Source organism: Microbacterium sp. 22242, from assembly GCF_052045495.1.
Classification (GTDB): Bacteria; Actinomycetota; Actinomycetes; order Actinomycetales; family Microbacteriaceae; genus Microbacterium.
Map to the genome: position 1 here is coordinate 113,247 of NZ_JBQEOZ010000002.1, position 112,901 is coordinate 226,147.

102 protein-coding genes, 1 tRNA gene and 1 riboswitch (2 of these 104 cut by a window edge) are annotated in these 112,901 nt (G+C 71.1%); of the genes, 59 read left to right on the top strand and 44 right to left on the bottom strand.

Going from position 1 to position 112,901, the window contains the following annotated elements; all coding sequences use genetic code 11:
• Window positions 1-839: the 3' portion of a sensor histidine kinase gene (locus tag ACTJJZ_RS02250; protein ID WP_440719536.1), read on the top strand. Its footprint begins 820 nt before the window's first position; the window shows 839 of its 1,659 coding nt (coding positions 821-1,659); its start codon lies beyond the left edge, outside the window; the stop codon is at window positions 837-839.
• Between the two features lie 72 nt (window positions 840-911).
• On the opposite strand, the gene ACTJJZ_RS02255 is transcribed toward ACTJJZ_RS02250, so the two are convergent.
• The 8 genes from ACTJJZ_RS02255 to ACTJJZ_RS02290 form a co-directional block, all read right to left on the bottom strand.
• Window positions 912-1,823, bottom strand: a complete 912-nt coding sequence (locus tag ACTJJZ_RS02255; RefSeq protein ID WP_440719537.1) for a universal stress protein — start codon at window positions 1,821-1,823, stop codon at window positions 912-914.
• Window positions 1,820-3,286 (bottom strand): amino acid permease, encoded by a 1,467-nt coding sequence (locus tag ACTJJZ_RS02260; protein ID WP_440719538.1) that lies wholly within the window; start codon window positions 3,284-3,286, stop codon window positions 1,820-1,822. Before ACTJJZ_RS02260 ends, ACTJJZ_RS02255 begins: the two co-directional genes overlap by 4 nt.
• A gap of 190 nt (window positions 3,287-3,476) precedes the next feature.
• Window positions 3,477-5,072 (bottom strand): FAD-dependent oxidoreductase, encoded by a 1,596-nt coding sequence (locus ACTJJZ_RS02265; RefSeq protein WP_440719539.1) that lies wholly within the window; start codon window positions 5,070-5,072, stop codon window positions 3,477-3,479.
• Window positions 5,069-5,962 carry an FAD:protein FMN transferase gene (locus tag ACTJJZ_RS02270; protein ID WP_440719540.1) on the bottom strand — a complete coding sequence of 298 codons (894 nt, stop codon included), beginning with the start codon at window positions 5,960-5,962 and terminating at the stop codon, window positions 5,069-5,071. The genes ACTJJZ_RS02265 and ACTJJZ_RS02270 overlap by 4 nt, the downstream gene beginning before the upstream one ends.
• Window positions 5,963-6,442 carry an FMN-binding protein gene (locus ACTJJZ_RS02275; RefSeq protein ID WP_440719541.1) on the bottom strand — a complete coding sequence of 160 codons (480 nt, stop codon included), beginning with the start codon at window positions 6,440-6,442 and terminating at the stop codon, window positions 5,963-5,965.
• Between the two features lie 168 nt (window positions 6,443-6,610).
• The gene (locus ACTJJZ_RS02280) at window positions 6,611-7,648 is read right to left on the bottom strand and encodes a ribose-phosphate diphosphokinase (RefSeq protein ID WP_440719542.1); all 1,038 of its coding nucleotides are present in this window, start codon (window positions 7,646-7,648) and stop codon (window positions 6,611-6,613) included.
• A gap of 9 nt (window positions 7,649-7,657) precedes the next feature.
• Complete coding sequence (gene glmU / locus ACTJJZ_RS02285) at window positions 7,658-9,088, bottom strand: bifunctional UDP-N-acetylglucosamine diphosphorylase/glucosamine-1-phosphate N-acetyltransferase GlmU (protein WP_440719543.1); 1,431 nt, start codon at window positions 9,086-9,088, stop codon at window positions 7,658-7,660.
• A gap of 1 nt (window position 9,089) precedes the next feature.
• Window positions 9,090-9,161, bottom strand: a tRNA-Gln gene (locus tag ACTJJZ_RS02290).
• A 138-nt stretch (window positions 9,162-9,299) separates the two neighbouring features.
• Between ACTJJZ_RS02290 and ACTJJZ_RS02295 the strand changes: the two genes are divergently transcribed.
• Together ACTJJZ_RS02295 and ACTJJZ_RS02300 are read left to right on the top strand one after the other, a co-directional pair.
• On the top strand, window positions 9,300-9,842 hold the full coding sequence (locus ACTJJZ_RS02295) for a GNAT family N-acetyltransferase (RefSeq protein ID WP_440719544.1): 543 nt from the start codon (window positions 9,300-9,302) through the stop codon (window positions 9,840-9,842).
• A 60-nt stretch (window positions 9,843-9,902) separates the two neighbouring features.
• Complete coding sequence (locus ACTJJZ_RS02300) at window positions 9,903-10,412, top strand: MarR family winged helix-turn-helix transcriptional regulator (RefSeq protein WP_440719545.1); 510 nt, start codon at window positions 9,903-9,905, stop codon at window positions 10,410-10,412.
• Window positions 10,413-10,419: 7 nt separating this feature from the next.
• Here the strand turns inward: ACTJJZ_RS02300 and ACTJJZ_RS02305 are convergent, their stop codons facing one another.
• Window positions 10,420-11,361: an NADP-dependent oxidoreductase gene (locus ACTJJZ_RS02305; RefSeq protein ID WP_440719546.1), complete on the bottom strand. Its 942-nt coding sequence runs from the start codon at window positions 11,359-11,361 to the stop codon at window positions 10,420-10,422.
• A 20-nt stretch (window positions 11,362-11,381) separates the two neighbouring features.
• A complete protein-coding gene (locus tag ACTJJZ_RS02310) occupies window positions 11,382-12,335 on the bottom strand; it encodes an aldo/keto reductase (RefSeq protein WP_440719547.1) in 954 nt (317 codons plus the stop codon).
• A gap of 128 nt (window positions 12,336-12,463) precedes the next feature.
• On the opposite strand from ACTJJZ_RS02310, the gene ACTJJZ_RS02315 reads away from it, so the two are divergent.
• Window positions 12,464-13,234: an SDR family oxidoreductase gene (locus ACTJJZ_RS02315; RefSeq protein ID WP_440719548.1), complete on the top strand. Its 771-nt coding sequence runs from the start codon at window positions 12,464-12,466 to the stop codon at window positions 13,232-13,234.
• 37 nt (window positions 13,235-13,271) lie between these two features.
• Here the strand turns inward: ACTJJZ_RS02315 and ACTJJZ_RS02320 are convergent, their stop codons facing one another.
• Genes ACTJJZ_RS02320 through ACTJJZ_RS02335 form a run of 4 tightly spaced genes read right to left on the bottom strand, consistent with a single transcriptional unit; the run spans window position 13,272 to window position 18,714 of the window.
• Entirely contained in the window at window positions 13,272-14,456 is a 1,185-nt protein-coding gene (locus ACTJJZ_RS02320) for an amidohydrolase family protein (RefSeq protein ID WP_440719549.1), read from the bottom strand.
• Window positions 14,443-15,783, bottom strand: coding sequence for an aspartate aminotransferase family protein (locus ACTJJZ_RS02325; RefSeq protein WP_440719550.1), 1,341 nt, complete (start codon window positions 15,781-15,783; stop codon window positions 14,443-14,445). The genes ACTJJZ_RS02320 and ACTJJZ_RS02325 overlap by 14 nt, the downstream gene beginning before the upstream one ends.
• Window positions 15,780-17,315, bottom strand: a complete 1,536-nt coding sequence (locus ACTJJZ_RS02330; protein ID WP_440719551.1) for an APC family permease — start codon at window positions 17,313-17,315, stop codon at window positions 15,780-15,782. Before ACTJJZ_RS02330 ends, ACTJJZ_RS02325 begins: the two co-directional genes overlap by 4 nt.
• A gap of 55 nt (window positions 17,316-17,370) precedes the next feature.
• Window positions 17,371-18,714: a glutamine synthetase family protein gene (locus ACTJJZ_RS02335; protein ID WP_440719552.1), complete on the bottom strand. Its 1,344-nt coding sequence runs from the start codon at window positions 18,712-18,714 to the stop codon at window positions 17,371-17,373.
• Between the two features lie 233 nt (window positions 18,715-18,947).
• Here ACTJJZ_RS02335 and ACTJJZ_RS02340 point away from each other — a divergent pair, with 233 nt between their 5' ends.
• The gene (locus ACTJJZ_RS02340) at window positions 18,948-19,769 is read left to right on the top strand and encodes a class II glutamine amidotransferase (protein WP_440719553.1); all 822 of its coding nucleotides are present in this window, start codon (window positions 18,948-18,950) and stop codon (window positions 19,767-19,769) included.
• 5 nt (window positions 19,770-19,774) lie between these two features.
• Window positions 19,775-20,632, top strand: coding sequence for a MurR/RpiR family transcriptional regulator (locus ACTJJZ_RS02345; protein WP_440719554.1), 858 nt, complete (start codon window positions 19,775-19,777; stop codon window positions 20,630-20,632).
• Window positions 20,633-20,703: 71 nt separating this feature from the next.
• Here the strand turns inward: ACTJJZ_RS02345 and ACTJJZ_RS02350 are convergent, their stop codons facing one another.
• On the bottom strand, window positions 20,704-22,212 hold the full coding sequence (locus ACTJJZ_RS02350; protein ID WP_440719555.1) for an aminotransferase class I/II-fold pyridoxal phosphate-dependent enzyme: 1,509 nt from the start codon (window positions 22,210-22,212) through the stop codon (window positions 20,704-20,706).
• Window positions 22,213-22,290: 78 nt separating this feature from the next.
• On the opposite strand from ACTJJZ_RS02350, the gene ACTJJZ_RS02355 reads away from it, so the two are divergent.
• Complete coding sequence (locus ACTJJZ_RS02355) at window positions 22,291-23,184, top strand: LysR family transcriptional regulator (RefSeq protein ID WP_440719556.1); 894 nt, start codon at window positions 22,291-22,293, stop codon at window positions 23,182-23,184.
• Between the two features lie 42 nt (window positions 23,185-23,226).
• A complete protein-coding gene (locus ACTJJZ_RS02360; RefSeq protein ID WP_440719764.1) occupies window positions 23,227-24,183 on the top strand; it encodes a pseudouridine synthase in 957 nt (318 codons plus the stop codon).
• Window positions 24,184-24,186: 3 nt separating this feature from the next.
• Here ACTJJZ_RS02360 and ACTJJZ_RS02365 read toward each other — a convergent pair whose 3' ends face one another.
• The 5 genes from ACTJJZ_RS02365 to ACTJJZ_RS02385 form a co-directional block, all read right to left on the bottom strand.
• A complete protein-coding gene (locus tag ACTJJZ_RS02365; protein WP_440719557.1) occupies window positions 24,187-25,971 on the bottom strand; it encodes a Na+/H+ antiporter in 1,785 nt (594 codons plus the stop codon).
• A gap of 100 nt (window positions 25,972-26,071) precedes the next feature.
• Complete coding sequence (locus tag ACTJJZ_RS02370) at window positions 26,072-26,830, bottom strand: amino acid ABC transporter ATP-binding protein (RefSeq protein WP_440719558.1); 759 nt, start codon at window positions 26,828-26,830, stop codon at window positions 26,072-26,074.
• Window positions 26,827-27,636: an amino acid ABC transporter permease gene (locus tag ACTJJZ_RS02375; protein WP_440719559.1), complete on the bottom strand. Its 810-nt coding sequence runs from the start codon at window positions 27,634-27,636 to the stop codon at window positions 26,827-26,829. Before ACTJJZ_RS02375 ends, ACTJJZ_RS02370 begins: the two co-directional genes overlap by 4 nt.
• Window positions 27,637-27,683: 47 nt before the next feature.
• The gene (locus ACTJJZ_RS02380; protein ID WP_440719560.1) at window positions 27,684-28,514 is read right to left on the bottom strand and encodes an ABC transporter substrate-binding protein; all 831 of its coding nucleotides are present in this window, start codon (window positions 28,512-28,514) and stop codon (window positions 27,684-27,686) included.
• A 355-nt stretch (window positions 28,515-28,869) separates the two neighbouring features.
• Window positions 28,870-30,684: an ABC-F family ATP-binding cassette domain-containing protein gene (locus tag ACTJJZ_RS02385; protein ID WP_440719561.1), complete on the bottom strand. Its 1,815-nt coding sequence runs from the start codon at window positions 30,682-30,684 to the stop codon at window positions 28,870-28,872.
• Between the two features lie 135 nt (window positions 30,685-30,819).
• Here ACTJJZ_RS02385 and ACTJJZ_RS02390 point away from each other — a divergent pair, with 135 nt between their 5' ends.
• Window positions 30,820-32,166: a DUF222 domain-containing protein gene (locus tag ACTJJZ_RS02390; protein WP_440719562.1), complete on the top strand. Its 1,347-nt coding sequence runs from the start codon at window positions 30,820-30,822 to the stop codon at window positions 32,164-32,166.
• Window positions 32,167-32,282: 116 nt separating this feature from the next.
• Here the strand turns inward: ACTJJZ_RS02390 and ACTJJZ_RS02395 are convergent, their stop codons facing one another.
• Window positions 32,283-33,050, bottom strand: a complete 768-nt coding sequence (locus ACTJJZ_RS02395) for a biotin--[acetyl-CoA-carboxylase] ligase (protein WP_440719563.1) — start codon at window positions 33,048-33,050, stop codon at window positions 32,283-32,285.
• Between the two features lie 132 nt (window positions 33,051-33,182).
• Here ACTJJZ_RS02395 and ACTJJZ_RS02400 point away from each other — a divergent pair, with 132 nt between their 5' ends.
• Window positions 33,183-34,772, top strand: a complete 1,590-nt coding sequence (locus ACTJJZ_RS02400; protein WP_440719564.1) for an acyl-CoA carboxylase subunit beta — start codon at window positions 33,183-33,185, stop codon at window positions 34,770-34,772.
• Entirely contained in the window at window positions 34,769-34,993 is a 225-nt protein-coding gene (locus ACTJJZ_RS02405) for an acyl-CoA carboxylase subunit epsilon (protein WP_440719565.1), read from the top strand. Before ACTJJZ_RS02400 ends, ACTJJZ_RS02405 begins: the two co-directional genes overlap by 4 nt.
• 305 nt (window positions 34,994-35,298) lie before the next feature.
• Here ACTJJZ_RS02405 and ACTJJZ_RS02410 read toward each other — a convergent pair whose 3' ends face one another.
• The 4 genes from ACTJJZ_RS02410 to ACTJJZ_RS02425 form a co-directional block, all read right to left on the bottom strand.
• A complete protein-coding gene (locus ACTJJZ_RS02410; protein ID WP_440719566.1) occupies window positions 35,299-36,309 on the bottom strand; it encodes a hypothetical protein in 1,011 nt (336 codons plus the stop codon).
• Entirely contained in the window at window positions 36,306-37,535 is a 1,230-nt protein-coding gene (locus ACTJJZ_RS02415) for a sensor histidine kinase (protein ID WP_440719567.1), read from the bottom strand. Before ACTJJZ_RS02415 ends, ACTJJZ_RS02410 begins: the two co-directional genes overlap by 4 nt.
• 65 nt (window positions 37,536-37,600) lie before the next feature.
• Entirely contained in the window at window positions 37,601-38,266 is a 666-nt protein-coding gene (locus tag ACTJJZ_RS02420; RefSeq protein ID WP_440719568.1) for a response regulator, read from the bottom strand.
• A gap of 62 nt (window positions 38,267-38,328) precedes the next feature.
• Window positions 38,329-39,606 carry a class I SAM-dependent RNA methyltransferase gene (locus ACTJJZ_RS02425; RefSeq protein WP_440719569.1) on the bottom strand — a complete coding sequence of 426 codons (1,278 nt, stop codon included), beginning with the start codon at window positions 39,604-39,606 and terminating at the stop codon, window positions 38,329-38,331.
• Between the two features lie 59 nt (window positions 39,607-39,665).
• Here ACTJJZ_RS02425 and ACTJJZ_RS02430 point away from each other — a divergent pair, with 59 nt between their 5' ends.
• Window positions 39,666-40,325 (top strand): Maf family protein, encoded by a 660-nt coding sequence (locus ACTJJZ_RS02430; protein ID WP_440719570.1) that lies wholly within the window; start codon window positions 39,666-39,668, stop codon window positions 40,323-40,325.
• Window positions 40,326-40,418: 93 nt separating this feature from the next.
• The gene (locus ACTJJZ_RS02435; protein ID WP_440719571.1) at window positions 40,419-42,188 is read left to right on the top strand and encodes an acetyl/propionyl/methylcrotonyl-CoA carboxylase subunit alpha; all 1,770 of its coding nucleotides are present in this window, start codon (window positions 40,419-40,421) and stop codon (window positions 42,186-42,188) included.
• Window positions 42,189-42,318: 130 nt separating this feature from the next.
• Here ACTJJZ_RS02435 and ACTJJZ_RS02440 read toward each other — a convergent pair whose 3' ends face one another.
• Complete coding sequence (locus ACTJJZ_RS02440) at window positions 42,319-43,761, bottom strand: NAD(P)H-quinone dehydrogenase (RefSeq protein WP_440719572.1); 1,443 nt, start codon at window positions 43,759-43,761, stop codon at window positions 42,319-42,321.
• A 104-nt stretch (window positions 43,762-43,865) separates the two neighbouring features.
• Here ACTJJZ_RS02440 and ACTJJZ_RS02445 point away from each other — a divergent pair, with 104 nt between their 5' ends.
• The 3 genes from ACTJJZ_RS02445 to ACTJJZ_RS02455 are packed head-to-tail and all read left to right on the top strand — an operon-like array spanning window position 43,866 to window position 46,665.
• The gene (locus ACTJJZ_RS02445; protein ID WP_440719573.1) at window positions 43,866-44,696 is read left to right on the top strand and encodes a purine-nucleoside phosphorylase; all 831 of its coding nucleotides are present in this window, start codon (window positions 43,866-43,868) and stop codon (window positions 44,694-44,696) included.
• A complete protein-coding gene (locus ACTJJZ_RS02450; RefSeq protein ID WP_440719574.1) occupies window positions 44,693-46,387 on the top strand; it encodes a phospho-sugar mutase in 1,695 nt (564 codons plus the stop codon). The genes ACTJJZ_RS02445 and ACTJJZ_RS02450 overlap by 4 nt, the downstream gene beginning before the upstream one ends.
• Window positions 46,388-46,389: 2 nt before the next feature.
• Window positions 46,390-46,665 carry an HPr family phosphocarrier protein gene (locus tag ACTJJZ_RS02455; protein ID WP_440719575.1) on the top strand — a complete coding sequence of 92 codons (276 nt, stop codon included), beginning with the start codon at window positions 46,390-46,392 and terminating at the stop codon, window positions 46,663-46,665.
• A 7-nt stretch (window positions 46,666-46,672) separates the two neighbouring features.
• Here the strand turns inward: ACTJJZ_RS02455 and ACTJJZ_RS02460 are convergent, their stop codons facing one another.
• Entirely contained in the window at window positions 46,673-48,625 is a 1,953-nt protein-coding gene (locus ACTJJZ_RS02460; protein ID WP_440719576.1) for a BglG family transcription antiterminator, read from the bottom strand.
• Window positions 48,626-48,786: 161 nt separating this feature from the next.
• Here ACTJJZ_RS02460 and ACTJJZ_RS02465 point away from each other — a divergent pair, with 161 nt between their 5' ends.
• The 7 genes from ACTJJZ_RS02465 to ACTJJZ_RS02495 are packed head-to-tail and all read left to right on the top strand — an operon-like array spanning window position 48,787 to window position 54,969.
• Window positions 48,787-49,116, top strand: a complete 330-nt coding sequence (locus ACTJJZ_RS02465) for a PTS sugar transporter subunit IIB (protein WP_440719577.1) — start codon at window positions 48,787-48,789, stop codon at window positions 49,114-49,116.
• Window positions 49,113-49,394 (top strand): HPr family phosphocarrier protein, encoded by a 282-nt coding sequence (locus ACTJJZ_RS02470; RefSeq protein ID WP_440719578.1) that lies wholly within the window; start codon window positions 49,113-49,115, stop codon window positions 49,392-49,394. Before ACTJJZ_RS02465 ends, ACTJJZ_RS02470 begins: the two co-directional genes overlap by 4 nt.
• Complete coding sequence (ptsP, locus tag ACTJJZ_RS02475; protein ID WP_440719579.1) at window positions 49,394-51,070, top strand: phosphoenolpyruvate--protein phosphotransferase; 1,677 nt, start codon at window positions 49,394-49,396, stop codon at window positions 51,068-51,070. Before ACTJJZ_RS02470 ends, ptsP begins: the two co-directional genes overlap by 1 nt.
• Before the next feature lie 32 nt (window positions 51,071-51,102).
• Window positions 51,103-52,716 (top strand): PTS mannitol transporter subunit IICB, encoded by a 1,614-nt coding sequence (locus tag ACTJJZ_RS02480; RefSeq protein WP_440719580.1) that lies wholly within the window; start codon window positions 51,103-51,105, stop codon window positions 52,714-52,716.
• Window positions 52,717-52,743: 27 nt separating this feature from the next.
• Entirely contained in the window at window positions 52,744-53,178 is a 435-nt protein-coding gene (locus ACTJJZ_RS02485; protein ID WP_440719581.1) for a PTS sugar transporter subunit IIA, read from the top strand.
• Window positions 53,178-54,329, top strand: coding sequence for a mannitol-1-phosphate 5-dehydrogenase (locus tag ACTJJZ_RS02490; RefSeq protein WP_440719582.1), 1,152 nt, complete (start codon window positions 53,178-53,180; stop codon window positions 54,327-54,329). Before ACTJJZ_RS02485 ends, ACTJJZ_RS02490 begins: the two co-directional genes overlap by 1 nt.
• Before the next feature lie 52 nt (window positions 54,330-54,381).
• Entirely contained in the window at window positions 54,382-54,969 is a 588-nt protein-coding gene (locus ACTJJZ_RS02495) for a GNAT family N-acetyltransferase (protein ID WP_440719583.1), read from the top strand.
• A 37-nt stretch (window positions 54,970-55,006) separates the two neighbouring features.
• Here ACTJJZ_RS02495 and ACTJJZ_RS02500 read toward each other — a convergent pair whose 3' ends face one another.
• Both ACTJJZ_RS02500 and ACTJJZ_RS02505 read right to left on the bottom strand, forming a co-directional pair.
• On the bottom strand, window positions 55,007-55,906 hold the full coding sequence (locus ACTJJZ_RS02500) for a carbohydrate kinase family protein (protein WP_440719584.1): 900 nt from the start codon (window positions 55,904-55,906) through the stop codon (window positions 55,007-55,009).
• The gene (locus ACTJJZ_RS02505) at window positions 55,899-57,014 is read right to left on the bottom strand and encodes an adenosine deaminase (RefSeq protein ID WP_440719585.1); all 1,116 of its coding nucleotides are present in this window, start codon (window positions 57,012-57,014) and stop codon (window positions 55,899-55,901) included. The genes ACTJJZ_RS02500 and ACTJJZ_RS02505 overlap by 8 nt, the downstream gene beginning before the upstream one ends.
• A gap of 1,219 nt (window positions 57,015-58,233) precedes the next feature.
• Between ACTJJZ_RS02505 and ACTJJZ_RS02510 the strand changes: the two genes are divergently transcribed.
• Window positions 58,234-58,716: a hypothetical protein gene (locus tag ACTJJZ_RS02510; RefSeq protein WP_440719586.1), complete on the top strand. Its 483-nt coding sequence runs from the start codon at window positions 58,234-58,236 to the stop codon at window positions 58,714-58,716.
• Between the two features lie 21 nt (window positions 58,717-58,737).
• On the opposite strand, the gene ACTJJZ_RS02515 is transcribed toward ACTJJZ_RS02510, so the two are convergent.
• The 7 genes from ACTJJZ_RS02515 to ACTJJZ_RS02545 form a co-directional block, all read right to left on the bottom strand.
• Entirely contained in the window at window positions 58,738-60,054 is a 1,317-nt protein-coding gene (locus ACTJJZ_RS02515) for a thymidine phosphorylase (RefSeq protein WP_440719587.1), read from the bottom strand.
• Entirely contained in the window at window positions 60,051-60,446 is a 396-nt protein-coding gene (locus ACTJJZ_RS02520) for a cytidine deaminase (RefSeq protein ID WP_440719588.1), read from the bottom strand. The genes ACTJJZ_RS02515 and ACTJJZ_RS02520 overlap by 4 nt, the downstream gene beginning before the upstream one ends.
• An 8-nt stretch (window positions 60,447-60,454) precedes the next feature.
• Window positions 60,455-61,762 carry an ABC transporter permease gene (locus ACTJJZ_RS02525; RefSeq protein WP_440719589.1) on the bottom strand — a complete coding sequence of 436 codons (1,308 nt, stop codon included), beginning with the start codon at window positions 61,760-61,762 and terminating at the stop codon, window positions 60,455-60,457.
• The gene (locus tag ACTJJZ_RS02530) at window positions 61,759-63,135 is read right to left on the bottom strand and encodes an ABC transporter permease (RefSeq protein WP_440719590.1); all 1,377 of its coding nucleotides are present in this window, start codon (window positions 63,133-63,135) and stop codon (window positions 61,759-61,761) included. The genes ACTJJZ_RS02525 and ACTJJZ_RS02530 overlap by 4 nt, the downstream gene beginning before the upstream one ends.
• On the bottom strand, window positions 63,132-64,649 hold the full coding sequence (locus ACTJJZ_RS02535) for an ABC transporter ATP-binding protein (RefSeq protein WP_440719591.1): 1,518 nt from the start codon (window positions 64,647-64,649) through the stop codon (window positions 63,132-63,134). The genes ACTJJZ_RS02530 and ACTJJZ_RS02535 overlap by 4 nt, the downstream gene beginning before the upstream one ends.
• A gap of 102 nt (window positions 64,650-64,751) precedes the next feature.
• A complete protein-coding gene (locus tag ACTJJZ_RS02540; RefSeq protein ID WP_440719592.1) occupies window positions 64,752-65,855 on the bottom strand; it encodes a BMP family lipoprotein in 1,104 nt (367 codons plus the stop codon).
• 202 nt (window positions 65,856-66,057) lie between these two features.
• Window positions 66,058-67,173, bottom strand: coding sequence for a mannose-1-phosphate guanylyltransferase (locus ACTJJZ_RS02545; RefSeq protein WP_440719593.1), 1,116 nt, complete (start codon window positions 67,171-67,173; stop codon window positions 66,058-66,060).
• A gap of 192 nt (window positions 67,174-67,365) precedes the next feature.
• Between ACTJJZ_RS02545 and sdhC the strand changes: the two genes are divergently transcribed.
• From sdhC to ACTJJZ_RS02575, 6 genes are all read left to right on the top strand, one after another.
• Window positions 67,366-67,800: a succinate dehydrogenase, cytochrome b556 subunit gene (gene sdhC, locus ACTJJZ_RS02550; RefSeq protein ID WP_440719594.1), complete on the top strand. Its 435-nt coding sequence runs from the start codon at window positions 67,366-67,368 to the stop codon at window positions 67,798-67,800.
• The gene (locus ACTJJZ_RS02555; protein ID WP_440719595.1) at window positions 67,800-68,255 is read left to right on the top strand and encodes a succinate dehydrogenase hydrophobic membrane anchor subunit; all 456 of its coding nucleotides are present in this window, start codon (window positions 67,800-67,802) and stop codon (window positions 68,253-68,255) included. The genes sdhC and ACTJJZ_RS02555 overlap by 1 nt, the downstream gene beginning before the upstream one ends.
• Before the next feature lie 27 nt (window positions 68,256-68,282).
• Window positions 68,283-70,109: a succinate dehydrogenase flavoprotein subunit gene (sdhA, locus tag ACTJJZ_RS02560; RefSeq protein WP_440719596.1), complete on the top strand. Its 1,827-nt coding sequence runs from the start codon at window positions 68,283-68,285 to the stop codon at window positions 70,107-70,109.
• Window positions 70,109-70,924, top strand: coding sequence for a succinate dehydrogenase iron-sulfur subunit (locus ACTJJZ_RS02565; protein WP_440719597.1), 816 nt, complete (start codon window positions 70,109-70,111; stop codon window positions 70,922-70,924). The genes sdhA and ACTJJZ_RS02565 overlap by 1 nt, the downstream gene beginning before the upstream one ends.
• 134 nt (window positions 70,925-71,058) lie before the next feature.
• Complete coding sequence (locus ACTJJZ_RS02570) at window positions 71,059-72,249, top strand: YihY/virulence factor BrkB family protein (protein ID WP_440719598.1); 1,191 nt, start codon at window positions 71,059-71,061, stop codon at window positions 72,247-72,249.
• A gap of 32 nt (window positions 72,250-72,281) precedes the next feature.
• Window positions 72,282-73,121, top strand: coding sequence for an exodeoxyribonuclease III (locus tag ACTJJZ_RS02575; protein WP_440719599.1), 840 nt, complete (start codon window positions 72,282-72,284; stop codon window positions 73,119-73,121).
• A 232-nt stretch (window positions 73,122-73,353) separates the two neighbouring features.
• On the opposite strand, the gene ACTJJZ_RS02580 is transcribed toward ACTJJZ_RS02575, so the two are convergent.
• The gene (locus ACTJJZ_RS02580) at window positions 73,354-74,040 is read right to left on the bottom strand and encodes a DUF4166 domain-containing protein (RefSeq protein ID WP_440719600.1); all 687 of its coding nucleotides are present in this window, start codon (window positions 74,038-74,040) and stop codon (window positions 73,354-73,356) included.
• Complete coding sequence (locus tag ACTJJZ_RS02585) at window positions 74,037-74,456, bottom strand: SRPBCC family protein (RefSeq protein WP_440719601.1); 420 nt, start codon at window positions 74,454-74,456, stop codon at window positions 74,037-74,039. The genes ACTJJZ_RS02580 and ACTJJZ_RS02585 overlap by 4 nt, the downstream gene beginning before the upstream one ends.
• Window positions 74,457-74,748: 292 nt before the next feature.
• Here ACTJJZ_RS02585 and trpS point away from each other — a divergent pair, with 292 nt between their 5' ends.
• The gene (gene trpS, locus ACTJJZ_RS02590; RefSeq protein ID WP_440719602.1) at window positions 74,749-75,759 is read left to right on the top strand and encodes a tryptophan--tRNA ligase; all 1,011 of its coding nucleotides are present in this window, start codon (window positions 74,749-74,751) and stop codon (window positions 75,757-75,759) included.
• Between the two features lie 54 nt (window positions 75,760-75,813).
• On the opposite strand, the gene ACTJJZ_RS02595 is transcribed toward trpS, so the two are convergent.
• On the bottom strand, window positions 75,814-76,695 hold the full coding sequence (locus tag ACTJJZ_RS02595; protein WP_440719603.1) for an endonuclease domain-containing protein: 882 nt from the start codon (window positions 76,693-76,695) through the stop codon (window positions 75,814-75,816).
• Between the two features lie 248 nt (window positions 76,696-76,943).
• Between ACTJJZ_RS02595 and ACTJJZ_RS02600 the strand changes: the two genes are divergently transcribed.
• From ACTJJZ_RS02600 to ACTJJZ_RS02650, 11 genes are all read left to right on the top strand, one after another.
• On the top strand, window positions 76,944-77,513 hold the full coding sequence (locus tag ACTJJZ_RS02600) for a GNAT family N-acetyltransferase (RefSeq protein WP_440719604.1): 570 nt from the start codon (window positions 76,944-76,946) through the stop codon (window positions 77,511-77,513).
• A 41-nt stretch (window positions 77,514-77,554) separates the two neighbouring features.
• Entirely contained in the window at window positions 77,555-78,430 is an 876-nt protein-coding gene (locus ACTJJZ_RS02605) for an Fpg/Nei family DNA glycosylase (RefSeq protein WP_440719605.1), read from the top strand.
• 92 nt (window positions 78,431-78,522) lie between these two features.
• Window positions 78,523-78,679: riboswitch (FMN riboswitch) on the top strand.
• Window positions 78,680-78,742: 63 nt separating this feature from the next.
• On the top strand, window positions 78,743-79,828 hold the full coding sequence (gene ribD, locus ACTJJZ_RS02610; protein ID WP_440719606.1) for a bifunctional diaminohydroxyphosphoribosylaminopyrimidine deaminase/5-amino-6-(5-phosphoribosylamino)uracil reductase RibD: 1,086 nt from the start codon (window positions 78,743-78,745) through the stop codon (window positions 79,826-79,828).
• Entirely contained in the window at window positions 79,828-80,532 is a 705-nt protein-coding gene (locus tag ACTJJZ_RS02615; protein WP_440719607.1) for a riboflavin synthase, read from the top strand. Before ribD ends, ACTJJZ_RS02615 begins: the two co-directional genes overlap by 1 nt.
• Window positions 80,529-81,803, top strand: a complete 1,275-nt coding sequence (gene ribA, locus ACTJJZ_RS02620; protein WP_440719608.1) for a GTP cyclohydrolase II — start codon at window positions 80,529-80,531, stop codon at window positions 81,801-81,803. The genes ACTJJZ_RS02615 and ribA overlap by 4 nt, the downstream gene beginning before the upstream one ends.
• Entirely contained in the window at window positions 81,800-82,273 is a 474-nt protein-coding gene (ribH, locus tag ACTJJZ_RS02625) for a 6,7-dimethyl-8-ribityllumazine synthase (RefSeq protein ID WP_440719609.1), read from the top strand. The genes ribA and ribH overlap by 4 nt, the downstream gene beginning before the upstream one ends.
• A 96-nt stretch (window positions 82,274-82,369) precedes the next feature.
• Window positions 82,370-82,732 carry a Fe-S protein gene (locus ACTJJZ_RS02630; protein WP_440719610.1) on the top strand — a complete coding sequence of 121 codons (363 nt, stop codon included), beginning with the start codon at window positions 82,370-82,372 and terminating at the stop codon, window positions 82,730-82,732.
• Between the two features lie 159 nt (window positions 82,733-82,891).
• On the top strand, window positions 82,892-84,352 hold the full coding sequence (locus ACTJJZ_RS02635; protein WP_440719611.1) for an MFS transporter: 1,461 nt from the start codon (window positions 82,892-82,894) through the stop codon (window positions 84,350-84,352).
• A 67-nt stretch (window positions 84,353-84,419) separates the two neighbouring features.
• Window positions 84,420-84,623, top strand: a complete 204-nt coding sequence (locus ACTJJZ_RS02640) for an AsnC family protein (RefSeq protein ID WP_440719612.1) — start codon at window positions 84,420-84,422, stop codon at window positions 84,621-84,623.
• A gap of 181 nt (window positions 84,624-84,804) precedes the next feature.
• Window positions 84,805-86,337: an APC family permease gene (locus ACTJJZ_RS02645; protein ID WP_440719613.1), complete on the top strand. Its 1,533-nt coding sequence runs from the start codon at window positions 84,805-84,807 to the stop codon at window positions 86,335-86,337.
• A gap of 37 nt (window positions 86,338-86,374) precedes the next feature.
• Complete coding sequence (locus ACTJJZ_RS02650; RefSeq protein ID WP_440719614.1) at window positions 86,375-88,330, top strand: primary-amine oxidase; 1,956 nt, start codon at window positions 86,375-86,377, stop codon at window positions 88,328-88,330.
• Here ACTJJZ_RS02650 and ACTJJZ_RS02655 read toward each other — a convergent pair.
• Window positions 88,274-89,251 (bottom strand): LysR family transcriptional regulator, encoded by a 978-nt coding sequence (locus ACTJJZ_RS02655; RefSeq protein ID WP_440719615.1) that lies wholly within the window; start codon window positions 89,249-89,251, stop codon window positions 88,274-88,276. The genes ACTJJZ_RS02650 and ACTJJZ_RS02655 overlap by 57 nt on opposite strands.
• Window positions 89,252-89,363: 112 nt before the next feature.
• Between ACTJJZ_RS02655 and ACTJJZ_RS02660 the strand changes: the two genes are divergently transcribed.
• Genes ACTJJZ_RS02660 through ACTJJZ_RS02685 form a run of 6 tightly spaced genes read left to right on the top strand, consistent with a single transcriptional unit; the run spans window position 89,364 to window position 94,901 of the window.
• Window positions 89,364-90,659, top strand: coding sequence for a flavin-containing monooxygenase (locus ACTJJZ_RS02660; protein WP_440719616.1), 1,296 nt, complete (start codon window positions 89,364-89,366; stop codon window positions 90,657-90,659).
• Window positions 90,659-91,117, top strand: coding sequence for a RidA family protein (locus ACTJJZ_RS02665; RefSeq protein WP_440719617.1), 459 nt, complete (start codon window positions 90,659-90,661; stop codon window positions 91,115-91,117). Before ACTJJZ_RS02660 ends, ACTJJZ_RS02665 begins: the two co-directional genes overlap by 1 nt.
• Window positions 91,114-91,785 carry a DUF1028 domain-containing protein gene (locus ACTJJZ_RS02670; RefSeq protein WP_440719618.1) on the top strand — a complete coding sequence of 224 codons (672 nt, stop codon included), beginning with the start codon at window positions 91,114-91,116 and terminating at the stop codon, window positions 91,783-91,785. The genes ACTJJZ_RS02665 and ACTJJZ_RS02670 overlap by 4 nt, the downstream gene beginning before the upstream one ends.
• On the top strand, window positions 91,778-92,971 hold the full coding sequence (locus tag ACTJJZ_RS02675) for a M20 family metallopeptidase (RefSeq protein ID WP_440719619.1): 1,194 nt from the start codon (window positions 91,778-91,780) through the stop codon (window positions 92,969-92,971). The genes ACTJJZ_RS02670 and ACTJJZ_RS02675 overlap by 8 nt, the downstream gene beginning before the upstream one ends.
• Window positions 92,968-94,449, top strand: coding sequence for an aldehyde dehydrogenase family protein (locus ACTJJZ_RS02680; RefSeq protein WP_440719620.1), 1,482 nt, complete (start codon window positions 92,968-92,970; stop codon window positions 94,447-94,449). Before ACTJJZ_RS02675 ends, ACTJJZ_RS02680 begins: the two co-directional genes overlap by 4 nt.
• 8 nt (window positions 94,450-94,457) lie before the next feature.
• Window positions 94,458-94,901 carry a hypothetical protein gene (locus ACTJJZ_RS02685; protein ID WP_440719621.1) on the top strand — a complete coding sequence of 148 codons (444 nt, stop codon included), beginning with the start codon at window positions 94,458-94,460 and terminating at the stop codon, window positions 94,899-94,901.
• A gap of 15 nt (window positions 94,902-94,916) precedes the next feature.
• On the opposite strand, the gene ACTJJZ_RS02690 is transcribed toward ACTJJZ_RS02685, so the two are convergent.
• Window positions 94,917-95,867, bottom strand: a complete 951-nt coding sequence (locus ACTJJZ_RS02690; protein WP_440719622.1) for a hypothetical protein — start codon at window positions 95,865-95,867, stop codon at window positions 94,917-94,919.
• Between the two features lie 76 nt (window positions 95,868-95,943).
• Window positions 95,944-96,459 (bottom strand): 2-oxo-4-hydroxy-4-carboxy-5-ureidoimidazoline decarboxylase, encoded by a 516-nt coding sequence (gene uraD / locus ACTJJZ_RS02695; RefSeq protein WP_440719623.1) that lies wholly within the window; start codon window positions 96,457-96,459, stop codon window positions 95,944-95,946.
• A gap of 667 nt (window positions 96,460-97,126) precedes the next feature.
• Between uraD and ACTJJZ_RS02700 the strand changes: the two genes are divergently transcribed.
• The 9 genes from ACTJJZ_RS02700 to ACTJJZ_RS02740 all read left to right on the top strand — a co-directional run bounded on the left by ACTJJZ_RS02700 (window position 97,127) and on the right by ACTJJZ_RS02740 (window position 107,584).
• Complete coding sequence (locus tag ACTJJZ_RS02700; RefSeq protein WP_440719624.1) at window positions 97,127-98,353, top strand: M24 family metallopeptidase; 1,227 nt, start codon at window positions 97,127-97,129, stop codon at window positions 98,351-98,353.
• 221 nt (window positions 98,354-98,574) lie between these two features.
• The gene (locus ACTJJZ_RS02705) at window positions 98,575-100,158 is read left to right on the top strand and encodes an ABC transporter substrate-binding protein (RefSeq protein ID WP_440719625.1); all 1,584 of its coding nucleotides are present in this window, start codon (window positions 98,575-98,577) and stop codon (window positions 100,156-100,158) included.
• A gap of 5 nt (window positions 100,159-100,163) precedes the next feature.
• Window positions 100,164-101,204, top strand: coding sequence for an ABC transporter permease (locus ACTJJZ_RS02710; RefSeq protein ID WP_440719626.1), 1,041 nt, complete (start codon window positions 100,164-100,166; stop codon window positions 101,202-101,204).
• Between the two features lie 12 nt (window positions 101,205-101,216).
• Complete coding sequence (locus ACTJJZ_RS02715; RefSeq protein WP_440719627.1) at window positions 101,217-102,089, top strand: ABC transporter permease; 873 nt, start codon at window positions 101,217-101,219, stop codon at window positions 102,087-102,089.
• Window positions 102,090-102,098: 9 nt separating this feature from the next.
• Window positions 102,099-103,127: an ABC transporter ATP-binding protein gene (locus tag ACTJJZ_RS02720; protein ID WP_440719628.1), complete on the top strand. Its 1,029-nt coding sequence runs from the start codon at window positions 102,099-102,101 to the stop codon at window positions 103,125-103,127.
• Complete coding sequence (locus tag ACTJJZ_RS02725) at window positions 103,124-103,948, top strand: ABC transporter ATP-binding protein (protein WP_440719629.1); 825 nt, start codon at window positions 103,124-103,126, stop codon at window positions 103,946-103,948. Before ACTJJZ_RS02720 ends, ACTJJZ_RS02725 begins: the two co-directional genes overlap by 4 nt.
• Window positions 103,948-105,081, top strand: coding sequence for a sugar phosphate isomerase/epimerase family protein (locus ACTJJZ_RS02730; RefSeq protein WP_440719630.1), 1,134 nt, complete (start codon window positions 103,948-103,950; stop codon window positions 105,079-105,081). Before ACTJJZ_RS02725 ends, ACTJJZ_RS02730 begins: the two co-directional genes overlap by 1 nt.
• A gap of 101 nt (window positions 105,082-105,182) precedes the next feature.
• Window positions 105,183-106,475, top strand: coding sequence for a hypothetical protein (locus ACTJJZ_RS02735; protein ID WP_440719631.1), 1,293 nt, complete (start codon window positions 105,183-105,185; stop codon window positions 106,473-106,475).
• Window positions 106,472-107,584: a ring-opening amidohydrolase gene (locus ACTJJZ_RS02740; RefSeq protein WP_440719632.1), complete on the top strand. Its 1,113-nt coding sequence runs from the start codon at window positions 106,472-106,474 to the stop codon at window positions 107,582-107,584. The genes ACTJJZ_RS02735 and ACTJJZ_RS02740 overlap by 4 nt, the downstream gene beginning before the upstream one ends.
• 127 nt (window positions 107,585-107,711) lie before the next feature.
• Here the strand turns inward: ACTJJZ_RS02740 and ACTJJZ_RS02745 are convergent, their stop codons facing one another.
• Window positions 107,712-109,580 carry a phosphoenolpyruvate carboxykinase (GTP) gene (locus ACTJJZ_RS02745; protein WP_440719633.1) on the bottom strand — a complete coding sequence of 623 codons (1,869 nt, stop codon included), beginning with the start codon at window positions 109,578-109,580 and terminating at the stop codon, window positions 107,712-107,714.
• 110 nt (window positions 109,581-109,690) lie between these two features.
• Here ACTJJZ_RS02745 and ACTJJZ_RS02750 point away from each other — a divergent pair, with 110 nt between their 5' ends.
• Both ACTJJZ_RS02750 and ACTJJZ_RS02755 read left to right on the top strand, forming a co-directional pair.
• The gene (locus ACTJJZ_RS02750; protein WP_440719634.1) at window positions 109,691-111,130 is read left to right on the top strand and encodes a helix-turn-helix domain-containing protein; all 1,440 of its coding nucleotides are present in this window, start codon (window positions 109,691-109,693) and stop codon (window positions 111,128-111,130) included.
• A 142-nt stretch (window positions 111,131-111,272) separates the two neighbouring features.
• Entirely contained in the window at window positions 111,273-111,938 is a 666-nt protein-coding gene (locus ACTJJZ_RS02755; RefSeq protein ID WP_440719635.1) for an SDR family oxidoreductase, read from the top strand.
• Window positions 111,939-111,981: 43 nt separating this feature from the next.
• On the opposite strand, the gene ACTJJZ_RS02760 is transcribed toward ACTJJZ_RS02755, so the two are convergent.
• On the bottom strand, window positions 111,982-112,901 hold the 3' portion of the coding sequence (locus ACTJJZ_RS02760) for a winged helix DNA-binding domain-containing protein (RefSeq protein ID WP_440719636.1). It continues 151 nt past the right edge of the window; 920 of the gene's 1,071 nt are visible here — the last part of the coding sequence; its start codon lies beyond the right edge, outside the window; it ends in the stop codon at window positions 111,982-111,984.

Consider the following 112,901-nt stretch of genomic DNA (forward strand, 5'->3'; position numbering starts at 1 on the left):
AGTTCGTCGCGGATGCGAGTCACGAGCTGCGCACCCCGCTGTCGTCGATCCGCGGCTACTCGGAGCTGTCGCTGCGCGCGCTCGACCGCTCGGCCGCCCCGGAGGACGCGGCGACCGCTTCGGCGCACACGGCCCTGGAGCGCATCCAGGCGCAGTCGCTGCGGATGACCAGCCTGGTCGAGGACCTGCTGCTGCTGGCCCGGCTCGAGGAGGGCCGCGAGCTCACGCTGTCGACGGTGGACCTGTCCCGACTCGCGATCGAAGGCGTCGAGGACGCGCGGCCCACGGCGATGGACCACGAGTGGTCGATCGCGGTGCCCGAGGAGCCGGTCGAGATCATCGGCGACGCCGGGCGGCTGCAGCAGGTGATCACGAACCTGCTCGCGAACGCCCGCACCCACACCCCGGCGGGCACCAGGATCGAGATCGAGATCGCCGAAGAGGGATCCGAGGCCGTGCTGCGCGTACGCGACGACGGACCCGGGATCGACCCCGCGGTGCGGGATGAGCTGTTCTCGCGCTTCGCCCGCGGGGACCGCTCGCGCAACCGCGCAACCGGCGGATCGGGGCTCGGCCTGTCCATCACGAAGGCCATCGTCGAGGGCCATGGCGGCACGATCGCGGTGCAGAGCCACCCGGGTTCGACCGTGTTCACCGTGCGGCTGCCGCGCACGCCCGTCGCGCCGCGGGATCCCGCGAGCACCGAGCCCTCGGCGCCGGCACCGGGTCCCGGCGAGCAGCACCACGTCGCCCGCGGCGGCCAGGGTGCCCCCGTCGCCCCCGGCGGCCAGAGCGCCCAGGGCGGCCATCAGATGGACCGCACGATCGGCGGCCACTAGCCCGGGCACGGCGCTCCCGCGCGGGCACGGCGAGGACCGGTGCCTCCCCGCCGGGAGCGCCGCCGGATCGCGTCAGGCCGAGGACGGCAGCGCCGCCCGCGGAACCACGACGACCGGGACCGTGGCACTGCGCACGATCTTCGTCGCGCGCGTGCCGAGGAAGACGCGGGTGAGCGGGTTGAGGCTGCTGGAGCCGAGGACCAGCAGGTCGCCGTCCTCCCAGCCGATGTCCTGCACGGCGTCCGCCCACGACTCGCCCACGCCGATGACGGCGTCCTCGATCGTCGGCCGCGGCGTGAGCGTCTCGATATCGTCGATGAGCTGCGCGACGTGCGCGCTGATGCTCCTCGACCACTCGCGCAGCACCGGATCCTCGGCCCGGCCTCCCGCCCCCGCCAGGATCCCGAACTCGCTCTCGGGGCGGACGGCGAACGAGGCGACCCGGAGGTCGGCGTGTGCGCGTGCGGCCAGGGGCGCCGCGCTCCGCACCAGGTCGTGGGCGGCGTCGGATCCGCCGTAGCCCACGGTGACGCGGGCGACCCGGGAGTCCAGCGGCGCGCGATAACCGGCCGGCGCGAGCGCGACGGGCACCGGCGAGGCATGCAGGAGCGCCTCGGAGACCGCACCGAGCGCGACCCTGCCGCGTTCGCCGCCGGCGGCGGATCCGACCAGCAGCAGCTCGGGATCCAGCTCGTCCACGAGCTCGAGGATCCCCCGCCGGGCGGAGGACGCGTCGTGCGTCACGAACCGGGCCTCGACCTGCCCGCCCAGCACGCTTGCCGCGTGGTCGAGCACGAGGTCCGCGGCGTCGCGGTTGTGCGCGCGCCATTCGTGGTCGGCACCCCTCGCGTGCGGGTGCGGCCACGAGCCCGAGACGACCGCGGCCACGACGAGGTCGGTGCCGAGCGAGTTCGCGAGCTGCGCGCCGAGGGTGAGCGCGGAGGACGAACGGCGGGCTGGATCCACCCCGACGAGCAGGCTCATCGTCCGCTCCCGCTGTGTCCGCCGGGCTGGCGCACGACCGTGGTGAGCGGCACGTCGGCGGCCAGCGCCGCGTTGCCCGGCTCGAGCGCGGAGCGCCGGCGACCGTAGGCGAAGTAGAACGCCATGAACACGGCGACCCAGATGACGAACACCAGGATCGTGATCGGCCGCAGCTGCGTGATGATCCAGACGCAGCCGAGGATCGACAGGATCGGGGTGATCGGGTACAGCGGCACCGTGAAGCCGCGCTCCAGATCGGGCTCCCGGCGGCGCAGGATGATCAGGCCGACCGAGACCACCAGGAACGCGGCGAGCGTGCCGATGCTGGTCATCTCGGCGAGGAAGTTGATCGGGATCACGCCGGCGAGCACCGCGACGACGGCCGACACGATCACCGTGTTGTGCACGGGGGTGCGGGTGCGGTCGCTGACCTTCGCGAACACGGGCGGGATCATGCGATCGCGGGCCATCGCGAACAGGATCCGGGTCTGTCCGTACAGCGTCACGAGGGTCACGCTGAAGATCGAGATGACGGCGCCGATCGCGAGGACGGTCGCAGGCCACGAGCTGCCGACCACCTCGGCGAGGATCGCGGACAGCCCGGCCTCCTGACCGGCGAACTTGCCCACCGGCTGCGCGCCGACCGCGACCAGGGCGACGGCGATGTACAGCGCGATGACGATGACGAGGGCGAGCAGGATCGCGAGCGGCAGATTGCGCTTCGGGTTCTTCGCCTCCTCACCTGCGGTGGAGACCGCGTCGAGCCCGATGAACGAGAAGAAGATGACGCCGGCGCCGGCCGCGATGCCGCCGATCCCGAACGGCGCGAAGTTCGCGAAGTGGTCCGAGTTCCAGCCGGTCACGCCCACCGCGATGAAGAACAGCAGCACGCCGATCTTGATGCACACCATGACCGCGTTGGTGACGACGGATTCCTTCGTGCCGCGCACGAGCAGGATCGCGCAGAGGGCGATCAGGATCACGGCGGGCAGGTTGACGACGCCGCCCTCCTCGGGGGCGTTGGCGAGGGCTGCGGGCAGGTGCACGCCGAAGAAGTTGCCGAGCAGCTCGTTCAGGTACTGCGACCAGCCGACGGCGACGGCCGCCGCGGAGACGGCGTACTCGAGCAGCAGGCAGGCGCCGACCACCATGGCCGTGCCCTCGCCGAGCGTCGCGTACGCGTATGAATAGGTCGATCCCGAGACCGGGACCGCCCCCGCGAGCTCGGCGTAGCAGAGGGCCGTGAGCCCGGCCACGACACCGGCGATCACGAACGACCAGATCACGGCGGGGCCGGCCATCGGCACGGCCTGCGACATGATGAAGAAGATTCCGGTACCGATCGTGCAGCTGATCCCGATGGCCATGAGCGAGAAGAGCCCGATGGTGCGTTTCAGGGGCGAGTCGGCGGCGCTCCGGTCGATCGGCTTTCGCCGCAGGAGCTGTTGGGTGATCGATGTCATGGGTACCCGTTCGTTCTGGATGCGACGGCGGCTCTGCTCGTCGCAGGCGGAATGCGGCGCGACCGGTTCGGTCCCGATCGCGATGTTCTCCGTTCCATGGTGCCGCCCCTCGTGCACAAAGGGTATGACATCAATGCGGCACGTGTCCTTACCCGGTATGGACCCCCGTCGCCCCCGGCCCGGTGCGCCATCAATACCCCGCGAACGCGTCGGTGGTCACCCGACGCGCCCCGCGCAGCGCCGGGGCGAGCTCCGCGATCAGGCCCGGCGGCCCGGACACGAACGCGTGCCGGGCGTGCAGGTCCGGCACGAGCCGGTGCAGCAGCTCTGCGTCCAGCCGCGCTCCCCCGGCCCACTCCACCGCAGCCGAGTCGGTGGCGGCCCACTCCGCACCGGCCCGCTCCTTCCCCGCCTCGTCCGTGGGCGCCGCTGTCCCTGGCCCGTCCGGGGTGACCACGACGATCCGGGCGCCGGATCCGGCGAGCTCCGGAAGATAGGCGCACTCCGCGGCCGACGATGCCACCAGCACCAGCACCGCGTCGGTCCGGTCCTCGGCCGCCAGCTGTGACAGGAACGGGGTGACCCCGATCCCGGCGGCGACCAGCAGCACCGGGCGGTCCGGGGCCGGCAGCACGAAGTCGCCCCACACGCCGGTCGCAGTGAGCACGTCGTGGCTCTGCAGCGCGCCGAGCGCGCGCTTGTACGACGACCCGCCCTGCGCCGGATCCTGCGCCTCGCGGTACGCGATCCGCACGAACGGCAGCTCGGCGGGCGTGGACACCAGGCTGAACTCGCGCCGGGTGCCGCGGGCGTCGGGCCGCCGGTGCGGCACCTGCAGTTCGAGGTACTGACCGGGCTGGAACCGGAACGGACGGCGGGCGCGGAACGTGAGCTCGCGCACGGTCGGCGTGACCGCGCGGCGGCGCACGAGCGACATCCGGATCCCGGACCGTGCCACCAGGACCGCGGCGAGCAGGTTGCCGACGAGCAGCGCGCGCTCCTGGCCGAGCGTGATGACGCCCAGGCTGATCGGCCACCCCGCGAGGGCGCCCACCACGGTCGCGACGATGAGCTGCTGCCAGCGCCGGGAGGGCAGGGTCAGCGGTTCGCTGAGCATGAACGCGGCGAGGAACAGCATCGGCGACTGCACGGTCACCGCGCTCAGCACGCCGCCGGGGTCGACCGCGAGCCCGGCCGCCGTGGACTGCACGACCGTCCGCACTCCGGCCACCACGACGTACACGACGGCGAACAGCAGCGCGACCCGGATCCGCTCGGTGCGCCAGAGCACCGCGAGGCCGAGCACGAGCACCGGGAGCGCGAGGACCGGCGTGCCCACCCACCAGGCGGAGAAGCCGAGGCCGGTCACCGTGAGCACCGTGGCGCCGACCGCGGCCGGGTTGAACAGATGCCTGCCGCGCCAGACCAGCACGTACTTGGAGAGGGCGGCGACCACGCCGGCGAGCGCGATGCCGCCCGCCTGATCGGGGTTCGCACCCGGCTGCACCACGAACAGCAGGATCAGCGCGGTGAGCAGCGACGACTCGATCCGGCGCGGGATGTGCAGCAGCGCCTGCGCCACGGCGTCGGTGCAGGACGTCGCGAGCGCCAGCACCGCGAGCGTCGCCACGATCTCGAGCGGCGTGGGCGCGATCGCCCCGAGGACGGAGAGGATCACCGCGATCGCGGCGAGAGCGAGCAGCGCGTACAGCGTGAGCCGGTACATCGACAGCCGGCCGAGCGGCGCGAGCACGCGCTGGCGTGCGCCCATCAGCGTCGCGATCATGCGAAGACCTCCACGCGGCTTCCCGCCGCTCCCTCGAGACGGCCGTCGGTCGTCATCCGCAGCCATTCCACACCGTGCCGCTCGGCGAACGCGGATCCTCCCTCGAAGAACAGCGCCGTGGCGGCCGCGTCCGCGAGCATCGCCTCGGGCGCGATCGCCCAGGTCGCCGTGATCGTGCGGACCGGTTCGCCGGTGCGCGCGTCCAGCACATGATGCAGCCCGCCGTGCGCGCCGGGCCACGCCCGCCGGTTCGTCGCGGACGCGCACAGCGCCTCGTCCTGGATGGTCGCCACGCCGATCGCCCTGGCCGGGTCGTACGGATGCTCGAGCGCGACCCGGACGGGCGGGCCGCTCACCCGCAGGTCCCCGCCGGCGTCGACGACGCGCGTCGCGTGCCCGAAGGATCCGAGCAGCCCGTGCACGATGTCGACGAGCCTTCCCTTGCCGAGCGCTCCCACGTCGATCAGCGCGGGCGTGCGCAGTGCCAGTGCCCCGTCGTCCCAGGAGAGCGCGCCGGTCCAGTCCGCGACGGCAGGGCGCGCGCCTCGGTCATCGAAGGAGTATCCGGCGTCGTAGCCGCGCGCGGCGAGGCTGTCACCCACGAGCGGCTGCACCGCCCCGGCGGTCGCGGCGGAGAGGTCCCGGTAGAGCTCGAGCATCGCAGCGGCGTCCTGCGGTGCCGGCACCTCCTGGGGCCGGGCGGCGAGCGCGGTGACCAGCGAGTCGGCGCGGAACCGCGACCAGGTGCGGTCGAAGTCGTCGATCACGCCGAGGATCGCGCGACGCTCGCCGTCCGGAAGCGTCGCTCGCCGCCCGGAGTCCTCGGCTCTGATCTCCGGGGTGACGACCTCCCAGCTCGTGCCGATCGCGTCGAATCGCCAGGCGCTCACTCAGCCGGCGGCTTCGGTGCGGATGGCGGCGATGGCCTGGTTGAACCCCTTGCTCGTGAGCGAGGATCCGGCGACGCGGTCGACGGAGAGCTCGTCGAGCCTCTTGCCGACGACGAGGGCCGAGATGCCGCCGATGAACTGCGCCTGGTAGTGCCTGGTCTCGGACGCCTGCGGCTTTCCGGTCACGCTCACCTTCGTCACGGTGCCCGAGGCCAGCGTGACCGTCACCGAGATCTTCTCGACCGTCTCCGGTGTCTGGTACGAGCCGTCGGCGGTGTACGTGCCGTCCTTGTACGCGCCGGATCCGGCCGGCGCCGACGCGACGGGCGACGAGGGCGCGCTCGCCCCCGCCGTGGACTCCGGCGCGGCGGCCCCGTTCCCGGCCGCGGACGAGGACTCCGCCGCGCACCCGGACAGCAGCAGCGCGCCGGCGACGCCGACGAGAGCGCCTCCCTGACGGACGGTCGACGAGATCTTCATGCCATCAAGCTTCGGCAACACGCCTGTGCGTCTCCTTCACGGCGCCCTTCGACAGGCTCAGGACCGTCGTCGGGATCGGGCGAGGCTCGGGGCCCTTCGACAGGCTCAGGGGCCTTCGCGAGGCTCGGGGCCCTTCGACAGGCTCAGGGGCCGGTGCGGGGGTCGGGGTCAGGCGGCGCCGTCGAACATGCTGGTGACCGAGCCGTCCTCGAATACCTGCCGGATCGCGGTGGCCAGCAGCGGCGCGATCGGGAGGATGCGGAGGCCGGGGAAGCGCCGCGACGCGGACAGCGGGATCGTGTCGGTGACGACCACCTCGTCGATCGCGGGGTCCTGCAGGCGGTCGCTGGCCGGATCCGAGAAGATGGCGTGGGTCGCGGCGACGATGACCTTGCGGGCGCCGTTGGCCTTGAGTGCCTGGGCGGCCTTCACGATCGTGCCGCCGGTGTCGATCATGTCGTCGACGAGGAGGCAGGTGCGCCCGTCCACCGTGCCGACGATCTCGTGCACCGAGACCTGGTTGGCGACCATCGGATCGCGGCGCTTGTGGATGATCGCGAGCGGCGCGCCGAGGCTGTCCGACCAGGTGTCGGCGACGCGCACGCGGCCCATGTCCGGCGAGACGATCGTGAGGGTCTCGCGGTCCTCCGGGGTCAGGGTCTCCTCGAAGTGATGCAGCAGGACGGGCTTGGCGAACAGGTGGTCGACGGGCCCGTCGAAGAAGCCCTGGATCTGCGCGGCGTGCAGGTCGACGCTCATGACGCGGTCGGCGCCGGCGACCTTGAGCATGTCCGCCACCAGGCGGGCCGAGATCGGCTCGCGGCCGCGGCCCTTCTTGTCCTGTCGCGCGTACGGGTAATAGGGGGCGACGACGGTGATCCGCTTCGCCGACGCGCGCTTGGCCGCGTCGAGCATGATGAGGGTCTCCATGAGCCACTCGTTGATGGGGTCGCCGAAGGATTGCACGATGAACAGGTCGCAGCCGCGGATCGACACCTCGAAGCGCGCGTAGAGCTCGCCCGATGCGAAGGTGCGGTGCTCGACGGGGGCGAGCTCTGTGCCGAGCGCGGCGACCACCGCCGCGACCAGCTCGGGATGCGAGCGGCCGCCTGCGACGACGAGCCGCTTCTTGGTCTTCGCGACCAGACCGGGCGCGATGTCGTTGTCGCGATCCAGCTCGACCGTCGTGTTCTTCTTGCGCCCCATCGGACCCGCCTATTCCGCCGATTCGCTCCGCGCCGCAGCGTCTGCCGCGGGCGTGCCTGCTCTGTTCTTCTCGACCCACCCGGCGATGTTCCGCTGAGGTGCGACAGTCATCGCGAGGGCACCGGCGGGGACGTCCTTGCGGACGACGGCTCCGGCGCCGGTCTTCGCGCCGGCACCCAGCCTAACGGGCGCGACGAGCACCGTGTGCGAGCCGGTGTGCACCTCGTCGCCGATCTCGGTGCGGTGCTTGTTCACGTCGTCGTAGTTGGCGGTGATGGTGCTCGCGCCCAGGTTCACGCCGCGCCCCACCGTGGCGTCGCCGACGTAGGACAGGTGCGGGACCTTGGACCCCTCGCCGATCTCGGCGTTCTTGGTCTCGACGTAGGCGCCGATCTTGCCGCCGTCACCCAGACGCGTGCCCGCGCGCAGGTACGAGAACGGGCCGACGGTCGCGCCGGCGCCGATCACGGCCAGCGTCGCCTCGGAGCGGCGCACCTCGGCGCCCTCCCCCACCTCGGTGCTGACCAGCGTGGTGTCGGGGCCGATCGTCGCGCCGCTCGCGACCGTGCTGGCGCGCAGGATGTGCGTGTTCGGCAGGACCGTGACGTCGGGCGCGAGGGTCGCGTCGTCGTCGATCCACGTCGTCGCCGGATCCTGGATCGTGACGCCCTCGAGCTGCCAGCGGCGGACGATCCGCTGGTTCAGCAGACGCCCCACCTCGGCCAGCTGCGCACGGTCGTTCACGCCGTAGGTCACGGTGACGTCGGACACGACCGATGCCGCGATGCGCGCACCGTCCCGGCGCAGCAGACCGGGCACGTCCGTGAGGTACATCTCGCCCTGCGCGTTGTCGACGCCGACGGCGGGGAGGTATTCGCGGAGCACCGCGGCGCGGAACACGTACATCCCGGCGTTGATCTCCTGGATCGCGGCCTCGTCGGCGTCCGCGTCCTTCTGCTCGACGATGCGGTCCACGTCGCCGCGCGCGTCGCGGACGATGCGGCCGTACCCGGTCGGGTCGGCGACCACCGCGGTCATCAGTGTCGCCGCGACGTCCGCCGCCCTGTGCTCGGCCACGAACGCGCTGAGCGTTTCGGCGTCGGCGAGCGGGCAGTCGCCCGAGAGCACGAGCACGTCGCCGTCGAAGTCCGCGGGCAGGGCGTCCAGCGCCACCTGCACCGCACGACCGGTGCCGGGGACGTCGTCCTGGTCGACGAAGACCACGCCGGGATGGTCCGCGGCGAGCGCGGCGACGACCTGGTCGCGCTCGTGCCGCACCACGACCTCGATGTGATCGGCCTGCAGGCGCGCGGCGGTGGTCAGCACGTGGCCGACCAGCGGGCGGCCCGCGACCGGGTGCAGCACCTTCGGCAGTCGGGACTTCATGCGCGTGCCCTGCCCTGCGGCGAGGACGACGATGGCGAGTGTCTTCTCGGTCATGCTCCGCCGCCAGGACTCGAACCTGGACCGAACAGCTCCAAAGGCTGTCGTGCTGCCATTACACTACGGCGGACCGCGCACTCCCGGTCCCCGCGCCTGACGTCGGGCCGAGACCGAGGGCCGCCCCTCAAGTCTGCCATGCACGGCCGGTGTGATCGGGCCGGAACGGCCGCGGAACCTGTTCGCAACACGGCTCGGGCACGGTGAGGGCATGACGATCCTCATCGACCGCGTGCAGGCTGCGACACCCGAGCTGGCCGAGTTCCTCGCGGCGCACCTGCGCGACCTGGAGCCGACCGCTCCCCCGGAAAGCCGGCACGCACTCGGGCTGGACCGGTTGCTCCGTCCCGGCGTCCGCCTGTTCGCCGCCCGGGTGGACGACACGCTCGCCGGCACCGCCGCGCTGGCCGGGCTGGAGCCGGCGCACGAGGAGCTCAAGTCGATGCGGACCGCGCCGTCGCTGCGCGGTCGCGGTGTCGGATCCGCGCTCCTGGACGCCCTCGTGGCGGACGCCCGCGCCCGCGGGATCCGGCGGATCTCGCTGGAGACCGGCACCGCCGACCATTTCTGGGCGGCGCATCGGCTGTACGCGAAGGCAGGCTTCGACGAGTGCGAGCCGTTCGGCTCCTACATCGAGGATCCGCACAGCCTGTTCCTGTCGCTGCGCCTCGACCAGTTCCGCCCGACGGCGCCGTCGGGCCCGCGCCAGGGCGTCGTCGACAGCCCCGACGGAACGATTCCCGCAACCTGGTGACCGCGGCCGCCGCGCCCGCCGCCGCGCAACCGGTCCTGCCGTGGCCGGGATAATGGTGCGATGAGCAACGGGGACGAGCGCGCGGGCGACGAGGTCGACCGGATCGTCGCGGCGTGGAACACGCAGCGGCCGGATCTCGACTTCTCCCCGCTCGAGGTGCTCTCCCGGGTGGACCGGCTGTCGCGGCTGCTCGACCGCGCGCGACGCGACGTGTTCCGCCGCAGCGATCTCGAGACGTGGGAGTGGGACGTGCTGTCGGCCCTGCGCCGGGCCGGCGCCCCGTTCCAGCTCAGTCCCAAGCAGCTGCTGCAGCAGACGCTGGTCTCCAGCGGCACGATGACGAACCGGATCGATCGGCTGGTCGGGCGGCGCCTCGTCCGCCGCGAAGCGGATCCGGGTGACGGTCGCAGCGTGCTGGTCACGCTCACGGACGACGGACGCGTGCGCGTGGATGCCGCGATCACGCGGCTGGTCGACGCCGAGGCGACGCTGCTGGCCGCGCTCCCCCGGGCCGATCGCGAGCGCCTGGCCGCGCTGCTCCGCAAGCTCAGCCTGAGCTTCGGCGCCTGAGCCCCGGTCACGCCTCGGGATCGACGAGCACGACGACCTTGCCGGTCACCCGGCCGGTCTCGACGCGCTCCTGGGCCGCGGCGAGATCCTCGAACCGATACTCCGAGTCGAGATGCACGACCACCAGCCCCTCCTCCGCGAGCTCCGCGATCCGGGCCAGCTGTGCGCCGTCCGCCGCGACCAGGATCCTCCGGATCGGATCCGCGCCCCAGCCGGCGAGCGATGCCTCCTGCGCCGCAGAGAGGCCGGTGATCGTGACCACCGCGGTGCCGGGAGCGACCGCGGGGCGCGGCGGCAGTGCGTCGTCCACGGTGACGATCACCGCGTCCACCGGCGCAATGCCGTCGAGGGCCGCCTCGTCGCGGTAGTCGATGACGTGGTCCGCACCCCACCCTCGGACCAGGTCGTGCTTCGCCGGACTGGCCGTGGCGACGACCTGCGCGCCGCGGGCCTTCGCGAGCTGGATCGCGAAGTGCCCGACGCCTCCCGCGCCGCCGAGCACAAGCACCCGCTGCCCCTCCTCGACGCCGGCCGCGTCGAGCGCCTGCCACGCGGTGAGCGCGGCGAGCGGTGCCGCCCCGGCCTGCGCGTCGCTCCAGGTCGAAGGCGCGAGGGCCAGATCCGCAGCCGAGACGACCGCATACTCGGCGAGCGTGTGCGCCGCGTCGGGGAACGACGCCAGGGCGAAGACCCGGTCGCCCTGGACCCACCCCGAGACTCCGGCGCCGACCGCGTCGACCGTCCCCGCCACATCCCATCCCGGGCGATCCGAGTACCGGATCGGCCCGAAGTCACGGGCAGCCGCACGGATCTTCACATCGACCGGGTTGAGGCCGATGGCCGCCACACGCACCAAGATCTGCCCCGGCCCCGCGGCCGGAGCATCGACATCGTCGACGACGATGACCTCGGCGGCCGGCCCGGCCTCCGTGTATCTCGCTGCACGCATGATCGTCCGCCTCCCCGTGGTCAGACCTGCGCCGGAGTCCACTCGGACACGCTGCGGAGACGCTCCACCTCGTCGTCGGCGAGCTCCAGGCGCCCTCCGGCGAGCAGGTCGGGAACCTGCTCCGCCGTGCGGGCGCTGGCGATCGGCGCGACGACCGCGGGCTGGGCGCGCAGCCAGGCGAGGGCCGTCGCCGTGATCGAGACGCCGTGCGCGTCGCCGACCTCCTCGAGAGCGTCGATGATGCGCAGGCCGTGCGCGGTGGCGTACTTCGCGGCGCCCGCGGCACGCGGCGAGTTCTGTCCCGCCATGTCCGTCGACCGGTACTTCCCGGTGAGGAAGCCGCTCGCGAGGGCGTAGTACGGCACGAGCCCCAGCCCGAACTCCCTCGCGACGGGGATGATCGACTGCTCGACGTCGTTGCGATGCACGAGGTTGTAGTGCGGCTGCACCGCCACCGGCACGGCGGCACCCGTGGACCGGGCGATCCGGATCCATTCGCGGATGCGCTCGGCGGAGTAGTTCGACACGGCGATGTTGCGGACCAGACCGTCCGCGACGAGGTCCCCGAAGGCCGCGACGGTCTCCTCGAGCGGCACCGTCTCGTCATCGAAGTGGGCGTAATAGAGGTCGATCGCGTCCACCCCGAGCCGCCCGAGCGACGCCTCCGCGGCCCGTCGCACGTTCGCGGCGGACAGACCGCGGAACTGCGGATGCTGGCTCACCTTGGTCGCGACCACGAGCCCCTCGGGACGGCGCGAGGCGAGCCACTCGCCGATGATCGCCTCGCTCTCTCCACCGCTGTTGCCCGGCACCCAGGCGCTGTACACGTCGGCGGTGTCGATGAAGTTCCCGCCCCCTGCCACGAACGCGTCGAGCACGGCGAACGACGCGTCGCGGTCGGCCGTCCAGCCGAACACGTTGCCGCCGAGCGAGAGCGGGAAGACGGACAGGTCACTGGATCCGAGGCGAGTCATATCCGGCGCAACCGCCGACCCGCGCGGACTATTTCCCCGTTTCCGATCAGGTCGCGGCCCGGCCGTGGCCAGCCGGCGACCGATTCCTCCATATCGTGGACATGCGACATCCATGAACAGGAGGCGGAATGCGGATCGCAGTGGCAGGCGGAACAGGACGGATCGGGCGGCTGGTCGTGCGGGAGATCGAGCGGCGCGGTCACGAGGCGGTGTCGCTGAGCCGGGGGGAAGGCGCCGATCTGCGCACTCGCGAGGGGCTCGCGGACGCGCTGCGCGGCGCTGACGCGGTCATCGACGTGACGAACCCGTCGGTCGCCACCGTGGCGGAGGCCGAGGAGACGTTCGCCGCGATCACGGGGAACCTGCTGGCAGCCGAGCGCTCGGCCGGAGTCGGCCATCACGTCGCACTCTCGATCACCGCGCTCGACGCCGTCGACGGGAACCCGCACTACTTCGGCAAGCGGGAACAGGAACGCGCCATCCGCGCCGGCGGCGGGCCCTACTCGATCCTGCGTGCGACCCAGTTCCACGACTTCCCGGGGATGATCGCCGACTGGGCGACCGAGGACGGGGAGTCCCTCGTCCCGCCTCTGCTGCTGCAGCCGATCGCACCGCTGGACGTCGCCGTCGCTCTCGTCGAGATCGCGCTGGCCGCTCCGCAGAACGGCACGAGCGAGATCGCCGGTCCGCGCACCGAGATCGCCGGTCCGCGCACCGAGGACGCCGTCGACATGGCCCGGCGCACCTTCGCAGCGCGGGGGGACGACCGGCGGATCAGGGCGGCCTGGCGCGGCTCGGCGATGAGCGTGGAGTTCGCGGGCGAGGTGCTCCTGCCCGGCGAGGGAGCACGCCTCGCCCTCACCTCGTTCGACGATTGGCTCGCCTCCGGCGCGGCCTGACCTCGGTCGGCCGCCGACGGGGCGTGCGGCCGGCAGGCTACAGCCGGTAGACGCGCCGGCCGTTCTCCGCGCCGATCATCTCGAACACCCGGCAGGCGTCCACCTCGCTCCACTCGCCCTCGCGCACCCACCGGGCGAGGGCTGCGGCCATGCCGCGCCGCCACAGGATCGACCCGACGAGGTGCAGCTCGGGCAGCCCGAAGGCGTCCGACGAATAGAGCTGCTTCGCGAACGGGGCCACCTCGAGCGATTCCGCGATCAGCTGGCGGCTCTGCGCGCCCAGATAGTTCACGCCGAGCCCGACGTCGAAGTAGACGTTGTCGAAGGCCTGCGCCAGGTAGCCCGCCTCGCGGTGGTACGGGTAGCAGTGCAGCAGGGTCACGGGCGTGCGCTGCACCTCGGGTCCCTGCCCGTTCATCCAGCGCAGCAGCGGGAGCAGCAGCATCGGGTTCGTCCGGTGCAGATCCAGGTCGCGGTCGCCGAAGCCCACGTGCACCTGCAGCGGAAGGCCGAGCGCGACCGCCGCGTGCACGACGAACGCCTCGAGGATCGGATCCGCCAGCCGCGGCCGCTCCTGCGCCTGCGCCGCCCAGCGCCCCACGGCCGCCGCCACGGCGTCGTCCGCGGGCGGCGTCCAGTCGATGTCGAACCCGACGCGGTAGGCGACGATCGTCTTGAAGCCCTTGGCGTGCTCGGCCGCGTCCGCGATCGCGGCGCGGAACGCCTCCGCGAAATCGTCCGGTGCCGTGCCCGCCGCGAGCAGCGACTCGGCCACCAGCTCGAGGCGCACGATCTCGCTGGCGGATCCGCCCGACTCCTCCGCCATCGCGGCGAGGTCGGTGATCGGCCGCAGGCTGAAGCCGGTGTCCATCACCCAGTGCTCCACGCCGGCGCGCGGCAGCAGCAGCCGGTCCAGCTCCGCCGGGGCGAGCGCGCTCCGCGCCGCCCAGTACTCGTCCGCCGGAGCGTGCCGCTCGAGCCCGAGCAGCGGCGCGCACCAACGGCGGAACGCGAAACCCGGCTGCGAGTCGAACTGCGTCATGAACGCCGGGATCGGGTCGGTGGACGCCTCGTTGAACGATTCCTCGAACGCAGCGCGGTCGATGGGGTCGGCATAGCAGCCGTGCACGTGGTGGTCGATCAGGGCGAACGACTCCACGGTCTCGGCCAGGCGGGCGGGGATCCCGTCCAGCCCCTCCAGCATGCCCTCACCAGCCGGCATACGCCTGCACCTCCTCGTCGCTCACGCGGCCAGCGATCGCGTCGCTGATCGCCCGATCGAGGATATCCACGGCCCGGTCGATCTCGTCGTCGGTGATGATCAGCGGCGGAGTGATCTCCAGCACGTTGCCGCCGACGTGGAAGACGACGGCGCCGAGCTGCCAGGCCCGGTACACGACGCGCCGCGCCAGCTCGCCGTCGGGCTCGCGCCGGACGCGATCGCGCACGAGCTCCACCCCGATCGTGAGGCCGCGGCCGCGGACGTCGCCGATCCGCTCCGCCGAGCGCCCGTCGTCCACACCGTCGCCCGCCGCCAGCCGGAGCAGGCCCGCGCGCAGCCGCGCGCCGGCGCGGTCCGCGCGATCCGCCAGCCCGTCCTGCACGATCGTGCGCAGCACGGCGCGGCCCGCCGCGGTGCACACCGGGTTGCCGGCCGTGGTCAGCAGAGCCGATCCAGCAGGATGGTCGAGGATCGCGGCGGGCCCCACCGCGGCCGAAAGCGGCAGACCGCCGCCGAGCGCTTTGCCGAAGGTGACGACCTCTGGCACGACGCCGTCGTGCTGGAAGGCGTGCAGCAGACCGGTCCTGGCGAGGCCCACCTTCACCTCGTCGCACACGAGCGGGACGCCCGCCGCCCGGCACGCCTCGTGCACGGCCCGCAGGAAGCCGTCCGGCGGCACCACGAGCCCGCCGTCGGAGAGGATCGGCTCGATGATCAGGCACGCCGCCCGGTGCGTCGTGAGCGCCCTGCGGATCGCCGCGAGCGAGGCGGCGACATCCGCCTCGATCCCGTCAGGGCCCGGCCGGAACGGGTTCGGGTAGGGAACCAGCACCAGATCGGGATCACCGGAATGCCCGGCCTCGATCTGCTGCCCGGAGACGCCCATGGCCAGCCCGAGGCCGCCGTGATAGCCGCGCTCGAACGCGATCACCGTACGGCGCCCCGACGCGTGCCGGCAGGAGCGCAGGACCACGTCGTTCGCATCGGATCCCGCATGCCCGAGGTAGACGCGGCGCTCCCCGCCGCCCTCCGCGGACGGCACGAGCGCGAGCAGGTCCTCGGCGAGTCCGACCGAGTCGGGATGGATCGCGGACAGCCCGCCCGCCCCCGGCGCAGTGCGCACGGCCCGCGACACCGCCTCCACCACGGCGGGATGGCCGTGGCCGAGCCCCGTCGCCGTCCAGGTCGCCGACAGGTCGATCAGCTCGCGGCCCGCCGGGTCGACGAGGATCGCACCGCGGCCCTCGAGCACTTCGAGCGGGAAGAACCGCAGCTTCTCAGCCCCGGCGATCGCGCGGGCGTCGCGCTCCAGGAGCGAGAGCGTCATGCTTCGGACACCGGCCCGGTCGCGTGGATCGGATCGAGCTCCTTGCCCAATCCCGGCAGCTCCAGCTCTCGGGCGAGCGAGGCCCCGACGCGCTTGGCGATGCGCGACGCGGCGAGTGCGAGGACCAGCCCGAGCGCGCACCAGAGCAGCGCCACGATGCCCGCCGCGGACGGATCCGTCGAGTCCTTGACGTTGAACCAGATCACGATCGCGATCACGGCGGCGCCGAGCACAGGAAGCACGGTGCCGAGCACCCGGCCTCCCCCGCCGTGCACGACGCGGAACCGGCGGTGGTTGACGAAGTACACCGCCGCCACCTCGACCATCAGGTACGCCACCATGAGGCACACGGTGCCGGCGATCGCGAAGTAGAAGTACGCGTCGATGGCCGCGTTGCCGGTGCCCATCACCGGCCAGCCCGTGACGGCGCAGATCAGCAGCGTGATCACGACGACCCCGAGCACGAGCCAGGCCGCGCGGCGCGGTCCGCCCTTGGGGTGCAGCACGCCGAGCGCGCGGGGGCCGAAACCGTCGCGGGCGAAGGCGTAGAGCATGCGGCTCGCGGTCGCGACCGTCGCCATGTGCGATCCGAACGCCGCGCAGGTGGCGGTGAAGATCGCGATGACGCCGAACCACGGCCCGATGTACTGGGTGCCGAGGTCGCCGAGCGTGTTGCCGGAGGTGCCGAACGCCTTGAGCCCTGCCTTGTCGGTGCCGAACCCGATCGTCTCGGCGAACATCACCACGACGAACAGCACGCCGGTGATGATCAGAGTGCCGAACAGCGCGCGCGGGATGTTCCGCTTCGGGTTGTTCGTCTCCTCGCCGAGCGATGCGCAGGCTTCGAAGCCGGCCCAGGATAGGAACGCCGCGACGACGCCGGAGAGCACCTGACCGACGTCGACGCCCGTGAAGCTGAAGCTGGAGAGGTCGATCCCGGTGGCGGGCGCGCCGCCGTGCCCGAAGATCGCGATCACCAGCACGATCATCGCGACGATCCCGACGCCCTCGATCACGAGGAGCACCTTGGCGATCAGCGCCACGTCGCGCCCGGCGAGGAGGAAGGATCCGACCGCGCCGACGATCATGATGACCGGCCACGGGAGCTGGAACGGGTGCGCCGCCCCCGGCTGGAAGGCGGCGATCAGTGCGTTCGCGAACGCCGCTGTGAGCGCCAGCGTGCCGATCGAGAACCCGACGTAGGCGCCCAGCATGGCCCAGCCGGCGAAGAATCCGGTGCGCGGGCCGATCGTGCCGCCGATCAGACCGTAGGCGGAGCCGGCGTGGTTGAGATGCCGGGTGAGGCGCATGAAGCCGTAGCCCACGAGGGCGACTCCGATCGCGCCGATGACGAAGACGAGCGGCACGGACTTGCCGACGATCGCGACCAGGCCCTGTCCGTTGCCGGACATCGCGAGGGTCGGGCCGACCGTGGCCAGAGACAAAGCGAGCGCGGCCCACAGGGGCAGGGCGCGGCGGGGCGCGGAGCCGGGAGCGCCGGACGGCTTTGCGGGGGATGCGGTGGCGGACATTCGGGTCTCCTCCATTGGGGACGGATGCAGCGGGGTAGGGGCCGAGACCGGGTGGTCAGCTCCAGGCGAGGCGGAGCGCGCCGGTGATCTCGTCGGGTGAGGAGCCGGCGAAGACGTCGAGCTCGTGGCGGCGCACGGCGACCGCGCCCGCCACGATGGCCGGGCTGAACAGCGCCGCGGCGAGGGCCGAGGAGGCCAGCCGGTCCAGCGCCGCGGAGGGTTCGGCGTCGAGGCGGAGCCGCGCGAAGTCCTCGGTCTCGGCGGGGTCTCCTTCGACCTCCTCCGGCAGCGGCAGGGAGCGCTCGATCCCGCTCAGTGCGGATCCGAGGAACGCGGTGGCCGCGAGATACAGATTCGCGCTGGGGTCGACGATCTTGAGCTCGAGGTTCGCGCCGTGCGGATTGCCGGGCGTCGCGGCGAGGAAGCGCAGCGCGGCCTCGCGGTTCTCCAGCCCCCAGCACACGGCGGCGCCGGACCAGGACCCGGGCTTGAGGCGCAGCGACGAGACGATGGATCCCGCGTAGATCGCGAGCAACTCGGACAGTCCGTCGAGCACGCCGCCGATCGCGCTGCCGCCCTCGGGAGCGATGCCGTGCGGGCCGTCGCCCGTGCCGAACAGGTTGCGTCCGTCGCGGGCGAGGGAGAGGTGCAGGTGCATGCCGTTCCCGGATCCGCCGGCGAACGTCAGCGGGGAGAAGGACGGCGCCAGGCCGTGCCGGGCGGCGACCAGGCCGATCAGTATCCGGGCGAGCACCGCGGTGTCGGCCATCTCGACCGGCGGCAGCGGCGCGAGCGACACCTCGAACTGGTCCGTGCCGTACTCGGCGTGGATCTGCTCGGTGCCGACGTGCGCCTCCTCGAGAGTGCGCGTGAGGTCGGCGAGGAACTCGCGGCGCGCCACGACCGAGCGCATCCCGTACGCCGCCCACGACGTCTGCTCGAGCGCGGCGCCGTCCGCGGCGACGAGCGTGAACTCGAGCTCGGCCCCCATCAGCGCGGACAGCCCCGCCGCGCCCACGCGCTCCTCGAGGTCGATGAGCCGTCCGCGCGCGCAGAGCGCCGAGCGCTCCCCGCTCTGCTCGTGGTAGCCGGTCGGCCCCCACGCCATGCCATCGCCGATCGGGCGCACCCGATCGGGGTCGATGCGGAGGCGGAGGTCACCGGCGACGCCGATCCCGTCCGTGAACGCGATTCCGTTGTCGGCGCAGAACACCACCCACGAGGGCGACGCCCCCATCCCGGACGTCGCGAAGCTCGGCAGCCGGCGCACCGGGACCCCCTTGCTCCTGGTCACGCCGGCGAAGTCGAGCGCAGTGCCGACCAGCAGGTCGACTCCGCCGTCGTGGAGCGCGCGGGCGAGAGCGTCGAGGTCTCGGTCGGTCGGTTCGCCGGCAGTCACAGAGTCGTCCCTTCGTCGGGTCACATCGTCGTGGTCACATCGTCGTGGTCACGTCGTCGTGGTCACGTCGTCGTGCGGCACGATCGTTCCCGCGATGGAAACGATATGCCTGTTACAGTGTTACACATATTGCAGAATCTGTTACGTTTGAGTCAAGAAGAACGTCAAGAACAACTCTGAACGAACGGCCGCACCGACGAGGGGTCCGGCCGCGCCAGGACGCGGAGGTCCCCATGTGCCGTCTGTTCGCCTACGTCTCCCCTGACACGTCGACGACCGACCAGGAGCTCGGCGAGGACGGCATCGAGAGCTTCCTGTCCCTCGCCCGACTGCACGGCGACGGGTGGGGCTGGGCCGGGATCGCCCACGCCGGCGACAGGCCTGAGATCCACAAGTCCCCGCTGTCCGCGGCCGCGGATCCCGACTTCCGTCGCACGATCGCCACGCCGGGGCATGCCGCGATGATGCATCTGCGCTGGGCGACGCTCGGGCTGCCCGTCGAGCTGTGCAATGCGCATCCGTTCCGCGCCGGCGACGTCTCCTTCGAGCACAACGGATCCCTCAAGCCGATCGAGCGCGTCCGCGCAATGCTCTCCCCGACGGCTCTCGCGCGGATGACCGGCGAGACCGACAGCGAGATGTACTTCGCGCTCATCCAGGAGCAGCTCGCGACCGGGCTGAGCCTCCCGGAGGCGACCGCCCAGGTGGCGCGCCGGCTGCGCGCGGCGTTCCCGCTGGCGAGCCTCAACGCGATCCTGCTCGACCGCGCGCACCTGGTCGCCGTGCACGCCAGCGCGCGCAGCGTGCTGCCGAAGGAGGACGTCGACGAGATCACCGAGCTGGGCGGCCTGCCGGACGAGCACAACGAGGACTACTTCGCGCTGCGCTGGAAGCGCTCCGCCGACGGCACCGTCATGATCAGCTCGACCGGTGTGGCCGGCACGGGCTGGCAGACCCTGCCGCCCGAGTCGGTCACGACCGTGCGCCTGGATGACCGCACGATGCGCACCGAGGCGCTCGGCACGGAGGCCGCGTTCGCCGTCGTGACAGACTGAGCGCCATGGCCGAACACGAGACGCTCTCCGACCTCGTCGAGGCGTCGCTGCCCGCGCTCAGCCGAGCGGGGCGACAGGTCGGGAGAGTGCTGCTCGCGGACTATCCGAGCGCCGGGCTGTCCACTGTCGCCGATCTCGCCGGGCGCGCCGGAGTGAGCCCGCCCACCGTGCTGCGGTTCGCACAGAGCCTCGGCTTCGGCGGGTTCACCGAGTTCCAGCGCGCGCTGCGGGAGGAGCTGACCCGGCGGTCCTCCGGGCCGCTGGTGCGGCTGAGCGCCCCCGCGGAGGCAGGCACGCCGCGTGAGGTCGTGGTGCGCGACACCACCGCCCAGGCCGAGCGCACGATCGCCTCGTTCGCGCGGATCCCCGACGCCTCCTACGCCGCGGCGGTCGCGCTGCTCTCCGATCCGTCGCGGCGGATCCTGCTCACCGGCGGGCGCTTCACGTACCTCGCCGCGTACCACCTCGGCACCCATCTGCAGGAGCTGCGGCCGGGTGTGCGGATGTTCAACGATCCCGCCGGTCACGACCTCGGCGCGGTCGTGGACATGGCCCAGCGCGACGTGCTCGTGCTCTTCGACTTCCACCGCTACCAGCGCAGTGCGACCGAGCTGGCGCTCGCGGCGAAGCGGCGCGGCGCCGCGCTCCTGCTCATCACCGACGGCCTGGAGTGTCCGATCGCGCCCCGCGCCGACGTCGTGCTCGACGTCGCGAGCTCCACCGAGCACGCCTTCCAGAGCGACTCGGCCGCGTTCGTGCTCAACGAGCAGCTGCTCAATCTGGTGCTCGAGCGGATCGGCGAGCCGGCGCACACCCGCCTCGCACTGTGGGAGCGCATGCGCGAGGACGAGCTGCTGTCCTGATCCGCGGCGGAGCGCCGATCGCCGACGGTCGGACCGAGGGCGCCCGGCCGGACCGAGGGCGCCCCGGCGACTCAGCCGATCGCGGCGAGCGCCCCGGCGCGCATGCCTGCCTGAGCCGGGTTCTCCACGACCACGCGCACGCCGTCCACGAGCGGGTCCACCGCACCGCGCACGTAGCCGCCCGGGGTGGCGGCGATGGCGCGCAGGAAGTCGATCGTCTCGGCGTTCACCACCTCGCCGGGGATCAGGTTCGGGATTCCCGGGGGGTACGCCGCGAGCGAGTCGGCGGAGATCCGGCCGACGGCGGCGAACGCCGGGACGACCTCGGTGTGCGCGAAGGCGGCGTCGCGCGGCCGCATCACCCCGGGACCGGGGGTGGGCAGCGACACGGATCCGCCCACGGGCCTGGCGGCGAGGTCGCCTACCGGCTGCAGCGCCTCGAGCGCCGCGACGAAGCGGGCCGCGTCCGGCGTCGTCCCAGGCCCGACGAACGCCACGATGCAGGATCCCGTGGAGATCTCGGTGACGATGCCGGCCGTGCGGATGAGCTCCTCGCGCACCGCGTGCCCGTCCAGGCCCGCCGCGGCCACGTCGATCGAGACGCGGAGCGGATCGTGGTCGACGATGTCCTCGAAAGCGCCGAACCCGTCGCTGACGATCGGGAAGCGGCCGGTCGCGCGCACCGCGTCGCGCAGCTCCGCCGCGGCGGCGAGCGACGCCGCGATGCGGTCGTGGCCGTCCTCGAGGGTCGCGCGGGCGAGGTCGAGCGAGGCCAGCAGCAGTGAGCTCGCGCTGGTGGACTGGGTGAAGGTGAACCCGCGGTCGATGAGCGGCTCGAGCTGCTCGGCGTACGGACCGTGCGCGAGGTGCAGCATGGCGGACTGGGTCAGGCTGCCGCCCATCTTGTGCGTCGACGAGACGACGAGGTCGGCGCCGAGCGCGATCGGGTTGGCCGGGAGCTCGGGGTGGAAGCCGAAGTGCGCACCCCAGGCGGCGTCGACGACGAGCGGGATGTCGGCCTCGTGGCACACCCGGGCGATGCCCTCGATGTCGGCCACGGCGCCGAAGTAGCTCGGGCTGATGACGTAGGCGGCCTTGGCCTTCGTGTGCTGCAGCGCCTCGCGCATCGCGGCAGGGGTGACGCCGTGGTTGATGCCGTGCTGCGCGTCGATCGTAGGCTGCACGAACCGCGGCTCGAGACCGCCGAGGATGATGCCGTCGAAGAAGCTGGAGTGCGCGCTGCGCTGTGCGACGACCGTCTCATCGGGGGTGCGGAAGGCGGACAGCGCGAGTGCGGCCATCCGGTTCGCCTCCGACGCGCCGTTCGTGAGGAACCAGGTCCGCCGGGCGCCCCACGCGCGCGCGGCGGCCTCGCGGGCCTGCTCGAGCGGGTTCTCTGCGCCCTTGTCGATGCCGTCGAGCAGAGGCTCGACGTCGTAGCGCAGCACGTCCTCGCCGAAGAACTCGGCGAGCAGCGGCGCGGCGGCGGGATCCGCGCCGTGCCCGGGCACGTTCAGTCGCTGCAGGTCTCGTGCGGCGAAGCGGCGGATGGCGTCTGCATAAGGAGTGTTCGGGGTCACCCTTCGATCTTCCCGGGGAGGGCTACCATGAGGAAGAGAGACATATCCCGATTCATCCATACGCACTATGGAGGCACCGTGCTCGATCTCCGCCAGCTCCGCGCCCTCAGGGCGGTCGCCGAGCACGGTTCCATCCTGCGCGCCGCCGGCGCGCTGCAGTGGAGCCAGCCCACGGTCACTCATCACCTCCGCGGCCTGGGACGGGTGCTCGGCGCCGAGGTCGTGACGAGCGGATCGGACGGCACCCGCCTCACCGCCGCCGGCGAGGCCATGCTCCCGCACGCGACCGCGATCCTGGACCGCGCCGACCGTGCCGTCGACGAGATGCGGTCGCTGATCGCCGCGTCGCGGCGGCGGATCGCGATCGGCGTGTTCCCCTCCGCGGGGGCGCGGCTGCTCCCCTCCGTGGTGCGCGACCTGCGGGCCGCCGGCTTCGACCCGGACGTCACGGAGGCGGAGCTCGATCCGCTCATGGCGGCGATCACCGGGTTGCGCCTCGACGCCGCGATCGTCTACGACGCCCCCGGCCGGCCCACGGTCCTCCCGCCCGGCTTCCGGATGATCCCGGTCCGGCAGGAGCATCTGTCCGTGATCGTGCCGGCCGGGCACCGGCTCGCCGGGCGCGACGACACCGTCCTCGCCGATCTGCGCGACGAGCACTGGGTGGCCGGCGCCACGGCCAGCGACCCGGTGGACGCCGCACTGCGCGCCGCGGCCGAGAGCGCCGGGTTCACACCCCGGATCGCGATGCGCAGCGACGACTACGCGGTCGTCGCCGCCTACGTCGCCGCGGGCATCGGCGTGGCCCTGGTGCCGCAGCTCGCGCTGCCCGTGCACCTGGACACCATCACCACGATCCCCCTCCACGACGCGGTGTTCGAGCGCCGGATCTTCCTGGTCACCGCCCCGACCGTGGACGCGGCAGCCCGGCGCGCGCTGGAGAGCTCGCTGCGCGGCCCGTTCGGCCCCTGAACGCGTGTGGCGGGCGGCCCGCGTAGGCTGGTGCGAATGGGCATGCCCTCCCCTCTCCCCGTGCGCGACGGCGTCGGCGCGACGCGGCTGCGCGTCCCCGCGGTAGGTCCCTGGGACAGCGTCGGCGCCTACATGGCCGAGCGGTTCTTCCACCTCGATCCCGAGCGTCTGTTCGGCCGGTTCGACCGCGGCGAGATCGTGGCGACCGACGGCTCCGTCCTCACCCGGCAGACCCCGCTCGGCGTGCACGACTTCGTCTGGTACTACCGCGAGCCTCCGGTGGAGAAGCAGATCCCGTTCGACGTGCACGTGCTGCACCAGGACGACGATCTCGTGGTGGTCGACAAGCCGCACTTCCTGCCGACGACGCCCGGCGGCAAGTACCTGCAGAACTCGGCGCTGGTGCGGCTGCGCAACGCGCTCGGAAACCCCGACCTGACGCCGATCCATCGCCTGGATCGCGCCACGGCCGGACTGCTGATGTTCTCCGCCCGCCCCGCGACCAGGGGCGCGTATCAGCTGCTGTTCGAGCGGCGTCAGGTGGAGAAGGTGTACGAGGCGGTGTCTCCGCTGCCGAAGGACTGGGATCCGCAGGCGCCCGCGCTCGGCGGCTCCCCCTTCCCACTCGTGCACCGCAACCACATCGTGAAGCTCCGGGGCAACGTGTGCGTGCAGGTGGATCCGGATCGGGAGCCGAACGCGGAGACGCTGATCGAGCTGATCGGGTTCGACGAGCGGGTGCTGCACACGCTGCTGCGCCCGCACTCCGGTCGCATGCATCAGCTGCGCGTGCACCTCGCCGAGCGCGGCGCCGGGATCCTGAACGACGGCTTCTACCCCGAACTGCTGCCCGAGACGCCCGACGACTTCGACCGTCCGCTGCAGCTGCTCGCCCGCGAGCTGCGGTTCACGGATCCGCTCACCGGAGCGCCGCGCGAGTTCTTCACGCGGCTGACGCTGCGGGAGGCGCCTGGGCCCGACGCCGCGCGCCGCGGCTGATCCCTAGTCGAAGTCCTCGAGCCCCTGCAGCCGCAGCTGCTCGAGGTCCAGCCGGGCCGAGATCCGCCGCACCACGAGGTCGTCGACGGTGCCGGAGCGGCGCAGTCCGAGCAGCACCTCCCGCTTGCGGTCGAGCAGCGCGAGCTTGAGCCGGCTGAACTCCTCGTGACGGATCAGCGGCGAGCGCTGCATCACGTCGACATCCTCCGAGGTCGCGATCATCTGCAGCGTCGCGCCCTCGACGAGCCGGCGCGGACCGGCTCCGCCCGATCCGTCGCTCTCCAGGCCGCCCGCATCCGCGTCCTCGTCGTCGGGCTCCGGCTGGGTGCCGGCGGCGAGCGGATCCGGATGGTCGAGCAGCGCGTCCAGCGCCTGCACCTCGGCGTCCACGAGCGCCTGCTCGCGGGCCAGGGTGCGTGCGTTGGTGTACTCGAGCATCTGGTAGCCCTCGAAGCGCACCCGGTCGCGCACCTCCTCGCTCACCCGGTGCTCCGCCGCGAGGTCGTCGAGCGCGGCGAGGGCCGCTCCCGAGATCGTGCGCTCGGCCAGCTCGTACTCCTCGATCTCGCCCCGGTCGATCGGGATCCGCGCCCAGCGCACGATCGCGGGCAGCATCATGCCCTGCACGAGCAGGCTGAGCAGGATCACGCCCGCGGTGACGAACACGACCTCGTCGCGGCCGTCCAGCGCTCCCCCGGCGACGGCGCCGGCGGGCACCGAGAGCGCGATCGCGAGCGACACGGCGCCGCGCATCCCGGCGAACGTGCTGAGCACCCGGGAGCGGGCGCGCACCCCGCGTGGCGGGCGCGGGCCGGAGCGCCCGTAGAAGGGCACGCTCAGCAGCTGGAACAGGTAGCGCACGACGAGCAGCACCGCCCAGACCGCGAGCGTGACCAGCACCAGGCGCCCGATCGACGCGGCGGAGATCTGGTGCACGACGTACTGCACCTCGAGCCCGATCAGCACGAACAGCGCGCCGTTGAGCAGGAACACGCCGAACGGCCAGGCCGCCTCGGCCTGACGGCGGGACTGCGCGGTGGTCACCCGCGGCGACACGTAGGCGATGATCACGCCGGCCACCACGACCGCGAGCACGCCGGAGGCGCCGATCAGCTCCGCCAGCAGGAAGGCCGTGAACGGGATCAGCAGCAGGGCCGTGTTGATCACGATCGTCGAGCTGATCGCGCGCAGCAGCAGGTAGCCGAGCGCCGCGACGGCGATCCCGGCGACGATCCCGCCCGCGTAGGACACCACGACGCTCCAGGTCACGTTCAGGGGCGTCACATGCCCGCCGGCCGCGAGCGAGATGCCGATCGCGTACAGCACGAGCGCGGTGCCGTCGTTCGTCAGGCTCTCCGCCTTCAGCTTCATGAACATGCGCCGCGGCAGCATCCGGCCGAGGGCGGCGACGGCCGTGGCGTCCGGCGGTGCCACGGCAGCGCCGAGGATCAGGGCCGTCTCCCACGGCAGCCCGAACAGCAGGCCGATGCCGGCGACCGCGAACGCGGAGGCGACGACGAGCAGCGTGCTCATCGGCAGGATGTAGCGGAAGTCGCGGCGGATCGAGCGCAGCGACGTGGTCAGGCTCTCCCAGAACAGCATCACCGGGAGGAACAGCAGCAGCACCGTCTCCGGCGGCAGCTGGATCTCGCGCAGCGCGGGCACGAAGCCGAGCGCGAGGCCCAGGACGACCAGCACCAGGGGCAGCGCGAGCCGCACCCGCGGCGCGAGCAGGGCGCCCACGAGGATCGTGAGCCCCAGCAGCACCGTGACCTCGAGACCTTCCATGTGCGCCTCCTGAGCTGGCCGCTGCGACCGGCGTCCGCCGGCCCGCCCAGGGCACAGCACCGCCTGACAACAGGGTATTCCCTGCGGGCGGGGACGGACGCTACAGCACCTGCGAGAGGAACCGCTGCAGGCGGTCGCTCTCCGGGTTCTCGAAGATGTGCTCGGGTGCGCCCGCCTCGACGACGCGACCGCGATCCATGAACAGCACCTGCTGCGACACCGAGCGGGCGAAGCCCATTTCGTGCGTGACGACCAGCATCGTCATGCCCTCGGCCGCGAGGTCGGCCATGGTCGCGAGCACGCCCTTGACGAGCTCGGGATCCAGCGCGGAGGTCGACTCGTCGAAGAGCATCACCTCGGGATCCATCGCCAGGGCGCGGGCGATCGCGACGCGCTGCTGCTGACCGCCGCTGAGGTGCGCCGGGCGCACGTCGGCCTTGTGCGCGAGGCCCACGCGGCCGAGCTCCTGCAGCGCCCGCTCGGAGGCCGCGTCCTTCGACAGGCCCTTGAGCTTCACCAGGCCGAGCGTGATGTTCTCGCGCACGGTCTTGTGCGGGAACAGGTTGAAGTGCTGAAACACCATGCCGACGCGCTGCCGCAGCCGGTCGGGGTTGTCGCCGAGCACGGAGCGGCCGTCGAGCAGCACGTCTCCGGAGTCCGGCTCGATCAGCCGGTTCACGGTGCGCAGCAGGGTCGACTTCCCGGATCCGGACGGGCCGATGATGCACGCCGCGGTTCCCGCGGGCACGTCCAGGTCCACGCCGCGCAGCACCTGGTTGCTCCCGAAGGCGAGCCGGAGGTCGCGCGTCGCGACGCTCACGCCATGGCTGTGGACCGGAGCCGCGGTCTCGGTGCTCATCGGGTCTCCCCCTCGGTGTCTGCGGCCGTCCCGACCGGGCCACCCGCGGCGATCGCCAGCTCCACGTCGAAGTCGTCGGCGTCGGGATCGACTGCGTCCACTCGGCGCCCGTCCCTCAGTCGCTTGTCGATCGCGTTCACGACGTGCGTGAGCGGGACCGTGATCACCAGGTAGAAGAGACCGGCGAGCACGAGGGCGGACTGGTTGCCGGTGTTGGCGGCCGCGTCCTGACCGATCCGGAACAGCTCGCGCTGGTTCGCCATGAGACCCAGGAAGTAGATGAGCGAGGAGTCCTTGATCAGCGCGATGAACTGGTTCACGAGCGCGGGAAGCACCCGGCGCACGCCCTGCGGGATGACGACGAGCCGCATCGCGGCGGATCCCGAGAACCCGATCGCCCGCGCAGCCTCGGTCTGCCCCGCGTCGACGCTCTGGATGCCGGAGCGGAAGATCTCGCCGATGTAGGCGCTCGCGATGAGCCCGAGCGCGAGGATCCCGAACGGGTACGGGTTCGGCCCCCACACGAGCAGGCCGAACGGCGCGAAGCCGACGCCGATCAGCAGGATCGTGACGACCGCCGGCAGCCCGCGCAGCACGTCCGTGTAGACGCGCGCCGGCCAGCGCAGCCAGCGGTGGCGGGACAGTCCCGCCACCGCCAGCAGCATGCCGAGGACGGTGCCGAGGATCCCGGACGACACCGCCAGGATCAGCGTGTTCGGCAGCCCGATGGTCAGCAGCTCGGGAAGAGCCTGGAGCATCGCATCGAGGTCGAAGAACGTCGACCAGATCGTGTTCAGCGCGTCCACGCCCGCCCCGCTTCCGTGTTCAGAGTCCGCTCGCTTCCCGGCTCAGCTCACTTCTTCGCCGCGCCGCTGCCGGGCGCGAAGCCGGCGGGGATCTCGCGGCCCGGGTAGTACTGGTCCTCGAGCTTCTGCCAGGTGCCGTCGGCGATGACCTCGTCCAGGCCCTTGTTCAGCGCCTCGCGCAGCTTGTCGTTGCCCGGGGCGACCGCGAAGGCCATCCCGTTCTCGCTGAGCTTCTTCGCGACGGCGACGATCTTGCCGCCCGATTCGCCCGCGGTCTTCTCGCCGATCTCGGCGGGCGAGACCCAGGCGTCGGCAGTGCCCGTGCGCAGCTGGTTGAGCGCCGCGTTGTAGTCGGGCACGCGGACCGGGTCGAGGCCGTTGTGGGTCGCGTAGTCGTCTTGCACGGTGCCCTGCACGACCGCGACGCGCTTGCCCTTGAGCTGGTCGAACGAGGTGATCGACGAGCCCGCGGGCACCTCGAGGCCGAGGTAGCCGAAGTCGTACTTGTTGGTGAAGTCGACCGTCTTCTTGCGCGCGTCGGTGATCGTGATCGACGAGGATCCGACGTCGAACTTCTTGGTCTTGACCTGCGCGAGCAGCGAGCTGAACTCGGTGCCGACGAACTCGACCTTGAGGTCGAGCTTCTTCGCGACCGCGGTGAGCAGGTCGTTGTCGAAGCCGGTGAACTTCCCGTCCTTGAGGTAGACGTTCGGCGGGGCGTCCGTGAGCGTGCCGGTGCGCAGCACCCCGGGCTGGGCGAGGCCGTAGGGGTTGCCGTTCGCGGTGCTGCTCGCGCCGGTGCCGCCGCTGCAGGCGGTGAGGGCGAGCGCCACGGCGGCGACGGAGAGCGTGGCGAGCACGCGGGTGCGCAGGGTCATCTGTTCGGGTCCTTCAGTGTCGGCGGGGCGGATCCGCGCGGCGAATACTGCCTTCCAACCTACGAGAGCCCGGCGCCGCGGCCGGCTTGCGCGCGAAACACAAGGTCATGCGCTGCCGCGACGACTCCACTGGTCTTGCGCTTACCACGCGGCGCCCGCAGGCGGAAGACCGGCGGCCGCGGGGACCGTCCGCCGTAGCCTGCCGGCGAGCGGGGCCTCGCGATCCACAGGCCGCGAACGAGACCGAGCAAGGGGGATCGCCATGGGTGCGCGCAGAGTCACCGTCACGGGCGGCGACAGCGCCAACCTCACCGCGTGACCGGAGGGCGGGCGGTCCGGTCCGCCCCGTCCGCGGTCAGCCCAGCTGCTCGGTGAGCTCGAACCAGCGCAGTTCGAGCTCTTCGACCTCGGCCTCCTGCGCGGAGATCTCCTTCATCCGCTCGCCGAGGCCGGCGTAGTCGGACTGGTCGTGATCGGCGAGGGCGTGCTTGGCGCGGTCGATCTGCTGCGCGAGCTTCTGCATCCGCCGCTCGAGCGCGGCGATCTCCTTCTCCGCCGTGCGGCGGTCGGCGCCGTTCAGCGCGGGCTCCGCGGCCGCCGCGTGGGATGAGGCGGCCGCCCCCTTCGGCTGCGCCTGTTCCAGCGCGCGCAGTCGCAGGTACTCGTCCACTCCGCCCGGCAGATGCCGCAGCCGGCGGTCCAGGATCCCGTACTGCTGATCCGTGACCCGCTCCAGGAAGTAGCGGTCGTGGCTCACGACCAGGAGCGTGCCCGGCCACGAGTCGAGGAGATCCTCGATCGCGGCGAGCATGTCCGTGTCCATGTCGTTGGTGGGCTCGTCCAGGATCATCACGTTGGGCTGATCGAGCAGGACGAGCAGCAGCTGCAGCCGGCGCTGCTGGCCGCCGGAGAGGTCCTTCACCGGCGTGGACAGCTGCGCGGACGAGAACCCCAGACGCTCCAGCAGCTGCCCCGGCGTGAGCTCGGCCGTCTTGGATCCGGTGCCGAAGGTGTACGTCGTGCGCAGCCGGCCGATCACGATCCGCACAGGCTCGTCCCACACGTCCTGCAGCTCATCCATGCGCTGGGTGAGGGTGCGCACCTGCACGGTCTTGCCGTGCTTGACCCGGCCGCTCGTAGGCGCCAGAGTGCCAGCGACGAGGCTCAGCAGCGTCGACTTGCCGGCGCCGTTGACGCCGAGGATCCCGGTGCGCTCCCCCGGCGCCACGCGCCACTCGACATCGCGCAGCACCTCGCGCTCCGGCGTCGATCCGGATGCCGGGAACGTCACGCCGACGTCGATGAGGTCGACGACGTCCTTGCCGAGCCGCGACACCGCGAGCGACTGCAGCGCGATCCGGTCGCGGATCTCCGGCACGTCGGCGATGAGCTCGTTCGCCGCGTCGATGCGGAACCTCGGCTTCGACGTGCGCGCCGGGGCGCCGCGACGCAGCCACGCGAGCTCCTTGCGGGCCAGGTTCTGCCGCTTGGCCTCGGTCGCGGCGGCCATCCGGTCGCGCTCCACGCGCTGCAGGATGTACGCCGCGTAGCCGCCCTCGAACGGCTCCACGATCCGGTCGTGCACCTCCCAGGTCTCGGTGCACACCTCGTCCAGGAACCAGCGGTCGTGGGTGACGACCATGAGCGCGCCCTGGTTCGCCGGCCACCGCTTCTTCAGGTGCGCGGCGAGCCAGGTGATCGCCTCGACGTCGAGGTGGTTCGTCGGTTCGTCGAGCGCGAGGACGTCCCAGTCGCCGGCGAGCAGCTGCGCCAGCGCGACCCGGCGGCGCTGCCCGCCGGACAGGTCCGTGACGGGGGCGTCCCAGTCGAGGTCGCTCACGAGCCCTTCGATGACGTCCCGGACCTTCGGGTCGCCGGCCCACTCGTGCTCGGCGGTGTCGCCGACGATCGTGCGGCCCACGGTGAGCGCGTCGTCCAGCACGTCCGCCTGGTCGAGCACGCCGATCCTGGTCCCGCCGCGCACGGTGACCCGGCCCGCATCGGGCTCGAGCCTGCCCGACAGCATCGCGAGCAGGCTGGACTTGCCGTCGCCGTTGCGGCCGACGATGCCGATGCGATCGCCCTCCTCGATGCCGAGAGTGATCGAGTCGAAGACGATGCGGGTGGGGAACTCGAGGTGGAGGCCTTCGGCCCCGAGGAGATGTGCCATGTCGCCTCTCAGGGTAGTCGGGCTGCCTCCACGGATCCCTCGTGCGGAGCGCCGGGCACGAGGGCCGGCATCCCGGACCGCGGAGCCTGTGGACAAGGAGTAGAACATATCTTCGAAAACTGGTAGAATCGGAGCATGCCGAACACCCTTGACCCGCTCCTCGAAGCCATCGCGCTTCTCGAGCGGGCGTGGGCCGATGCGGAGAGCAGCTCCGACCTGTCGCGCCCGCAGCTGGTCGCGATGAACGAGGCGATCGGGCTGGTGCGCCGCCGACTCGAGGCGGTGCACGCAGAGGTCGCCGCCGGCATCGCTCACGAGTCACGCCGCGAACTCGGCCCGGAGAGCCTCGCCAGGCAGCAGGGCTTCCGCAACCCTGCGCTGCTGATCGCCACGACCACCGGGGCGTCGACGGGCGACGCAGCCCGCCTGGTCAAGGTCGGCGAGGCAACCGCCCCACGCACGAACCTGATCGGCGAGGGGCTGCCTGCGAAGCTCCCCCAGGTTCGCACCGCTCTCCGCGCAGGCCGGATCGGGGCGACCACGGCCGATCTGATCGTCACCTTCCTCGACCGGATCCTTCTGAAGATCGGTCGAGAGCGGGCCGGCGAAGTCGAACTTCTCCCGGTGGACAAGGCAGCGGGGCTGTCGGTCGACGAAGTGCGCAGGCTGATCACCCGGCTGGAGGCGCATCTGGATCCCGACGGCGTCGCGCCCCGCGAAGAGGAGCTTCGCGCGAAGGCGTCGATGACGATGTTCCAGCGCGACGGGATGCTGCACCTCTCGGCCGTCCTCGATCCGGAGCGCGCCGCGCCGGTGCAGGCGGCGATCCAGGGCTTTGTCTCGGCCGCCTTCGCGGCCAGGCGCGACGATCGCGACCTGCCGGCCTCCGACGCCGACCGCAGAACCCTGCCGCAGATCCAGGCCGACGCGCTCGTGCATCTCGCCGCCCATCTGCTCGGCTGTGCGAGCACCAGCCCGCTGGGCGGGGCGACCGTCGTGGTGCGCGTGAGCCTGGACGACCTGCAGACCGGGACGGGGTCCGGCCTCATCGACGGCATCGAACAGCCGGTCAGCATCGCCACCGTCCGGCGCATGGCCGCAGGCGGGGGGATCATCCCGTGGGTCTGCGGGGGCAAGGGCGAGATCCTCGATTGGGGCCGCAGAACGCGACTCTTCACGAAGGCCCAGCGCCTCGCGCTCGTGGAACGGGACGGAGGCTGCGCGAGATGCGGCCTGCCACCGGGGTTGACCAGGGCGCACCACATCCGCTGGTGGGCGAGAGACCACGGCCCCACCGATCTCTCCAACGGCGTGCTGCTGTGCGAGAGCTGCCACCACCTGATCCATGACGTCGGCTGGGAGATCCGGATCGACGGCACGGGAGTGCGCGCAAAGGTCTGGTTCATCCCTCCTTCGCACGTGGACCCGGACAGGACGCCTCGTCTCGGGGGCAGAGCGCGCACGGAGTCGCTCGCCGCCTGAAGCGCCGAGGCTTGCACTCCTCGGTTCACCGGCGTGCGACCCGACAGGCGAGGCGCGATCAGGCGGGCGCGATCAGGCCAGGCGCGATCAGACAAGCACGATCACGGCAGGCGCGATCAGGCCAGGCGCAGGTGCACGATGTCACCCGCGACGATGCGGTGCTCGGATCCCTCGGCGGTCACGATCAGGCAGCCGTCCTCGCCGAGGCGCGTCGCCTCGCCGACCAGGTCAGCGCCGCCGGGCAGCATCACCCGCACCGTCCGGCCGAGAGTGAGGCAACGCGCCGCGACGGCCTCGCGCAGCCCGCTCGCGACGGCGGATCCGCGCTCCTCCAGCCGGCTCACCCATCCGTCGAGACGGGCGAGGTAGCCGGCCACCAGCAGATCCGCATCCACATCGACGCCCTCGACGGCGAACGAGGTGGCGGTGTCGACGGGAAGCTGCTCCGCGGTCATCGCCGTGTTCACGCCGGAGCCGACGATCACGACGTCGGATCCGGTCGCCTCGGCCAGGATCCCGCAGATCTTCCGCTCCCCGACCAGCACGTCGTTCGGCCATTTCACACCCACGGTGCGCTCGGGCAGCTGGGCCGCGATCGTCTCGGCCATGGCGAGCCCCGCCGCCAGCGGGATCCAGCCCCGCTCCGAGATCGGGATCGCCGGGATCCGAAGCAGCACCGACAGCGCGAGCGCGGAGCCCGCCGGGGCGGTCCACACGCGGTCGAGCCGGCCCCGCCCGGCGACCTGGTCCTCGGTGAGGATCGCGGACAGGTGCGGCCAGCCCTCCTCGTCGTCCGCATGCGCGCGCAGATCGGCGTTGGTGGATCCGGTGGAGGCGAGGATCTCGAGGCGGGCGGCGGCTGCGGCGCTGTGCGGGAAGCTCATCGGGTCACCCTATCCGCGCCCGGATCGGGCTCGCCGGAGAGCGCGACGCGCGGAGGGTGCGCACAGAGGATCGCGGATCGGGTTGTGCCGAGCATCCAACGGCGGCAGAGGCCCCGGCGCTAGTGTGGAGACGTGACGGACACGCCTGACCTCTACACGACCGCCGGCAAGATCGCCGACCTCCGCGCCCGCTACGACGAGGCCGTCGTCTCGGCCGAGGGGAAGGCCAGGGAGAAGCAGCACGCCAAGGGCAAGATGACCGCCCGCGAGCGCATCGAGCTGCTCGTCGACGCCGGGAGCTTCGTCGAGTTCGACGAGTACGTGCGCCACCGCACGACCGCGTTCGGGATGGACAAGAACCGCCCCTACGGCGACTCCGTCGTCACCGGCGTGGGGACCATCAACGGCCGCACGGTCGCAGTGTACTCACAGGACTTCACCACGTTCGGCGGCTCGCTCGGCGAGGTCTCGGGCGACAAGATCATCAAGATCATGGAGTTCGCGCTGCGCAGCGGCGTGCCGATCATCGGCATCCTCGACTCCGGCGGCGCGCGCATCCAGGAGGGCGTGCTCGCGCTCAGCAAGTACGGCGAGATCTTCCGCGCGAACACCCGCTCCTCCGGAGTGATCCCGCAGATCTCGATCATCATGGGCCCGGCTGCGGGCGGCGCCGTGTACGGTCCCGCGCTGACCGACTTCGTGATCATGGTCGACAAGACCAGCCAGATGTTCGTGACCGGCCCCGACGTGATCAAGACCGTGACCGGCGAGGACGTCGGCATGGAGGAGCTCGGTGGCGCGTACACGCACAACACCCGCTCGGGCGTCGCGCACTACCTCGCCGAGGACGAGGACGACGCGATCGACTACGCGCGGACGCTGCTCGGGTTCCTGCCCGACAACAACATGGCCGAGCTGCCGTCGTACTCGACCGGCTTCGAGTTCGAGACGACCGACGCGGATCGCACCCTGAACGCGATCATCCCGGACTCCCCGAACCAGCCCTACGACATCCACACCGTGATCGCGCACGTCGTCGACGACGGCGAGTTCCTCGAGGTGCAGCCGCTGTTCGCCCCGAACATCGTGATCGGCTTCGGCCGCGTCGAGGGCCGCTCGGTCGGGATCATCGCGAACCAGCCCTCGCAGATGGCGGGGACGCTGAACATCGAGGCGGGCGAGAAGGCCAGCCGGTTCGTGCGCTTCTGCGACGCGTTCTCGATCCCGATCGTCACGCTCGTCGACGTGCCCGGCTACCTGCCCGGCACGGATCAGGAGTGGACCGGGGTGATCCGCCGCGGCGCGAAGCTCATCTACGCCTACGCCGAGGCCACCGTGCCGCTGGTCACCGTGATCCTGCGCAAGGCCTACGGCGGCGCCTACATCGTGATGGGCTCGAAGCAGCTCGGCGCCGACGTGAACCTGGCCTGGCCCACGGCCGAGATCGCCGTGATGGGCGGTCAGGGCGCCGTCAACATCCTCTACCGCGGCGAGATCAAGCGCGCCGAGGACGCCGGCGAGGACGTGGCGGCCGTGCGCACCCGTCTCGCCAACGAGTACACCTACAACGTCACCTCGCCGTTCCTCGCGGCCGAGCGGGGCGAGCTGGACGGGATCATCGAGCCGGCGAACACCCGCGTCTCGATCGCCAAGGCGCTGCGCGCGCTGCGCGGAAAGCGTGCCGAGCTGCCTCCGAAGAAGCACGGGAACATCCCGCTGTGAGCGGCGAGGAACCGGCCGAGCCGGTCGAGATCCAGGTGGTCCGCGGTACGGCGAACGAAGAGGAGCTGGCCGCGCTCATCGCCGTGCTGTCCGAGGCGTTCGTCGCCGAGGAGGCCGACGCGGTCGCCGCGGAGAAGCACGTGTCCGTCTGGGAGCGCAGCCGGCGCGGGCTGCGCGGCCCGCTGCGCCGCGACCTGCCCTGGGGACGCTTCTCGGGCTGACGACAGGCCCTTCGGGGCCCTCCGCGCGGGCATTTCTCCCCACGGTCCGGATTTGTCCCCCAAAATACCTACAGACACCGCGCTTGCGGCCCGGAAGACTCTTACTTGCAACGCTTCGCGTTCGGCCGGATCTCTGCCACAGGGTAGGCAGACGATCTCCGGTCTCTGCGGACGGTTTTCGGGTAACCGCGCCGCACATGGCGAGGGGCAGGCGATCTCGCCGCCCCTCGCCCTTTCTCTTGCTCCTCCGCGGCAGCATCGCCGGCACGGCCTGCGCGAACGTGCGCGGCGCTGTCGAGGCCGGATCAGCGCGCGGGGTCCTTGCGCGGGATCTCGCGCCACAGCTCGACGGAGTCCTCGTCCGAGGACTCCCCCGCGGCGGATCTCCCCACGACGGTCACCGCGATCCGCTCGTCCTTGGGGGCGCGGATGATCAGGCGCGCCGACGACGAGTCGACCAGGACGTCGGCCAGCTCCTCCCTGATGCGCGCCTTCTCGTGCTCGTCCAGGTCGTCCAGGCCGCCGTCGTCGAAGACGGTGACCGATGCGCCCCGCGCGCGGGCCACCTCGATCGCCTCCCTGGCGCGTTCGTTCAGCAGGTCGCCGCCGCGGATCTCGTCGCGCAGCCGGCCCTCGGCGAGGTGGGCGATGCGGCGCTCCGCGGGCGACAGCTCGCCACGTCTCTCGATGACCAGGCTGAGGCTCGGGCCAGCGACGTGCAGCGCGTACTGCACGCGCTCGCGCCGCTCCCGCCGCCGCACGGTCTGGGTCGCCTGCCACGCCGACGCGGCCTGCTGGATCTGCGCCAGCCGGTCCGTGTCGCGGATCGCGCGCCCCCAGAACCCGACCAGCAGCTGGGCGATCACCATCCACACGGCGGAGCCGACCAGACCGAGTCCGAGCGCGTCGGGAAGCCCGATCCAGGCCGTCGACGAGAGCGTCAGCACGGCGAGCACCGCCCAGCCGACGGACGGGCGACGGCGGACGATGCAGACGACGCCGATCAGTCCGACCGAGCCGATGTACCAGGTGGCGTAAGGGGCGCGCAGGGCCGCGTGCGCCAGACCCAGGTTGGTCAGCTCGGGGATCGCGGCGGAAGCGATCAGCGCGCCGACCGCACCCCAGCGCGACAGCTGCGCCCGGCGTCGCGCGCCGACGACCGCGATCGCCGAGATCGTGAGCAGGAAGATCAGCACCGAGAGCAGCACGAGCAGCGGCTGCGCGGGCAGTGAGGTCCACCACAGCGCCCGCGCGGCGAAGTACAGCCCGAAGACCAGCGCGAGCGCGGTCGCGACGATGCGGACGGTGAGCTTCACGACTGGGACCATCCCAGCGTGACCACGGTGCCGCGCCGATCCGACTCGATCGTCGCGACCCCGCCGACCGCGGCCATCCTGGCCAGGATCGACGCCCGGATCCCGAGCCGGTCGGGACGCACCGCGGACGTGTCGAAGCCCGCCCCGGTGTCGCTCACCTTCACGGTCAGCCCGGTGTCGCCGTGCCCCTCCACGACGATCGCGAGGCCGCGCCCCGACGCGTGCGTGACGGCGTTGCCGATCGCCTGCCGGGCCGCGAGCGCCATCGCCCTGGCCACACGGTCGGGGACGGCGCCGTGACCGTAGTGCTCGACCTCGGCGTGCACGCCCAGCTGGGTGACGGTGAGGCGCAGATCCTCCGCGATCAGCTCGATCTGCACCGGCTCGTCGCTGCCCTCCTGCGCGGGCGACTCCGCGTTGGCGAGACGGGTCAGCGCCTCGCGGGCCATCTCCACGGCCAGGTCGCGCTCGCGCTGGGTCTCGGCCCGCTCGGCCGCGATCAGCGCGGCGAGCACGCTGTCGTGCATGAGCGCGGCCACCGCGACCCGCTCGTGCTCCACGGCCTCGATCGAGGCCGCCTCGGTGTACAGCGCGACCGCGCGACCTCTGGCGTCGTCCACGCCGGTCGCGACCGAGCGGAACATCCAGCCCAGCGCCACCAGCACGAGCCCCAGGATCAGGGTGAACGAGACGTCGAAGGCGGTCACGATCCAGAAGTCGGGGCGGAACCGGCCCTGATACAGCCGCACTGCGCCGTACAGGAACGGCCCGATCAGCGCCCACGTCACCTGCACCCTGAGCGGGAAGGCGACCACCGCGGCCACCCCGGCGACGTTGACCAGGAAGAAGATCCACGGCTGGTCCGACGGCATAACCGCGGGGCCCCGGCTCGCGACGAAGGGCCAGAGCGCGAGCACGAGGATGTAGGCGAAGAAGAAGACGCCGGCCGCGACCCGCACGCCCCGCCCGATCACGCAGCAGAACAGCATCACGAGCCACGGCACGAACACGAGCGACAGCATGGCCAGGTGCGGCAGGTCCGGCACGGTCATCTTGACGAGGGCGTTGACCAGGGCCTGGGTGCCGAGCGCGAGCGCGCCCACTCCCACCACGATCGCGATGATGCGCTCCATGCGCCGTCCCGCGAAGCGCTCCAGCTCCTGTCCGACCTCGCCGGGGGTGGGGATCTTCTCCCACGCCTCGCGCAGGCCCTGATCAGCCGACATGCCGCTCAGCCGGAGCCTGTCCGGCTGAGCTCCGTCCGGCCGGACCGCGCTCGGCCGGGCTCTGCTCAGCCGACACCCTGCGGATCCTCCTGCGCGGTGTTCACGATGCCGTCCTCCATCGCGCGCCGCAGCAGGTCGACCTTGGTCGGTGCGGGGCGTCCCACGTCGACGTACTTGACCCTGATGCGGGTGATGTTCTCCTTGGCCGTGGAGTAGGCGACCCCGAGCTGCTCCGCCACCACCTTCAGCGGGAGGCCGGTCGCATACAGCCGCAGCACCTCGCGCTCGCGCGTGGACAGCTGGGCGTCCGCGAACGCGGTGTCGCCGTCGACGGCGTTGGCCCACTCCACGTTGTTCAGCGCCTCGCCGCGGGCGACCGTGCGCACGGCGGCGATCACGTCGTCGAGCGGCGAGGACTTGCTGATCACGCCCGCGGCGCCCGCGGCGAGCGCCTCGCGGACGGCGGCCGGCCGATCGGCGACGCTGTGGATGACGACGCTGGATCCGTCGGCGACCAGCCGGGTGACGTTCTCCGTCACCGTGGTGCCGTCGCCGAGCGTGAGATCCAGCACGACCACGTCGGCGGGCACAGAGGTCGCTCGGCGACGCGATTCGAGGTACTCCGCGACGCCCGCGCCGGCGAAGACGACCTCGAAGGCTGCGCGCTCCAGGGCCGCCGCGAGTCCCAGGCGGACCGACTCGTGGTCGTCGATCAGGGCTACACTGCTCACGCTCTCACCTTATCGGCACGGACGCCCCCGGACATCGGCACGGACGCCGCCGATATTCCGGTTCAGCGCGTCAGCAGCGCCACCGTCTCGAGGTGGTGCGAGTGCGGGAACAGGTCGAACGCGCGCATCCGCTGCGCCTCGTAGCCCTGCGCGCGGAAGGCGGCCAGGTCCCGGGCCAGCGCGACCGGGTCGCAGGCGACGTACACCACGGCGGCCGGATCCAGGGCCGCGACGTCCTCGACGACCGCGAGCCCGGCGCCCGAGCGGGGCGGATCCAGGATCACGGCACCTCCGGCGATGCCGTGCGGGCCCGCCTCCCCGGCGCGAAGATACCGGTCCACGCGGGCGGTCACCGCCTGCACGTCGAGATCCCGCAGGTTCGCGGCCGCGTGCCGGGTGGCGCGGGGCGACGACTCCACGGTGGTGATGCGGCGGGCGCCGAGCCGGGCGAGGGTCGCCGCGAACAGGCCGACGCCGCCGTAGAGGTCCAGATGCGCCGCCTCCGGGTCCACGGAGCCGTCCAGCAGCTCCGCGACGGCGCCGTCCAGCAGCTGGGCGGTCGCGGGGTGGATCTGCCAGAACCCGTCCACGTCCAGGCCGAAGGAGCGGCCGCCGACGTGCTCGACGATCGTCTCCGGCCGGTGCCTCCTGGCCGGTGCCGACCCGCGACGCCGGGGGTCGCGCCCCCGAGCGAGCCGTTCGGCCTCGGATCGCACCACCCGGCGCACCCGCCCGTCGGCGGGCTCGACCAGTTCGACCCGCCCCTCCGGCAGCCCCTGCAGCTCGCGGGCCGCCGCGTCGACGCCGGGGCGCGCGAGGACGTGCTCGGCCACCGGCACGACCCGGTGGCTGCGGGCGGCGAACGGGCCGATCCGGCCGTCCGCGTCGACGTGCAGCGTCACCCTGGTGCGCCAGTGCTCGTCCGTCCCGGTGGCCTCGACCTCAGGGGCTGCGATGCCCCCGCCCGCGAACCGGTCCAGCGCTTCCTGCAGCACCTGGCGCTTGAGCGCGCGCTGGTGCCCGATCTCGATGTGCCCGAGATCGGCGCCGCCGGGCCGGTGCTCCGGCGCGCGGGACACGTCGGCCTCCGCCCACACGTGCGGGCGGCGGTGCGGGGAGGCGTCGAGCACCTCGATCGTCTCGGCGCGCCAGAACGATCGCCTGTCGCTTCCCGGATCGGCCGCCGGGTCGGACAGCCGCGCCCGCACCCGCTCACCCGGGATCGCGTCGGCGACGAACACGACCCTGCCCTCGTGCCGGGCGACGAACACGCCGCCGTGCGCGATGCCGGTCACGTCGAGGTCGAGGAGGGCGCCTGCAGACGCATCGGAGTCGGTCACGTTCCGATCATCCCAGACCGCGGCCCTGCGCGGCCGCCCGCGCCGACTAGCGTGGACGCATGCGCGTCTGCCTGGCCTCGACCTCGCCCGCCCGTCTCGCCCTGCTCCGGCAGAGCGGCATCGAGCCGCTGTGCCTCGCCCCCGGCGTGGACGAGGACGCGGTCGCCGCCGCCGAGGCGGAACGTCAGGGACGCGTGCTCGCCCCCGACGAGGTCGTGCTGCTGCTGGGGCGCGCCAAGGCGGCCGACGTGGCCCGTCGGATCCGCGACGACCTTCCGGACTTCGACGGCGTGGTGATCGGCGGCGATTCGATGTTCGAGCTGGACGGCGAGGTGCACGGCAAGCCGTACCTGCCGGAGCGCGCGACCGCGCGCTGGCACGCCATGCGCGGTCGCACCGGCGTGCTGCACTCGGGGCACAGCGTGATCCGGGTCCGCCCCGGCGCACCGGACGTCGAGGCGCACGCGGTCGCCGAGGCCTCCGTGACCTTCGCCGCCGATGTCGACGACGCCGAGATCGCCGCGTACGTGGCGACCGGCGAGCCCCTGCTCGTCGCCGGGGCGTTCACGGTGGACAGCCTCGGCGGGGCGTTCATCGAGCGCGTGGACGGCGACCCCTCCACGGTCGTGGGGATGTCGCTGTCCACGATCCGGCACCTGACCGGACGCCTCGGGATCCGCTGGACCGACCTCTGGAACGCCGTCTCCCCGGCGTCCTGACCACCACCCTCGTAGGATCCGGCACGCGGCGCGCGAGGATTCTTGTGGAGAGTCGTCAAAAAGATCGGGTGCGCTGTCGATAGGCTGACAACCATGCCTGCCATCGCCAAGGTGCTCGTCGCCAACCGCGGCGAGATCGCCGTCCGCATCATCCGCGCCGCGCGCGACTCCGGTCTCTCCTCCGTCGCCGTGTACGCGGACCAGGACCGGGACGCCATGCACACCCGGCTCGCCGACGAGGCCTACGCCCTCGACGGCGCCACCAGTGCCGAGACCTACCTGCAGATCGACAAGATCCTGTCCGTGGCCCGCCGCTCCGGCGCCGACGCGGTGCACCCCGGCTACGGGTTCCTCGCCGAGAACGCCGACTTCGCCCGCGCCGTGATCGGCGCGGGAATGGTCTGGATCGGTCCGTCCCCCGAGGCCATCGAGGCGCTGGGCGACAAGGTCACCGCCCGCCACGTGGCGGAGAAGGTGGGTGCCCCGCTCGCGCCCGGCACGCCGGGCCCTGTCGAGACAGCCGACGAGGTCGTCGCGTTCGCCGAGAAGGTCGGCCTGCCGATCGCGATCAAGGCCGCGTACGGCGGCGGCGGACGCGGGCTCAAGGTCGCCCGGGAGCTGGACGAGGTCGCGGAGATGTTCGAGTCCGCGACCCGCGAGGCCGTCGCCGCGTTCGGCCGCGGCGAGTGCTTCGTCGAGAAGTACCTCGACAAGCCGCGGCACGTCGAGACCCAGTGCCTGGCCGACGCCGAGGGCAACGTCGTCGTCATCTCGACGCGCGACTGCTCGCTGCAGCGCCGTCACCAGAAGCTCGTCGAGGAGGCGCCGGCGCCGTTCCTCACCGAGGAGCAGAACCGCCAGCTGTACTCCGCGTCGAAGGCCATCCTGAAAGAGGTCGGCTACGTCGGTGCCGGCACCTGCGAGTTCCTCATCGGCGCGGACGGCACGGTCTCGTTCCTCGAGGTGAACACCCGTCTGCAGGTCGAGCACCCCGTCTCCGAGGAGGTCACCGGCATCGACCTCGTCCGCGAGCAGTTCCGGATCGCCGCCGGCGGCGTGATCGACTACGACGACCCGGAGCCGCAGGGCCATTCGATCGAGTTCCGGATCAACGGCGAGGACCCGGGCCGCAACTTCCTGCCCCAGCCCGGCCCGGTGCACGTCTTCAAGACCTTCGGCGGTCCCGGCATCCGCCTCGACTCCGGCGTGACCGCCGGCGACGTCGTCTCCGGCGCGTTCGACTCGCTGCTCGCGAAGATCATCGTGACGGGCAAGGACCGCGCCGAGGCGCTCGAGCGCTCGCGTCGCGCGCTCGACGAGTTCGAGGTCTCCGGCCTGCCCACCGTGCTGCCGTTCCACCGCAAGGTGGTGAACGACCCCGCCTTCACCGCGGAGGACGGCGTCTTCGGGGTGTACACGCGGTGGATCGAGACCGAGTTCGTGAACGACATCCCGGCCTGGGACGGCGAGCTCGAGGCCGCCGCCGAGGCGCCGGGCCGGCACACGGTCGTCGTCGAGGTCGCCGGCAAGCGGCTCGAGGTCAGCCTGCCCGATCGCGTCGCAGCATCGGTCGTCAGCACCGGCGGCCGCCCCGCCGCGGTCCCGCCGTCGCGGCGCAGCCACGCCAAGACCGTGAACGCCGGCGCTGCCGGCGACGCGGTGAAGTCGCCCATGCAGGCCACCATCGTCAAGATCGCGGTCGAGGACGGCCAGCAGGTCGTCAAGGGCGACCTGGTGGTGGTGCTCGAGGCGATGAAGATGGAGCAGCCGCTGCAGGCGCACAAGGACGGCGTGATCGGCAACATCAACGCGGAAGCGGGTTCGACCGTCTCGGCCGGTCACCAGCTCCTCACGATCAGCTGACCCCGACGAGGTCCCCCGTCGCACCGGCGCCCCCTCTGGGGATCCGCGCCCCCTCGCAAGAACGTGATTCTGAGGGGGCGTGGATCCCCAGAGGGGGCGTCGCTCGATTGCGGTCGTCGCCGCCGGTCAGTCAGTTCGCGATGTAGACCTGATGCATCGCGCGCGTGGCGTCTGTGATGCTGCTGGTGATCGACGGGTACGCGGCGAAGACGCGGGACACCTGGTCGACGTTCAGCCGGCGCTCCACCGCGATCGCGAGCGGGTAGATGAGCTCGGAGGCGCGCGGGGCCACGATCACAGCGCCGATCACCGTGCCGGATCCCTTGCGGGCGAGGATCTTCACGAAGCCGTCGCGGATCCCCTGCATCTTGGCGCGCGGGTTCGCGGCCAGCGGCAGCTTGTACGCGATGCCGTCGGCGACCCCGTCCTCGATGTCCTTCTCGGAGAACCCGATCGTGGCGATCTCGGGGGCGGTGAAGATGTTGGCGGTGATCTTCAGCTTCTCCAGCGGGATCACCACGTCGCCGAGCGCGTGGAACACGGCCGTGCGGCCCTGCATCGAGGCGACCGAGGCGAGCGGGAAGAAGTTCGTGCAGTCGCCGACGGCGTAGATGTTCGAGACCGAGGTGCGCGCCACCCGGTTCACCCGGACGTGGCCGGATCCGGTGAGCTCGACGCCCACGTCCTCGAGGCCGATGCCCGCCGTGTTCGGGATGGATCCGACCGCCATCAGGCAGTGGCTGCCCTCCACAGTGCGCCCGTCCGACAGGGTGACGAGGACGCCCTTCTCGGTGCGCTCGACGCTGTTCGCACGCGACTTGGAGAGCACCTGCATGCCGCCGCGCTTGAACACCTTCTCCAGCACCTTGGCAGCGTCCTGGTCCTCGCCGGGGAGCACCTGGTCGCGGCTGGAGATGAGCGTGACCTTCGCGCCGAGGTTCATGTACGCGGAGGCGAACTCGGCGCCGGTGACGCCGGAGCCGACCACGATGAGATGCTCCGGCAGGGTCTTCATGTCGTAGAGCTGCGTCCAGGTGAGGATCCGCTCGCCGTCCGGCTTCGCGGAGTCGAGCTCGCGCGGAGAGGCACCGACAGCCACGACCAGCGTATCCGCCTCGATCCGGTCGAAGTCGGTGCCCTGGTCCTGCGAGGTGGAGACCACGATCGCGTTGGGCCCGTCGAGCCGGCCGTGCCCGGACAGGATCGTCACGCCCGCCTCGAGCAGCGCGGTGCGCATGTCCTCGGACTGCTGCCCGGCGAGCGCCATCAGCCGCTTGTTCACCGCGGCGAGATTGATCGCGATCTGCGGCTTGAGCGGCTTGCCCTCCGCACCCTTCGCGTAGAACTGCACACCGAGATCGGTGGCCTCCGAGATCGCGACGGCGGCGTCGGCCGTGGCGATCAGGCTCTTCGACGGGACCACGTCGGTGAGCACGGCGGACCCGCCGACGCCGACGCGCTCGACGAGGGTCACCTCCGCGCCGAGCTGCGCGGCTGCGAGCGCAGCTTCGTAACCACCGGGGCCGCCGCCGAGCACGGCGACGCGCTGAGAGCGCTCGAACATCAAGGTCATGTCCTCCATTCTTCCGCATCGGCCCCGGGCGCGGGATCCGCCCCGGCGACGCTCATCCGCGCCCTCTTCGCCGGGGCGCGACGCGGGGCCGTATCCTCGATCTCATGGCTGACTGGAACCATCCCCTCGACGACCCGAACGCCGACCCCTTCGCGATCGCCGCTGAGGCGGCATCCGACATCCACCGGCTCACCGGCGTCGACCACCACGACATCGCCGTGACGCTCGGCTCCGGCTGGGGCAAGGCCGCGGAGCTCATCGGCGAGACCGTCGCGACCATCCCCGCCACCGAGGTCACCGGCTTCTCCAAGCCCGCGCTCGAGGGCCATGTGGGCACGCTGCGCAGCATCGTCACCCCCGGCGGCAGGAACGTGCTCGTGATCGGCGCCCGCACGCACTACTACGAGGCCCACGGGGTGCGCCGGGTCGTGCACAGCGTGCGCACCGCCGCTGCGACCGGGGCGAAGGTCATGGTCCTCACCAACGGCGCCGGGGGCGTCCGCGAGACCTGGAAGCCGGGCCAGCCCGTGCTCATCAGCGACCACATCAACCTGACCGCGGACTCGCCACTCGAGGGCGCGAACTTCGTCGACCTCACCGACCTGTACAGCGCGCGCCTGCGCGCGCTGGCGCGCACGATCGATCCGACGCTCGACGAGGGCGTCTACACGCAGTTCCGCGGCCCGCACTACGAGACCCCGGCCGAGGTGCAGATGGCGAAGGCCATCGGCGGCCACATCGTCGGCATGTCCACGGCGCTCGAGGCGATCGCCGCGCGCGAGGCGGGCATGGAGGTGCTCGGCTTCTCGCTCATCACCAACCTCGCCGCCGGCATCCAGAAGACGCCGCTCAGCCACGCCGAGGTGATCGAGGCCGGGCAGCTCGCCGAGCCGGTGATCTCGTCCCTGCTGGCCCGCGTGATCGGGGCGCTGTGAGCGGGCACGAGGCGGCACGGCTCGCTCAGGCGCGCGCCTGGCTGCGGCAGGATCCGGATCCGGAGACCAGGGACGAGCTCGCCGGCATCATCACTCGCGCGTCCTCCGGCGACGAGGCCGCGATGGCGGACCTGGACGACCGGTTCGGATCGCGCCTCGCGTTCGGCACCGCCGGCCTGCGCGGCGAGCTCGCCGCCGGATCGAACCGGATGAACCGGGTGCTGGTGGCCCAGGCCGCCGCCGGGTTCGCCGCCTACCTGACCGAGAAGGCAGGACCGGACGCGCCCCCCGCCGTGGTGATCGGCTACGACGGGCGGAAGAACTCGCGGAAGTTCGCGACCGACTCCGCCGAGATCTTCGCCGGGGCGGGGCTGCGCGCGATCCTGCTGCCGCGGCTGCTGCCGACGCCCGTGCTCGCGTTCGCGGTGCGCCACCTCGGCGCGGACGCCGGCGTCATGGTCACCGCGAGCCACAACCCGCCGAACGACAACGGCTACAAGGTGTACCTGGGCGGCGCGGACCAGGGCTCGCAGATCGTGTCCCCCGCGGACGCGGAGATCGCCGCGCACATCGAGCGCGTGGCGGAGCGCGGCGACGCCGGCGGCGTCCCCCGCTCGAGCGCCTACGAGACCGCGGGCGAGGACGTCGTCGACGCGTACGTCGCGGCCACCGCCGCCGTCGCCCCCGCCCCGGTGGGGACCGCGGGACTGCGCTGGGTCTATACGGCCATGCACGGCGTGGGCTGGGAGACGTTCGCCCGCATCCTCGGCGAGGCCGGCTACCCGGCGCCCTGGACCGTGGGCGAGCAGCGCGACCCCGACCCGACCTTCCGCACGGTATCCTTCCCGAATCCCGAGGAGCCCGGCGCCATGGATCTGGCGTTCGCGAAGGCGCGCATGCTCGGTGCCGAGCTCGTGATCGCGAACGACCCGGACGCGGACCGGCTCGCGGTCGGCATCCCGGATCCCGCTGCGGAGGGCGGCTGGCGCCGGCTCACCGGCAACGAGGTCGGCCTGCTGCTGGGCTGGCGCGCCGCGCGCGCCGCCACGGCAGACGGACCGGCCGCGCCCGGGACGTCGCTGGCGTGCTCGCTGGTCTCCTCCCCCGCGCTCGCCGCGGTCGCGGAGCGGTACGGGCTGGACTTCCACGAGACCCTGACCGGCTTCAAGTGGATCTCCCGCGCCCCCGGCATCGCGTTCGGCTACGAGGAGGCCCTGGGCTACCTGGTGAACCCCGAGACCGTGCGCGACAAGGACGGCATCTCCGCGGCGATCGCCCTGCTCGGTCTCGCCGCGGAGGCCCGCGGGCGCGACGCGACGATCGCCGACCTGCTCGACGAGCTCGCCGCCGAGATCGGGTTCCACGCGAGCGGCCAGGTCTCGATCCGCGTCGAGGACATCGCCGTGATCGGCCGGATCATGGCCGCGCTGCGGCAGGATCCGCCCGTCGCGTTCGGCGAGACGGCCGTCGTCGGCGCCGAGGATCTGCTCACCACCGGCGGGGACGCCCCGGCCGGTGATGTGCTGCGCTACCGCCTCGCGGACGGCTCCCGGGTGATCGTCCGCCCGAGCGGCACCGAGCCCAAGCTCAAGGTCTACATCGACGCGCGCGCGGAGTCGGCCGAGGACGCCCGCGCGGCGGTCGCCGGGCTGGACGCCGCGATCCGCGAGCTGCTGGGCCGGCTGCGCTGAGGATGGCTTCCCGGTCCGTGGTGATCCGCGCCGAGGGCGGGGCGCACGCGCGCCCCGTCGCGGAGCTGGTGCGCATGGCGACGGCGCACCAGGGGCCGGTGGAGCTGACCACCGCCGAGGGGCGCACGGTCGATCTGGGCAGCGTGCTGGCCGTGATGGATCTGGCGCTCGCGCCCGGCGACGAGGTCGTGCTCTCCGCCGAGGGCCCCGACGCCGGCCGGCTGCTGGACGCGCTCGCCCGGGTGCTGGGCGCGCCGCCGGAGGCCGGCCTGCGCTGACGGCGGATCAGCCGTCGATGACGGCGGCCAGCTCGTCCAGGAATCCGGCGAAGGTCGCACCGCGGCGCACGATCCGCTGCACGCTGTCGCCCTCGCCGAACACCTCGACCAGCTGCTCGAACACGGTCTGGAACGCCTCCCGATCCTGCTCGCTGAACGCCGCCAGCGCGACCACCTGCACGCGGCCGCTCCCCCAGGCGACGGACCCGGCCGCGACGCCCACCGCGATCGCCGTGCGCCGCGCCGTCATCTGCAGCGCATGCGGCACCGCGAGCGCATCGCTGAACGCGGTCGAGGAGAGCCGCTCGCGCTGGATGGTGTGCTCGATGTAGTCCTCGCCGATCAGCCCGGCCTCGACCAGGGGGGCGCCGAGCAGGCGGATGATGGCCTCCTCGCCCGCGTCCGGCAGCGGATGCACGTACGCGTCCGCGACGAGGTAGCGGGACAGCTCCTCACGCAGCCGGGTGAGCCGGCGCGCCCGGCGCAGGCGCGCCGCGGCCTGCTGCACCCGCTCCACGTCCGCATCGGTCAGGAACGGCTGGATCAGCACCACGCGCTCGGCCGCGACCGGCAGCGGCACCGTGCTGAGCACGAGATCCGAGTCGATGTCCGACTCCTGCGGGTCCATCGCGGTGACCACCCGCACCACCTCGATCCCCCGGCCCAGCGACCGGTCCACGCGTGAGCGGAGCACCTCCTGCAGCTCGTAGTACCCGGGGCACACGATCGTCGCGGTGAGGAGCGTGTCCGCGCGCCGGCTGCGCTCCAGCCGTCCGCCGACGTGCATCGCGACGTAGGCGATCTCGTCGTCGTCCACGTGCAGGCCGAGCCGCTCCTGCAGGCCGCTGACGACGGAGACGGCCACCTCGAAGATCATCGGATACGCCGACTTGAGCGACCGGGTGAGCGGGTTGCGGGCGCGCGACTCCTCCTGCGCCCGGTGGAGCAGGTTCTGCACGTGCAGCGCGAGGCGCAGGATGAACGCGTCGTCGGCGAGGTCCACCTGGTAATCCGAGGAGGCCTGGACGACCTCGGCCCGCACCGCGGCCTCGACCGCGGGGTCGAGTCCCGCCCGCGCGAGGTCCGCCGGATCCGTTCCGCCGGGGGTCACGATCCGGGTCAGCACGAGCCGGGCGAGATGCGCGAGGTCCCCCGCGCCCAGCTCGACGCCGAGATGCTCGCGGGAGAGCCGGCGGATCGCCTCCGCGACCGGATCCGATCCGCGAGCCGCCTCCGCGGCGTCCCCGGATCCGTCCTCGTCGGCGGGATCGGCGCCGTCGAGCTCCCGACCGGCTGCGACCCGATCCGCGGCGATCGCGATGTGCAGCAGCACGTCGGCGATCGCGAGCTCGTTGACGTAGTAGCCGAGTCCGCTCAGCTCCGCCACCAGCGCGGCCTTGAACGGCGTCACCGCCTCGGCGGGGATGGCGCCGCCGCCGAGCGCGAGGCGGAACGGGTCCACCGGGAACTCGGCCGAGTCCATCTCGTCGTGCGCGAGCCGGCTGAGCAGGCGGCGCTGGTCCCGCTCCGCGCCGCGCAGCCGCACCAGATCGCGATCCCGCTCCAGGGTGAGCCCGGTGCCTTCGAGCAGGGAGCGCACGCGGGCGAGATCCGCCTCCAGGGTGGCCTCGCTGACGTACAGCCGCGCTGCGGTCGCGAAGACGTCGATCCCGTCGGGATCGTCGAGCAGGGCGCGGACCAGGACGTGCAGGCGGGCGCGCGGCGTCGACTCGGCACCGGCCCTCGCCGCCAGGGCGGCGCGCGCGGAGGCTCCGGCGCGGTAGCCGGCGCTGCCGGAGACGACCGCGTCGCCGTCCGGCACCCTGGCGTTCAGCGCCGTGACGTAGGCGCGCACGCTGCGCGGGGTGACCCCGAGAAGATCCGCCAGCCGGGGACCCGCGACCCAGGAGTCCTCGCGCAGCAGCGTGCTCAGCAGCCGATCCTGCCGTCGAGTCGACACCCGTTGTCCCTTCGCCGTCCCCGCGCTCCGCACGGACATCCTCATGATGCCAGGATCCGGGGGCGCGGGCGTCGGGGACGCGCGTTCCGCCCTGGCGGAAGGAACCCTGGTGGCCGGTTCCGCCCGCCCCGCCGAAGAATGGCGGTGAAGGGATGGAATCGATGAGGATCCAAGTGGTCTGCGGCGCCGGCGCCTCGAGCACGTTCGTGGCAGGGCGGTTGCGTCGTGCCGCGCTCGCGGCCGGTCTCGACTGGGAGGTCGCCGCCGCGGCGCTGGACCGCATCGACGCCTTCGCCGACGTGGTCCTGCTCGGACCGCACGTGGCCGATCGCCGTGACGAGGTCGCCCGCCGGGCTCCGCGCGCCCGCGTCCTCGTCCTCCCCGAGGACGCCTTCACCGATCTCGACGGGACGCGCGTCCGCGCCCTCGTCCGGAGCAGCTCCGCGCCTGCCGACACCGTCGACGGCACCGCATCGAAAGGAACGCCATGACCGCGCTGACCCGCACCGTCCGCATCGGCTCGTCGCACGGGCTGCACGCCCGTCCCGCGAAGATCTTCGCGCAGGCCGCGAAGGAGACCGGGATCCCGGTGACGATCGCCAAGGACTCCGGCAAGGCCGTGAACGCCGCGAGCATCCTCGGCGTCATCGCCCTCGGCCTCGAGCAGGGCGACTACGTGACCCTGAGCGCGGACGGCGACACCGCCGAGTCCGCCCTGGACACGCTCGCCGAGCTGCTCGCGACCGACCACGACGAGGGCGCCGCCTGATGGCCGCGCTCCGTGGGGTGGGCATCGGCCAGGGTGTGGCCACCGGCCCGGTGCGTCGGATGGCGGAGGCGCTGCCCGCGCCCGAGAACGTGCCGACCACGCTCGGCGCGGACGCCGAGCGCACCAGGGCGCAGGAGGCGATCGCGGACGTCGCGGCCGATCTGACCCGCCGCGCCGAAGCGGTCGACGGCGCCGCGCAGGAGGTGCTCGAGGCGCAGGCGATGATCGCCGAGGACCCGACGCTGGCCGACGAGGTCGAGGAGCGGATCGCGGCGGGAGCGACGGCCGAGTGGGCCGTGCACGACGCCTTCGCGGGTTTCCGTGCCTCGCTCGAGGCGATCGGCGGGTACCTCGGCGAGCGCGCCGCGGACCTCGACGACATCGCCCAGCGCGTGCTCGCCCGGCTGCGCGGCGTGGCCGCTCCGGGCGTTCCGGATCCGGGCTACCCGTTCGTGCTCGTGGCCAGGGACCTCGCCCCCGCCGACACCGCGCTGCTCGACCTGGACAAGGTGCTCGCGCTGATCACCACGGACGGCGGGCCGACCTCGCACACCGCGATCCTCGCCCGGGAGAAGGGCATCGTCGCCGTGGTGGGCGCGGTGGACGCCGCCGGCCTCGCCGACGACGAGACCGTGATCGTGGACGCTGCGGCGGGCACGATCACGACGGAGCCGAGCGCCGACGAGCTCGCCAGGGCCACCGCCCGCGCCGCGGAGAAGCAGGCCGCGGACACCGCGCCGCCGACGCCGGGCGCTCTCGCCGACGGTACGCCGATCGCGCTGCTCGCGAACCTCGGCAAGCCCGGCGACGCCGTGGACGCCGTGGCCAGGGGCGCCGAGGGGGTCGGGCTCTTCCGCACCGAGTTCCTGTTCCTCTCCTCCACGAACGCCCCCACCGTGTCCGCGCAGCGCGAGGCCTATCGCGAGCTGCTGGCGGCCTTCCCCGGCAGGAAGGTCGTCGTGCGCGTGCTCGACGCGGGGGCGGACAAGCCGCTGCCGTTCCTCAACGACGCGCACGAGGAGAACCCCGCCCTGGGCCTGCGCGGGCTGCGCGCCCTGCGCGCGAGCGAGGACATCCTGCGCGAGCAGCTCACCGCCCTCGCCGAGGCGCAGGCCGAGACCGAGGCGGATCTCTGGGTGATGGCGCCGATGGTCGCCACCGTCGAGGAGACCGCGTACTTCACGGCGATCGCCCGCGAATACGGGCTGCGCACGGCCGGCATCATGGTCGAGGTGCCCGCGTCGGCGCTGCTGGCGGATCGTCTGCTCGCGCACGCCGATTTCGCCTCGATCGGCACGAACGACCTCACCCAGTACACGATGGCGGCCGACCGGCTGCTCGGATCCGTCGCGTCGTTCCAGGATCCGTGGCACCCGGCGGTGCTCCGGCTCGTCGCCGAGGTGGGCCGTGCCGGCGCGGCGCTCGGCAAGCCCGTGGGCGTGTGCGGCGAGGCCGCGGCCGATCCGCTGCTCGCCGTCGTGCTGGCGGGGCTCGGCGTCGGCTCGCTGTCGATGGCGCCCGCCGCCCTCGCCGACGTGCGCCGCGCGCTCGCGCAGCACACCCTCGAGGACGCCCGGCGGATCGCCGCAGCGGCCCTCGCCGCCGACGACGCCGGTGCCGCCCGTGCGGCCGCACAGGCCGCCGCCGCCCCGGATCCCTCCCTCCCCACCCGATAGCACCTCCCCCGATAACAGAAAGCGACGACATCATGACGACGACGTCACCCGCCGCCTCCAAGCCCGGCTCCGCCCGAGTCGCCGTGCAGAGGTTCGGCACCTTCCTCTCCGGCATGATCATGCCGAACATCGCGGCCTTCATCGCCTGGGGCCTTATCACCACGCTGTTCATCGCGGCGGGGTGGCTGGGCCACTGGTATCCGGTCGCCGACATCCTCGGCGGCTTCGGCAACGCCGACAAGGTCGGCTGGGCGCACGCCATGACCGCCCTCGCGAAAGCGCCGGACGGCTCCGTGTTCCCGCAGTACGTGGGCCTGGTCGGCTCGATGATCACGTACCTGCTGCCCCTCCTGATCGCCAACACCGGCGGCCGCATGGTCTACGGCGAGCGCGGCGGCGTGGTCGCCTCGATCGCGACCATGGGCGTGATCGTCGGCACCACGATCCCGATGTTCCTCGGCGCGATGATCATGGGACCGCTCGCGGCCTGGATCACCAAGCAGATGGACAGGCTGTGGGACGGCAAGATCCGCCCCGGCTTCGAGATGCTGGTGAACAACTTCTCCGCCGGCATCCTCGGCATGCTGCTCGCGATCGCCGGATTCTTCGGGTTCGGCCCGCTGATCTCCGTGGTCAGCGCCTTCCTCGGCACGATCGTCGCCTGGCTGGTCTCCGTGGGTCTGCTGCCGCTGCTGTCGATCATCGTGGAGCCCGCGAAGATCCTGTTCCTGAACAACGCCATCAACCACGGCGTCTTCACCCCGCTCGGCATCCAGCAGGCGAGCCAGACCGGCAAGTCGATCCTGTTCCTGATCGAGGCCAACCCCGGGCCGGGACTCGGGATCCTGCTCGCCTTCACGTTCTTCGGAGTGGGCGCGGCGAAGGCGAGCGCACCCGGCGCGATCATCATCCAGTTCCTCGGCGGCATCCACGAGATCTACTTCCCGTACGTGCTGATGAAGCCGGTCCTGGTCATCGCCGCGATCGGCGGCGGCATGACGGGCGTCGCCACGAACGCGCTGTTCCACAGCGGCCTGCGCTTCCCCGCGGCGCCGGGCAGCATCATCGCGGTCCTGCTCGCGACGGCGTCGGACAGCTACCTCGGCGTGATCCTGTCGGTCGTGCTCGCCGCGACTGTCTCGTTCCTGCTCTCGTCGCTGTTCCTGCTGCGCTCCCGCAAGCGCGACCTCGCCATGGAGGGCGCCGGCGACCTCTCGGCCGCGATCGCCCAGACCGAGGCGAACAAGGGCAAGTCCTCCTCCACCCTGTCGGGTCTGCGCGACCGCACGGCCGCCGGCGCGGAGACGGCTGCCGCTCCCACGGCCGCCGGCAGCGCGGTCGCCGACAAGCCGATCGAGAGCATCGTCTTCGCGTGCGACGCCGGCATGGGGTCGTCCGCGATGGGCGCGAGCGTGCTGCGGAACAAGTTCAAGAAGGCCGGGATCGACGGCGTGACGGTCGTGAACAAGGCGATCGCGAACCTCGACGGCACGGCCGACCTGATCATCACGCAGAACCAGCTCACCGATCGGGCGCGGCAGAAGTCGCCGGACGCCCTGCACGTCTCGGTGGACAACTTCATGAACTCGCCGAAGTACGACGAGGTCGTCGAGATGGTGCGCCGTCAGCACGACGGCGAGGCCTGACCCGCGACCGCACGAAAGGACGATCCGATGAGCAGCATCCTGACCCCCGACCGCGTCCGCATCCACTCCGGATCCGCCACGCAGGAGGAGGCCCTGCAGGAGGCCGCCGGCCTCCTGGTCGCGGCAGGCGCGGTGACCCCCGCGTACCTCGACGCCATGCGGCAGCGCGAGCAGACGGTGTCCACCTTCATGGGCAACGGGCTCGCGATCCCGCACGGCACCAACGAGGCGAAGGACGAGATCCTCGCGTCGGCGCTGTGCGTGATCCGCTACGACGGCGGCGTCGACTGGGCGGGCGATCCGGTCACGTTCGTGATCGGCATCGCCGGCCGGGGCGACGAGCATCTGGAGATCCTGTCGCAGATCGCGATCACGTTCTCCGAGGAGGACGATGTCGCCCGGCTCGCGGCGGCCGCCACCGAGGAGGAGCTGTACGGGCTGCTGTCGGCGGTGAACGACTGATGCCCGCCGCGGTGCACTTCGGCGCGGGCAACATCGGCCGCGGATTCGTGGGGCTGCTGCTGCACGAGGCGGGCTACGACCTGGTGTTCTCGGATGTGGCGTCCGACCTCGTCGACGCCATCAACGCCGCGTCGGAGTACACCGTGCACGAGGCGGGGCCCGGCGGCCGCGACCACGTGGTCACCGGGTTCCGCGCCGTGGACAGCCGCCGCGACCCCGACGCCGCCGCGGACGCGGTCGCGGCGGCGGACGTGGTCACCACCGCGGTCGGCCCGACCGTGCTGCGCTTCGTCGCCCCCGTGATCGTCGCGGGGCTCGAGCGCCGCGGGGCGGACCAGCCGCCGGCCGCGATCATGGCGTGCGAGAACGCGATCGGCGCGACGGATCTGCTGCGCACGGAGGTCGCCGCGGCGGCCGGCGACCGCGTGGACGAGCTGCTCGCGAAGGCCGTGTTCGCGAACACCGCCGTGGACCGGATCGTGCCGGCACCGCAGGCCTCGGCCGGCATCGACGTCACGGTCGAGCCGTATTTCGAGTGGGCGATCGAGGCGGGCCCGTTCGCCGGCGGCCCGCCGGGGATCCCCGGCGCGCACTTCGTCGACGATCTCGCGCCCTACATCGAGCGGAAGCTGTTCACGGTCAACACCGGCCACGCCGCGACTGCCTATCTGGGCGCCCAGGCCGGGCACGCCACGATCGCCGAGTCGCTCTCCGATCCCGCGATCGAGACCGTGGTGGCGGCAGCGCTCGCGGAGACCTCCGCGGTGCTGGTGGAGCGGCACGGGCTGGATCCGGACGAGCTGGCCGGCTACCGGGCGAAGATCCTGGACCGGTTCCGCAACCCGGAGCTGCCCGACACCGTGCAGCGCGTGGGACGCCAGCCGCTGCGCAAGCTGTCCCGCCACGAGCGCTTCGTCGGTCCCGCCGCGGAAGCCGCCGAGCGACGCCTGTCCACCGCCGCGCTCGTGCAGGCGATGGGTGCCGCCCTCGCGTTCGCCGACCAGGGCGACGAGGAGGCCGTGCGCCTGCAGGAGCTGCTGCGCTCCCGCACGCCGGACGAGTTCGTCGCCGAGGTGACCGGGCTCGGCACCGAGCACCCGCTGTACCTGGACGTGCGGGCTGCGGTCATGGCGCGGCAGGCGCAGCTGTGAGCGCCCGCCCCCGCTGAACGGCAGGGGGGCGGCGGCCCGATACGCTCGTCGCATGGACTTCGCCGCCCCCGTCACCCTCGAGAACGACTTCGTGCGGCTGGAGCCGCTCGGCCGGCAGCACGCCGAGGACCTGGTGGCGGCCACCGCCGGTCTCGAGGACCGCTGGTACACGTCGGTCCCCACGGCCGAGGGCGTCGCCGCGGAGATCGAGCGGCGCCGGGTGCAGCACGCGGAGGGGTCGATGAACCCGTTCGCCGTCGTGCGCGTCGACACGGGACGCGCCGTCGGGATGACCACGTACTGCGGCATCGACCAGCCGAACCGCGTCGTCGAGATCGGCTACACCTGGCTCTCGCCCGAGGTGCACGGGACCGCCGTCAACCCGTCGGCCAAGCGCCTGCTGCTCGCGCACGCGTTCGAGGCGTGCGACGCGATCCGGGTGCAGTTCTGCACGCACTTCCACAACCGGCAGTCCCGCGCGGCGATCGAGCGACTGGGGGCGAAGCTGGACGGGATCCTGCGCAGCCACCGCATCGGGCCGGACGGATCCCTCCGCGACACGGTCGTGTACTCGATCCTGCCGCACGAGTGGCCCGCGGTCCGCAACAGCCTGGACGCGCGTCTCGCGAAGCGGCGCTGAGCGGATCCTCCGTCCGCCGAGAACGAGCCCGTCCCGGTCAGCGCACGACGTCGTCGAGCAGCGGATGCAGGTGCCGGGAGCGGAGCACGGCCGCCGCGGTCGTCGCGCCTGCCGCCAGGGCATCGTCCAGAGCGGCGCCCGAGAGCATCGCGTCCAGCACGCCGGCGAAGAACGCGTCGCCCGCGCCGTTGGTGTCCACGACGTCGACCGGCACGGCGGCGACCCGGTGCAGCTCGCCGTCGACGTCCACGGCGATCGCGCCCTCGGCTCCGTCGGTGCAGATCGCGAGCGACGCCCCGGCGTCGATGCAGCGGCGCAGGAACCCCTCGGGGTCGTCCAGCCGGTCGGCGCTGCAGAACACCACGTCGGCCGCCGCGAGGAAGGGGCGGTGGAACTCGGCGGACCCGTCGTAGTCGTGCAGATCGACCCAGATCGGCGCGCCGGCCGCCGTCGCCTCGTCGATCGCCGCGAGCCCCTCGGCGGAGAGATCGAGCACGATCGCCGCGGCGCCCGCGAGCGGAGGCTCATCGCCGAGGAACCGCTCCGGCGCCGGAGCGAGCACCTCCGCCTCCGGAGCGAGCTCGGGCGACGACAGGAACAGCGACACGCGCTCCCCCGCGGGCGTCATCAGGTTCAGGTGCCGCTCCGACACGTCGGCGTCCCGCACCCCGCGCAGCGGCACGCCGGCGCCGCCGAGCGCCTCGCGGATCCGCAGCCCCGCAGGGTCCGATCCGACCCTGGCGCGCAGCGAGACCTCGCGTCCGAGCCCGGTGAGGCTCAGCGCCTTGCCCGCGCTGGTGCCGCCCACGGTCTGCCAGTCGGCCTCTGCGAACTGCATGTGCGGGGTGGGATCCGGCAGCCGGTCCAGCACGACGATCGTGTTCCAGGACACCGCCCCGACGATCGCGACCCGGCCCCCGGCCGGGGCTTCACTCATCGAAGCCCTCGGCGATCATCTCGACGAGCTCTTCACGCTCCTCGACCGGGAGGAAGGCGCCGGCGGCGGCGTTGAACTGGAACGACTCGAGATCCTCGAGGTCGTACCCGAACGCGTCCACGAGCAGCGCCATCTCACGCGTCAGCGAGGTCGCGCTCATGGTGCGGTTGTCGACGTTCACGGTCACCGCGAAGCCGAGCTGGTACAGCAGGTCGAAGGGGTGGTCGGCGAACTCGCCGCCCCACGCGGCGATCGCGCCGGTCTGCAGGTTCGACGACGGCGACAGCTCGAGCGGGATCTCCCGGTCGCGCACCCAGCGGGCCAGGTCGCCGAAGCGCACCTGCACCTCCTCGCCGTCGCGGTTCACGATCTCCAGGTCCTCGGCGATGCGCACGCCGTGGCCCAGGCGCAGGGCGCGCCCGTCGATCAGGGCCGAGCGGATCGAGTCGGGCCCCGCCGCCTCGCCCGCGTGCACGGTGACCGGGAACATCTGCCCCGCCAGGTACTCGAAGGTGTCGCGATAGCGCGAGGACGGGTAGCCGGCCTCCGGCCCTGCGGTGTCGAAGCCGACGACGCCCCGCTCGCGGTAGGCGACCGCGAGCTCGGCGATCTCACGGACCCGGTCGGTCTGCCGCAGAGCGGCGAGCAGCTGGCCGACGCGGATGCTCTTCCCGCCCCGCTCGGCGGCGTCCTCACCCTCGTCGATCCCCTCCTGCACCGCCTCGACGGCCTGCTCCAGGCTGAGCCCGCCGGTCAGGTGCAGCTCGGGCGCCCAGCGCACCTCGCCGTAGATGACGCCGTCGCGCGCGAGGTCCTCCACGAACTCGCGGGCGATACGGCGCAAGTTGTCCGCGGTCTGCATGACCGACACCGACACCTCGAACGTCTTCAGGTAGTCCACGAGCGATCCGGCGCTCGCCTGGGTGCGGAACCACATGGCGAGAGCCGTCGGGTCCGTGGACGGCAGCGCGATCCCGCTCGCATCGGCGAGCTCGATGATGGTGGCGGGGCGCACCCCGCCGTCGAGGTGGTCGTGCAGGGACACCTTGGGCAGCTCGCGCAGGGACATGCCCTCTACGTCGAGATCGCCGTTCGCGTCGATGGGCATGACGGATCCTTCCTGAGCAGGCGGATGGGATGGCTGTTCCGAGGGTGGAGTCCGGTCCCACGGACCCGTGCTCTCAGCCTAACCTCGCCCAGCACGAACCCCCACAAGAAGCTCGGGAAGCAAGTCAGGTGAATCCTTGGGTCTCGGGCCGGAAGAGACAGGTGTCGGCGTTAATCCTCACCGCGGGGCTGATCGAGCGCGACGACCAGCAGGGAGAACGCGACAAGGGCCGAAACGTCTTGGGACGCTGGCTTCAACAGCTTGAGCACGGGCGCGCGAGGCGACGGCCTCTACCTCGCCGCCACCGTCCACTGGCCCAGCAGCGCGCTGGCCACGCGACGTGAAACCTTCCGGTTCACAGCTGGTTCTTGACAAAGAGATAGCTTCTACCCAGAATTCTCCTACGGTAACAGATCGGGGGGTAAGGCAATGCGAAACGATTTCTAGGCTCGAGTCTCGGAGCGACCGGACTGTTGGTCGCGACAGCACTCATGGTTGCGCCAACGGCAAATGCACAACACGGAGCAGCCAATCCATCCGCTCCGGATAAAACGAAGTCAACCTTCACAAAGCTCGATTTCGCGCACCCGGCGAGCCTGGCTTCCGCAGCATCGGTCACTAACGGCGAGGGAGTCGATATCCTGGGATACCATTTTGTGACCGACTCAATCGTCGGCGACTTCTGGCCTGACGCGGGGATGACAGTCGATGAATTCCTGGCCCAAGTGAAGGATCACACCGGCACCGCGCCCGAAATTGTCTCTGCCTACGTTGATGCAGAGACGTATAGATCAAGGGGTCAGAAGCGTGCTGCACCTGCCGCTCTAGGAGAACATCTGCCATTTTTTGACGCACCAGATGCCGATCCTTCGTTGGCAGAGAAGGACGCAAAAGGACCTTCGACCAACGAACCCCTCGCTACCCTCGGCACGAACAACACATGGCAGCCCAATACTGCCGAGCGAACTGGGAGCAACCGTGCAGCCGGTAAGCCGAGCATGGTGCGAGCAGAACCCCAGCATGCCGCTGATGGACTGCATGGGGGTCACTCCGGGTTCGTACCCCGGCCCCGGGCCATCTGACAGTCGAATGGTTCTCAATCGCGACGCGTGGCACTACACGGCGCCGGACCTCTGTTGGTATTCACCCAACTTCGGGACTAGCAGTGCTCAATTCTGGAATTGCACGGTTGTCTAGAAGTCGAACAGGGCGATCGTCGATGCCACTCATCATCGGGTGGGCGGCATTGACGATCGCTGTCCTCGTACCGCTGAGCGTCTCCCTGATCGCCATAGTGACGATGAGGGATCTGCACTGCTCAGAAGGGTTCTCGTATACCTTCAGCCCCATGCTCTTGACATGTGGAACACGAGATTTGGGCGTGCTGGCCATTGGCTGGACGTTGACAACAGCGACGGTTGCAGGTCTTGCCGTCGCAGTTGCCATCGCGATCGTGGCGGCGGTGCGAAGCCACAGCGAGAAGCCAGCAGCAAGAGCGCGTTCCGAACTCTGGACGTTTGTCGCAACCGTGATGGGTGTCTTGGCTACTACCGGCGCTGTATTGGCAAGCAACCCTGATCTTGTCTGGGGCTCGAACTCGTGGATCTTCTTCGCGGCGGCCGGCTCATTTCTTGTGCTCGCGCTCGGAGCGATCATTGCGACGATCGCCAGCCACGTGAGCTCTTCACGAACGAGGGCGTAGTCGTGCTTTGGGCTCCGGCGCTCAGGCCGTGATGCGCTCGCGGACGAGGGGCCCGCGCTCGACCGGTGAGGATCCGATCTCCCATGCCCCCTCGACCGCGTCCAGCGCCCGATCGAAGCGGGCGGCATCGTCGGCGGAGAGGGTGAACACCGGGTCGCCGGCGCGCACCGCGTCGCCGGGCTTGACGTGCAGGTCGATCCCCGCCGCGAACACCACGGCGTCCTCGGCCCTGGCCCGGCCGGCGCCGAGCCGCCAGGCGCCGATCCCGAACGGCAGCGCATCCATGCGGGTGATGAAGCCGTCCGCCGCGGCGGTGACCGTGTGCGTCTCGCGGGCGACCGGGAGGGCCGCGTCCGGGTCGCCGTCCTGCGCGCGGATCATGGCCTTCCAGGAGTCCATCGCGCGGCCGTCGTCCAGCGCCTTCTCGACGTCGGCGTCCGGCTGGCCGCTGAGGGCGAGCATCTCGCGGGCCAGGGCGATGGTGAGCTCGCGGATGTCCGCCGGCCCGCCGCCGGCGAGGACCTCGACCGACTCGCGCACCTCGTTCGCGTTGCCGATGGCGAGGCCGAGCGGCACGTTCATGTCGGTGAGCAGCGCGGTGGTGCTCACCCCGGAGTCGGTGCCCAGCTCGACCATGGTGCGCGCGAGCTCGCGCGCGCGGTCGATGTCCTGCATGAACGCGCCGGATCCGAACTTGACGTCCAGCACGAGCGCGTCCGTGCCCTCGGCGATCTTCTTGGACATGATGCTCGACGCGATCAGCGGGATCGCCTCGACGGTGCCTGTCACGTCGCGCAGCGCGTAGAGCTTCTTGTCGGCAGGGGCGAGGCCCGTGCCGGCGGCGCAGATCACGGCGCCGACGTCGCCCTGCAGCTGGGCGAAGATCTCCTCGTTGCTGAGCGCGGCGCGCCAGCCCGGGATCGACTCGAGCTTGTCGAGCGTGCCGCCGGTGTGGCCAAGGCCGCGGCCGCTGAGCTGCGGCACGGCGACGCCGAAGCAGGCGACGAGCGGAGCCAGCGGCAGCGTGATCTTGTCGCCCACGCCGCCCGTGGAGTGCTTGTCGACGGTCTTCTTGCCCAGGGCGGCGAAGCTCATCCGCTCTCCCGAGGCGATCATGGCGTCGGTGAGCACGCGGATCTCGGAGCGCACCATGCCGCGCTGGAACACGGCCATCGCGAACGAGGCCATCTGCGGATCGGTGACGTACCCGCGGGTGTACGCGTCGATCATCCAGCGCAGCGCGGGCTCGGGCACCGCGCCGCCGTCGCGCTTGGCGCGGATCACGTCGACGGCGTCGAACGGCTCGACGGTGCGCTGCGGTGTCGCGGCTGCGGTCATCGGATGTTCTCCAGGTCCCTCGGCCCGAACGCGTCGGGCAGCACTTCGTCGATCGTCCTGATCCCGGACACGGTCTCCAGCAGCATGCCGGGCGCGGCGTGCTCGTTCAGCAGCTGCCGGCAGCGGCCGCAGGGCATGATCGTCTCGCCGTCCCCGTTCACGCAGAGGAATGCGATCAGCCGGCCGCCGCCCGACATGAACAGGTCGCCGACCATCGCGCACTCGGCGCACAGCGTGACGCCGTAGGAGGCGTTCTCCACGTTGCAGCCGGCGACGATCCGGCCGTCGTCCACGAGCGCGGCCGCGCCCACCCGGTAGTGCGAGTACGGCGCGTACGCCTTGCGCTGCGCCTCGTCGGCGACCCGGCGCAGCTCGTCCCAATCGATGTCCACACGTCCTCCTAGGACTTGATGTAGGGCTTGCCGTCGGCCGCCGGTGCCTTGATCTGGCCGGCGAAGCCGACCACGGCGAGGATCGTCACGATGTACGGCAGCATCAACATGAACTCGCTCGGGACGGGTGTGCCGAGCACGTTGAGCAGGTTCTGCAGGTTCTGCGCGAAGCCGAAAAGCAGGGCGGCGAGCGTCGCCCGGATCGGATCCCAGCGTCCGAAGATGACCGCAGCCAGCGCGATGAAGCCGAGACCGGCCGTCATGTCCTTGGTGAAGTTCGGCACCGACACCAGCGTGAAGTACGCTCCTCCGATTCCGGCGACCGCTCCCGCCAGCAGCAGGTTCCAGAACCGGGTGGGATTCACCTTGATGCCGACCGTGTCGGCCGCCTGCGGGTGCTCGCCGACCGCACGCAGCCGCAGCCCCCACCGGGTGCGGTAGAGACCCCAGGCGACGAGGACGACGATGACGTACATCAGATACACCAGAAAGGTCTGGTCGAACAGCACCGGGCCGAGGACGGGGATGTCGGAGAGCAGCGGGATCGCGAACGGCTTGAACGACACGGGGTTGTTCAGCGTGCCCGCGTCGGGCGCGAGCACGGCCGTGTAGAGGAAGCCGGTGAGTCCGGACACGAGCACATTCAGGACGACGCCGACGATGACCTGTTCGACGATGTACTTGATCGCGAACACAGCCAGGACGGCGGCGACGAGCACGCCGCCGATCATCGCTCCGACGAGGCCGACGAACGGGCTCTTCGTCACGCTGCCGAGAATCGCCGCCGTGAACGCGCCGAGCAGGAGCTGACCCTCGATCGCGACGTTGACCACACCGCCGCGCTCGCCGATGACGCCGCCGAGCGCGCCGAAGATGAGCGGGACGGCGAGCGAGAGCGAACCGCCGAGCAGGCCGACGACGGGGACGGCCGCGGAGGAGCCCGCGCCGGACCAGGTGAGGAAGGCGAACATCGCCAGCAGCGAGTACGCGATCGACAGCCACATCGGCGTCGACCGGTAGCTCACCGCCTGCACCAGGGACCACGCCGCGAGGACGACGGCGATCGCCCACGAGATCCACAGCGCAGGACCAGCCGGCACGTCGATCGCACCGATCTTGATGGCGGCGCCGCTCTCCGCGAGCTTGTACACGGTGTCGCCGTGCGCGGGGGCCAGCAGGAACAGCAGCCCGAGCAGTGCGGCGATCACGAGCAGCGTGATCGAGACCTTGAATGTGCGGACCTTCACGACGGCGAGCTGCACGACACCTCCGCCGGAGGTGCCGTCGTCGGCGGTCTGCGCTTCGGTGATGGTCATGCCGCCGCCTCCTTCCGCGCCGCCCTCTTAGTACTGCGCCGCACGGCCTTCGCCGTCTTCTCCTCGTCCGTCTTGGGAAGGAAGAAGATCGCCCGGATGAGCGGAGGGGCGGCGATGAACAGCACGATCAGCGACTGGACCACGAGGACGATGTCGACCGGGATGCCCTGCAGCGCCTGCATCGTGAACGAGCCCGCCTTCAGCGCGCCGAAGAGGATCCCGGCGAACAGCGTCCCCCACGCGCGGCTGCGGCCGAGCAGCGCCACCGTGATGGCGTCGAACCCGATGCCGGCGTGGATGCCGCCGTCGAAGCCGCTCGTGATGGTGCTCTGGATCTGGATCATGCCAGCGAGCCCGGCGAGCCCGCCCGCGAACAGCATCGCGTAGACGAACATCCGCGGCACGCTGATGCCCGCGGCACGCGCGGCGTTCGGGTTCTCACCGACCGCGCGCATCCGGAACCCGAGGCTGGACCGCTCGACGAGCCACCAGACGATCAGCGTGGCCAGGAGCACGATCGGGAACGCCCAGGTGAGCTGAGGGTACTGCGGGCCGAACAGCGCGGGGAACACCCCGTTCGCCGGCGTCGGCGACGAGATCGGCTGGTTCGTGCCCGGCTTCTGCAGCGCGTGCGGCGTGCGCACCATCCACGAGACCAAGTAGAAGGCGATGTAGTTGAGCATGATCGTGAGGATCACCTCGTGCGCGCCGGTGCGCGCCTTCAGCAGGCCCACGATGCCGCCCCACACCGCACCGCCGACGATGCCGACGATCAGCGTGACGGGCAGCTGCAGCGCCATCGGCAGCCCGAGGTCGAAGGTGAGCAGGGCGGACGCCGCGCAGGCGATCAGCATCTGCCCCTGGGCGCCGATGTTGAACAGGCCGACCCGGAACGCGAGCGCCACGCCGAGGCCCGCTGCGGTGAGCGGAGCGGCGAATCCGAGCGTGCTCGTCAGCGGCAGGATCGCCTGTCCGAACGACGAGGCCTGGACGTTGATGATCGCCCCTTGGAAGAGCGCGCCGTACGCGCCGGCGACCGCCGTCCAGATCGCGCCGAAGGTGTCGCCTGGACGGGCGAAGAAGTAGCCGGCGGCCTTCTGCACGTCGGTGCTCGTGACCGCGATCAGTATGCCGCCCACGAGCATCGCGAGCACGATCGCGAGGATCGAGGTGACGGCGCTGCCGCGCATGATCTCGCGGATGACGAGGTTCTGGCGCGGGGGCGGCGGAACCGACTCGACAGTGCCGGACGGGGTGTCCGCGACGGTGGCGGTGCCGGTGAGCGGGCCGGATGCCGGCGGCAGCTGGCCCTCGGTGGTGTGCCGGGGTGCGCCGTCCGGGACCGACTGCGCGTCGGAGGCGTCGTCGTTCATGCTGCCGTCTCCTCGGGCTGCTCGCCGGCCATCATCAGGCCGAGCACGTCGCGGGGGGTGTCGCCCGGCACGATGCCGACGATGCCTCCTCGGTACATCACCGCGATGCGGTCGGCGAGAGCGGCGACCTCGTCGAGCTCGGTCGACACCACGAGCACCGGAATGCCGGCGTCACGCGTCGCGATGATGCGCTTGTGGATGAACTCGATCGATCCGACGTCCACGCCGCGCGTCGGCTGCGAGGCGAGCAGCAGTTTCAGCTCGCGGTTGAGCTCCCGCGCGATCACCACCTTCTGCTGGTTGCCGCCGGACAGCGATCCCGCGGGCGCCTGCGGCCCTTGCGTGCGGATGTCGTACTCGGCGATGCGCGCCTTTGCGAAGTCGGTGAGGGCACTGCGGCTGATCGTGCCGACCGAGCTGAAGGCCGCGTCGTTCGAACGGTCCAGGACCAGGTTCTCGGCGACGGAGAACGCGCCGACGAGTCCGTCCTCGTTGCGGTCCTCCGGGACGAATCCGACACCCGCGTCGAGGACCTTCCGGACGCTCCGGCCGACGAGCTCCGTGCCGTCCAGCGAGATGCTCCCGCTGACTCCGGAGTGCAGGCCCATGATCGCCTCGGTGAGCTCCGTCTGGCCGTTGCCCTGGACGCCGGCCACGGCGAGCACCTCACCCGGACGGACGTCGAACGAGATGCTGTCCACGAGCACGGTGCCGTCCGGCGCGATCACCCGCAGGTCGCGGACCTCGAGACCACCCGTGGGCTGCACCTGCGGCGGATCCTTGTGCACCGTCAGCTCGACCGCGCGGCCCACCATCATCGAGGCCAGCTCGGTGTTCGAGGCGCGCGGGTCGGCCTCGCCGACGACCTTGCCGAGCCGGATGACCGTGATGCGATCGGCCACCTCACGCACCTCCCGCAGCTTGTGCGTGATGAAGACGATCGACGTGCCCTCGTCCCGCAGCTGCCGCATGATCGTCATGAGCTCGTCGGTCTCCTGCGGCGTCAGCACGGCGGTCGGCTCGTCGAACACCAGGATCTTCGCGTCACGGGAGAGCGCCTTGATGATCTCCACGCGCTGCTGCACGCCGACCGGAAGATCTCCGACGAGCGCGTCGGGGTCGACCTCGAACCCGAACCGCTCGGCCACGGATCGCACGTGCGCCCGCGCCGCCGCCAGGTCGAGGGATCCGAACGCCTTGGTCTGCTCGTGACCGAGCATCACGTTCTCCGCGACCGTGAACACCGGCACGAGCATGAAGTGCTGATGCACCATGCCGATACCCGCCGCCATCGCGTCTCCGGGACCTCGGAAGTGATGCGCGACCCCGTCGAGGAGGATCTCGCCCTCCTCGGGCCGGTACAGCCCGTAGAGGACGTTCATGAGGGTGGACTTGCCGGCGCCGTTCTCGCCCAGCAGGGCGTGGATCTCCCCCGGCTCCACGGTCACGTCGATGTGATCGTTGGCCGTGAACGACCCGAACCGCTTCGTGATGCCACGGAGCTCGAGCTTCATAGTGCGACCCTATCCATTCGGAGGTGCTGCGGTGAGGAACGCGGCCCAGGGAACGACGGACGGTCGGGGGATATGGATCCCCCGACCGTCCATGGAGTGAACTTACTTCGGCGAACTGGGCGACTCGACCTTGATCGTGCCGTCCTCGATCTGGCTCTGCAGCTTCTTCAGCTCGTCCGTGAGACCGGCCGGCAGCTTCGACTCGAAGTCGTGGAAGCTGGACAGGCCGACGCCGCCGTTCTTCAGGGTGCCGACATAGGGCGTCCCGTCGAACTTGCCGCTCGCACCCGCCGTGACCGCGTCCTTCACGGCGACGTCGATGTTCTTCATGATCGAGACGAGCGTGACGTCCTTGACGCTCGGGTCGGCCACGACGAGGTCGCTGTCGACGCCCAGCATGACGGTCTTCTTGTTCGCACCGGCCTGGATGGCCGCGGCCGCACTGATGTAGATCGGGCCGCCGACCGGAAGGATGACGTCGGCGCCCTGGTCGAGGATGCCCTGCGCCGCCTGCTTGGCGGTGTCGTTCGCGGCGAAACCACCGGTGAACGAACCCTTCTGGGTCGCTTTGTCCCAGCCGAACGTCTGGACGCTCTTGCCCTTGTCGGAGTTGTACTTGGCGACGCCATCGACGAAGCCGTCCATGTAGATCGACACGGGCGGGATCTGCATGCCGCCGAACGTGCCGACCTTGCCGGCCTGCGAGTAGGCCGCCGCAGCGTACCCGCCGAGGTACGCCGCCTGCGCGGTATCGAACAGCAGCGGCTTGAGGTTCGACGGCGTCTTGCCGTCGGTGTCCTGGCCCGGGTCGTCGACGATCGCGTAGTCGATCTTCGGGTTGGCCTTGGCGGAGGCGACCGTTGCTGCGGAGAGGTTGAAGCCGACCGAGACGATGTAGGTGCAGCCGCCGGAGACGAGTGCCTGCATGTTCGGCGTGTAGTCGCTGGCGGCCTTCGAGGTCACCTGGGTGAACTTGACGCCGAGCGCGCTGGCGGCCGCCTTCATGCCGTTGAGCGCGGACTCGTTGAACGAGTGGTCATTGAACCCGCCGCTGTCGGAGACGATGCAGGGCTTGAAGTTCGCGTCGGCGGGCTTCGCGTTGGTCGAGCTGGCCGGGGCGGGAGCGGATCCGCATCCCGACAGGGCGACGATGACACCGGCAGCGACGGTCGCGCCGATCAGCTTCTTGGTGAGGGAGATGGTCACTCGGGCCTCCAGAACACGCACCCGCGGCCATCGCGGGTCACTTGAAGTTACCCATTGTTACGGTGATCGGGCATCCTCGTCCGATGGGCACCAGGCAATGGTTACAAACCTGAGATCATGTGCGCTCGCTCGTGCTCATATGAGCAATGCAGATTACGATCGCCCCTCTTCGGAGCGCGATCGCGCCCTGCTCCTCGGATCCTCAGAGCACGTCGCCGCGCCCGGTGAGCTTGAGCGACTCGACCACTCCCTTGACCCGCTGCGCGTGCTCGGTCGTGGTCACCAGCAGCGCGTCGGGGGTGTCCACGACGACGATGTCCTGGACGCCCACCAGGCTGATCACCCGCGAGGTCTGGCTGACCAGGATCCCGCTCGCCGCGTCGGACAGCACCCGGGCGGAGCGTCCCAGCACGGCGAGGTCGTTCTTGCGGCCGTTCAGCACGAGCTTGGCGAGCGAGGCGAAGTCGCCCACGTCGTCCCAGTCGAAGTGCCCGGGGACCACGGCGAGCCTGCCGCGCTCCGCCGCGGGCTCGGCGACCGCGTAGTCGATCGCGATCTTCGGGAGCGCCGGCCAGATCCGGTCCACGACGGGTCCGCGCCGATCCCGGTCGTCCCAGGCCTCCGCGAGTTCCATCAGCCCGGCATGCAGTGCGGGCTGGTGCAGCTCGAGCTCGGCGAGCAGCACGTCGGCGCGGGCGATGAACATGCCCGCGTTCCACAGGTAGCTGCGATCGGCGACGTACGTCTTCGCGGTCGCGAGGTCCGGCTTCTCCACGAACCGCTCGACCAGGGCGGCCTCGCGCGCGCCCTCGACCTCGAGCTCCGCACCCTGCTTGATGTAGCCGAAGCCGACCGCGGGCTCGGACGGGGTGATCCCGATCGTCACGATGTACCCCTGCCGCGCCACTTCGACGGCGTCGCGCACCGCGAACTCGAACACGCGGTTGCTGCGGATGACGTGGTCGGCGCTGAAGGATCCGATGATCACGTCGGGATCGCGGCGATGCAGGATCGCGGCGGCGAGACCGATCGCCGCCGCCGACTCACGCGGCTCCGACTCCAGGATCATGTTGCGGTCGGGGATGCCGGGCAGCTGCTCCTCGACGGCGGCACGATGCGCCCGCCCGGTGACGACCGCGATCCTGTCCTGCCCGGTGAGCGGCATGAGCCGGTCCCAGGTGTCGCGCAGCAGCGACTGCCCCGATCCGGTCAGATCGTGCAGGAACTTCGGAGCGTCGGCGCGGGACAGCGGCCACAGCCGGCTGCCGATGCCCCCGGCGGGGATGACGGCGTAGAAGTCCTTGATCGGGTTGCGCATCCCCCCAGCGTATCGATGCGGGACCGGCCCCCTCCGGCGCGCCGATCGATCGCGATCGTGCATGGACCCGATCGCGGAAGCGCATCGGACTAAGGGTCGCCTTCGTCGCTCCCAGCGATTCGACAGGAATAGGATTGCAGGGATCGGACGCCTGCGCGCCGCGATCCGCCGCTTAGATCAGGGAGGACGACTGTGTCCGCAAGCACTCGCTTGACGCCTTCGATTTCGGAAACCACCTCCAAGACGCCACGCGGCACCCTGTACCGGGGCCGTGAAGGCATGTGGTCGTGGGTTCTGCATCGCATCACCGGAATCGCCATCTTCTTCTTCCTCCTGGTGCACGTGCTGGACACGTCGCTCATCCGGGTGTCGCCGGAGGCCTACAACGCCGTCCTCGGCACGTACAAGAACCCGATCATGGGACTCGGCGAGACCGTGCTGGTCGCGGCGATCGTGTTCCACGCGCTCAACGGCCTGCGGATCATCCTGGTCGACGTCTGGTCGAAGGGCGCCCGCTACCAGCGCCAGATGTTCTGGATCGTGCTCGGCCTCTGGGTCGTGCTGATGGCGGGCTTCGCGCCCCGCCACCTGATCAACGTGTTCTCCGCTGTGGGAGGTTCGCACTGATGTCCGCCGACGTGTTCACCACGGAGCACCTCGCTGCTCCGCGCCGCCACAAGAGCGTCAACCTGGAGAAGTGGGGGTGGATCTACATGCGCGTGTCGGGCGTCGTGCTCATCGTGCTGATCTTCGGCCACCTCTTCGTGAACCTCATGCTCGGCCAGGGCATCCACGCGCTCGACTTCGCGTTCGTGGCCGGCAAGTACGCCACGCCGTTCTGGCAGTGGTGGGACGTGCTGATGCTGTGGCTCGCGCTGATCCACGGCGCGAACGGCATGCGCACGGTCGTCAACGACTACGTCGGCCACCAGGGCGTCCGCAAGACCCTCGTCGTCGTCATCGGCCTCGCCGCGGCTCTGCTGATCCTGCTCGGCACCCTGGTCGTGTTCACCTTCGACCCGTGCAACGGCGTGTTCCAGGACGGCGCGATGTGGTCGACGTGCCACGCAGCCGGCAAGTAAGACGAAGAACAGAAGAGGCAGATCCCAGTGACCACTGAGACCCAGGATTCCGTCGTCAAGAACGGCGTGCATCACCACCAGTTCGACATCGTCATCGTGGGCGCCGGCGGCGCCGGGATGCGCGCGGCGATCGAGGCCGGCCCCGGCGCCAGGACCGCGGTGATCTCCAAGCTCTACCCGACCCGCTCGCACACGGGCGCGGCGCAGGGCGGCATGGCCGCGGCGCTCGCCAACGTCGAGGAGGACAGCTGGGAGTGGCACACCTTCGACACCGTCAAGGGCGGCGACTACCTCGTCGACCAGGACGCGGCGGAGATCCTCGCGAAGGAGGCCATCGACGCGGTCATCGACCTCGAGAACATGGGCCTGCCGTTCAACCGCACGCCCGAGGGCAAGATCGACCAGCGCCGCTTCGGCGGGCACACCGCCGAGCACGGCAAGACCCCGGTCCGCCGCGCCTGCTACGCCGCCGACCGTACCGGCCACATGATCCTGCAGACGCTGTTCCAGAACTGCGTCAAGCTCGGCATCAACTTCTTCAACGAGTTCTACGTGCTCGACCTGATCACGGTGAAGGACGAGGCGGGCAAGACCGGGATCGCCGGCGTCGTCGCCTACGAGCTCGCCACCGGCGAGCTGCACGTCTTCCACGCCAAGGCCGTGATCTTCGCGACCGGCGGCTTCGGCAAGATCTTCAAGACGACCTCGAACGCGCACACCCTGACCGGGGACGGCGTCGGCATCGTCTGGCGCAAGGGCCTGCCCCTGGAGGACCTGGAGTTCTTCCAGTTCCACCCGACCGGGCTCGCAGGCCTGGGGATCCTGCTCACCGAGGGCGCCCGCGGCGAGGGCGCGATCCTGCGCAACGCGTCCGGCGAGCGCTTCATGGAGCGCTACGCCCCCACCATCAAGGACCTCGCGCCACGCGACATCGTCGCGCGCTGCATGGTCCAGGAGGTCGCGGAGGGCCGCGGCGCCGGCCCGCACAAGGACTACGTGCTGCTGGACTGCACGCACCTCGGCGCCGAGGTGCTGGAGACCAAGCTCCCCGACATCACCGAGTTCGCCCGCACCTACCTCGGGGTCGACCCCGTCGTCGAGCCGGTCCCCGTGATGCCGACCGCGCACTACGCGATGGGCGGCATCCCGACCAACAACAACGGCGAGGTCCTCGCCGACAACGACACCATCGTGCCCGGCCTGTACGCCGCCGGCGAGTGCGCGTGCGTCTCGGTGCACGGCGCCAACCGTCTCGGCACCAACTCCCTGCTGGACATCAACGTGTTCGGCAAGCGCAGCGGCCGCAACGCCGTCGAGTACGTCAAGACGGCCGAGTTCCTGCCCCTCCCCGAGGCGCCGGAGGCCGCGGTCAAGGGGATGCTCGACGGCCTGCGCAACAACGCAGGCACCGAGCGCATCGCCGTGCTGCGCAAGAAGCTGCAGGACGAGATGGACAAGGGCGCCCAGGTGTTCCGGACGCACGAGTCGCTCGAGCACGTGCTCGGCGTGATCGCGGAGCTTCGTGAGCGCTACCTCAACGTGCACGTCGACGACAAGGGCAGCCGGTTCAACACCGACCTGCTCGAGGCCGTCGAGCTCGGGTTCCTCCTCGACATCGCCGAGGTCGTCGTCTACGCCGCGCAGAACCGCGAGGAGAGCCGCGGCGGCCACATGCGCGACGACTTCCCGAAGCGCGACGACGAGAACTACCTGAAGCACACCATGGCGTACCTGACCGGCGACCCGCACTCGTCGACCCCGGCCGACCACATCAAGCTGGACTGGAAGCCCGTCGTGTTCACGAAGAACGAGCAGGGCGAGTTGAACTACCCGCCGATGGAGAGGAAGTACTGATGTCCACCGCTCAGAACCCGGCTGCTGAGCCTGTCGAAGCACAGGGTCTGGTCGCTCCGGACGCCGTCGCCGAACTCGAGGCCAACGACGACACCGGCGTGCAGTCGTTCCTGGTGACGTTCAACATCCGCCGCTTCGATCCCGAGGTGGACAGCGAGCCGCACTGGGTGGACTACGACGTGGAGTTGTACTCCACCGACCGCGTGCTCGACGCCCTGCACAAGATCAAGTGGGAGGTCGACGGGTCCCTCACCTTCCGCCGCTCCTGCGCGCACGGCATCTGCGGATCCGACGCGATGCGCATCAACGGCCGCAACCGGCTCGCCTGCAAGACCCTGATCAAGGACCTGGACATCTCCAAGCCGATCTACGTCGAGGCGATCAAGGGCCTGCCGCTGGAGAAGGATCTCGTCGTCGACATGGATCCGTTCTTCGCCGCGTACCGCGAGGTGAAGCCGTTCCTGCTCGCCACGAGCGAGCCGCCGAAGGGCAAGGAGCGCGTGCAGTCGATCGCCGACCGTGCGATCTTCGACGACACCACCAAGTGCATCCTGTGCGCCGCGTGCACCTCGTCGTGCCCCGTGTTCTGGACCGACGGGCAGTACTTCGGCCCCGCCGCGATCGTGAACGCGCACCGCTTCATCTTCGACTCCCGCGACGACGGCGCCGACGTGCGCCTGGACATCCTCAACGACAAGGAGGGCGTGTGGCGCTGCCGCACGACCTTCAACTGCACCGAGGCCTGCCCCCGTGGCATCGAGGTCACCAAGGCGATCGCGGAGGTCAAGCAGGCCGTCCTGCGCGGCCGTCCCTGAGCCGGTCTGATCCCGAGAGGCGCCACCCGATGCGGGTGGCGCCTCTTCGCGTCCCCGCCGCTGTCCGTCCGGGTACCGGCCGCTCGCTCGTCCCCGCCGCTGTCCGGGTCCCGGCGGCTCGCTAGGGTGAGTGGGTGGTCGATTCCGGAGCGGAGCTGCGCGAACGGCTCGAGGCGCCGATCGAGCGCGCGGCCGAGATCACCCGCCGCACCATGCAGGTCTTCCCGATCCGGGTATGGCGCCGATTCCTGCGCCGCAACGGCTTCCTGCTCTCGGCCGGGCTGGCGTATCAGGGGCTCTTCGCCGTCTTCGCGCTGCTCTACATCGCCTTCGCCTCCGCGGGGCTCTGGCTCGGCGGGAGCGAGCGGGCGATCCGGTTCGTCACCGCCGTCGCCAACAGCTACGTCCCCGGGATCGTCGGCGAGCACGGGCTGGTGCACCCGGACGACGTGCAGGAGATCGCGGCCTCCTCGACCGGAGTGCTGAGCGTCACCGGCATCATCGCCGCGATGGTGGTGGTCTGGACAGCAAGCACGGCGATCACCTTCGCCCGGCGCGCGGTGCGCGACATGTTCGGCCTCGCCTACGACGCCCGCAGCGTCGTGCTGCTGAAGATCCGGGACGTCCTCGCCGCCCTCGCCTTCGGGCTCGCACTGCTGCTCGGCTCCGTCCTCGGCTTCACCGGCGTCTGGACGCTGCGGCAGATGTCCGCGCTGCTGGGATGGAGCCTCAGCACCCCCGCCTTCGAGGTGATCACACGGCTGGGCTCGATGGTCGTGATGTTCGCGATCGACACGACCGCGCTCGCCCTCCTCGTGGGCTTCCTCACCGGCACCAGGCTGCACTGGCGGACGATCCGGCCCGGAGCGCTGCTCGGCGGTGCGGCCGTCGTGATCCTCCAGCTCGGCGCCGGCCTGCTGCTCGCGCACACGCCGACGAATCCGCTGCTGGCGACCTTCGCGGTGATCGTCGCGATGCTGCTGTGGTGCCGGTCGGTGGCCCTGGTCGTGCTCGTCGCCGCCTGCTGGATCGCACTGACCGCCGAAGACCGGGATCAGCCGCTGGCGGACGAGGATGCGGTGCGCGGCGCCGAGCTGGAGTCCCTCGAGCTCGCCGCACGCGTCCGGCTGCGGCGTGCGACGGATGCGTATGCGCGAGCGCCGTGGTGGCGTCGGCGCGCTGCTTCTCGGGAGCGTCAGCGCGCCAGGCAGGAGTGGGAGGCCGCCGCGGACGAGCTCGAGACGCATCGGATCCTGATCCGCCGAGGGTCGCGGACCCGGCGGGCTGTCGCGCCGTCGAGAGCACGCCCCCGCCGCTCTCCGTGAGCGATGTCCGACGCCGTCGTTAGGCTTGGTGCATGCCCCATCTGCGTATCGCCACGGTCAACGTCAACGGGATCCGCGCCGCGGTCCGCAACGGCATGCACACCTGGCTCGACGACTCCGGCGTGGACGTGCTCACCCTGCAGGAGGTCAGGGCGCAGGACGAGCACCTCGAGGCCGCGTTCCCCGGCTGGTCGATCCTGCACGACGAGGCGACGGCCAAGGGCCGCGCCGGCGTCGCGGTGCTCAGCCGCGAGCCCGCGCTCGCCGCGCGCACGGAGTTCGGCCCCGAGGACTTCGACTCCAAGGGCCGCTGGCTCGAGGCCGACTTCCTGCTCGGCGGCATCCCCCTCACGGTCGTCAGCGCCTACGTGCACAGCGGCGAGGCCGACACCCCGAAGCAGCTCGAGAAGTGGAAGTTCCTCGACGCGATGACCGTGCGGATGGGCGAGCTCGGCGCCGAGGACGCACTCGCCCTGGTCACCGGCGACCTCAACGTGGGTCATCGCGAGCTCGACATCAAGAACTGGCGCGGCAACCGCACCAAGGCCGGATTCCTGCCGCGGGAACGCGCCTATTTCGATCGGTTCCTGGGGCCCGCGGGCGAGCAGGTGACGGGCGTCGACGGCTCGACCGGGTCCGGGCTCGGCTGGATCGACGTCGGCCGCGCCGCCCACGGCGAGGTGGACGGCCCGTACACGTGGTGGACCATGCGCGGCCAGGCCTTCGACAACGACGCCGGCTGGCGGATCGACTACCACCTGGCCACGCCGGCCCTCGGGACGCGTGCGACCGGTTATCACGTCGCCCGCGCCGCCACCTATGCCGAGCGATGGAGCGACCACACCCCGGTCGTGGTCGACTACACGTACTGACGCGGCCGGTGCGGCCAGGAGCAGCCGACAGGAGAGCCGGATCGGGCGGCTCCGTCGGCGGCCTGGTCGCGGCGGCCGCTCGGTCTGGCCTCGTAGCGGCCGCTCGGTCTGGCCTCGTAGCGGCCGCTCGGTCTGGCCGCGTCGCGGCCGCTCGGTCTGGCCGCGTCGCGGCGGCGGCTCGGTCTGGCCGCGTCGCGGCGGCGGCTCGGTCTGGCCGCGTCGCGGCGGCGGCTCAGTCCCGGAGCTCCTCGCGATACGGCTTCGCGGTCTCCGGCGCGTCCTGGCCCTCCGGGAATTCGCAGGTGAACTCCCCGCGGTAGCCGAAGAGCAGACCGACGACCCGGTTGCGGACCTCGAGGTCGATCACGAAGAGTCCTCGCTCGTCGTCGAAGCGCTCAGTCAGGAAGGCGCGACCGCTGAACATCAGCGGGAAGCGGAACGCGATCGGCCCTTCGTAGAAGCGCTGCGCACCGGAGACCAGCCTCAGCGCCCCGTCGTCGGTGACCGACAGCTCAAGCTCCACGGCGAGATGCTGGTGGGTGCCGAGATAGTCGACGACGCGGCCGCGCGCCTCGCTGTAGATCATGGTGGCGTCGAAACGGCGCCGCCGCCCCGGCCGCACGTTCATGGTGCGCGCGAAGGTGACCGTCTCGCGCCCGAAGCCGTCGACGTAGGCGTGGTTGTCGATCCGGAACGGGATCCCCCGGCCCTTCTCCGGGAACATGATGTTGCGCGCGGATCCGAGGGCGAGGAACGGCACCGTCCACCACGGCCCGCGCCGCACCTCGGTCATCACGCCGCGGCCCACGCAGCCGTACCCGGCGGCGACCCCGACGCCGAACCGCCGCTGCAGCTGCGGATGGAGCCGTGCGAAGTCCGCTCCCAGGGCACGGACGAAGACGCCCTCCGCCGCGGTCACTGTGCGATCTCCGCGAGAGAGGCGGGTGCGTCCTGCATGACCCCGCGGCCGCGCTGCGGTGGTCGTGACAGGCACCGGCGAGCTCGCGCCCGCGGGCGCCGTCCCGGCCGCATCGCCCGCCACAGCGATGTCTGTTCCGGCGCGACGCCCGCCTCGGCCCAGAGCCGCAGGCGATCGAAGCTCCTGGCCGTGAGCCACCACACGAACGGGCGGACCACCAGCGGATCCAGCGCACGGCCGAGTGCGCCCCAGCCGGGCTCGTAGTCGTAACCGGTGAGGAAGCGCACGCCGTCGTCCGTCGGGATGTAGCGCCAGTAGCCCCTCCCCTTGCGGAGCGGGGAGAGCCGATCCGCGGAGTCGAACACGAGCGCGGACGTGCGTTCGCCGTGGCCGCCGTGCCGGGTTCCGAGCGACACCCGTGCCGTGGATGGTGTGCAGCCAGAGCCCGCGCTCGTACACGAACTCCTGCGCGCCGTCCTCGCGCGTGCGCACCGGTCGGATCGCGCTGAACCGGGCATCCCAGCGGACGTGCCGCCGGGGATCCTGGGTCAGCTCCCACACCCTCTCGAGCGGGGCCCTGATGGTGATCTCGACATACAGTGCACGCTCTCTGCGCCGCGTGGCGCGCGAGTTGTGCCGGGGAACCGCCATGAGGCAAAGCCTAGAGGCAGGGCAGGACGGGCATGGGGCGCCCCATAGGATTGTCGGGTGACGAAACCCCGCCTCTACTCCGGAATGCAGCCCTCCGCCGACTCCCTCCAGGCCGGCAACTACATCGGGGCGCTGCTGCAGTGGCGGGACCTGCAGAACTCCTACGACGCGTTCTTCTCCGTCGTCGATCTGCACGCCATCACCGTGCCGCAGGACCCGGCCGAGCTCCGCGAGAAGACCCGGCGCACGGCCGCGCAGTACATCGCCGCCGGCATCGAGCCCTCGCAGTCGACGCTCTACGTGCAGTCGCACGTGCGCGCGCACGCCGAGCTGGCGTGGATCCTGAGCACGATCACCGGCTTCGGCGAGGCCGGCCGGATGACGCAGTTCAAGGACAAGTCGTCGCGGTTCGGCGCCGACGCGACCTCCGTGGGCCTGTTCACCTACCCGGTGCTGATGGCCGCCGACATCCTGTTGTACCAGACCGACGTGGTGCCCGTCGGCGACGATCAGAAGCAGCACGTCGAGCTGACCCGCGACCTCGCGGAGCGGTTCAACGCCCGCTTCGGCGAGACGTTCGTGGTGCCGATCCCGGTGATCCAGAAGGACACCGCCCGCATCTACGACCTGCAGAACCCGACCTCGAAGATGTCGAAGTCGGCGGAGTCCGATGCCGGAGTGCTGTGGCTGCTGGACGACCCGGCGAAGTCGGCGAAGAAGATCATGCGCGCGGTCACCGACAACGAGGGATCCGTGCGTTACGACCGCGAGAACAAGCCCGGTGTCTCGAACCTGCTCACGATCTATGCGGCGCTGACCGGACGTCAGATCGCGGCGATCGAGGACGAGTACGCGGGTCGCGGCTACGGCGACTTCAAGAAGGGCCTCGCCGAGGTGGTCGTGAACGAGTTCGGGCCGGTGCGCGAGCGCGCGAACCAGCTGCTCTCCGACCCCGCCGAGCTGGACCGCATCCTGGCTGCCAACGCCGCGAAGGCCGACGAGGTCGCCGACAAGACCCTCGCCGACGTCTACGACCGGGTCGGCCTGCTCCGCCGGGTGGTGCTGTAGGCGCTTCCCCTGGGCCTTCGCCTTTCGACATGGTCGCGCCCGCGCGTCCCAAAGTCAGTCGATTCGGCTTCTCGCTGAGCCGCTGACGGCCGAGATCCCGCGATCGACTGAGTTCGGAACGATGCGGCGGCGCGCAGGGCGGAAGCCGCGCATTCCCCGCAGCGCCGCGACGACCCCTGCTCGGTCGTACATGATGTCCTCGGCGACGAGCCGGAGGACGCAGAACCCCAGCGCTGCGAGGCGCCGATCGCGCTCGTAATCGCGTACTCGCTGCGCCCAGTCTTCGTGGTGCGCCCTGGAGTCGCATTCGACGACGAGCCATCCGTCGAGCACCAGATCCACGCGACCGAAGTCGAACTGGACCTGAGGCACCACCTCGAAACCCAGCGCACGCGCCGCAAGACGGACCAGCGTCTCCGGCCCGGACTCCGCCCGCCCGTCGACCAGGCGGCGCAGGACCCGCTTTCTTCGGGGTGCGAGTTCGAATACCTCGTCGAGCCCGTGCAGGTCGATCAGACCTTGATGCAGCGCGCTGTCCAGCGACGCCACGGCGTCCCGCGGCTGCTGACAGCACAGCGATTGGGCGAGCGCCTCGACGAGGGGCACGGTCAGGTCGTTCCACGGCGCGGAGCACGTGCGCCAATGTCGCGTGATGCGCGGCGACGGTTGCGCCTGCCGAGCGGAGTGCGGCGTCATCTGCACGTGCAGCGGATGCCTGTCCCGGACGAAGACCCCGGCAAGCGTCAGCGCGGTGACGCAATCGGCTCTCCCGCCGAGACGACCGGCATGGACGGCCGTCTCCGAGCAGCCCGTGGTCGTGTACTGCCCCTGACGCAACCGGATCAGGCGGCCGTCGCGCGCCGCCTGCGCGATCGACCTGGTCGTGTACCCCTGGGCGCGCAGTTCGAAGGTCTTGAATCGCTGGTCGTTCATCATCCCCTGAGGCTGGCGATCCCGGAGGTGCCGCGGACCCGTGCCACCGGGAACGGTGCGGAACGGCGCCATCGGCGCGCCTGCGGAGGGCGAAGAACCGCCGGCGCGACGAAGAACCGCCGGCGCCTCGTTCCGAACTCAGTCGATTCGGCGCGCAATCACGGCAACGCCGGTGCTGCAGCGGAAATCGACTGAGTTTCGAACGGCGCGCGACGACGAACCGCACCCGCGGGCCCGTTTAGGCTGAACCGATGGAACCGGTCGAGCTGCGTACGCGGCGCCTGGCCCTGCGCCCACCCGCATTCGCCGACGTCGACGCGATCACGGCGGCCTGCCAGGATCCGGAGATCCCGCGCTGGACCACCGTGCCGAGCCCGTACGCTCGCGCCGATGCCGAGGACTACGTCCGTCTGGTCGGCCAGTGGTGGGAGGACGGATCCCAGACGGTATGGGCGGCGTACGCCGACGGCGTGATCGTCGCGTCGATCGGCCTGCATCACATCGTCAAACACGCCAGCGGAGGCGACGCCGAGCTCGGTTACTGGGTCGCCGCGCCAGCCCGCGGACGCGGATACCTGACCGAGGCCGCACGCGCCGTGATCGACTGGGGCTTCACAGAGCTCGGACTCGCCCGCATCACCTGGCGCGCGGTGGTCGGCAACGTGGCGTCCGCCCGCAGCGCCCGTGCGCTCGGATTCCGCTTCGAGGGTGTGCAGCGCCAGGTCCTCACCGGTCCTCGCGGCCGGGATGACGGATGGGTCGCAGGACTGCTGCGCACCGACGATCGCGCGCCGGTCCCCTGGCCGATCGATCTGAGCTGAGACGCCGCCCGGATGTCCCCGCTCGGTGGCAGGATGAACCCATGCCGGAGATGCCTGAGGTGCAGGGGCTGGTCGACTTCCTCGCGGATCGCGCGGTCGGCCTGACGATCACGCGCGCGTCTGTGTCGGCGATCTCCGCGCTGAAGACCTTCGATCCGCCGGTGACGGCCCTGGCCGGATCGCGGGTGAGCGGCGCGGCCCGGCACGGCAAGTTCCTGGATCTCACGCTGGAGAGCGACGCCGAGCCGAACCTGCACTTCGTCTTCCACCTCGCGAAGGCCGGGTGGCTGCGCTGGTACGACGCGCTGCCGGCGACGCTGATCCGGCCGGGAAAATCCCCGATCGCGATGCGGATCGCCTTCGACGACGGCAGCGGCTTCGACCTCACAGAGGCGGGGACGAAGAAGTCGCTCGCGGCCTACGTGGTGCGGGATCCGGCGGAGGTGCCGGGGATCGCCCGGCTCGGTCCGGACCCGCTGGATCCGTCGTTCACGCGGGACGCGTTCGCCGCGCTGCTCGAAGGCCGGCGCACTCAGATCAAGGGCCTGCTGCGGGATCAGGGCGTGATCGCCGGGATCGGCAACGCCTACTCGGACGAGATCCTGCACGCAGCGCGGATGTCGCCGTATGCTCCCGCCGGCGGCCTCGGCGCGGATGACGTGACCCGGCTCTACGACGCGATGGAGAGCACGCTGCGCGACGCGGTGGCCGAGGCCACCGGGAAGCCCCCCGCCGATCTCAAGGACGCCAAGCGGCGGGGCATGCAGGTGCACGGCCGGCGCGGCGAGACCTGCCCGGTGTGCGGCGACACGGTGCGCAGCGTGTTCTTCGCCGACCGCTCGCTCGAGTACTGCCCCACCTGTCAGACCGGCGGAAAGGTGCTCGCCGACCGGCGGCTGTCCCGCCTGCTGAAATGAGGCGTCGGCGAGGCGGGCGCACGTCACCGCACGTCACAGGAGCATTCGCCGGAATGAATCGGATGGAGAGGTGTTGAGTAAGCTGAGAGCAGTAACGTGCTCCGGGGTCGGTGAGAATCCGAACCGGCGGTGACAGTCCGCGAACCGAGGTCGCATCCGAGATGCGACCGAGGCCGACCCGGTGGAATTCCGGGACCGACGGTGATGCGAGCGAGACGCTCGCGAGTCCGGATGAGAGGCAGCACGCATGATCGCCGTGCGCCTTGCCCCGGGCATCCGAACCCCTGATCAGGACAAGGAAGCGACAGCGACATGACCGTGACGGCGGCGGAGCACGCGGCGATGCTGCGCGCCCTCGAGATCGCCGATCGCGGCCCTCGCGGGGTGAACCCGCAGGTCGGCGCCGTGATCCTCTCCCCCTCCGGAGACGTGCTCGCCGAGGGCTGGCACCGCGGCGCGGGCACCCCGCATGCGGAGGTCGACGCGCTCTCCCGGCTCTCCCCCGCGCAGCGGCGCGGAGCCACCGCGGTGGTCACCCTCGAACCCTGCAACCACACCGGACGCACCGGCCCCTGCGCGGTCGCACTCGTCGAGGCCGGCGTGGCCAGAGTCGTCTACGCGCTGGACGATCCGGGCGATCACTCCGGCGGCGGGGCGGACCGCCTGCGCGCGGCGGGCGTGCAGGTCGTCGCCGGCGAGCAGGCCGACGCCGCTCGCGCGCTCATCGCCGGCTGGCTCGCCGTGCAGCGGCTCGGCCGCCCGCATGTCACCGTGAAGTGGGCGCAGAGCCTGGACGGACGAGCGGCCGCGGCGGACGGATCCAGCCAGTGGATCACCGGTCCGGAGGCGCGCGCCGACGTGCACAGGCGCCGCGCCGAGGCCGACGCGATCGTCGTCGGCACCGGCACCGTGCTCGTCGACGATCCGGCGCTCACGGCCCGCGACGGCGATGCGCTGCTGCCGCATCAGCCCATCCCCGTCGTGATCGGCGCGCGGGACACGCCCGCGGATGCGGCGCTGCGCCGGCACCCGCACGAGCCCCTGTTCTACCCGCAGCACGACCTCCACGCGGTCCTCGAGGACCTCCGCGGAAGCGGCGTGCAGCGCGTCTTCGTCGAGGGCGGCCCCACGCTCGCGAGCGCGTTCCTCGCCGCCGGTCTCGCGGACGACGTGCTGGCGTATCTCGCACCGGTGCTGCTCGGCGGCCCGCGGCTCGCACTCACCGACATCGGCGTCGCCACGATCGCCGAGGCCCGGCGCCTCGTGGTCGACGAGTGGCTTCCGCTCGGACCCGACCTGCTGGCGATCGCCCGCGTCGAGGCGCCGGACCCAGTCCTGACAAACGCGGGCGGAAGCGCCGCCCGCACCGAGACCACCCGGAACGAGGGAGGATCCTGATGTTCACCGGAATCATCGAGGAGATCGGCGAGATCACCGCGATCGCGCCCGCCGGCGACGGCTGGCGGCTGACCGTGCGCGCGCCGAGGGCCGCATCCGACGCAGTGCACGGCGAGTCCATCGCCGTGAGCGGCGTGTGCCTCACGGTCGTGGGATCCACCGACTCGACCTTCGACACCGACGTGATGAAGCAGACGCTGGACGTGGCGGCGATCGGCCGGGCGGCCGTGGGCACGCGCGTCAACATCGAGAAGGCCATGCCGGTCGGCGCGCGACTGGGCGGCCACATCGTGCAGGGACACGTCGACGGCGTCGGCACGGTGCTCGAGGTGCGGCCTGGCGCCGAGTGGAGCGTGCTGCGGATCTCGCTGCCGCACGACCTCGCCGCGCTCGTCGTCGACAAGGGATCCATCTCCGTGGACGGCACGTCCCTGACGGTCAGCGCCGTGAGCGCACCGCCCGCCGCGCGAGGCACGGGATCCTCGGCGAGCTCGTCGACCGAGCACTGGTTCGAGGTCTCGCTGATCCCGGAGACCCTCGCCGCGACGACCCTCGGATCCCGGACGGTCGGCGACGTCGTCAACCTCGAGACCGACATCCTCGCCCGGCACGTCGAGCGGCTGCTCGCGTTCCGGTCCGCCGATTCCGCTGGCAGCCTGGCCGCAGGCGCCGGCGCCGCTACCCCGGAAGGAGGCTCGCGATGAGCCTTTCCACGATCCCCGAGGCGCTGGAGTCGCTCCGCGCCGGCCGCCCCGTGCTCGTCGCGGACGATGAGAACCGCGAGAACGAGGGCGACGTCATCCTCTCCGCCGAGCTCGCCTCGCCGGAGTGGATCGCGTGGACCGTGCGCTGGACGTCGGGCTACCTGTGCGCTCCCATGCCCGCCGACGTGGCGGACGCGCTGAACCTGCCGCCGATGGTGGAGTCCAACGAGGACGCCCGCGGCACCGCGTACACGATCAGCGTGGACGCGGCCTCCGGCGTCACCACCGGGATCAGCGCGGCCGACCGCGCGCGCACCCTGAACGTGCTCGCGAACGCCGCATCCGTCCCCGGCGATCTGATCCGCCCCGGACACGTGCTGCCGCTGCGCGCCGTCGACGGCGGAGTGCGCGAGCGCAGCGGTCACACCGAGGCGGCCGTCGAGCTGATGCGCCTGGCGGGCCTGCGCCCGGTCGGCGCAATCGCCGAGGTCGTCGCCGAGGACGGGGGGATGATGCGCCTTCCCGGTCTGCTCGAGCTCGGGGAGCGCGACGGCATCCCGGTGATCACGATCGAACAGCTCATCGCCTACCTCGACGAGCACGAGCCGCTCGATTCCGCACCACCGAAGCGCCGCCGCGTGAGCCTGCGCGCCGACGCCACGGTGCCCACCACGCACGGCGTCTTCCGGTTCCTCGCCTACAAGGACAGGATCACCGGCACCGACCACATCGCGGTCGTCTCCGGCGAGCCCAGCGACACCGCCCTGGTCCGTGTGCACTCCGAGTGCCTCACCGGCGAGGCGTTCGGCTCGCTCAAGTGCGAGTGCGGCCCGCAGCTCGAGGCGGCGCTCGACGCGATCGAGCAGGAGGGCGGCATCGTCATCTACATGCGCGGCCACGAGGGACGCGGGATCGGCCTGATCAACAAGCTGCGCGCGTACAGCCTGCAGGAGGAGGGGCTCGACACCGTCGACGCCAACCTCGCCCTCGGGCTGCCCGCCGACGCCCGCGACTACGCGGCGGCTGCCGGGATCCTCACCGACCTGGGCGTGTCGAAGGTGCGGCTGCTGACCAACAACACGGACAAGGTCGCGCAGCTGCGCGAGCTCGGCCTGGACGTCATCGAGCAGGTCCCGCTGATCGTCGGCGTCGGCCCCAACAACCACCAGTACCTGGAGACCAAGCGCGACCGGATGGGGCACATCATCGGCGAGTCCGAACTCGCCGCCGCCCTGGCCGTGAACGCCGAGCACGGAGAGGACCACGCATGAGCGGCGCAGGAGCACCGGCCACCGGAGGATTCGACGCGAGCGGCCTCGACGTCGTCATCGTCGCCGGCACCTGGCACCAGACCATCACCGACGGGCTCATCGCGGGCGCGCAGCGCGTGCTCGAGTCCACCGGGGCGAACCACCGCCTCGTGCGGGTGCCCGGCTCGTTCGAGCTCGCCGTCGCGGCGCAGGCCGCTTTCGCCGGCGGTGCCGATGCCGTGGTCGCCCTCGGCGTGATCATCCGCGGCGGCACCCCGCACTTCGAGTACGTCTCCGCAGCCACCACGGACGGCCTCACCCGCGTCTCGCTCGACGCCGGCAAGCCGGTGGGCTTCGGCGTGCTCACCCTCGACGACGAGCAGCAGGGTCTCGAGCGCGCCGGGCTCGAGGGCTCCAAGGAGGACAAGGGCGCGGAGGCGGCGGACGCCGCCCTCCGCACCGCCCAGGTCATCCGGTCGTTGCGCGGCTGACCCGGGACCGGGGCGGTCGGGCCGTGCGGCCGGGCGGCCACGGCGTTCCAGCGCGTCCACCCGGCCGCAGGATCCGCCGGGGCATAGCCTGAACACATGCAGACCCTTCGTGAGATCGTCGTCTTCATCCACCTCCTCGGCTTCGCCACGCTCTTCGGCGCCTGGCTCGCCCAGGCCGTCGGGGGCAAGCGCGAGTTCACCACGCTGATGAACATCGGCCTCGCGATCGCGGGCGTCGCGGGGCTGATCCTCGCCGCGCCGTGGGGGATCGACTTCACGCCGGGCATGAGCTTCTACCTGAAGATCACGGTCAAGCTCGTGGTGCTGATCGTCATCGGCGCCCTGATCGGCATCGGCATGGGCCGCCAGAAGCGCGGTGCGGCCGTGCCCGCCGGGATGTTCTGGGCGGTCGGTGCGCTCACCCTGCTGAACGCGATCCTCGGCTTCTTCTGGCACTGACCGCTCCAGCCGTCCGGATCTGAACGCCGCGCCGTGTCACACTCCGCCGCGCTCGCGTGTCAACCTGTGTGCCCGCTGTATGCCGGGCGTAGACTCCCCCGTGCTCGCGCGGCTGGGGAATCCCGCGGGCTCTGAACGACGCATCGACCGGAGGACCGCATGAGCACGAGCACTGTCACCGCACCCGCCAATCCGCGATCGCGGGTGATCCTCGCCAGCCTCATCGGCACGACGATCGAGTTCTACGACTTCTACGTCTACGCCACCGCCGCGGTGCTGGTCTTCCCGATCCTGTTCTTCCCCACCGGCAACGACACCACCGCCCTGCTCGCGTCGTTCGGCGTGTTCGGGGCCGCGATGATCGCCCGGCCGATCGGCGCCATGGTCTTCGGCCACTTCGGCGACAAATACGGCCGCAAGGCCACTCTGGTCGCGTCCCTGCTCACGATGGGCGTCGCCACGTTCCTGATCGGCCTGCTGCCGACGTTCCCGCAGATCAACTGGTGGGCGGCCCTGCTGCTGCTGGTCCTGCGGCTGGCGCAGGGCTTCGCGCTCGGCGGGGAGTGGTCGGGCGCCGCGCTGGTCGCCACGGAGAACGCCCCGGCGGGCAAGCGCGCCTGGTACGGATCCTTCCCGCAGCTGGGCGCCCCGCTCGGCTTCATCATCGCGAACGGCCTGTTCCTGATCATCAACGCGATGCTGCCGAACGCGGCCAACCCGGCGCTCAAGTCGGAGGCGTTCCTGAGCTGGGGTTGGCGGGTGCCGTTCCTGTTCTCCGCGGTCATGGTGATCATCGGCCTGTGGGTGCGGCTGAGGCTCGTCGAGTCGGAGACGTTCAAGCGCGCAGAGGACAAGGGCGTCATCCGCAAGCTGCCGCTCGCGACCGTGTTCCGGCACCACTGGTGGCACCTCATCCTCGGCACGTTCGTGATGCTCGCGACCTACGTGCTGTTCTACCTGATGACCAACTTCACCCTCTCGTTCGGCACCAAGCCGTGGTCGCTGCAGATCGCGACCGCTGCTGCGGAGAAGGCCGCAGTGGCGACGGGCAAGCCCTTCGACGCCTCCGGCTTCGCGGCCCAGTTCTATCCCGGTCAGGGCTTCGGATACATCGACTTCGTGGTCATGCAGATCGTCGGGGTCGTGTTCTTCGGGATCTTCACGCTGCTCTCCGGGCCGTGGGCGGACCGGATCGGCCGCCGCAAGCTCCTGATCTGGACGACGGTCGCGATCATCCTGTTCGGCTTCACGTTCCCGTTCTTCCTCGGCCAGCACGCCGGCGAGCCGTTCGCGGTGGTGCTGACCCAGTCCTTCCTGATCCTCGGCTTCCTGCTCATGGGCACGACATTCGGGCCGATGGGGGCGCTGCTGCCCGAGCTGTTCCCGACGAACGTGCGGTACACCGGCTCGGCGGTGTCGTACAACGTCTCGTCGATCCTCGGTGCCGCGGTGGCGCCGCTGATCGCGGTGTGGCTGTGGCAGCTCGCCGGCGGATCGCCGTGGCTGGTCGGCGTCTACCTCTCGTCGATGGCTGTGCTCACGCTCATCGCGCTGATCCTCATGCCGGAGACCAAGGACCACGACTACGAGGACGACCTCGGCGTGTCCGCCGGCAGCTGAACCGGATCCGTCAACATCGATTGACAGGCCTCCTCGCGTCAACGAGCATTGACACGAGGAGGCCATCATGACGAGGACGGCGATCGACACGGATCCCCAGGGCGAGCCGCTGGCGGAGCTGCATCGGCTGGTCGAGGCGCGCCGCGGGATCGCGCGTGCCGAGGAGGTGCAGGTGCGCCGAGCCCGAGCGGCCGGCTACTCGTGGCAGGCGATCGCGAGCGCCCTGGGCACCACCCGACAGGCGGCGCATCGCCGGTTCGGGCGGCGCTGACGGTCGCCGGGCGCGCTCCGGGCAGCGGCTCGACAGCATCTGCCGAATTGATGTAGCACCGCGCATCTGTGTATTGGCGTGATCCAGTGGTGCACGATTTACTCGACTCATCACTCGCACGCCGGGACGCCTGAGCCCGGCTGCGGCCAGACTCGGCAGTTCCCGGACAGAGGAGTCCCCGATGAGCGTTGAGATCGCGACGTCGACGATCCGCACCCAGACCTTCCGCAAGACCCTGGGGCGGCTCGACATCGTCCTGCTCTCGGTCGCCGCGATCATCTCGATCGACACGATCGCGCAGATCGCGGCCGGCGGCGGCGCCCAGGCCTTCACCTGGACCCTCGTGATCGGGGTGACCTTCCTGCTCCCCTACGCGTTCGTCGTCTCCGAGCTGGGCAGCGCCTTCCACGAGGAGGGCGGCCCGTTCGTCTGGGTGCGGCTGGCGTTCGGCAAGCTCGCCGCGTCGATCTCGACGATGTTCTACTGGATCACCAATCCGCTGTGGATGGGCGGATCGCTCGTGTTCATCTCCGCCGCGACCTGGGACGCCTACATCGCGCCGATGAAGTCCGGCAGCGTCGCCGACTACGCGTTCAAGATCGTCTTCATCTGGCTCGCGATCCTGGTGGCCGTCGTCGGGCTGCAGTACGGCAAGCAGATCGTCGCCGCCGGCGGCATCCTCAAGGTCGCACTCCTGGTGGTCTTCGTGATCACGGTCGGCCTCTACGCCCTCCAGCACGGCGTCCACGGTTACGCGGTCGGGGCGTTCTCGCCGACGCTCGAGGGGTTCCTCGCGGTCACGCCGGTCATCCTGTTCGCGGTCGTCGGGTTCGAGGCCCCGAACGGCGCGGCAGAGGAGATGCGCGATCCGCAGAAGGACGTGCCCAAGGCAGTCGCCTCCTCGGGGCTGATCTCGATCCTCTGCTATCTCGTGCCGATCTTCGCGATCCTGGCGGTGCTGCCCGCCGACAAGGTGCAGGGTGCGACAGGTCTCCTGGACGCGTTCAAGGAGGTCTTCACGGTGTACGGGCCCGCCGCGGGACCGCTGCTCTGGGTCGCGGCCCTGCTCTTCGTCGTCGTCGTGCTGACCCAGGCGAGCGCGTGGATGATCGCCTCGGACCGGGTGCAGGCGGCCGCCGGCGCCGACGGGGCCTTCTTCCGCTACTTCGGGAAGTTCTCCGAGCGCCTCGGCACCCCGGTGCGCATGAACATGCTCTCCGGCGTCGTGGCGACGGTGTTCTGCATCGCCGCGACGGTGCTGCTCAACGGAAGCGCCTCGGCCGCGTTCACGGTGGTCCTCACCGTCGCGATCTCCACGCTGCTGCTGTCCTACCTCGTGATCTTCCCCACCGTCATCGCGCTGCGCAAGAAGCACCCCGACGTCCCGCGCCCGTTCCGGGTGCCCGGCGGGCGCGCCGGTCTGTGGATCTGCACGGTGGTGATCTACGCCTGGGTCCTGCTGGGCTCGTGGGTCGCCGTGTTCCCCGGCGTGCTCGAGTCGCTGTTCGGCATCGAGTACAAGTTCACCGACGTCTGGGGCGTCGACCGGACGACGTTCGAAGCGTTCACGATCGGCACGCTCGCCGCGATCACCGCGCTCGCGCTCGTCGGCTACCTGTACGAGCGCCGTCGGCCCGCCCTCGTCCCGACAGCAGGCCTCCACGAGGCCGGCGGGGCCGGCAGCCTCGCCACGCCCGCACCCATCGACGTCTGACCCTCGCCCGTTCTCCGCACAGAAGGAACCCACCACCGTGAGCACGCCCCTGCAGACCCCCGTCGTCCGTGCCGTCGCGCACCCGCTCGACCCGCTGAGCGCCGACGAGATCGCCGCCGCCCGCGACCACCTCGTCGCGGAGGGCCGGCTCGGCGACGCCGTCCGCGTCGCCTACCTCTCGCTCAAGGAGCCCGCCAAGGCGCTGCTCCGGGCGGGCGGGCCGGTGCCCCGCCACGCGCGCGCGATCCTCCTGGACACGGCGACGGGTCAGACGACCGACCTCCTGATCGACCTCGACGAGAGGACCACGCTCTCGGCCGTCGACATCGACCCGGCCGTGTCCGGGCAGGCCCCCGTGCTGCTGGAGGAGTTCGAGGCGATCGAGGGGATCCTGCGGGCAGACGCGGGCTGGTGCGCGGCCCTCGCGACCCGCGGGCTCGATCCGGACGGCGTCCGCGTCGCCCCGCTCTCGGCCGGCGTCTTCGACTACGAGGGCGAGGAGGGACGGCGCCTGCTCCGCGGACTCGCGTTCGTGCAGCGGGAGCCCGGCGACTACGCCTGGGGCCACCCCGTCGACCAGCTGGTCGCGTTCGTCGACATGATCGAGCGCAAAGTCGTCCGGATCATCGACGACGGCCCCAGCGACGACCCGCTCACGAACGGGAACTTCGAGAGCCCCGAGCTCACCGGCCCGCTGCGCACCGACCTCAAGCCGCTGCAGATCGTCCAGCCGGAGGGCCCCAGCTTCACGCTCGAGGGCAATGTGCTGCGCTGGCAGAAGTGGGACCTGCACGTCGGCTTCGACGCCCGCGAGGGCCTGATCCTCGGCCAGATCGGCTTCGACGACCACGGCACGCGACGGTCGATCCTCGAGCGCGCCTCGATCGCCGAGATGGTGGTGCCGTACGGGGATCCCGCTCCCTACCGCTCCTGGCAGAACTACTTCGACACCGGCGAGTACCTCGTCGGCCGCGACGCGAACTCCCTCGAGCTCGGCTGCGACTGCCTCGGCGAGATCACGTACCTCTCCCCGGTCGTGGCCGACGACTTCGGCAACCCGCGGGAGATCTCCCAGGGCATCTGCATCCACGAGGAGGACTTCGGCCTGCTCTGGAAGCACACCGACGAGTGGGCGAACCACCGCTCCTCGCGCCGTCAGCGCCGCCTCGTGGTGAGCTTCTTCACCACGGTCGGCAACTACGACTACGGCTTCTACTGGTACTTCTCCCTGGACGGCACGATCCAGTTCGAGGCGAAGGCGACCGGCATCGTGTTCACCGCGCGCCACCCCGGCGCCGGCTACCCGTACGCCTCGCAGATCGCGCCCGGTCTCGCCGCCCCGTTCCACCAGCACCTGTTCTGCGCGCGTCTGGACGTGGCCGTCGACGGAGACCGCAACGCGGTGCACGAGCTCGACCTGCAGCGCGTGCCACAGGGCGAGGGCAACCCGCACGGCAACGCGTTCACGCGGTCGCGCAGGGTGCTCGGGCGCGAGTCGGAGGGACGGCGCGGTGCGGACGGATCCCTCGGCCGGGTGTGGGAGGTCGTGAACACCGAGAAGCGCAACCACGTCGGCGAGCCCGTCGCCTACACGCTGTTCCCCGAGGGGCAGCCCACGCTGGCGGCTGCCGACGGATCGTCGATCAGCAGGCGGGCCGCCTTCGCGACCGACCACCTCTGGGTGACGCGGTACGCCGAGGACGAGCGCTATCCCGCCGGCGACTTCGTGAACCAGAGCGCGGGATCCCCCGGCCTGCCGCAGTACGTCGCCGCAGATCGAGCGATCGACGGCGAGGACATCGTGCTCTGGCACAGCTTCGGTCTCACGCACTTCCCGCGCACGGAGGACTGGCCGATCATGCCCGTGGACTACACCGGCTTCACGCTCAAGCCGACCGGCTTCTTCGATCAGAACCCCGCGCTCGACGTGCCCCCGTCACCCTCGCACGGCACAGACTCCGCGCATTGCGGAGAGGGCACCTGCCACTGCTGAGCGCTGAACCGCTCGCTCAGACCTCGAACAGCTCGCGGGCGAGAGCCTCAACGGCCCTCGTCCGCGCCGTCGGGCGCACTCGCGCCACCCGGGCGAAGCAGACCTCGAGCGGCGGGGCGCTGNCAGCGCCCGCAGCTCGCCGCCGTCGTAGGTGAGCGGCGCGAGCGGGAGTTGGTTGAGGATCGAGTAGCCGTGCCCTCGGGCGACCAGCGAGCGCACCGTCTCGTAGCTGTGCGAACTGTACCGCACGCGCGGAACCACGCCGGCCTCCTCCAGCATCCCGAGGAAGTACTCCCGCGAGTGCGGCAGGTCCAGGAGCACCAGCTCGGAATCGGCGAGCTCGGAGAGCGCGACCTCGTCCCGGTCCGCCAGCGGATGATCCGCGGCGAGGATCACGTGCGGGGGCGCGGCGAACAGCGGGTCGAAGACGAGGTCGTGCACCCGGCCGAAGTCGTACACGATGCCGCCCTCGACGGCGCCGGACAGCAGCAGCTCCGTCGTGCCCTCCATGTCCGCCTCGATGATCTCGATCCGCAGGTCGGGGTGCTCCTGCTCGACGCGGGAGATCAGCCGCGGCAGGACGAACGGCGCGAGCGTCAGGAAGCACGCCAGCCGCAGCGTCCCGCGCACCCGGTGGTGGCGCCCGCGTACGGCGTCCGTCATCTCGTCGACCTGCGCCAGCACCGACTGCGCGTCGTGCAGCAGCTGCTCTCCCGCCTCGGTCAGCGCGAGCCCCTTGCTGCGCTGCCGCACGAACAGCTGCACGCCCAGGGAGCGCTCGAGCTGCGCGATCGCCGTGGAGACGGCGGACTGCGCGACGTGCAGATCGTTCGAGGCCTCGGTCATCGAACGGCGGGCCGCCGCCGTGACGAAGTAGCGCAGCTGCACCAGGGTCATGTCCGCGGTCTGGAGTCGTGCCATGGCGAAACCATATCAATTCCGGCGATACAGGACTTCGAATCTGTGAAGTGTACAGATACCAGTGCGGTCGAGACGATGGAGACGCATCAGTCGGAGAGCAACGGAGGAACGGATGTCACACGAAGACGTGGAGGTGCTGATCGTCGGCGCAGGTCAAGCCGGCATCGCGATGAGCGAGCACCTGACCCGCGCCGGGATCCCGCATCTCGTGCTCGAGCGCGACCGGATCGCCGAGCGCTGGCGCTCGTGGCGCTGGGACTCCCTGGTCGCCAACGGGCCGGCCTGGCACGACCGCTTCCCCGGCCTCGAGTTCGACATGGACCCGGACGCGTTCGCCGGGAAGGAGCAGGTGGCGGACTACCTCGTCGCCTACGCCGAGACCGTCGGAGCGCCGATCCGCACCGGCGTGGAGGTGACCGCCGTCCACCGTCATGCCGGCCGGCCGGGGTTCCGCGTGGACACCAGCGACGGCACCTTCGATGCCCGCTACGTGGTCGCCGCGACCGGTCCCTTCCAGCGTCCGGTCATCCCGGAGGTGGTGCCCGCGGACGCCGGGATCGCCCAGATCCACTCCAGCGAGTACCGCAACCCGGACCAGCTGCCTGCGGGCGCAGTGCTCGTCGTCGGGGCCGGCTCGTCCGGCGTGCAGATCGCCGAGGAGCTGCGCGAGGCCGGGCGCGAGGTCTTTCTCGCCGTGGGGCCGCACGACCGTCCCCCGCGCCGCTACCGCGGCCGCGACTTCTGCTGGTGGCTGGGAGTGCTCGGCAAGTGGGACATGGCCGCACCTCCCCTCGGCGCCGAGCACGTGACGATCGCCGTCAGCGGCGCACGCGGCGGGCGCACGGTCGACTTCCGCGCACTGGCCGCCACCGGCGTGACGCTGCTCGGCCGGGCCGGTGCGTACGAGGACGGCGTCCTCTCGATCGCCCCCGATCTGCGGGCCAACATCCTCGCCGGCGACGCCGACTACCTCTCCGTCCTCGACGAGGCCGACGCCTACGTGCTCCGCAACGGCCTCGATCTGCCGGAGGAGCCGGAGGCGCACGAGATCGGCGCCGACCCCGAGGCGCTCACGCACCCGATCCTGTCCCTGGACCTGGCTGCCGCCGGGGTGACCTCGATCGTGTGGGCCACCGGCTTCGGGCTCGACTACTCGTGGCTGCACATCGATCCCGCCGCCTTCGACGAGAAGGGACGCCCGCGGCACCAGCGCGGCGTGTCCGTCGAGCCCGGGATCTACTTCCTCGGGCTGCCCTGGCAGTCCCGGCGCGGATCCAGCTTCCTCTGGGGCGTCTGGCACGACGCCCGCTACATCGCCGACCAGATCGGCATCCAGCGCGGATACGCGGCCTACGCCGCCACCGCCGCCCACGTCCGTCCCGAACTCGCCTCGACAGGAATCGCCTGATGCCCGCGCACACCCGGATCCGCCCGTTCAACACCAAGGACACCTACCCGGAGCAGAACCTCGACAACGACCTCTGCCAGGCCGTCGTCGCCGGCGGCGTCGTGTACCTCCGCGGCCAGATCGGGCAGGATCTCGAGACCCGGGAGTCGGTCGGGATCGGCGACGTCGAGGCGCAGGCGGAGAAGGCGATGGCGAACATCGCGATGCTCCTGGACGAGGCCGGATCCTCCCTCGACGACATCGTCAAGGTCGTCGTCTACCTCGTCGACCCGCGCTACCGCGAAACCGTCTACCGGGTGATGGGCCGCTGGCTGAAGGGCGTGTTCCCGGTGTCGACCGGGCTCGTGGTCAGCGCCCTCGCGCGGCCCGAGTGGCTGGTGGAGATCGACGCCACCGCCGTGATCTCCGCCCCCGCCGATCGCACGGCCGGCTCGGACGCCGAGGCGGCACAGCGATGACCTTCTCGATCGTGGCGCGCGACCGGACCGGGGCCCTCGGATCCGCGATCTCGTCGTCCTCCCCCGCCGTCGCGGCTCGCTGCGTGCACCTCGCCGACGGCATCGGCGGCGTGAACTCGCAGAACATCACGGATCCGCGGCTCGGGCCGCTCCTGCTCGGCGCTCTCCGCGACGGGGCCTCGGCGACCGAGTCCCTCGACGCCATCGCCACGCACGCCCCGCACATCGCGTTCCGCCAGCTCCTCGTCGTGGACGCGCAGGGGCGCACGGCCGCCTGGTCCGGTGAGCGGGCGCTGGGAAGCTTCGGGCACGCGGTCGGGGACGGCGTCGTCGCGGGCGGCAACATGCTCGCCTCCGCCCGGATCCCGCAGCTCATGGTCGACGCCTTCGCCGAGGCCGAGGGCGACCTCGAGCGCCGCCTGATGGCCGCCCTGCGCGCCGCGTCGGACGCCGGCGGCGAGGAAGGGCCCGTGCATTCCGCGGGGCTCTCCGTGGTGAGGGGCGCCGGATGGCGCGTCACCGATCTGCGCGTGGACTGGACCGACGACGATCCGGTCGCCGAGCTCGGCGCCCTGCTGGACATCTGGCTGCCGCAGCGCGACGACTACGTGACCCGCGCGATGGATCCGTCCGCCGCGCCGTCCTACGGAGTGCCGGGCGATGAGTGACGTCGGAGGGCTCACGGCCATGACCCCGCCCCGCGATGTCACGGCCCTCAAGGCGTCGGCGGACCACGCGGTCGCCACCGCCTCCGCCGACCTGATCCGGCTCTCCGAGACGCTGCACGCGCACCCGGAGACCGCGTGGCAGGAGCACCGCGCCGCGCGGTGGGTGGGCGAGGCCCTCGCGACGGCCGGGTTCCGCGTCACCGCGCCCTATCTCGGGCTGGAGACGGCGCTGCTCGCCGAGGCGGGATCGGGGCCGGTGATCATCGGGATCATGGCCGAATACGACGCCCTGCCCGGGCTCGGGCACGCCTGCGGCCACAACCTCATCGCGGCGAGCGCGGTGGGCGCCGGACTCGCGCTGGCACCGCTCGCGGACGAGCTCGGCATCACGGTGCGCGTGTACGGCACCCCCGCCGAGGAGGGCGGCGGCGGCAAGATCGAGCTCCTCGAGGCCGGCGCCTTCGCCGACCTCGCCCTCGCGATGATGGTGCATCCCGCCCCGGTCGACGTCGCCGAGGCCCGCCCGTTCGCCGTCTCGCACAGCCACATCGCGTACGACGGCGTCTCCGCCCACGCGGCGGCCTATCCCGATCAGGGCGTCAACGCGAACGACGCCTTCCTCGTGGCGCAGGTCGCTCTCGGCCTCCTCCGCCAGCAGTTGCCCGCCGACACCCGAGTGCACGGCATCCAGACCCTCGGCGGGTTCGCGCCCAACGCGATCCCGGAGCGCACCGAGGGACGCTGGTACGTGCGCGCGAACTCCCTGGCCGAGCTCGCCGTGCTGGAGGAGCGGGTGAACCGCTGCTTCGAGGCCGGCGCGCTCGCCACGGGCGCGACGCTCACCATCACCCCGGAGAGCAGACCGTACGCGGAGTTCCGCACCGACGCGACCGCCCTCGCCGCGTACCGCGCCAACGCGGTCGCGCGCGGTCGGATCTTCGCCGATCCGGAGGTCGCGGGACGGATGAACCGGGCGTCGACGGACATGGGAAACGTGTCCCAGATCGTCCCCGCGATCCACCCCTACATCGGCGTGGACTCGCTGCCGTACGGCAACCATCAGAAGGAGTTCGCGGCGGCCTGCGTGGGACCCGCCGCCGAGAAGGCGCTCCTCGACGCCGCCGTGCTCATGGCCTGGACCGTGATCGACGTCGTCTCCACGACCCCGCAGAAGGAGCTGTCATGACCACGACCGACTGGACCGCCCGCAGCCGCCGGCTCGCCGTCGACGGACGCGCCGTGATCGACGGTCGCCGTGCGGACGCCGCCGATGCCGGCACCCTTCCCGTGCTGAGCCCCGGATCCCTGACGCACCTCGCCGATCTCGCCGCCGGCACCGCGGAGGACGTCGATCGCGCGGTCGCGGTCGCGCGGCGCGCGTTCGACGAGGGCTCGTGGAGCCGGGGCGGCGCCGCCGAGCGCGGGAAGGCGCTGATCCGCCTCGCCGACCTGATCATGGAGCATCTCGAGGAGCTGGCGCTGCTGGAGACGCTCGACTCCGGCAAGCCGATCGCGCAGACCCTGACCGTGGACGTGCCCGGGGCGGCGGAGACGTTCCGCTGGTACGGCGAGCTCGCGGACAAGCGCTACGACGAGATCCCGGCCACCCCGCCCGGCGCCACCGCTCTCGTGCAGCGCGTGCCGCTGGGAGTGGTGGGCGCGATCACGCCGTGGAACTACCCGCTCGAGATCGCGGCGTGGAAGCTGGCGCCGGCCCTGGCGAGCGGCAACAGCGTCGTGCACAAGCCCGCGACCGAGACGTCCCTGACCGCGCTCCGCCTCGCGGATCTCGCCCTCGAGGCGGGGATCCCGGCGGGCGTCCTGAACGTCGTGCCGGGGCGGGGGTCCGTCGTCGGCGAGCGGATCGCGCTGCATCCGGGGGTGGACGTGCTCGCCTTCACCGGATCGACGGTCGTCGCCAAACGTCTGATGGTGAGCGCCGGCAGCTCCAACATGAAACGCGTGGCGCTGGAGGCGGGCGGCAAGAGCGCCAATCTCGTCTTCGCGGACGCGGACCTCGAGACCGCGGCCGCCAAGGCCGCCTTCGGCGCGTTCTACAACCAGGGTCAGGTGTGCTCCGCGAACTCGCGGATCCTGGTGCAGCGCGCGGTGCACGACGAGTTCGTCGCACTACTCGCAGACGCCGCGGGCGAGTACGCCCCCGGCGACCCGCTCGCCGGCTCCGGAGGCAACGGCAGCCTGATCAGCCGCGCGCACGCCGACGAGGTGTCGACGGCGATCGCACGCGCCGCCGCGGACGGAGAGCTGGTCGCGGGCGGTGAGCGCGTCACGATCACCGGATCGGACGCCTACCTGCGGCCCGCCATCGTCACCGGCCTGCCGGCGGAGCACGAGCTGCATCACGTCGAGGTCTTCGGTCCGCTCGTGGCGGTCCTCCCCTTCGACGAGGAGGAGGAGGCGGTCAGGCTCGCGAACGACACCGAATACGGTCTCGCCGCGTCGCTGTGGACGACGGACTTCGGGCGGGCGCACCGCGTCTCGGAGCGGCTCGTCGCCGGCACCGTCTCGGTGAACACGGTCGACGCCCTCGGCCTGACCACGCCCTTCGGCGGCTTCCGGCAGTCCGGTTTCGGACGCGACCTTTCCCGGCACGCGCTCGACAACTACACGGACTGGAAGACGACCTGGTTCCAGCACGGCTGAGGATCCCGATGACCACGCACGCGCAGCGACTCTCCTCCGCCCGGCCGGCGCCGGGGTGGGCTGTCGCCCGATGGGCCGCATTCCTCGTCACCGTGGGCTGCGTCGCGGTGCACGTCGCGGTGCTGCTGCGCGGCCCCACGGTGCTCACCGCCGTGATGGCGGCCCTCTCCGGGCTCTGCCTCGTCTGTCTCGCGCCGAGACCGCGGCCCGTGACACCGGGCGCCTGGGGCGCTGCGATGGCGATGTCGGCCGTGATGATGCTGCTCCACATCCGCTCCTCGGGAGAGATGGCGGGACACGAGCACGGTCTGCCGTCGAGCGGCGCACCCCTCGACGGCCTGCACGGCGCCGCGCTGGCGCTCAACGGCGTCGAACTCGCCGTGCTGATGACGGCCGTGGCGGCGATCGGCGTGATCCGCCGCCGCGCCGCGTCCACGGCCGGCGGAACCTGATCCGTCACCCCGGGGTCAGCGCCCGACGGACTCCGCAGCACGGAGCACGCGCAGCGCCCGCAGCGTGACCCACCGGCTCGGGAATCCCTCGAACTCGCCGTCCATCGCGAACGGCGTGGGCCCCTCGTGGGTGTTCTCGAGCGCCCACCATCCGTCGGCTCGACGCTTCGCTCGCACCAGCTCGAGCGCCTCGAGGCAGCGGTCGTCGCCCTCGGGGCGGGTCTGCCGGAAGTGCTCGAGCGCTCGCAGCACGTCGTAGTACCAGCGCACGGGATACGACGTCATGCTGAAGCGCGGATCGATGACCTCGCCCGTGCTCCGTCGGCGGAACAGCCGGCGCTCCAACAGGTACTCCTCCCCCGCGAGCCGCGCCCGCCGCACGTCGTCGGACCCGCCGTTCGCCTGCTCCCACGCCCACAGACCCTCGATCACGCAGATCGTGGAGTGCAGCGAGGAGACCGTCGCGCCCTGGCCGTCCCAGCAGTTCCAGCCGCCGTCGGCGAGCTGGCCGGCCAGGAGCTTGGCGAGCACCGCCTCCCCCGGCTCGCCGAAGTAGGCGGCGTTGCGCAGCACGACCCCGTTCACGCACGCCTCGGTCTCGCCCTCGAAGTAGGTCGCTCCGTCGCCGGCGTCCCACCGCACGTGCTCGCGCAGCCGCCGCACCGCCTTCCGCACGCGCTCGTCCGACGGATCCACGCCGTAGTCGACGAGCTGCTGCACGCTGAAGTGGGTGGCGGTCCACGCGTCGTACATCGGGCGGCTCCGGTCGACCCAGCCGGGCCGGTACACGCCGCCGTCCCACAGGCCGTCCTCCGCCTGCAGGGAGAGGAGCTTCGCGCCCCAGCCCTCTCGCACGACCCGCGCGCGTTCCGCGGCGACCTCGTCCGCGTCCGCGTCCGTCAGATCCCGCATGACCTGCCAGCGGATCGCAGGATCCGCGTCCATCAGATAGTCGATGACGTCCATGCCGAGACCTTACTGCGCACCTCCGACGGGGCTGTCGGGAGGCGGCTCGGTCCGGAGCCGCCGATATGCCGGCGCCTCAGGCCGCAACCGCGCGATCGAGCCGCCCGCGCGAGATCAGCGCGATCTGACCGAGCGCGGTCTGCAGCTCGGCGTCGGTGCCGGCGTCGATGCGACGCTCGAACTCGGAGAAGATCGACGCCTTGGTGTGCCCGCGCACGGCGATCACGAACGGGAAGCCGTGCCGATCCCGATAGATCCGGTTGAGCTCGCCGATGCGAGCGGACTCCTCCGGGCTGAGCGCGTCGAGCCCTGCACTGGCCTGCTCCCCGACGGACTCCGTGGTCATCTCCCCGGCCTGCGCCTCCTTGCCCGCAAGTGCGGGGTGCGCGTTGAGGAAGTCGATCATGGTCCGCCGATCGGCGGCCTCGACGACCGCGAACATCGCGCGGTGCAACTCGGCCACGTCCGCGAACGGGCGCGCCCGCCAGGCGGCGCGCGCCACCCAGGGCGAGTTCTCGAACACTGGTCCGAGGACGGCGACGAAGGCGTCCTGGTCGAGCGCGTTGATCTCCTCGAGCGTCGCGCTGCTCACGTCCACTCCTCCGCGGCGTCGTGCACCGGTGCGAAGGCGACGGTCTTCCTCGGCGTTCCTCGCCTCCTCAGCGAGCAGACGCCCCCAACGAAGGCGGAGATCGTGGACGGCGACGGTGGGGACATGGAGATCTCCCTTGATCTCTCGAGGCGGTACGCTCCGGGCGAGCGCGGCCACTTCATTCGATTTCACGATTCGAGATCCCAGTTCCACGGAGTGGCCGTCGAATGGAGTCTAAGTACAGACGGTCGATCGGTCAAGATTTGGTACACCATATTCTCTCCCGGCTCACGGAATGCGGATCGACCCCCGTCCCAGCGGTGGGAACACGCCACCATGTGGTACACCATTCGAGGAACGGCCCCGTTCCTCGGCCATCGCGCCTCCCGAGTTGATCTCACATCGCGAAACTTCAATATCCTCTTGTGGAAGATGTGATTCGGGTCTACGGTGAGTTCACCCCACCCGAGGGGTCTCCAGACAAGAAGGATCGGCTCTGAACCATGGCTGCTTCAGAAGCGCGAGTGCCGAAGGCGAGTTCGGCACTCGGGGATGCAGGAACCGCGCTGTCGCGGTTGCACGTCCCCGCACGGATCGCCGGAAACGACGACCTCTCCCGGCTCTCGCCCCTGCCTGCGGGCCGGCTCTCGTGAGCCTCGCGCAGGCCGTGAGCGTGTCACAGGAGCGCTTCACCGCCACGATCCCCGTCGCCGTTCTCCAGGAGCGCATCTCACGCGTCCGAGCCGCGATGACCGCGGAGGACCTCGACGCGCTGATCGTCTTCGGCAGCCCGCGGATGCTGGGCTCGAGGACGAAGACCGCGGGATACGTGCAATACCTCGCCGGCTATGCGGCGAAGCCCACCCCGTCCACCGTCGTGCTCACCGCCTCGGGCCACGCGGCCGTGCTGGCCTTCGGGGTCCACGAGCACCGCGAGTTCTCCGCCCGCTCCGCCTGGTTCGGAGAGGTCGTGCAGACGGGCGAGCAGCGGCTGCACCCGGAAGCCGCCGCCGGGATCCTCGCCGATGCGGGCATCGGTCATGGCGCGCGGATCGGCGTGATCGGAATCGACGAACTGACCCATGCTGCCCATCGCGCGCTGTCGGAGCGGTTCCGCGACTTCCGGATCGTCGCCGCGGAGACCGTGCTGGATCGTCTGCGGCTCAGCCGTGCTCCCGAGGAGATCGAGATGCTGCGCATCTCGGCGCGCATCTCGGACGCGATGATCGAAGCGGCGTTCGCGGAATCGACCCGTGCCGGCGCCTCCGGCCCCTCCGTCATGGCGCAGATCGAGCACACCGGGCGTCTGCTCGGTGCCGATCCGGCGAACTGCTGGCTGTCGATCGGTGAGGCTCCGGCCACGACCTACTTCGAGTTCATGGAGCTCCCGTCGCAGATCACCGACCGCGACCGCGTGCAGCTGGGCACGACGACTGCCTACGAGGGCTATTTCGGTCAGTGCCTGCGGATGGGCGTTCGCGGCCGGCCGAGCGCGCAGCTCGCGGGTTACGCCGAGCTGCTCATCCAGATCCAGGAGGCGGCCCTCGAGGTCATGCGCCCTGGCGCGCCCCTGCATCGCGTCATCGACGTCATCGAAGAGCAGTACGCGAAGCACGCCCCCTTCACCCGGGAGACGGACCCGTTCCGCTTCCAGAGCTGCCACGGACTCGGCCTCACCTATGTCGAGCCCGGAATGGCCCGGGACCTCAACCCCCTGCGGGACAGGTCCCTCGATGAGTCCGGCGTCCTGATCGAGAAGGGAATGGTCATCGAAGTGCATCCGAACTTCACCGTTCCCGGCCTCGGCTGCATCGTCGCCGGCGACATGGCCCTCGTCACCGAAGACGGGGCCGAGTGGATCACCGAGTCGCCCAGAGGAATCCGGGAGCTCTGACCCGCACACACGCGGCTGACCGCATCGCAGCGCACAGCCCCTCACCCCGGATCCCGATCCGGCCCGCATAACTCAACATCAGACACCGGAGCACTCCACAAGAGCCATCGCACGGCTGCCCCTCACCCTCAAGGGTCTTCTGTGCGGTGATGCCCGAACCCCGAGCAGGGCGCCAGCCCGCGCCCTGAGAAATCACCCTTTTCTCATCCAGGAGTCACTCCATGTCATCACAGCACCGCCGCGGGTTCATCCTCGGCACCGCACTTCTCGCTCTCCCGCTCGTCGCCACCTCTCTCGCCGCCTGCACCGCGGGCGGATCCGGCGGCGGCGGGGGCGGCAGCACCACCGCCGCGTCGACATCCGTCGTCGTCGGCTTCAAGCACGAGTTCAACACCATGGATCCGCTGCGCGCGGACTACGCGCAGACGAACATGGTCGACAACATCGTCTACGAGCCGCTGGTCAGGTTCGACGCCGGCCAGGACAACAAGATGGTCGGCGAACTCGCCACCGCCTTCACGGTCTCCCATGACGCGAAGTCGATCGCGTTCACGCTGCGCGACAAGGTCACCTTCCACGACGGCACCCCGTTCACCGCCAAGGACGTCAAGTACAGCCTGGATCGCTATACGCGTCTCGGGCAGGGCATCGCGTCACAACTGGCCGGCTACGACTCCACCACCGTCGTCGACGACGCGCACGTCGTCGTCAACCTGAAGGCGCCGAACGCCTTCTTCATCAACGGTCTCGCGAACGTCTACATCCTGGAGGCCGACGCGGTCTCCAAGAACGCCGGCGCCGACGACGCGCAGGGATGGCTGCAGGCGCACGAGGCGGGCACCGGCCCGTTCGAGGGCACCGGCAGCACCTCCGCGGACGGCACCACCGTCAAGCGGTTCGACAAGTACTGGGGTTTCGACGCCAAGCGTCCCACGCAGATGGTGTTCCGCCGGATCGATGAGAGCGCGACCAACAGGGACGAGCTCAAGGCCGGGAACATCGACATCTCGTTCGGTCTGTCCGCCATCGACGCCACGGCGCTGAAGGGCCAGAGCGGCGTCTCGGTCAAGTTCGTGCCGACGTCGGGCCAGACGCAGCTGTGGTTCAACTCGTCGACCGGTCCCACCGCCGATCCGAAGATCCGTGAAGGGCTCAGGCTCGCCTTCGACTACTCAGGCGGTTTCAAGAAGATCCTCGACGGCAACGGCGCGATCTCGAGCGGCATCCTGTCGCCCGCCTTCACCTGCCGCGCCGACGCCAAGCCGTCCGCCCAGGACAAGGCGAAGGCCAAGCAGCTGCTCGCCGGGCTCGGCTCCACGGCGCTGGACCTCCGCTACCAGTCCGTCGACTCCACGCAGACCCAGATCGCCACGCTGTTCCAGTCGAACCTGAAGGACCTGGGCGTGACGGTGAACCTCGTGCCCATCGCATTCCCCGACTACCTGAAGACGCTGTCCGACCCCGCGAGCATTCCCGGGCTCACCCTGATCAACGACTACATCCTCACGCCGGACCCGGGCGCAGGCCTCGACAAGCTGTACAACTCCGCCAACATCGGCAACACCAACAAGGGCGCGTACAAGAACCCGAAGGTCGACGAGCTGCTGAGCAAGGCGCGCACCGTGGCCGACGCCGGCGCCCGCTGCGACATCTACAAGCAGGTCGAGACGATCGTCGCCGACGACTCGGTGCAGGCGAACCTGTTCCAGGTGGCGTTCCCTGTCGGCTACCGGAGCGACTTGAAGGGGATCGACTTCTCCTGGTCCGCGACGCCGATCTCGTTCTTCACGCTCCGGGTGGGGTGATCGCGATGGCTGACAGCAACCCCGCACGGCAGACAACCGTCTTCCTGCTGCGCAAGGCCCTCTCCTCGGTCGTCACGCTGATCGGTCTGAGCGCATTCGTCTTCCTGATGGTCAAGCTCATCCCGGGAGACGAAGCGCGGGTCGCCGCCGGCGAGAACGCCAGTCCCGAGCAGGTCGAGGCGGTCCGCAAGGCCCTGGGCCTGGATCAGCCGTTCATCGTGCAGCTGCTCACCTTCTTCGGTCGGCTGCTGCGCGGCGATCTGGGCACATCGATCACGACCCACGTGTCGGTCACGCAGGGCATCGGACAGGTGCTCCCGCAGACCATCGAGCTGGTGCTGCTCGCCGTGCTCATCGTCGTCACCTGCGTGACGCCGCTGGCCACCCTCTCGGCCCTGCGCCGCGACGGTGCGACGGACTTCACCGTCAAGACGCTCGTGATCGTCTGCGCAGGGCTCCCGACGTTCTGGCTCGCGCTGCTGCTGCAGTACCTGCTCGGCACCAAGCTGCAGCTGGTCCCCATCTCCGGCCGCCTCTCGCGGGGCTTCGAGGTCCCCACGCGGACGGGCTCGGTGATCGTCGACTCGCTGCTGGCCGGCAACCCGCTGGCCGCCTGGGACGGCGTGCAGCACCTCATCCTGCCCGCCATCGTCCTGGCCCTGCCGTTCGCCGCACAGCTGTATCGCATCATGCGCGCCGAGCTCATCCAGGTCCTGGCCCGCGAGCACCTCACGGTCGCCCGCGCCAAGGGGGTGCCGCAGCGGCACCTGGTGTGGCAGCACGTGCTGCCGAACGCCATCGGCCCCTCGATCACCCTGGTCGGCATCCAGTTCGGCGCCATGGTCGGCGCCGCCGTCCTCGTGGAGTCCGTGTTCGGTCTGGTGGGCGTCGGTTCCTACCTGACCAACGCGGTCGCCCAGAAGGACACCTTCGCCGTGCTCGGCGGGGTTCTGGTGATCGGCGTCCTCGTGGTCGTGTGCAACTACATCGTCGACGTCCTCCAGCTCATCCGCGACCCGCGTCTGCGGGCAGGGCAGCTGGGTTAGGAGCAGATCCTCATGAGCAACACTCTCGCAATGATCGCGCCGATGCGGCGCCGAACCGTCCGCTCCATCACCGGCATCTCCGGAATGCAGATCGTCATCCCGACCGTGGTCGCGCTGCTGCTGATCCTGGCGATCGTCGGCCCCCTGGTCGCGCCCTCCGATGCGGTCTACCGCTCGGACATCCTGAACGCGCTGCAGCCGCCGAACGCAGCGCACTGGTTCGGCACGGATGAGCAGGGACGCGACGTGCTCTGGCGGATCGTCGCCGGCGCGCAGTCGTCGCTGCTGAGCTCGGTGATCATCGTGACCGGCTTCTCGATCATCGGCATCCTGGTCGCCACGCTCGCCACCCTCGGCGGCAAGTGGGCGGACGAGGTGCTGATGCGGGTCGTGGACGCCGCTCTGGCGTTCCCCCCGATCATCTTCGCCCTCGGTGTCGCCGCGGCGCTCGGCCCGAGCCTCAACTCGGCTGTCATCGCCATGATCCTCACCGGATGGCCCGTCACGGCGCGCGTGCTGCGCGGCGTCATGAAGGAGACCATGGCGCAGCCGTACGTCGAGAACGCCCGGGTGCTGGGCGTCTCTCGCACCCGGTTGATGCTGCATCACGTGATCCCGAACTCGCTCGACGTGCTCGTGGTCAAGTGGGCGGGCGACATCGGCAACACGATCCTCATCCTGGGAGGCCTGTCGTTCGTCGGCGTCGGCGCCCAGCCGCCGAGCGCCGAATGGGGCGCGATGGTGACCAGCGCCAAGGGCATCATCGCGACCGCGCCGTGGGCGGCGTTCGCCCCGGGTCTCGCGATCGCGATCACCGCCGTCGCATTCGGTCTCCTCGGAGACATCCTCCAGGTCCGCTTCAATCCCGCCCTTCGCAGAAGGTGAGCCAGGAAAATGAACACTCTCACGAACGCCCGTTCCGGGCAGGCCGGCACCACGTCGGCGTCCACACCGCTCCTCTCGGTCCGGAACCTCACGATCGACGCCGGCCCCAAGGACGACCCGATCCGGCTCGTCGACGATTTCAGCCTCGAGATGCGCCCGGGCGACCGGGTGGCTCTCGTCGGCGAGTCGGGCTCCGGCAAATCGGTCACGGCCCGCTCGATCATGCGGCTCGACCCCGACTTCCGGCTCTCCGGATCCGTCGAGTTCCAGGGGCGGGATCTGCTCACGCTCAGCGACAGGCAGATGGTCGGCGTCCGCGGCCGCCGGATCGGCATGGTCTTCCAGGATCCGATGGGCGCGCTCAACCCGCTCATGACGATCGGGGAACAGGTGATGGAGCCGCTGCGGATCGCAGGCGTGTCCCGCGCCGAAGCCTCGAAGCGGGCGAAGTCGGTGCTCGAGGAACTCGGCGTGGTGAACGCGGACGCGCGCATGAAGGCCTATCCGCACGAGTTCTCCGGCGGAATGCGTCAGCGCGTGGTGCTCGCGATGGCTCTGATCTCGGATCCGTCCCTGATCATCGCCGACGAGCCCACGACAGCGCTGGACGTGCGCGTGCAGGAGCAGGTGCTGACGCTCATGGACAAGGTGTCCAAGGAGCGCGGCCTCGCCGTGCTGCTGATCACGCACGACCTCGGCACCGTCGCCGGCTTCACCGACCGGGTCGCGGTCATGTACTCGGGTCGCAAGGTGGACGAGGGGACGGTCGACGACCTGTTCGCGCACCCGGCGCACCCTTACACCCAGGGGCTGCTGCAGGCGGTGCCGCGCATCGACCAGACGGTCCGCCGTCTGCTCACGATCCCGGGCGCGCCCCCGCATCCGGCGAACCGGCCCAGCGGCTGCGCGTTCAACCCGCGCTGCCCCCTGGCGTTCGACCTGTGCACGCGCGAGGTGCCAGAACTGCGTCCCTCCCCCGAAGGCGGACTCGTCGCCTGCCACCTCTACCCGGTCGCAGGAGAGGAGACGGCAGCATGAGCCTCTTGGAGCTGCGCGATGTGAACAAGGTGTTCCACGCGCTCGGGCGCGAGCCCGTGCACGCCCTGCGTGATATCGATCTGACGGTCGAAGCGGGCACGATGACCGGGCTGGTGGGCGAGTCGGGATCCGGCAAGACCACCATCATCAAGAGCATCATGGGTCTGGAGAAGCCCACGAGCGGCACGATCGCCTACGACGGGATCAACATCCCGGAGGCCAGGGGCGCGACGCTCAGGCGGATCCGCCGCGAGGTGCAGTTCGTGTTCCAGGACCCGACCTCCAGCCTCAATCCGCGGATGACCGTGGAGAAGCTCGTGGGCGAGGGGCTCCTCGTGCATCAGATCGAGCCCGACCGCAAGCGTCGTCGCGCCCGCGTCGCGGAGCTGCTCATGCAGGTGGGTCTCAGCGACCGCGACCTCGACCGGTACCCGCGCTCGTTCTCGGGCGGGCAGCGGCAGCGCATCGCCATCGCGCGGGCGCTCGCGGTGGGACCGAAGCTCCTCATCTGTGACGAGCCCGTCTCGGCGCTCGACGTCTCGGTGCAGGCGCAGGTGCTGAACCTGCTGCAGGACATGCAGGAGGATCTCGGCTTCACGGTGCTGTTCATCGCACACGACCTCGCCGTGGTCCGGCAGATCTGCTCGCGGGTCGCGGTGATCCAGCTCGGCCGGATCGTCGAGGAGGGCCCCTCCGAGATGGTGCTCGCGCATCCGTCGCACCCGTACACGAAGGCGCTGCTGGCCGCCGTCCCGAACCCCGACCCGGCCGCCGCCCGGCGGCGGGCGCGGGAACGGCTCGAAGAGGAGAAGGTGGCGTGATGACCGAGACGATGGCACCGGCCCACCGGATCCGGGTCGGCGTCGACGGCAAGAAGATCCCGGAGGCCGCCGCGCGCGGACCGCTCGCGACGATCGACCACGCCGACGAGCTGGGAATGGACGGCCTGTTCTTCCGCAGCGTGCTCGACATGAGCCCGACCCTGGACGCGGGGGTGCTGCGGGAGCTCAGGCAGCGCGCCGACGACCTGGATCTGTACCTGGAGACCGGCCTGGGCAAGGTGAATCCGTACGCGAACCCGGAGGCCCCGGAGCTTCGGGCCATCGGGGACGGAGACATCCTGTGGGGCTTCCGGCGGATGATGGAGGCCAGCGCCGCCATCGGCTGCCGGGAACTGTGGGTCGCCACGGCCAATTTCAAGGGATCCTTCTTCGGGCGGCTCGCCTATGACCGGTTCCGCACCGACGTGGACTGGGCGGATCAGCTGGCCGCGACGGAGAAGTTCCTGAAGCGGCTCGCGCCCATCGCCCTCGACCTCGGGATCCACATGAACCTGGAGACGCACGAGGAGGTCACCAGCTTCGAACTGGTTCGGCTCGTGGAGGCGGTGGGGCCGGACACGACCGGGATCGTGTTCGACACGTCCAACGTGCTGCAGCGGATGGAGCATCCGGTGTTCTCCGCACGACGGGTGGCCCCGTACGTCCGTCAGACGCACCTCAAGGATGCGTACGTCGCGCATGAGGAGGGCGGGCTCGCTCACCAGCTGCGGCCGTACGGCGGCGGGCTCGTGGACTTCGCGGAGCTGCTGCCGGTCATCGTCGCCGCCAACCCGCGGATCAACGTGACCATCGAACCCCCACAGCCGTACGCGGACAAGGCGCCGGCGCGGCGACCGCGGGTCATCGAGGCGTTCGACCCCGAGTTCCTGGCCGGCCATCCGGACCTGGGGGTCGAGGAACTCGCGGCATACCTCGACATGGTGCACGCCTACGAGCAGCGCATCCGATCCGGCGAGGTGCCGGACTGGCGGAGCTACCTGACTCGGCCCTACGAGTACGACGAGGCGGTCGACACGATCCGGACGGGAGCGCGAATGGCGCGTTCGATCATCGCCGACGCCGGCTATCCGCTGCACACCGCGGTCGAGGAGGCCGCTGGCGCGGGCCGCTGAGGGTCCGCGGAGAACACCCGCACCGGTCCGGCGCGCATCCGAGCGGCGTGCGCGGGTCCGGTGACGGACGAGCACGAACGACGAACGATGAAGGACGAGACATGATCAACCCGCACCGCGCATACCGGGTCGAGGGCAGCCACTGGGTCAGCCCGGTCAACTTCGAGGAGGAGGTCACCCGCGACTTCGACTTCCCCCGGCCACTGGGCCTGATCGACAGCACTCTGCGCAAGACCAACTACACGGCCGGCACCCGCACCACGATCGACGGCTATCTGCGGATCGCGCAGGCGCTCGAGGACATCGGCATCCGGGATGAGAGCCTCAACCTGGACTGGTGGGGCGATGACGAGCCGAACGCCCGCGAACTCCAACTGGTGCGCGAGGTCCTGGCCGGCGGCTTCGCCTTCACCTGCAACGTCTACGCCGACACCCTGCTGGGCAACGGCGAAGGCATCCCGAGGATCGATCCCCGTTCGACCGTCGACCTGCTCGTCGAGCTCGGGGCGACCGTGATCGGCCCCGGCATCGTCGAGGCGTCCACGCCCGAGGCCGAGGCGCGCCAGTTCGCCCAGCTCGCCGAGGTCACCGAACACGCGACCGCGAACGGGCTGGAATGGACCGTCACGCTCGCCCAGGCGGGCCGACGCGACTTCGAGAAGATGATGCGCGCCGCGAACGAGGCCGTCGCCCTCGGTGCCAAGCGGATCGACCTGATGGACTCCACCAGCAGCCTCGGCCCCGAGGCGATGCGGGTGTTCATCCGCCGATTCCGCTCCCGGCTGACCACCGCGGTTCCGCTCACCATGCACGTCCACGACGACTTCGGCCTCGGGACGGCGGCCGCGATCGCCGCGGCCGCCGCCGGCGCCGGACCCGACGTGTCCGTGAACGGCGTCTCCTATCGGTGCGGCTTCCCGCCGCTGGAGGAGGTGGCGACCAGCCTCGAGGTGCTCTACGGCGTCGACACGGGCATCCGGTTGGAGCGCCTGCAGGCTCTGTCGGATCTGGTGTACGAGGAGACCGGGATCCCCAATCCGGCGCTCAAGCCGGTGACGGGCGGGTACGCGTTCCTGAAGAGCACGACCATGGATGTGCTGAGCGCCCTGCGCGACGGCGTGCGGACGTTCCCGCCGATCTCCGGATGCGTGCACGCCGACCTCGTCGGCGCGGACATCCGGTGGGTGTGGGACCGGCTCAGCACCCGCTCCATGGTGCGCCAGCTCGCAGCCAACCTCGGCCTGGAGCTCGATGACGACGAGGTGGAAGCCGGCTACCGGGCACTCAACGACGCGATCGACGAGATCGCGGAGTACCCGCGCTGGCTGTCCCCCGAGCAGGCCGAAGCCGTGCTGCGGGAAGCCGTGCCCGTCGGCGAGCCGAGCAGGGCGTGAGCGCGCAGGCCGTCGACGCCGTCCGCGTCACGATGGGCGGACTGCGGGACGTGTCCGGCCTGGCCGAGCTCGTGGCGGAGGGCCGGCTGGATCCCGACGACGTCGTGGCGGTGACCGGCAAGACCGGGGGCTGGGGCGACACGTACGACACCAGCCGGGTGGATGCGGATCAGGCCGTCCGCGGCTTCCTGCTCGACCACGGCAGCCGTCCCGCAGGTGCCGTGGAGGCTGTGCCGATGGCGTTCAGCGCCGGCGTCGGCACGATCATGACGCCGCATCTCGTCGTGTACACACGCTGCGACGCGGAGGCCGCCGCGGACGGCTCGCCGCGGCTCGCGATCGGCAGCGCCGCATCCGAGACGATCCTGCCGGAGTGGATCGGCACGACGGCGCACGTGCAGGCCAATGCGGATGCGGTGCGCGCAGCCGCCGACGATGCGGGGATGGCACCCGGCGACATCGAGTTCGTGATCGGGAAGTCGTACTATCCGATGCTCGCGGACATTGCCGCCGCGCGCGCCGCGGGCGCCCCGATCCCCGAGCTGGATCCGCACGGGATCTTCCGGTTCTCCAGCGGCAGCATCGCGCAGGCGGTGCGCGCCGCCGTCGACGGCGCCCCGCTGCCGGATCCGGCGGCGATCGGAGCCGATCCGGCGCTCTTCAGCGACAAGGTCGCCGTGTCGTCGAACGCCTGGGAGGGCGTCGGCGGTGCGGGCCCGCAGACGCACCTGCTGGCGCTCGGCAATCGTCGCGGTGCCGGCGGCCGGCTGCGGGTCGGGCGCGCGGTGATCGCCGACCTGCTCGACATCGGCGCGGTCACACGTGCGGTGCGCGATGCGGGGATCTCCGTCGGCGACGGCCCCCTGCCCGCAGAGGTGCGCTCGCGGATCATCGCCACCTACCTGAAGTACCAGGAACCGGTCGAGGGGCGCATCCGCGGCCGGCGGCTGGTGACCGAGGACCCCGCCTACGTCAAGAACCTCAAGACGGCCGTCGCGAGCGCGTTCTCCGCGATGCTCCAGGACAACATGATCTGGATCTCCGCGGGCGGCGTCCAGCAGGGCCCTCCCGGCGGCGGGACTCTCGCGATCGTGCTCGACGTGAGCTGACGCCCGCGGGGCACGACGACGCGGCGGCAGGATGCCGGGGACCACTCAGCCTTTTCGTCCCTGACATCCCGCCGCCGCGGGCCCTGTGGATCCAGCCCGCGCGGGAGCGTGCGGACTGGACCCAGCCTTATGCGTTCGCCAGGCGGTAGCGCAGCGACGCGAGTTCGGTGGTGAGCGCCGCCGGAAGGCGGTCGCCGAACGTGCCGAAGAACTCCTCGGTCGAGTCGGCCTCGCGCGTCCACGACGCGGTGTCGACCGAGAACAGCTCCTCGAGGTCTGCCTCGGGGATGTCGAGCCCCTCGAGGTTCAGGTCCTCGATCTTCGGCAGGCGCCCGATCGGGCTGTCCACCGCGTCGACCTGGCCCTCGATGCGACGGATGATCCAGTCGATGACGCGCGCGTTGTCGCCGAAGCCGGGCCACAGGAACCGTCCGTCGGAGCCACGCCGGAACCAGTTCACCTGGAAGATCCGCGGTGCCTTGTCGAAGCGGACGCTGCGGCCCATCTTCAGCCAGTGCGCGAAGTAGTCGCCCATGTTGTAGCCGCAGAACGGAAGCATCGCGAACGGGTCGCGGCGCAGCTCGCCGACCGTGCCCTCGGCGGCAGCCGTGCGCTCGGAGGAGATCGTCGCACCCAGGAACACGCCGTGGCTCCAGTCGGTCGCCTCGACGACGAGCGGGACGTTGGTGGCGCGACGGCCGCCGAACAGGATGACGTCGAGGGGCACGCCCTCCGGGTCCTCCCAGTCCTCCGCGATCTGCGGGCACTGCGCCGCCGACACGGTGAAGCGCGAGTTCGGGTGCGCCGCGGGACGTCCGCTATCCGGCGTCCACGGGTTGCCCTCCCAGTCGATGAGGTCGGCGGGCGCCTCGTCGGTCAGGCCCTCCCACCACACGTCGCCGTCGGGGCGCAGCGCCACGTTCGTGAAGATCGTGTTGCCCCAGAGCGTCTCGACCGCGGTGACGTTCGTCGACTCGCCGGTGCCGGGGGCGACGCCGAAGAAGCCGGCCTCGGGGTTGATGGCGCGCATCCGCCCGTCGGCGCCCGGACGGATCCAGGTGATGTCGTCGCCGAGCGTCTCGACCCTCCAGCCCGGAATCGTCGGGCGCAGCATGGCGAGGTTGGTCTTGCCGCAGGCCGACGGGAACGCGGCCGCCACGTGGTACGCCTTGCCCTGGGGCGAGACGACGCGGATGAGCAGCATGTGCTCGGCCATCCAGCCCTCGTCACGGGCGAGAACCGAGGCGATGCGCAGGGCGAAGCACTTCTTGGCGAGGATCGCGTTGCCGCCGTAGCCGGATCCGTAGGACCAGACCTCGAGCGTGTCCGGGAAGTGCACGATCCACTTCTCGTCGTTGCACGGCCACGTCGCGTCCTCCTGGCCCGGCGCGAGCGGTGCGCCGACGGAGTGCACCGTGCGCACCCACTGAGCGCCCTGCGCGATCTCGCGGACGACGGCCTCACCGACGCGCGTCATGATGCCGATCGAGGTGACCGCGTAGGCGCTGTCGGTGATCTGCACGCCGATCTGCGAGATCGGACCGCCCACAGGGCCCATCGAGAACGGCACGACGTACATCGTGCGGCCGCGCATGGATCCGTCGAAGACCTCGTCCATCTTCGCGTGCATCTCGGCCGGGTCCGCCCAGTTGTTGGTGGGGCCCGCGTCGATCTCCTTCTCGGAGGCGATGAACGTTCGTCCCTCGGTGCGGGCGACGTCGCTCGGGTGCGAGCGGGCGAGGTAGGAGCCGGGACGCCACTCCGGGTTCAGCTTGATGAGCTTGCCCTCGTCGACGAGCTCGCGCAGCAGGGCCTCGTTCTCGGCGGCGGATCCGTCCACCCAGTGCACGCGCGCGGGCTTGGTCAGCGCACGGATCTCGTCGACCCAGGCGGCCAGCTCGGCGAAGGCCGGAGTGTCATACGCAGGGGTTCCTCCGAACTCGCGCACGGGTGCGAGCGGCGAGATCCGCGGGGTGAACGTCTCGGCGATAGCCATTGTCTGCTCCTCACAAGATTGGGGCGATGCATCCAGTCTGCGCCGGGTTAGACCACTCTTTGCGCCGAAGTTGGAGACAAGAACCAGGATTCTTTCGCTATGCTCAAGGAATGGCCTCAGGACTCGAGCTCACCACCCTCGGACACCGGATCCGTCATCACCGCACCCGCAGCGGCCTGACGCTGGACGAACTGGGCGCCGCGGTCGGCGTCGCCGGATCCCAGCTCAGCCTCATCGAGAACGGAAAACGCGAGCCGAAGCTCTCCCTGCTGCAGGCGATCGCCGAGGCGACGGGCACCGAGGTCTCCGACCTCATCTCCGGTGAGCCGCCGAACCGGCGCGCGGCGCTGGAGATTGAGCTGGACCGCGCGCAGTCGAGCTCCGTGTTCCGCCAGCTCGGGATCGCCCCGGTGCGGGTGTCCAAGGGCATGCCCGATGAGACGATCGAGTCGATCCTCGGGCTGCATCGCGAGCTGCACCGCCGCGAGCGCGAGGCGATCGCCACGCCGGAGGAGGCGCGCCGGGCCAACACCGAGCTGCGCCTGAAGATGCGCGCGCTGGACAACCATCTGCCCGAGATCGAGGCCCTCGCGGAGAAGCAGCTCAAAGCCGCGGGGCACACCTCCGGCGCCCTGACGCACCGGACCGTGAGCATCATGGCCGAGCAGCTCGGCTTCGAGCTGCTCTACGTCGACGACCTGCCGCACTCCACCCGCTCGGTCACCGACCTCGAACACGGGCGGATCTACCTGCCGCCGGCGTCGATCCCCGGCGGGCACGGCCTGCGCTCGATGGCGCTGCAGGCGATGGCGCACCGGTTGCTGGGGCACACTCCGCCCACCGACTACGCCGACTTCCTGCAGCAGCGCCTGGAGATCAACTACTACGCCGCGGCCTGCCTGATCCCGGAGACGGCCGGGGTGGCGTTCCTGCAGCAGGCGAAGAAGGACCGCAACCTCGCCGTGGAGGACTTCCGCGACGCGTTCGGCGTCACGCACGAGGCGGCCGGCATGAGGATGACCAACCTGATGACCGCGCATCTGGACATGCGGCTGCACTTCCTGCGCGTGGACGAGTCGGGGGCGCTCACCCGCGTGTACGAGAACGACGACCTGCCGCTGCCGATGGACGTCACCGGATCCGTCGAGGGGCTCACCGTCTGCCGCAAGTTCTCCGCGCGCGCCGCGTTCAGCCAGCGCAACCGCACCACCGAGCACTACCAGTACACGGACACCCCGTCCGGCACGTTCTGGTGCTCGACCCAGACCGGTTCCACCGACGGCGGCGGCTACTCGATCACGGTCGGCGTGCCGTTCGACGACGCCCGCTGGTGGCGCGGCAGGGAGACGCAGGATCGCGCGCAGTCGACCTGCCCGGACGAGGCCTGCTGCCGGCGGCCACCCGTCACCATCGCCGAGCGCTGGAACGACAAGGCGTGGCCGAGCGCCCGCGTGCACACGCACATGTTCTCGCCGCTCCCCCGCGGCGCCTTCCCCGGCGTCGACGACAACGAGGTGTACTCCTTCCTGGACCGGCACGCGGCCCAGTAGCGCGCGGCGCCGGCGAGGCGTGCGACGTCTGCAGGATCGGGTGACGGATGCACGATGGATCCCCCGGATCCGTCGTGCATCCGTGCCGCGGTCGTGCATCTGGGTCCGCCGGCGCGGCGCGATCCTCGGCTAGCGTCGGAGCATGCCCCTTGCACTCGTCACCGGCGCCGCGCGCGCCGACAGCATCGCGGCGGGGATCGTGCCGCGACTTCGCCGCAGCGGCTGGACCGTCGTCACGAGCGATCTGAGCGATGCCGACCACCCTGCGGATCTGTCGACCGCGGAGGGGCCAGAGGGCCTCATCGCCGCCGTGGTGCGACGGCACGGAACGATCTCCGCACTCGTGCTGAGCCACGCCCACGACGTGGAGTCCGGCATCCTCGACACGACCGCGGAGAGCTTCGATCGCCATCTGGCGGTCAACGCCCGTGCGTCGCTCCTGCTCATCGCGGCGTTCGCCCGGCAGGCCGGACCGGACGGCGGGGCGATCGTCGCCCTCACGAGCGACCACGTGACCGGGAATCTTCCGTACGGGGCGTCCAAGGGCGCGCTCGACCGCATCGTGATCTCGGCGGCGCGCGAGCTCGGGCCTCGGGGGATCTCCGCGAATGTCCTGAACCCGGGGCCGATCGACACCGGCTGGATGGACGGGAGGATCCGCGAGCACCTGACCGGCCTCACCCCGCAGGGGCGTCTCGGCCGTCCCGCCGACGTCGCGGCCCTGGTGGACTTCCTCGTGTCGCCCGAGGGCCGTTGGGTGTCCGGTCAGCTGCTCAAATCCGACGGCGCCTTCTCGGCCGCGTTCTGAGCCGCGACGCCGCGGTCCGTGCGCCGCGGTCAGTGCGCCGCGGTCAGTGCGCCGACACGAAGTCGGCGTAGCGACGCAGGGCCGAGGCCACGGCAGCGGGATCCGGTGCGGGCTCCTCGCCGAAGAGCTCGGGGATCGGCTCGTCGCGGTGCCGGCCGACCGCCGCCGAGTGCGTCCAGGCGCCCGCGATGCGGCCCGCCGTGAGCAGGCTCGCGCGCACCATGCCGTTCTTGCCGGGGCCGATCAGCGCCATGCTCTCGGCCGCGGCCATCGCGGAACGGTCGGCATAGGAGATGTAGTACTCGTCGAACATGGGCAGCGCGAACGTGGCCGCATCGTCCGCCCCCGCGGCGCGGCGCGGGCGGACCGTGCCGATGAACACCCCCTCCGCCTTCTCCGTCACCCTCGCTCGTGCGCGCCCGACGGCCTCGCGCGCCACGGTGATCGGAAGGCCCGACCACCAGGCGAAGTCGCCGACGGTGGCGGGCCCATGCCCGTCGATGTAGCGGACGAACAGCTCGGCGAGCGGATCCTCCGGCGGCGCGGTGTCTGGAAGCCATTCCTCGGCGAGCATGAACAGCTGCTCGCGCGAGACCGCGTCGTCCCGGTGCACGACCGGCCCCTGCACCAGGATGCCGCGCACATTGAGCGCATAGATGAGGTGCACCCCGCGCTGGCCGGCCGGATCGATGCCGATCTCGGCGAGGTCGTCGAACAGCTGCGCCCTCGTGCGCCCTCCGCCGGCGAGCCGCTCGCGGAACGCCGACTCGACCCGCGCCACGAGGGCGTCGTCGATGCCGAGCTGGCGCTGACGCGTCGCGTCCTGACGGAGCTGCCGCGCACCGGTCACCGAGAGCACCCAGCGCACGTCCTCGGCCGGGATCACATGCAGCGTGCCGCGCATGGTGTGCGTGCGCACGAGCTCGCCGCGATCGAACGCCGCATCGACGGCGGCGAGCGTCG

Excerpts from the sequence above, each read along its gene's own strand:
- ACTJJZ_RS02255 (WP_440719537.1), bottom strand. The coding sequence starts at position 1,823 with ATGAGCCTGCTCGTCGGGGTGGATCCAGCCCGCCGTTCGTCCTCCGCG.
- ACTJJZ_RS02260 (WP_440719538.1), bottom strand. The coding sequence starts at position 3,286 with ATGACATCGATCACCCAACAGCTCCTGCGGCGAAAGCCGATCGACCGG.
- ACTJJZ_RS02265 (WP_440719539.1), bottom strand. The coding sequence starts at position 5,072 with ATGATCGCGACGCTGATGGGCGCACGCCAGCGCGTGCTCGCGCCGCTC.
- ACTJJZ_RS02275 (WP_440719541.1), bottom strand. The coding sequence starts at position 6,442 with ATGAAGATCTCGTCGACCGTCCGTCAGGGAGGCGCTCTCGTCGGCGTC.
- ACTJJZ_RS02280 (WP_440719542.1), bottom strand. The coding sequence starts at position 7,648 with ATGGGGCGCAAGAAGAACACGACGGTCGAGCTGGATCGCGACAACGAC.
- glmU (WP_440719543.1), bottom strand. The coding sequence starts at position 9,088 with ATGACCGAGAAGACACTCGCCATCGTCGTCCTCGCCGCAGGGCAGGGC.
- ACTJJZ_RS02295 (WP_440719544.1), top strand. The coding sequence starts at position 9,300 with ATGACGATCCTCATCGACCGCGTGCAGGCTGCGACACCCGAGCTGGCC.
- ACTJJZ_RS02300 (WP_440719545.1), top strand. The coding sequence starts at position 9,903 with ATGAGCAACGGGGACGAGCGCGCGGGCGACGAGGTCGACCGGATCGTC.
- ACTJJZ_RS02305 (WP_440719546.1), bottom strand. The coding sequence starts at position 11,361 with ATGCGTGCAGCGAGATACACGGAGGCCGGGCCGGCCGCCGAGGTCATC.
- ACTJJZ_RS02310 (WP_440719547.1), bottom strand. The coding sequence starts at position 12,335 with ATGACTCGCCTCGGATCCAGTGACCTGTCCGTCTTCCCGCTCTCGCTC.
- ACTJJZ_RS02315 (WP_440719548.1), top strand. The coding sequence starts at position 12,464 with ATGCGGATCGCAGTGGCAGGCGGAACAGGACGGATCGGGCGGCTGGTC.
- ACTJJZ_RS02320 (WP_440719549.1), bottom strand. The coding sequence starts at position 14,456 with ATGCCGGCTGGTGAGGGCATGCTGGAGGGGCTGGACGGGATCCCCGCC.
- ACTJJZ_RS02325 (WP_440719550.1), bottom strand. The coding sequence starts at position 15,783 with ATGACGCTCTCGCTCCTGGAGCGCGACGCCCGCGCGATCGCCGGGGCT.
- ACTJJZ_RS02330 (WP_440719551.1), bottom strand. The coding sequence starts at position 17,315 with ATGTCCGCCACCGCATCCCCCGCAAAGCCGTCCGGCGCTCCCGGCTCC.
- ACTJJZ_RS02340 (WP_440719553.1), top strand. The coding sequence starts at position 18,948 with ATGTGCCGTCTGTTCGCCTACGTCTCCCCTGACACGTCGACGACCGAC.
- ACTJJZ_RS02345 (WP_440719554.1), top strand. The coding sequence starts at position 19,775 with ATGGCCGAACACGAGACGCTCTCCGACCTCGTCGAGGCGTCGCTGCCC.
- ACTJJZ_RS02360 (WP_440719764.1), top strand. The coding sequence starts at position 23,227 with ATGCCCTCCCCTCTCCCCGTGCGCGACGGCGTCGGCGCGACGCGGCTG.
- ACTJJZ_RS02365 (WP_440719557.1), bottom strand. The coding sequence starts at position 25,971 with ATGGAAGGTCTCGAGGTCACGGTGCTGCTGGGGCTCACGATCCTCGTG.
- ACTJJZ_RS02370 (WP_440719558.1), bottom strand. The coding sequence starts at position 26,830 with ATGAGCACCGAGACCGCGGCTCCGGTCCACAGCCATGGCGTGAGCGTC.
- ACTJJZ_RS02380 (WP_440719560.1), bottom strand. The coding sequence starts at position 28,514 with ATGACCCTGCGCACCCGCGTGCTCGCCACGCTCTCCGTCGCCGCCGTG.
- ACTJJZ_RS02385 (WP_440719561.1), bottom strand. The coding sequence starts at position 30,684 with ATGGCACATCTCCTCGGGGCCGAAGGCCTCCACCTCGAGTTCCCCACC.
- ACTJJZ_RS02390 (WP_440719562.1), top strand. The coding sequence starts at position 30,820 with ATGCCGAACACCCTTGACCCGCTCCTCGAAGCCATCGCGCTTCTCGAG.
- ACTJJZ_RS02395 (WP_440719563.1), bottom strand. The coding sequence starts at position 33,050 with ATGAGCTTCCCGCACAGCGCCGCAGCCGCCGCCCGCCTCGAGATCCTC.
- ACTJJZ_RS02415 (WP_440719567.1), bottom strand. The coding sequence starts at position 37,535 with ATGTCGGCTGATCAGGGCCTGCGCGAGGCGTGGGAGAAGATCCCCACC.
- ACTJJZ_RS02430 (WP_440719570.1), top strand. The coding sequence starts at position 39,666 with ATGCGCGTCTGCCTGGCCTCGACCTCGCCCGCCCGTCTCGCCCTGCTC.
- ACTJJZ_RS02435 (WP_440719571.1), top strand. The coding sequence starts at position 40,419 with ATGCCTGCCATCGCCAAGGTGCTCGTCGCCAACCGCGGCGAGATCGCC.
- ACTJJZ_RS02440 (WP_440719572.1), bottom strand. The coding sequence starts at position 43,761 with ATGACCTTGATGTTCGAGCGCTCTCAGCGCGTCGCCGTGCTCGGCGGC.
- ACTJJZ_RS02445 (WP_440719573.1), top strand. The coding sequence starts at position 43,866 with ATGGCTGACTGGAACCATCCCCTCGACGACCCGAACGCCGACCCCTTC.
- ACTJJZ_RS02455 (WP_440719575.1), top strand. The coding sequence starts at position 46,390 with ATGGCTTCCCGGTCCGTGGTGATCCGCGCCGAGGGCGGGGCGCACGCG.
- ACTJJZ_RS02465 (WP_440719577.1), top strand. The coding sequence starts at position 48,787 with ATGAGGATCCAAGTGGTCTGCGGCGCCGGCGCCTCGAGCACGTTCGTG.
- ACTJJZ_RS02470 (WP_440719578.1), top strand. The coding sequence starts at position 49,113 with ATGACCGCGCTGACCCGCACCGTCCGCATCGGCTCGTCGCACGGGCTG.
- ptsP (WP_440719579.1), top strand. The coding sequence starts at position 49,394 with ATGGCCGCGCTCCGTGGGGTGGGCATCGGCCAGGGTGTGGCCACCGGC.
- ACTJJZ_RS02480 (WP_440719580.1), top strand. The coding sequence starts at position 51,103 with ATGACGACGACGTCACCCGCCGCCTCCAAGCCCGGCTCCGCCCGAGTC.
- ACTJJZ_RS02485 (WP_440719581.1), top strand. The coding sequence starts at position 52,744 with ATGAGCAGCATCCTGACCCCCGACCGCGTCCGCATCCACTCCGGATCC.
- ACTJJZ_RS02490 (WP_440719582.1), top strand. The coding sequence starts at position 53,178 with ATGCCCGCCGCGGTGCACTTCGGCGCGGGCAACATCGGCCGCGGATTC.
- ACTJJZ_RS02495 (WP_440719583.1), top strand. The coding sequence starts at position 54,382 with ATGGACTTCGCCGCCCCCGTCACCCTCGAGAACGACTTCGTGCGGCTG.
- ACTJJZ_RS02500 (WP_440719584.1), bottom strand. The coding sequence starts at position 55,906 with ATGAGTGAAGCCCCGGCCGGGGGCCGGGTCGCGATCGTCGGGGCGGTG.
- ACTJJZ_RS02505 (WP_440719585.1), bottom strand. The coding sequence starts at position 57,014 with ATGCCCATCGACGCGAACGGCGATCTCGACGTAGAGGGCATGTCCCTG.
- ACTJJZ_RS02510 (WP_440719586.1), top strand. The coding sequence starts at position 58,234 with ATGCCACTCATCATCGGGTGGGCGGCATTGACGATCGCTGTCCTCGTA.
- ACTJJZ_RS02515 (WP_440719587.1), bottom strand. The coding sequence starts at position 60,054 with ATGACCGCAGCCGCGACACCGCAGCGCACCGTCGAGCCGTTCGACGCC.
- ACTJJZ_RS02525 (WP_440719589.1), bottom strand. The coding sequence starts at position 61,762 with ATGACCATCACCGAAGCGCAGACCGCCGACGACGGCACCTCCGGCGGA.
- ACTJJZ_RS02530 (WP_440719590.1), bottom strand. The coding sequence starts at position 63,135 with ATGAACGACGACGCCTCCGACGCGCAGTCGGTCCCGGACGGCGCACCC.
- ACTJJZ_RS02535 (WP_440719591.1), bottom strand. The coding sequence starts at position 64,649 with ATGAAGCTCGAGCTCCGTGGCATCACGAAGCGGTTCGGGTCGTTCACG.
- ACTJJZ_RS02545 (WP_440719593.1), bottom strand. The coding sequence starts at position 67,173 with ATGCGCAACCCGATCAAGGACTTCTACGCCGTCATCCCCGCCGGGGGC.
- ACTJJZ_RS02555 (WP_440719595.1), top strand. The coding sequence starts at position 67,800 with ATGTCCGCCGACGTGTTCACCACGGAGCACCTCGCTGCTCCGCGCCGC.
- ACTJJZ_RS02565 (WP_440719597.1), top strand. The coding sequence starts at position 70,109 with ATGTCCACCGCTCAGAACCCGGCTGCTGAGCCTGTCGAAGCACAGGGT.
- ACTJJZ_RS02575 (WP_440719599.1), top strand. The coding sequence starts at position 72,282 with ATGCCCCATCTGCGTATCGCCACGGTCAACGTCAACGGGATCCGCGCC.
- ACTJJZ_RS02595 (WP_440719603.1), bottom strand. The coding sequence starts at position 76,695 with ATGATGAACGACCAGCGATTCAAGACCTTCGAACTGCGCGCCCAGGGG.
- ACTJJZ_RS02600 (WP_440719604.1), top strand. The coding sequence starts at position 76,944 with ATGGAACCGGTCGAGCTGCGTACGCGGCGCCTGGCCCTGCGCCCACCC.
- ACTJJZ_RS02605 (WP_440719605.1), top strand. The coding sequence starts at position 77,555 with ATGCCGGAGATGCCTGAGGTGCAGGGGCTGGTCGACTTCCTCGCGGAT.
- ribD (WP_440719606.1), top strand. The coding sequence starts at position 78,743 with ATGACCGTGACGGCGGCGGAGCACGCGGCGATGCTGCGCGCCCTCGAG.
- ACTJJZ_RS02615 (WP_440719607.1), top strand. The coding sequence starts at position 79,828 with ATGTTCACCGGAATCATCGAGGAGATCGGCGAGATCACCGCGATCGCG.
- ribA (WP_440719608.1), top strand. The coding sequence starts at position 80,529 with ATGAGCCTTTCCACGATCCCCGAGGCGCTGGAGTCGCTCCGCGCCGGC.
- ribH (WP_440719609.1), top strand. The coding sequence starts at position 81,800 with ATGAGCGGCGCAGGAGCACCGGCCACCGGAGGATTCGACGCGAGCGGC.
- ACTJJZ_RS02630 (WP_440719610.1), top strand. The coding sequence starts at position 82,370 with ATGCAGACCCTTCGTGAGATCGTCGTCTTCATCCACCTCCTCGGCTTC.
- ACTJJZ_RS02635 (WP_440719611.1), top strand. The coding sequence starts at position 82,892 with ATGAGCACGAGCACTGTCACCGCACCCGCCAATCCGCGATCGCGGGTG.
- ACTJJZ_RS02640 (WP_440719612.1), top strand. The coding sequence starts at position 84,420 with ATGACGAGGACGGCGATCGACACGGATCCCCAGGGCGAGCCGCTGGCG.
- ACTJJZ_RS02645 (WP_440719613.1), top strand. The coding sequence starts at position 84,805 with ATGAGCGTTGAGATCGCGACGTCGACGATCCGCACCCAGACCTTCCGC.
- ACTJJZ_RS02660 (WP_440719616.1), top strand. The coding sequence starts at position 89,364 with ATGTCACACGAAGACGTGGAGGTGCTGATCGTCGGCGCAGGTCAAGCC.
- ACTJJZ_RS02665 (WP_440719617.1), top strand. The coding sequence starts at position 90,659 with ATGCCCGCGCACACCCGGATCCGCCCGTTCAACACCAAGGACACCTAC.
- ACTJJZ_RS02670 (WP_440719618.1), top strand. The coding sequence starts at position 91,114 with ATGACCTTCTCGATCGTGGCGCGCGACCGGACCGGGGCCCTCGGATCC.
- ACTJJZ_RS02675 (WP_440719619.1), top strand. The coding sequence starts at position 91,778 with ATGAGTGACGTCGGAGGGCTCACGGCCATGACCCCGCCCCGCGATGTC.
- ACTJJZ_RS02680 (WP_440719620.1), top strand. The coding sequence starts at position 92,968 with ATGACCACGACCGACTGGACCGCCCGCAGCCGCCGGCTCGCCGTCGAC.
- ACTJJZ_RS02685 (WP_440719621.1), top strand. The coding sequence starts at position 94,458 with ATGACCACGCACGCGCAGCGACTCTCCTCCGCCCGGCCGGCGCCGGGG.
- ACTJJZ_RS02690 (WP_440719622.1), bottom strand. The coding sequence starts at position 95,867 with ATGGACGTCATCGACTATCTGATGGACGCGGATCCTGCGATCCGCTGG.
- ACTJJZ_RS02705 (WP_440719625.1), top strand. The coding sequence starts at position 98,575 with ATGTCATCACAGCACCGCCGCGGGTTCATCCTCGGCACCGCACTTCTC.
- ACTJJZ_RS02710 (WP_440719626.1), top strand. The coding sequence starts at position 100,164 with ATGGCTGACAGCAACCCCGCACGGCAGACAACCGTCTTCCTGCTGCGC.
- ACTJJZ_RS02715 (WP_440719627.1), top strand. The coding sequence starts at position 101,217 with ATGAGCAACACTCTCGCAATGATCGCGCCGATGCGGCGCCGAACCGTC.
- ACTJJZ_RS02720 (WP_440719628.1), top strand. The coding sequence starts at position 102,099 with ATGAACACTCTCACGAACGCCCGTTCCGGGCAGGCCGGCACCACGTCG.
- ACTJJZ_RS02725 (WP_440719629.1), top strand. The coding sequence starts at position 103,124 with ATGAGCCTCTTGGAGCTGCGCGATGTGAACAAGGTGTTCCACGCGCTC.
- ACTJJZ_RS02730 (WP_440719630.1), top strand. The coding sequence starts at position 103,948 with ATGACCGAGACGATGGCACCGGCCCACCGGATCCGGGTCGGCGTCGAC.
- ACTJJZ_RS02735 (WP_440719631.1), top strand. The coding sequence starts at position 105,183 with ATGATCAACCCGCACCGCGCATACCGGGTCGAGGGCAGCCACTGGGTC.
- ACTJJZ_RS02745 (WP_440719633.1), bottom strand. The coding sequence starts at position 109,580 with ATGGCTATCGCCGAGACGTTCACCCCGCGGATCTCGCCGCTCGCACCC.
- ACTJJZ_RS02750 (WP_440719634.1), top strand. The coding sequence starts at position 109,691 with ATGGCCTCAGGACTCGAGCTCACCACCCTCGGACACCGGATCCGTCAT.
- ACTJJZ_RS02755 (WP_440719635.1), top strand. The coding sequence starts at position 111,273 with ATGCCCCTTGCACTCGTCACCGGCGCCGCGCGCGCCGACAGCATCGCG.